The following is a 115343-nucleotide window of genomic DNA, read 5'->3' on the forward strand; positions in this document are numbered from 1 at the left end:
ATGTTCTCGGTATCGTATAATCTCATCTTTCTGACGTTCATGCGATGTCTCCCTTGCACAACTTCGTTTAGAAGTTGAAAATACTCGTCTTCTTCTCCATAAACTGATCCTGAATCAGATAGGTCCACGTTCTCGCCGGCGGCTTAAAGCCCATCCGCTCCCATTCCGCACGATCCCCGGTGCCTGAGGCATCGAGCCTCCCAAGCGCCTTAACCGTCTCCTTCTCCAGTTTATCCGGAATCTGCTCGAAGGCGTGTATGATCCGGTGATGAAATTCGTCGACCGGGTTGCGGTTCGCCAGACTTTCCAGATGGATGCCTTCGCGAATGTAGGAGACGTAAGCGAGATGATCCGCCCAAGCCTTGTCCATCAAATACAGTCGGATGTGCTTCTCCCGATCGCTCATGCCGCTGCGATCGTGCAGCACCGCTTCGCGCTGGTCATGGTGAATGCGCCGCTGCTCCTCCACCATATCCGAATACTTGTTCAGCGTCTTGCGCAGCTCGAAATTTTGCCCCATCACGACGCGCTGAATATGATCCATTTTCTTGCTGAACACCGAAGCGGACAGCTCCTCGTCCTGTTTGCCCGTCCGATAAGCGGCCGGAATCGCTTTCTCGATGCCGAACCGATTGATCAGCTCGTCCTCCAGACAGACGTAAAACCGCGAAGACCCAGGGTCTCCCTGCCTCCCGGCGCGGCCTCTCAGCTGATTGTCGATGCGCGCGCTCTCGTTCATATGCGTGCCGATGACGTACAAGCCGCCGAGCCTTGCCACTTGTTCCGCTTGGGCGGCGTCCCCCGCGCCGAGACGGATGTCAACGCCGCGTCCGGCCATGTTCGTAGACACCGTGACTGCGCCCAGTTCTCCTGCGCGCGCAATAATTTCCGCTTCCTTCTCGTCGTTCTTGGCGTTCAGGACATGGCAGCTCACGTTCGCCTTATGAAGCTCCTCCGCCAATTGATCGGATTCCTCGACGCTGCTCGTTCCGATCAGAATCGGACGTCCCGTCGCATGCACCTCCACAATCTCCTGAACGAGAGCTCTGAGCTTCGCTTCCTTATGCGTGTAGATCCGGCTCTCGTGATCGACGCGAATGCGCGGCCGATTGGGCGGAATCTGGACGACGCTTAGCGCGTACGTCTCCTCGAACTCGTCCGCAGAGTCCTGCGCCGTAGCCGTCATACCGCTAATTTTCGGGTACAGGCTGAGCAGATGCTGCAGCGTGATCGTGCCGAGAATTTTGCCCGACGACTTCGTCTCGATGCCTTCCTTCGCCTCAACGGCGGCTTGCAGGCCGTCCGGCCAATGGCGGTTTTGCGCTATGCGTCCCGTATAAGGATCGATAATTTCCAGCTTGCCGTCGCGAATGACGTAATCGACGTCGCGCTTAAGCAGCGATTCCGCATGCAATGCACAATTTAATGCCGTTAATAAATTGCTGTTATGCGCTTCGTACAGATTGCCTGTGCCAAGCCGTTTCTCCACCTTCTCCGAGCCGGATTCGGTTAGGAAAACATTGCGCTTGTTCTCGTCGAAGTCATAATCCTCGCCCAACGCCAACTCCTTGGCCAGCTTCGCCATCCGCCCCCCGTCATTGCCGCCGGAGGCCACTTCCCCGGCAATGACCAGGGGCACGCGCGCTTCGTCGATCAATAGCGAATCCGCCTCGTCTACGATCGCATAATGGAACGGACGATGCACAATGTCGTTGTTCGTCATGGCGATCGTATCCCGCAAATAATCGAACCCGGCCTGCTTGGCCGTCACATAAGTAATGTCGGCCGCATACGCCTGCCGGCGCTCCTCCGTCGTCATGTCCTCCTTGACCGAAGCGACCGTCAGCCCAAGAAACCGATAGACCGGCCCCATCCATTGCGCATCGCGTCCGGCCAAGTAATCGTTAAAGGTCAGCACATGCACGCCCTTGCCTTGCAGCGCGTTCAAATAAGCGGGCATCACCGCTGCGAGCGTCTTGCCCTCGCCGGTCTGCATCTCGACCATATTGCCGTCGTGGAGCGCCGCTGCGGCCATCATCTGCACATCGTAAGGACGCATGCCCAGCACTCGGCTCGCCGCCTCCGACGCGATGGCGAACGCTTCGACCAGAATGTCGTCCAACGCCGTTCCCGACCGCGCCTTTTCCCTTAATTTAGCCGATTCGGCCTTTAACCGATTATCGTCCCACCCCGTCAAATTCCGTTCGGAGATCGCGTTCAGCTTGTCCGTGTACGCTTTAAGTTTATGTTGAACAAACCGGCTCTTGACCTTCTGCATAAGCCTGCTGGCAAAATTCATTCAAACAATCCCTTCCGACAATTTTCGTTCTAATTTCTATTATAGGGTCATTTCGGGCGAAATCCTAGCAACCGTTCGGGTAAAACGACGAATCCGCCTTCCTTGCGCCTGTTTAATCGCATTTCTCCAACCAAATATCCTTAAAGTCGATCCAGCCTAACGAGTTCAGGCCAACGCCCTTGACCGTAGGATGGATATACATGTTGAGCTTCTTATGAAGAACGAACGTAACGTGCGCTTCCTCTCGCAATCGGTCTTCTATCGCATCCAGCAACTGGCGGCGAACGGCCGGATCGGGAGCGGCAAGCGTCTTGTCGATCTGCCGCTTCACCCACTCGCCTATGTCCGGATGAAGATGTTCCTTCAGAAAATTGCCGTTCTGCTCGTAGTTCTCGATCTCGCACACGTCCTCAACGGCGAATACGAGACAGAACAGCATCGCGTCGGCGCTTGGCAAGACGCCTTCCTTACGAATGCTGGCATGTGTCGTGAAATGGAGTTTGATATTTACTCCGAAGTCCGCGCAGCGCCGCTCGATCCAGTGGGCGTCGGACGAGTTCGAGCCGTAGGTGGAAATCACGATCTCCTCTCCGTTATACCCCGATTTGAGCAGAAGCCGCCTAGCCTCGCGCTCGTCCATCTCTTCGTTCAGATAGGGCGTTTGCAGCGTTGGCCTGAAGCCCCGTGCAGGATAGATCCGATCCTCGCCCAGATCGCGAATCATCTGCTTGCGATTGAGGAAGAGACCGAACGCCCTCCGAAAATCCATGGATTGCTGCGGTCCGTCCTTGCTTGAATTCCACATCATCAGCATGCTTCCCCTGCACAGCGCCTCAATCTTGTCCCAGCTGTCGTTCTGCCGACGATCGTACAACTTCTTGCCGTGCAGCAGTTGACGCCATTCGGCGTTCTCCGAGTGCTTGGCCGTCTCCTTGGGCATAAAGGCGATGACGACGCGATCCAAATGCGCCCGGCCGCGATAGTACTCCCGATGGGCTGCCAGCTCGCAATGATCATTCGTCAAGCTCGTCACGCGAAACGGCCCGGTCCCGGACGGCTTGCTCCAGAACGCCACGTCCTCCGCTTCTCTCGGTAAAATCGACATTCCGTTGGAGCTGGCGAACCTGGGAAAGATGACGTTGGGCTGGTTCAGCCGTACGCGAACGCCGCGGGAGCCGACGCATATCACATCCTTCACCGTCCTGACCAGCCAGCTTGAAGGCTGGTTACCGCGCAGCCTCTCGAACGTAAAGCGAACATCTTCCGCTTGCAGCTCCCTGCCATGGTGGAATCGCACGCCTTTGCGCAAGTAGAACGTCCATTCCGTCGCTTCCGGGTTGGACTCCCAATAATGGGCCAGCCCCGGCGTTAACGTCCCGGTGGAAGCGTCGTATTCGACCAGGCGGTCGTACAGCTGCCTCATCATGTGAGCATCGACCGAAAAGTAAACCTGCTTAGGGTCCAGCGTCAGAATTGGCTCGAACATCGGAAATCTCAGCGTATCCGCCATTTCATCCCCTTGAGCCGGCTCGGATTGATAGCCGAATTGATCGTTGAGCCACATAATAAAACGATCCACCGTCGTGGACTCCGCTCCGAACTCATGCAGCAGCTCGAACGCCTGCTTATATTCCCCTTTGCGGGCCATCTCCTGCGCTCTCTCGACAAGGAAGGGCTCCTTCTCCGCCAAAAAAACGATGCGCGACACGTTCCCTCTTCCTCTACCCGACCGCCACTGGATCAACCGCTCCTCGACCAGTCTGCGAATCACAATCTTCGCGTTGCGAGACGTACAGTACAGCGCGCCGGACATCTCTTCGATCGTCGCTTCGGCTTCCTCGCCGACAATCGCCCGATTTCCGAAATGATTTAATAGCATTAAATATTTTTCCGTCGATAGCGACATAACTACCTCCTAGAAAAGGGGAAGCGATTATTAAGGCAGGATCGACTAATTCCTCTTTTAACTCTAGCATAACGGGGACGGGAACAAAGGGCAATCCCGAATCTCATCTACGCTACAACAACAAGGAGCTGTCTCCTAAGTAAAAGAGTCGCACGAAAAGATGACCGATCATCTTTGACTCTCCTACTAGTGAGACAGCCCCCAGCTGTTCCTCGGTACAGGTCCGAATCGAACCCGCTATCGAATATATACGCCGCCAAATGGAAGAAGCTCCCGCAGCGTTCTCCTGACGATGCTGTCCTTATGGATCTGGTCCTCCAGAGCGCTATCGCGAAAGCCCGTCTGCATCAGAATCGGACCGGTGCCCGTCATCTCCCATTGCACGTTCATATGCTGGGTGGCCAAAGGATTGCCGTAGACGGACAGCTTAATGCTCGCATTTTCCGGGTAGGCCACAAGGGAGCCGGCTTCCACGAACAACGGAACGTATGGATCGAGCTGCAGCGGCGCGATCGACCCGGAAGACAGCAGGCCGATTCGTCCGGGCCCGGAAAATCTCATCCGTACCAGCTCCCGGGTAATCCAGGCGTTCTTGAACGTCTGCACCCTGCTTTTCATCGTCATGCCATCTGTGTAAAATAGCACATGGCGAAAATCGAACAACAAATTGCTGTCCTCCGGAATGTCGACAACCTCCATCAGGCAGCCGGGCATCATTCCGAGAATAAGGCTTGCCGGACCGCGCAGCTCCGACTTGATCAGCTTGCGCTTGCGATACATCCCCGACAGATCCATAAAGCGATCCTCGCGATGGCGCGGGTCCCCATGAAAGGCAAGCAGCGCTTTCGGGTGCAGCAGCTGCAATGTCTCCTCGCCGTCCAGATCAATGCGAACGTGTCCCAGATTCGGCGGCGCATCAACCCGCATTTCTCATCCCTCCGCGCAGCCGTTTTCTTCTCCGCCATTCGGAATAGCGCCACAGTCGGATCGACAGCACATAACCGACAACCAGCGCAACGGCCGCCCCGATCATCGTCATCCATCTGCGATACATGGCCTGCTTGTCCGCTTTGTCCTTCTCGAGCTGTTCCAGCCGATCCGTGAGCAGCGTGTTCTGCGTCCGCAGCTCCTCATTCTGCTGTCGGTACAGCTCGTTCTCTGCCCGCATCCGCTCCTGTTCGGCCGAATAGGCATCCAGCGAGGCTTCCGCCTCAGTCAGCTTTCGGCGCTGCTCCTCCAGCGAGCGGGCCGTTTCCTCATACTGCTCGCGAAGCTCGTCCACCTTGTCCGGGGCGTTATAAATGTCTCTGATCCGATCAAACATGCCTGCCTCCGCCGGCAGCGCTGGCAGCGCGACGGACAGCAGCAGCGCCAGAACGAATCCGTGTCTCAGAAGTCTGCGCCCACCCATATTTCTCCTCCTCCTAGGGCGTGTCTGCAAACCCGCTCAGGGGCACCTTTCACCGCCTTTTCGCCCCTGCTTGATCGATTCGCCAGCATTTCCCTACATTTTTCGATTATTTTCTACTATACCATATGTTGCCCGGGAAGCACGATACGAGGAAAAGACCTCGCCCGCTTTGCAGCGGAATTCGAGGCCCTTCTCTCGTTCATCGTTTATTGTAACCGCAGCTTACCGATGTTTAATGATCTCGGCAAAAGCTTTTATTTTATCTACGAAAATCCCCTTCAGTTGATCCGTTCCCTCTTTGGGCGCAGCATACGCTTTATACCCGCCAAAAGACGCTATGCAGACGGCAGCCTCTTTCAGATCCCCGGGAATGTTCCGCTCGATGATTTCTTCCGTTTCTTTCGGTTTCTCGTTGCAAATAAAGTAACCCGCTCGCTTGGTCAATAACTCGTCGTGGTTTTTTTTGATAAAGTCGCGCAGCGGTTTGTAGATTTTCCCGTCTCTTACCCCTGCGCCTAAAATAACACTCTCAAATCCTTCCAGCTTGGGCTTCTCCACTTCAACGTTACAAATCGTGCATTCCGAGAGCTCTTCCGTCAGCACCTTTACACATTGCTCGGTTGCTCCTGTTTTCGTTGCGAATAGCACCAATACCGCCACTTTAATTCCCCCCCGATATATTGGAATTGAGATCGTGAATCTGTTCCTCCAAAACCGTACATGCTTTGTCTAAAAACTGTGCAATAAGCTCAAGCTCTATATCCTCATAACTGGAAGCCAACTGGATCATCGCTGTGTGAAGAGATAAATAAATGTCGCTGACTTCTTCCTTATTTTCATATACCGGAACGAGAATCACTTTCCGACGATCGTTGGAATCAGGCTGCCTGCGGACGTAGTCGCTTTTCTCAAGTCGATCGATTAACGCCGTAACGCTGCCTGTCGTAAGCCCGGTAAATTTCGCTAGTTCGCCTGCAGTAATCGGACCCTTCTCGTGCAAAATATCAATCGCCAAAAAATCGCTGTTATTCAAGCCCAAACGGGATGCCACATTTTGCTGGTAAATCACTGTGCGAGCGCCAAGTCCGCGCATGCGCAAGGTGAGGTTCTCCTGCTGCTGCGTAGGTTGATTATGCTTGTCGTGGGGCAATCGTCTTGTCCTCCTCCGAAAATATATCTTGATTATAAAGATACTATACAATCAAGATATATGAAAAGGAGTTTTAAAGCAAGTTTCATCCCCCTGCTTCAACAGAGGAATCCTTGCGAATCAGGCATGCGGACAATAAACCGACGCCGAGAACGACGGCAAGCAGCAAAAAGGTCAGCGTATAACTCCCCAATGCCATAAATCGGATGGACAGAATCGGTCCCAGACTGGTTCCCGCAAAAAGAATAAACGTATAGACAGAAACCGCGATTCCCCGCGATTTGCCGCCCAACTGACCGATCAACGAGATCAGAGCAGGAACGGATACCGCGATTCCGGCTGCGAAAACCACGCTTGTCGCAACCATCACAACTAAATTCGAACTGAGACCAAGCGAAGCCAGTGCTGCAATCGCCGCGCCTAATCCCCAGCGAATTACGGCATGTACGCCGAATCGCTGCGTCAGCATGCCCGCAAATGGAGAAATGAGCATGCCCACAACGCCGATCGATCGGATATACAAAATATGCCGCGCATCAAGGCCAAAATCAGGCCCCGCCAAATAACTGCCCAAAACTGTGTACATACTGACAAAGGACATCAACAGCACCAAAGCGATGATGTAGCTCAACACGATGTTTTTTTGCTTGAAGAGCGATGGCATCCGTCTAATCGGATCCCAAATGTTCGCGCTGGCAGATCGGGTCTCCTCTCTCGGCAAACCGATTGCCACCAGAAGCAGAGTGGCTGCGTAAACAACGGCGAGAACAACAAACACCGTATTCCAGCCATACTGCTGATTGACTATGCCGCTGATCACCTGACCGACAATCCCTGCGACCAGAAATCCTGTACTGATAAAGCCGATTGCGGTTACCCTCCTGGCTGCAGGGAACATCTCGACGGCATAAGCAAGCGCAACGGGAGAAAAGGTAGCTGCGGCAGCGCCTTGCATGAATCTCAGAAAAACGATCCCAGTAAAACTATTTACCATTCCGAGCAATAGAGATAGAAGCACTAAAGCGACAAGTCCGATCACGATCACTCGCTTGCGTCCGTACTTCTCGGACAACGGGCCATAGATCAAGCAGCCTAAGGCAAACCCCGCCGAAAATCCGCTCCCGGCCGCAGCGGCCTGCGTTAATGAAATCCCGAAAGCATCGGCAAACACGGAGGAAAGCGGGATTGTAACATATAAACTGGACATAACGACCATTCCGGCCCAGCAAAGAATAAAAGTCATAAGAGAATAGTTTTTTGACAAATGGATACACCTCGTTATTATGCGATTTCATATAAGTTGTTCATATAAGTTGAACCAATGAAGGGAAAGCCCATTGCATTCTAAAAGGGATGGTTCAACTTGTATAGTTAGACAATCTAATTATATGTCCAAAAAAATTTTTAACGCCCCACCCCCAATCGTTTTTCAATGCCGGCATTTAGCTTCACCAGTATTTTATCCAACAGAATCGCCTCTTCTTGATCCAGATCATTCATGATTGAGGAGCAGGCAGACCAAAACGTGGGCAATACAAGGTCCAGCAGCCGCCGTCCTTCCGATGTCAGGCTGACATGAATCATTCGACGATCCTGTTCGCTTGGCTCGCGGAGAATCAAGCTTCGTTTTTCCAGCCAGTCCAGCATTGCCGTCACCGAAGCTCGTCTGATTCCCAATCTGTCCGCAAGCGAAGACGGCGAAATAAATTCTCTGCTTTCGTGAAGCTTAAGCAGCAGCAGCAAATCCAATTTGCTTTCGGTAATATCGAACGGCGCCAGCTCCACATCGACCGCATCCAGAAAATGATCGCTGAACCATAGCATTAACAGCCCTAGCCGGCCGGAGGTTCGGTTTGTCTCTCCATCGGCGGTCTTGTCCAATAATTCCAAATAAGGCGTAATCCCCAGCTTGGGCAATTGATCCAAACCGCTTTCCCTCCTGCTTTTCTTGTTCATCGTCTCACCCTGCATATAATTAGATTATCTAACTAAATCCAATATACCGGATCAGCTAGATAAATGCAACAGTCGTTTTATAGTTCCATAGACCTATAATCCTCTATTTCGAAACGTTAGGTTCTTTATGATAAAATAAAAGTCAAATCCATGTTTAGGGAGGAAAATGATATGCAGCCCATCACCCCGCATCTGTGGTTTGACAAAGGGGCGAAAGACGCCGCGGAGTTCTACTGCTCCGTTTTTCCGGACTCCCGAATCACGAGCTCGACCGTTCTGTACGACACTCCTTCGGGCGAATGCGATCTTGTGTCGTTTCTCGTCTGGGGACAACCGTTTATGGCTATCTCCGCAGGACCGTACTTCAAGATCAATCCTTCGATCTCGTTCACCGTCAATTTCGATCCTTCCCGGGAGACGAACGCAAGAGAAATGATCGACGAAGCTTGGGGCAAGCTTGCCGACGGCGGAATTGCGCTGATGCCGCTGGACAAATATCCATTCAGCGAACGATACGGCTGGATCCAGGACAAGTACGGCGTCTCCTGGCAGCTGATGCTAACCAATCCCGAAGGCGAGCCTCGCCCCCCGATTATCTCTTCCCTCCTGTTCGTGGGCGACAACTGCGGCAAGACGGAGGAAGCAAGAGAATTCTATCTGTCCTTCTTCCGCAATGCCAGACCCGGCTCGCTGTTTCGTTACGGACCCGGTATGGAGCCGGACCGCGAAGGCACCGTTATGTTCAGCGATTTTATGTTGGAGAATACCTGGTTTACGGCAATGGACAGCGCGCACTCGCACAACTTTCAATTTAACGAGGCTGTCTCCCTGTTGATCAACTGCGAGACGCAGGAGGAAATCGACTACTATTGGGACCGCCTGTCCGCGGTGCCTAATGCCGAGCAATGCGGCTGGTTGAAGGACAAATACGGAGTTTCCTGGCAAATCTCCTCCGTCCGGATGGATAAAATGTTGGCCGAAGGCACTCCGGAACAACGCAGTCGCGTTACCAAAGCGTTCATGAAAATGAAGAAGTTCGACTTGGCGGAGCTGGAGAAAGCGTATTTGTGGAATCTATAATATCGGAGGTACGTTTTGGATATCACTCAGGATTTCATTGACGACGGTTTCAAAGACTACATCATGGAAACATTTTGCGGCAATCGCGGGACGATTCTGCTCGGCGATGTAGATCGAGTAGAGTCGTTGCAGCTTGCCAATCACCAATATTCAAGCTTAAAAGGAATCGAGCATTTTGCCTCCCTGGAGGAACTGGATTGCTCTTTCAATAGCTTGACGGAACTTGATCTTAGCCGCAATCGCCTTCTGAAGACGCTCGATTGCGCTGCAAACCAATTAACCTCGCTCGATACGGCCAATCATCCGAACTTGGAAAAGCTGTCTTGCAGATACAACGCGCTGACTCGGCTGGATACAAGCCGCAATCCGCTCTTGAAAGAGCTCGACTGCAACAAGAACGAAATTGCTTCCTTAAGTTTGAAGGACAATGCCCTATTGGAAACGATCGATTGCGGGTTTAACCGGATCCGGAATCTTGATGTACGTCACAACGTTATGCTCGTCAAGCTGATCTGTTATTGGAATATCCTTTCGGAATTGAACGTAGAGCAAAACGTAAATTTGCAGGAGCTTACCTGCGGTTACAATTCCCTGTTTGATTTGAACCTGAGTCATAACCTCCGGCTTGCCCGGCTGGATTGCGGGAACAATTATTTAATCGGCCTGGATGAAACGACCTGTGCGGAATTGTCGGATATCCGCTGCAATAACAATCATCTCAAACATTTGGACATAAGCGGGAATACGGTACTGCGGGGATTAAGATGCTTCAACAATCATATCGCGAGCTTGGATCTCAGCCATAATGCGCATTTGGTCGAACTTTTTTGCTCGGAGAACAAAATAACGAAGCTGGATACCGCCCATAACCCCAAGCTGAAGCAGTTGAATTATGCCGATAATCTGATTGTCGAACCGGATCATGCGGTCAAAGGGGTTGGAGTTTTTCAATACGATGTTTCGATGTCTTCCTATGCTTCTACGCTGAGCTACGGAGGGCATGAGCTTTCGGTTAGAACGGAAGCGGCCACCAAAGCCGATATGAAACGATTGTCTTCTGTCATCAGGAACGCGTGGGAACACTTGGACGAATTAATCGGCAGCGCGCTTGGTCTGATTGCCGAAGCTCATCCCGACGAAGATGTGAATGAGCTGGTATTGTCCGAGCTTGAATTTAGTGTGGATAGCTCCTTTCGATTAGGCTACGATGCAGGCGATACTCCGGCCGGTAATCTGTATATTTACGTCGCTTTTGATAAACAGCTGAAAATAGACAGCGAGCTCGTGTATGAAACGTATTGATTGATTCGGGGGCGCTGTCTCATAAGTAAAAAGTCGTACGAAAGAAGGAATGGCGTCGTGCATGTATGGGACAGCACCCCCGTTGTTTATTTAAGGTAAACGGTTAATAGATGGTCGGCACCATTCCCCCGTCCATACGGATTGGAGATCCCTTAAATGCGGATGAAAGAGGACTGCATACGAACGTGGCCAGTCTGCCTATCTCATTGGGCTTGATAAATCGTTGGATTTCGGACTGAGGCAGGTTGGCAGCCATGAACCGTTGCTCTTTCTCGGCAAATGTCATCTCTTCGTGCGGGTAGATGCCGTCTATAATTTGCTGCACGTTCTCGGAGAGAGTCGGTCCCGGCATAATCGTATTAACGGTGACCTCGGTTCCTCTCGTCAGCTTGGACAAGCTTTTGGACAACGAAAGCAGCATCGATTTCGTCATGGCATATTGAGGCATCTGCCCGGAAGGCATTACGGCTTCTTCGCTCGCGATAAAAACAATGCGGCCATAATCGCTTTTCAACATTTTCGGCAAGTAAAATTTGGATAATCCGTTAGCGGCAAGAACGTTTGTGCGAAAGTATTTTTCCCATACCTCGTCCTCCACGTCCTCATATGACATGATCTCGTATGTCCCCATATTGTTAATCAAGATATCGACTTGCGGGAATTTCTCGAACAACGCTTCTCTTTGTTTGGCGTCCACCAGATTAGCTGCGGCATTCTGCGGGCAGGTAGACGGAAATAACGACTTGATTTCATGAACGGTGCGATCTGCCTCTTCCGCGTTACGGCCGTTAATGAGAACATTAACGCCTTCTCTGGCTAGCTCGATGGCAATCGCTTTGCCGATGCCTTTCGTAGAGCCGGTTACTAATGCCGTTCTAGCGGTTAATCCCATATCCATCTTTCATGTCTCCTTGCTGTTTGGATAGAGATTAGTTTATCCGTTCAGACCGGCCCGGTAACTAGCTCGCTGCGCCAAACTTCATGCCTAACGCGCCAATTGGCAGGGGTATCCCTCTCCCAGAGGCGAAAAGCGCGGTAGAAGGAATTCTGATCCTCATAGCCGACGAGAAAAGCGATTTCTTTAATATCGAGCGAAGGATCCGCCAAATACGAAAGAGCCTGCTCGTGCCTAGCTTGCGCCAATAAATGCTTAAAGCTTGTACCCTCGTCCCTGAGCCGACGCTGCAGCGTACGATCGCTCATTCCCAATTCGCTTGCGACGATCCGGATGTCGGGCCGCCCTCCTACCAAGTTCCTCTTCTGAAGCTGCTTGACCGCTTCACATAGCGAGCGGCTGCGGAGATGCTCGTCCAACGCCCGGTCCAGAGCGGGAGTCAGCATTTCCAACAGTTCGGCGTTGTAAGAAACAAAGGGACGATCCAGGTCTTGAAGGAAGGTTGTTGAATAAGAGATGTCGGCAGTTGCGCTTGCCGGGCTATGTCCCGTGCCTCTATCCCTAATCGGCGCAAGCTGGACCAGAACCCGGGGGCGAGTTGAATCCGCTCGACGGTTGGGGAAATCATAGCTGTAATCCTCCATCTTCGTTCTGTTGCGGTTTATTGTTGTTCAACAATCCCGCTTTCAACGATAATTTTACCGGCCGAATAATTCTCCGCATAGAAGTAATATACACCATCTTCGTCTGCCGTGACGGTATAGGCGAAGCTTTTCTCCTTGCTATGGAAGCCTTTGATCAGCTCTCCGTTATGGATAAATCCGAGCTCCATATACTCGCCGTTCGGATCCGAATAGCTATTCGTCGTCAGATCCAGATTAAACTCGATCGACAGCTTATCGCCTTTTTTCAACTCCCACCCTGCACCCTTCTCTTTCGTAAAAATGACCAGATCTCCATTGCCGGTAAGAAGCTGCGGAATAAGAAACAAACTGTCTTTCTCCTCCAGCTCAATGTTAGTGACGGAGCCGGCGTTAAGGGTCTGTAGTTGACCTTCACGAATGATATTGCTGTTAAGACTACGTTTATTAACGTCATTAATCGATGGCGCGGCAGGCGCCTCCGTCATTGAAGCATAGTCGGGCATTTCAGCAAGATGCCTGTTTTCGTCGTTTAATACGATCGCGCCGAACAATTTGCCGCCGGTAGCCGCATTTGCGCCAATGGCCGCCGCTAACATAGCCACTATAGCTACGGAGATTACGGCAAACCTCCGAGAGGTTTTCTTAGGGGAGATTTTATGTAGAACGATTTTCCGAATTTTGTCCTTATCGATAGTCGGATCTTCTTCGATCTGGAGGTCATCCGCATTCATACGCGCATGCTCAAACATTTCGGATATTCTTATTTTCATCGTAGCCGCCTCCATCTCTAAGTACTTGTCTCAAATAGTCGCGTCCCCGCGAAAGCCTGCTTCTAACGGTGGATTCATTCATTTGCAATTGTTCGGCTATATCGGCGGTCCTCTCCATCAAGAAGTAATAACGAACGAAAATATTCCGATCCAGCTCGCTCATCAACGACAACGCCCATTCGAGAAAATACTTTTGTTCCGATTCGGCGAACGCGCTCGTTGAATCCTCCACGATCAAGATATCGTCATCAAGCGGATACATACGAGGAGCGTGCTCTCGCAACTTTTTGAGGGACTGATTTCTTGCGATAGCGGCAAGGTAGGATTTTATTGTTTTACTGTCTTCGCGAATCTGTCCGGCATGCGTCCACAGCAATACGAATACGTCCGAAACGACTTCCTCGACGTCTTCGTTTTTCATCTGACTCCCGATCACGTTTCTAACGATTTTGCTTACATAACCCGCATACATGTCAATAAGACGCTCCAATGCGGATTGTTTCCCTTGTTTTAATTGTTGCAGTAGGGTCGCTTCTAACAACTTATCTCCTCCTAACGGCCGCTACCTATAAATATCCAGTTTCTCTCTCATTTGTTGCATTAGGATCTGTGGATACGAAAAAAAGTGCATATATCTCCTCCCGGAGAAGGCCTCATACGCTCCTGAAATCACCTATTACGGATTTACCCATTCGGTCTTCAGGATTGTATAGCCTCGGAAGAGATAAATGCACTTCTAACCTTGTTATCGATCACCTTTAGAGCAACTGGTTGCTTATCATGCTAATCGGCCGGATTGATCAGAGCCAACACCTGATGATCCTCCCATACCCCGTTTATTTTTACGTTGCTGCGCGAGATCCCCTCTTTATGGAAGCCGGCATTTTCCAGCACGCGGATCGATCCGGGATTTCGCGGGGAGGCTTCTCCCACGATTCGGTGAAACTTCAGCTTTTCGAAGGCATAACGAACTACCAGTTTTACGGCCTCGGTCATATAGCCTTTGCCGTTGTAGGCCTGATCCAGACTGTATCCGACCATGCAGCTCTGCAGGACTCCTCGCATCACGAAGTTCAGATCCACATTCCCGATAATCCGCTCATCCTCTTTGTGGCAAATGACGAAGGAATATCTCCGATCCTCCTTGCGATCCACCTGGCTCTTGACGATCGCTTGAAGCTGGTGCTCCTTCGTATAAAATTCATCCGGACAACCGGGCGAAAACCTCTCGAAGAACTCCCTGTTGCGTTTGTACAAGTCTGCCAATTCCGCTGCGTCCGTCTCCTCAGGAAATCGAATATAGATCTGCTGCTCCGACATCGTGTCACCTCCTATAATACCAATTATAGTTTGCCGAAGCTTCGCGCCGAGCCTTGCCATTCTTGACATCGGCTAGCGTAAAATGCCCTTTTCCTTCGCCTGGCGGTGCCAGCCCGGGAACTCGTTGAATATCCGATCGTACAGCTCCTCATCGGTGACTTTGTCCAGATCGCTAAGCGCAAAAAAATCGGCATTGTCGATGAACCGTCCCTGCAAATTGTCAAGCTCCTCCAATACGCCGAAGCTTGCGTTCCCAAGGCCGACGAACTGCCAGAAAATGCTCGTCTTCGAGCTTTCGATAAGCAGCTTGGATATTTTCTTCGTCTCGTAAATGCCGCCATCGCTGAAGAAAATGACATACGTCGGAAGAATGTCGCTCGGCTCCTCTTTCGTATACTTTTTGATCACGTCCGCCATCACGACCGGCTCGTTATTGCCGGCGCCCAGCCCGCCGAACACTCTCGGTGACGGATAGGTTTTCTTGACGTAATCCTCGTAATCGTTCTCAGTGACGCTAGGCGTCCTTTTCGACTTGCTGCCAAAAAACCATACGTCCATCACGCCGTCGTCGTCCATGCAGGCCGCTATTGCCAGCACCTTCTCGAACGCTCGCTGTACGGTCCCTTTCTGATACAGTGACATCATGGAGCCGGAAGCGTCGAATACGACTGCGACTCGCGCCTTAATCGTATCCATTCTCTTTTTCTCCAACGAGATTTGGACCTTTTTCTTCAACAGATCGATTTTGGTCAAGTTGACCTTCGTTTCCGGCGGATTCGACTGGACCGGAGCCGGATCGGCGACAGGCGTCGGACTGGAGGTCTGCGCAGACGGGCTCGCGGAGGACGATGCCGCGACTTCCGGCGCAGCTTCCGTTTCCGGCTCGTCGACGACTACGCCATGTGACTCCGCAAGCGGCTTCAGCCCGCCGTTAAAGCCGCGGCCGATCGCCCTAAGCTTGAACCAGCCTCCATGCCGATACAATTCGACCAGCACCAGCGTCTTCTCCGCTTTGCCCTCATTGCAATCGTACGCAATCTCTGAACCCGAGACATTGGCCGTAATTTTGCAGCCCTGCACCTCGGAGAACGTACCTGGTCCGTCAAGCGTTGCCGCGAACACGCATTTTTGAATCGGGGAAGACATCAGTCCGTTCAGGTCGATTGTAAATTTTACCGAAGTGGGATTTTGGGGTTCAAAACGAACGTGACGCCCCGGGTCTTCCGCTTGATTATAAAAAATAAAATAATGATCCGACGGGACCTTGCCCTGCTCGTTCACCATAAAACAGCTTACGTCCAGCTCGGCCGGCGAGCTTGTCCATTCCACCGTAAGTTCCAGCAAGGACTCGTTTGGCAAGGGCGCGTTAGAGCCTGTAATCAGCTTTGTCGAATTCGACATATGATGGCCTCCTCAACCTATGTACTCGTATTCTCGTATAAAATTGGCTGCAACCTTTCGGCGGAACGTGCCGTCCGTATAACATGTCAAGAAGATTACTTCTTAGAAATGACAGAACAAGGAGAGAAATCCCATGAAAAAAACCGCTGCATCGTTTCTTCTCGTTACCGCGTTGCTTGGCATGCTCTTGACGGCTTGCTCGGGCAAATCCAATAATAACGTTGAATCTCCAAGTCCGACTAGCACGCCGACTGCCAGCGAAAGCTCCAATCCAAGCCCCTCCTCCGAACCGGGTCAAACTGAAGAGCCGGAGCAAACCGAAAAGCCGGATGAAAAGACGGAAGAGTCGTCTACAGACAAAATTGTCAATCAAATGCTGAAAAAGATTGAGCAACCGAGCTTGTTCGATCTGACGGAGGAAACGCTCAAGGATTACTATGATATCGACCGCGAGCTGATCGAGGAGTTTACGATTAAAACTCCGGCTATCAACCTTATCTCCAACGAGATTGCAGTTGTTAAAGTCAAGGACGCCAAAAACATCGACGCGATCAAGAAGAGCATGGAGCAGCGCGCAAAGGACGTTCAGAAGATGTTTGAGCAATACTTGCCCGAACCGTACAAGAATGCGCAAAATTATAAAATCGCCGTTGAAGGCGACTACGTTCTGTTCCTCATCTCAGAGAGCGCCGACGATCTGGTGAAAGCCTTTAAGAATGCAGTTGTCTGAGTCTACTAAATGATAGCATATTTCCCGGAAGGGGGAAAACCAGTTGACAAAATCCCGCTAAAGAAAAAGGGTGTCCCATAAGTCATTGACTGGGGACACCCTCTATTTACTGCTTGTCGATTAATATTTTGAGGGGCATGTGTCTCTTTACGGTTGCTGTTGTGGTCGTGAGAATCTGAATGGGTAAACTCGCTGCAAGGAGATTTCACGCACACAAAGGCAAACGCTCCGCTCCTCCAAGAGACACATGCCCCTTTTTCCTCATCGTCAACTTGTCAAAATCCGCATCAGGAAATTTGTACCATTCAATATACCATGGATCAACTCTGCTTACCAATGGATTTGGAGGAAGACATCCCCGCTAACCACCTCGTTCGCGTGGTAAACGCCGCCGTTAATCGACTAGACGACACCGTATTCGAAGCGGCTTATCAAGGAGGCGGACGAAACAGCTCTCACCCGAAGATGCTTACCAAAATTAAAGCATAAAGCCAAGCTTCAGGGGAAAGATGCGGGGTTATGGTGGCGAAGAGAATTACAACTATCTAGAGCAGAACGAAGTCGAAGCCATCGTCAAATACAGCACGTACCATCGAGAAAAAAGCAGGGCCTGGCAAAAGGACATCGGCAAGATCGACAACTGGACCTATAACCGTGAACAAGATACGTGGACGTGTGCGGCGGGACAAACGCTTCATTTCCGACGCATGAGCAAGGAGAAAACGGAAAGTGGATATGAAATTGAATATCGCCATTCCCGAAGTGCCGGTTGTGAAAACTGTCTACTGAAACCATAGTGTACGAAAGCCAAAGGTGATCGTGAGATTAAAATGAGCATGAAGTATTTGCGGCTAAAGAACCAAGCCCGACAAAGACTTCGAAGCGAAGAAGGCTATGCGCCGGCCGTAAGACGCATGATTGAGCCGGAGCCTGTGTTTGGTGCGTTGAAGAACAACCGAGGGTTTAAGAGATTTCTGCTCCGAGGCTTGCCTAAAGTAAGCCTGGAGGTCGGGTGGCTTTTCCTTGCCCACAACTTGCTCAAGAAAGCCAATATAGACGCAAAAAAGCCAAGGAGCTAAACGCAAACAAACCGCTTAGCTTCTTGGCTTCTTCAAATACCATCCTATTTTGTTGCAGAAGGTGTACAAAAAGGTTACTTTTGGGATCCCTCTTTCTTCTCAGAGCGAAGTTCCTTTCATTCCATCCGTCGAGCCAACTTGACGCTTCGAATCGGAGGACAAAGAGCGTCGCTCCAAGGCTACCACGGTCATCGCCATGGCTAGAGCGGCGCAGATGCTGTACATAGTCGAATAGGACATCCAATCGGCGATTGGTCCCATCAATACGCTTCCCATCGATACACCTAGATCGGCGGTTGCGACAAACAGACCGATCAATATGTTGCGGCTGCCCTCAGGCAGCACAAAGCTAAGATAGGTCATCAAAGCTGGATACAGCAGCGCTTGGGCGATTCCCGTCAGCAGGGCTCCCGTATAGAAAACGGCCGCCGGTAAGGCTGTCGCCATGCTGACACACAGACAGGCGACTGCCAGCAGCGCCATCGCCCCTGCCGTAATCCGGGTCGGCCACTTGCCGTCGGACGGAATGAGCTTGCGTAAACCGAATCGAGTGCCTACGACGACAAAGGCTTGGATTGTCAAAAACACGGCGGTGCTTGCAGCCGGAATTTGCGCTGTATACAGCGGGACAAACGTAGACATTGCACCGAAGATGAGCGAAGCGCTTAGCATCAGCAGTCCTGACTTGAATAGATGCGGATTGCGCACAAACTGTCCAAGCGACCCCCTCATGCCGATGCCCGCACCTTCCGCTTCTGTGGACGTTTTCTCTCCACCGGGCTTTCGATCTATTCTCGCCGTATAGCCAACTATTCCGGTCAATATCGCCAGGACGACCATCGCGATCGTAAAATGATGCCACTCTCCCGTTTGCCAGATGCCAACTGCAACCAGCGGACCGAAGATGCCGGGCAAGTAGGCACACAAAGAATACATCGAAATGCCTTGGGAGCGGTCTTTGTCAGGCAAGGCGTCGATAATGCCAAGCTGTAGCGCCATGGAGAAAAAGGCGGTACAGGCTCCCTGCATCATCCGCGCAACCAGATATCCCTCAATTCCGGTCATCGTATAAAGAATAAGCGCACAGCCATTAACGACGAGCAGTATGCGCAAGACTTTGATCGGACCGAAGCGCTGTATCCAACCTCCTGCCCACGGACGGAGAAGCATCGTCGTGAACAGGTATGCGCCCATGATGATGCCGATTGTCGAATTATCGGCGCCGAGCGTCTTTCCTTCTAGCGGTATGATCACGTTCAGAATCGAATTGGCACTGAAGTATAGCAACGTGAGCAGATATAGACGCAAAAACGGCCAAGACAGTGCCCCCACGTTCTCGCTCCTTCCTGGACGGCGAAATTAAAGCCATGTTTTTGCAAGCAATTCTCTGGCGTAAGAGGTTTGAACCTCCCGAAGCTGTTGAGTGGCGATAGTTTCTATAATCTGGCCGTTGAGAACGATCAGCAGACGGTCGCACAAATACGCTGCGGCCTGAATGTCATGGGTGATGAAAATGTAGCCTGTGCCGCTTTCTCTTCTCAACCTGCTTAGCAGTTCCAGAATCTGCATTTGTACCGAACCGTCTAGAGAGCTGATGGCCTCATCGAGGAGAATGCAGGCGGGCTCCGTCGAGATCGCCCTCGCGAGACACACCCGTTGGGCTTGTCCCCCCGACAGCTCATGCGGATACTTGGGCAAAAAAGACTCGTCCAGTCCAACCTGCCGCAGCAAAAACCGGATTTTTGTCCCACGCGTCGCAGGCGGCTCGTTCAGCAGCTCCAATGGCTCCAGCAGCGCCTTCTCTACGGTGTAAAACGGATTGATCGAGGAAGTGTAGTCCTGAAACACTGCACTCAGACCTCCCTTCCTCCTACGACGACCCGACACAGGCAGTCCGTCGAATGTAACGGTTCCGCTATCGGGCGGCTCGATACCAAGCAGCAATCGGCCAAGCGTCGATTTTCCGCTTCCGCTTTCACCGATGACGCCAAGGCTTTCACCCTTCTCCCATTCCATCTCGATGTTGGAAAGCACTTGACGTCTCTCTCCCCCAAACCATCCGCCTGAACTATAGAACTTGTTCACGCCGCAAGCCTTCAGTATCGTCCCCACCTCCCATCAGCCGATTAAAGCTCCGTTTCAGCTCCGCTTTGGCGGCGACGAGATAACGCGTATACGGATGCTGCGGCGCGGCAAAAAGCGCATTAGCGCGACCGCGCTCTACAATTTCCCCCTGTCTCATGACCAGAACCTCGTCGGCCAAGCGTTTAATTACGGACAAATCGTGCGAGACGAACAGCATCGAGACGCCCATCCGATCTCTCAGCCGAGCAAATTGCTCTACGACCTCATACTGGGTGGACGCATCGAGCGCCGTCGTCGGCTCGTCCGCAATGAGCAAATCAGGCTTCATGACAATCGCCAGCGCGATCATGACTCTTTGCAGCATACCGCCGGACAGCTCGTGCGGATACCTCTTCCAGATTGAGACGGGCTGCGCAAGGCCGACGCTCTCAAACGCTTGCCTTAGCCTGTCTTCCGACTGCTCGCGGCTCCAGGACTGATGCAGCCTGAGCGTCTCCTGCAGATGAGCGCCGACGGGACGGCTCGGATCGAAAGCGCGCATGCCGTTCTGCATAATTAGACATATCCGCTTCCCTCTTGTTCGGCGCATTTCTTTTTCCGTCAATGAGGATAGCTCGCTTCCGTTAAGCACAATGCTGCCGGATTGCGCAATTCCCGGCTGGAGCAGCCGCATCAGTGCCCGGCAAGTGAGAGATTTCCCGCTGCCGCTCTCTCCGACGATGGCCAGGCATTCGCCGCGCCGGACCCGGAAGGAGCTGCCGGCGACCAACGCTCTGCCCGTTGTCGTCTCCCAAACCTTCAACTGCTCAACTTCCAAAATCGAATCCTTCATCGTCAAGCGGTCTCCCTCCCTTGCAGCTTAAGCCCCGGCAGGGAACCCCTTCGCGACCTCGCCCCCCGACCGGCGGTCAGCAGCTTGGGGTCCAGAGCCGTCTGAAGCGAATCCGTCAAGAAATTAACGGCGGCAACGATCAGCATGATCGCCAGTCCCGGCGCCATCATCAGCTCCGGCTTCACGAACATGACCGACCTCGCTTCGTTCAGCATCATTCCCCATTCTGCATACGGCGCCTGAATGCCCAGACCTAGAAATGACAGCCCGGATACCTGCAGCATCATCGATCCGAAAGCGCTGCTGGCAATGACCGCAATCTCCGGCAGCGATACGGGAACGACATGCTTCGCCATGACGCGAAGGTGTCCGGCACCAAGCGTCTTGGCAAACCTGACGTAATCGGCGTCCGAATATTGCAGAACCGCCGCCCGAATTACCCGAGCGAACCAAGCCCACTTCATGGCAATAAAAGCGATCAGAATATTGTCCAGTCCGGTGCCCAGTACGCCTACGATCGCAAGCGTCATCACATATCCGGGAAAAGAAAGCATGACATCGCAGATTCGCATAATCGCGCTGTCGATTTTCCCCCGAAAGTAGCCTGCAATAAAGCCCAGCACAGCTCCGAGAAAAACGCAGACTAGCAGCGCTCCCAGCACCCAAAGCACACTTGGTCGAATCCCATAGATCAGCCTGGACAACACGCAGCGACCCAAATGATCGTTGCCTAGCCAGTAGGTCCAGGAAGCGCCGGCGAACTTTAATTTCAGCTCGACCTCGTTGGGGTCATGCGGAGCCGCCCAGGGCGCGCATGCTCCGACGGCCAGTACGACCGTGATGAAGCTTAGCGATGTAAAACCGATCCGATCCGCCATCAGTTGCTTGAACAGCTTCATTTACAACGCCTTCCTTAGTTTGGGATCGACCGCCGCGCTCACTACGTCGGATAAGGTGTTACACACGACAAACGCAGCGGCTAGGACAAGGACATAAGCTTGGATCATCGGAAAGTCGCGTCCAAGAATCGATTTGACTGTCAACGTGCCAAGTCCCGGCCATGCAAAGACGTTCTCGATGACCACCGTGCTACCCAGCAAGGTGGGGACGGCAAGGCCGAAGACGGTGACGGCGACCTGCAAAGAATTGCGCAGAACCCGCCGCGTAATGCGCCACTCCGTCCAGCCGCAGGCTCTGGCGTACAACACGTAATCCTCGTGCATGTTGCCGAGCATAGAGTTGCGGATCATCCGAAAATACGTGCCGGCGTATCCGACCGTAATAACGGCGACCGGTAGAACATAGCTGGACAACCCCTCCATACCGTTTGTCGGAAACCAGTCGAGCTTGACCGAGAAGTACCAGATCATGAGCGCAGCCAGCCAGAAAGCGGGCATTGAGGTCAGCAGGAACGAGGCGCCCCGAATCGACAGATCCAGCGCCCTGCCCGCACGCAGCGCACTGGCAACGCCCAGAGCGACGGAGGTCAGGACGATGAGAACGCTGGACGCGAGCGTCAGCTTGAGTGTATTCAGGAGTGCCGGGCCGAGCAAGCTCCAGACCGGCTTAGCCGTCACATAGGAGACTCCGAAATCCAGCCGAAGACACGAGGCGAGCCATTCGGCATACCGAACAAGCAGCGGGCGATCCAGTCCCAGCTCTGTCCTAGTCTTCTCGATCAGCTCTGCGGTGACCGTCGGTACGCCCTGAGCGCGCAGCACAACTTCCGCCGGATCCAACGGAGACAGCTGATTCAGCGCGAAAGTCAAGAAGGAAACGACGACCAGTAGCGGAACGGCCAACAACAAGCGCTTGAAAATATATATGCCCATTTATTTGATTCCTCGCAGTCCGCTTAATCAAAGAACAGCTTCTCGAACGGGAGCTCATACTGGGTCTGCTTAAACGTAATTCCCTTCAGATTCTTCGAAGCCACCACCGTCACCTTGCCGTTGGTAAGCGGGATAAAGACCGCCTCGCTGTGAACGAGGGTCAGAATATCCGCATATAGCGCCTTACGGGCCTCTTCATCAATCGACACCATTACCTCGTCAATTTTGCGATATAGCTCTTCCGCTTGCGGAATGCCGCTCGTCGAATGGAGATAGGAGGCTTCGGACGCGAATGCGGAAATCGTGCTTTGCGGATCGTAAGCCAGTCCCCACGTTTGATTAAATAGTAAATCGTAATCGCCAGAAGCTCTGCGGCTGGCGATAGAATTCGATTCTTCTCCGACCAGTTCCAGCTTCATGCCCAGCTTGAGTGTCTCAGCCTGAAGCCACTCCGCCTGAGTCTTCTGCGAAGGAGAATTCGCGTCGTAGTATAGCTTGAGCTCCAGCGGCTTTCCCTCTTTTGCCCGCGGCGCCCCCTCCGCATCAGCCTTCCAGCCTGCCTGCTCCAGCAGCGCTTTGGCCTTCTCCGGATCGTAGGCGCGAATTTGCAGCGGGACGTCCGCATAATTCACATTGGCGGAGAACAACGTTTCGGCAGGCGTTTCGGTGCCGTTGAAAATGCTCTTGGAGATCGCATCGCGATCGACCGCATGCCAGATCGCCTCTCTTACCGCTTTCTCTCCCACCGGACTGTCCATGCGGCTGGTGTTGGCAACGATCATTTTCGTATTCATCGGTTCGCTGCGCACGATCTGATAATCTCCGGTCTGGACAAGCCGCTCCATCGCATCTACATCGACGCTGTCCGCGCCCCGGTCGTCGGTGAACGCGAAGTTCACCTCTCCCTTCTGCAACGCCAACAGCGTCGTTTCGCCGGAAGGCAGCACCTTGGCCGTTATTTTACCGATCTTGGGCGCCCCGCCCCAATACTGCTCATTGGCCTCGAACCGGGCGAACTGTTCCGTCACATGCTCCGCCAGCTTGTAGGGTCCTGTTCCGTGGTAGCCGGCAACGCCGTCTTTTGTCTCGCCGTTCACAAAATCGTTCGGCGATAGGAACACGTACGGACGGGTCATCGACAGCTCCAACAGCGTCGGATAATACGTCTCCGTCAAGGTCAGACGAACCGTATACTCGTCGATTACGGCGATCTCCTTCATCTTTGTCGACAGCTTAATCCAAGCGTGCTTTCCGGCATTTCTTTGCACCGCCTCCATGTTCAGCTTGACCGCTTTGGCATTAAACGGCGCGCCGTCATGGAAGACGACGCCTTGACGAAGCTTAAACGTATACACTTTTCCGTCCTCGGTAATTTCCCACGATTCGGCCAGAAGGGGCTTGATGCCCTCCGATGTGTTTTCGACCAGCGATTCATATACGATACCCTGCGCGGGCATGGAGCCTGGGTATAAATGGGGATTCATATCGTTGATGTCCTTTGCTGTGGCATAGACAAGTTCGGGAGCTTCGCCCTTACCGTCCCCGGAAGCGGCGTTATCAGCGTGGCAGCCCAGTACCAGAGTCAAGGTGAGTAATGCGATAAATCCTTTCAACTTTTTAAGTAACAACAAACTTCCCACTCCTTATTCGTAATTATTACTATTAATTGACGTCATTATAAATAGTAACTATTACGATTAAGGAAGTCAATCATTCTTTCACAATGCGGCGACGAAATGCTAGTCTTCCGCCGCACCTGCAAGCAGCAGCTGCGTATAGGGATGACGCTTGGAATCCCATAGATGCCCTTTCGCGAAATCATCGACGATGCGTCCTTCCTGCATGACGAGCAGCCTGTCGCACAACTTTGCCACCAATGCGATATCGTGAGATATGAACAAGATGGACATATCGCTTTCACGTTGGAGCCTCTGCAGCAGCTCTATAATCCGGGCTTGGGCCGTTACGTCGAGACTCGAGGTCGGCTCGTCGCATACGAGAAGCTTTGGATTCAGGCCGATCCCCCGCGCGATGCCGACGCGCTGCCTTTGTCCGCCGCTCAGTTCATGAGGATAGCGATCCATATGCTCGGACGATAATCCGACGCGCACCAGCAGTCGCTCCGCCAGTTCTCTCCTGTGCGATATTCTCCTCGTTGCATAGAACGCCACGGCCTTTGCGTAATTGTCTAACGGCTCAACGACGGAACGCCAGATCGGCAAGCGATCGTTCAAGGCCGCCGTCGCATCCTGGAAGACGACCTGGATATGCTTGCGCAGACGTCGCAGATCGCCAGGGCTGGCACGAAGCAGGGATTGCCCGTCGAACCACACTTCCCCTGCGTCCGGCCGCTCAAGCGCGAGAAGCAGACGGACTAACGTGCTTTTTCCGCTGCCGCTTTCCCCGACAAGTCCGATACTTTCCCTCATTTCCATCGAGAAGGAAACTCCATCGATTGCGGCCACCTTATCCATTCCGCTCCGGTAGCTTTTGAACAGCCCTTCCACGCGCAATATTTCAGGCATGCGTAGCTCCCCCTTTGGATTCGATCGACTCGCTGAGGGTTGGGACAGCCAAAAGAAGCTCTTTGGTGTAGGGATGCGCGGGCCGTCGCCATATTGAGGGAGCATTCCCCCTCTCCACAATTCGGCCTTGACGCATAACGGCAATGCGTTCCGCCCTCCGGCGTACAAGACGAAGATCATGAGTGATCATTAGCACTGCGCAGCCGGTCTGCTCTTGCATTCTGGCCAACAAATCCATAATCCGCGCCCCGGTAAGTACATCTAACGCGGCCGTAGGCTCGTCGGCGATCAGCAACGAGGGGCCAGTCATCAGCGCGGCCGCGATTGCCGCGCGCTGCCGTTGTCCCCCGCTAAGCTGAAACGGATAACTGGCATATGCTCTTTCAGCGGGCAGGCCGACTTTATCCAGCCAATCGTGAATATATGCCTTTGCTTCGTTGGTCGTCATCCGTCTGTGGGTCAGAAGAGCCTCTTTGAGCTGGGATCCGATTTTCAGGTAGGGTGTAAAGCTGCCCTGATAATCTTGAAAGATCCAGCCAATGTCCTTGCCGAGAAGGCATCTGCGTTCCTTTCGTTTCAGTTCGTGCAAGCTGAAGCCCTCGAAACGAATGCCGCCGCTGGCTCGAATCGTTCTCGGGAGCAAGCCGCCGATCGCGGCCGCGGTCAGACTTTTGCCGCTGCCGCTTTCTCCGATAAGCGCGAGCATTTCCCCTCTAGCAATGTCGAAAGCGACTTCGTTAACGAGCGTTCGTTTCGTCCGACGATGATCTAGCTCTAAACACAGCCCCTCTACTTCGAGAACCGTACGTTGTCGCGTATCCTTGAACGACAGGGATTCGGGTCGGAATTGCTCCGACTCGCCGCTTTTTGTCTCCTTCGGCATCCTGTGCCTCCTTTTCTCGGCTTATTCGCGCATGCGCTTCCCTCGTACGTCAAGCGCGTCGCGAACGCCATCGCTCAGCAGGTTGCAAGCCAGAACCACGAGTAGAATGCTGAGCCCGGGATACAGCATCAATAGAGGCTTTGCTTGAAAAAACGAGCGTCCATCGTTCAGCATTGCCCCCCATTCCGGCGAAGGAGGCTGGACGCCAAGTCCCAGATAGGACAACGCCGAGATGAGCAGAATCGTTCTGCCGACGTCCGCCGCCGCCATAATCGCCAGCGGAGAAGCGATCTGCCGCAGCAAGTGGCGGCGAATAACGGTCCAACCGGAGCTTCCGGCGACGATTGATGACTGCACGTATTCCTTACTCCGCTCTGCCTGAACGACGCTCCTCACAAGACGCGCGTAGCCGATCCATTTCACGCAGGCAATAGCCAGCAGCACGTTAGCCAGACCTGGTCCGACAAATCCTGCGACCGCGACCGCGATTAGCATTTCGGGCAGCGCCCCGATTCCATCCGTCACCCTCATCAGAACGGTGTCCAGTCGGCCTCCCCAATAGCCGGAGGCAAGACCGACCGGCACGCCGATCGCCGCGACCGCGACGATAACGGCCGCCGACAGCCCCAGCGTAATGGGCGTGCCGGCCATCAATCTAGACAGCAGGCAGCGACCGAGATGATCCGTCCCGAGCGGATATTGCAGGCTCGGGGGCTGCAAGCGATCGGACATCTGGATCAGCAGTGGATCATTCGGAGCCAGCCAAGATCCGAAGCATACCAGCAGCAAAAAGAGGCCAATCAATGTCATTCCCGCTGCGATCATCGGATTGATGCTTCTGCTTCTCGGAAAGAACTCTTTCCTCATTCGTCACGTCTCCTTATCAGCCGGGTTCTTGGGTCAAGAGCCGCTACGCCGATATCCGACAGCCAGTTGGCAACGAGGAAAAAGACGCCGCAGAAGAGCACATAGCCCTGAACGACAGGGTAATCGCGAAGACGGATCGCCTCGATAGCCATCCCTCCCAACCCGGGCCAGCCAAACAGCGATTCAGTCACAACGGAGCCTGCCATAAGCGCGCCTAGACTGATACCGGACACCGCTACAATCGGAATGAGCGCGGCTCGCAATGCGTGACGAGACGTAATTCTCCATTCTGCCAACCCCCGTGACCTTGCCGCTCTTACGTACTCTTGTGCAAAGGCTTCCAGAAGTCCCGCCCTCAACAGACGTATGTATTCTGGAGCCATGACGAAGCCAAGCGTAAGCGAGGGGAGAATAAGATGAAGCAAGCTGCCATGCCCCATTGCAGGCAGCCAGTTAAGCCGATAGGCAAACGCGTAGATCAGGAGCAAAGCTAGCCAGAAGCTGGGAACCGACGCGCCGAGCAGCGCGATTGTACGGCTGAATGCGTCGGGCAGCCTCCCTTCGAATTTCGCCGCCAGTACGCCGAGAGGAAACGAGATCAGGACAAGCGCCAGCATCGCGCCGACGGCAAGAGATACGGTTGCGGGAAGCCTCTCTGCGAGCAAATCCCAGACGCTCCGATTGCTTATCAGCGATTTCCCCCAATCCAGACGCACTATTTGCGACAGCCAGCTTCCGTATTGCTCGTAAACAGGGCGTTTCAATCCGAGGGACTCGCGCAGTTCCGCTTGCTCCGTCTGGGAAAGCGAGCCGTCGCTTGCCCTTGCAATCGCCAGCACAGGATCCCCCGGCGCCAGCTTCATGAGGATAAACGTCAGCAGGCTGAGCAGAAACAACACAGTCGCCAGTTGTATCGATCGATAGGCGAACTGCTTCAGCATTTTATCTCACATCCAGTTTGTTCGTCACAATATAGAATTCTTCAGCTCCGGGATTCCAGCCCGTCACCTTCTGACTCAACCCGACGAGAATGTTAGGATGTATAATGTAGGAGTGAGGCAAGGCTTCGTTGATCGTCTTCACCGCCATTCGGCTGAGCTCGTTTCGTTTAACGGTATCACCTGTTCGGTTCAGTTCCTCGAGGATCGGTTCCAGCCCTTCGATTCGAATATTGGTAGGATTGTAGGCTCCGCCCGGCACATAAGTCGAATTCAGGAACGAGCCGCCGTCGCCGCGAGGTGCCGTCAAATAGCTGGAGGTTGACAAATCCCACTCTGCATTGCTTTTAATATACTCTTCGGGATATTCGACCGATACGATCTCCACCGTAATTCCCAGCTTCGCAGCTTCGGATTGAACGAGAAGGGGAATAAGCGGCAGCTCGGGATTGATGCCCATAAAGGCAATCAGCTTGAGCGTTAGAGACTTGCCGTCCTTGGCCAGTTTCCCATCCGCTCCTTTTGTATAACCTGCGCTTTCCAGCAAGGCTAGCGCACCTTCCGGGTCGAGCTTCTGCGCCTCGTTTACGCTGCCGAATAGCAGCTTGGGACTGAAAGGACCGCTAGCAGGCAGCGCATGACCGAGCATGATGTCCGAGACGATCGCATCGCGATCGATCAGCTTGTCTAGCGCCTGTCTGACTCGAATGTCGGTCACGTTGGCGCTGACTGGATTGTACGTAAAGTAATGAGTGCGAAGACTCGTAACCGATTGAACGGACAGCTCAGGATCGCCAGCAATTGCATCTAGCGTCTCCGGAGACAGGTGGTAGACGATATCCGCCTGCTTGGACTGGAATGCAAGCGTTCTCACGCTGGCGTCGGAGTTGAATTGAAACTTGACGGTTGCAACCTTCGCTTTGCCGTCCCAGTAATCTTCATTGCGGACAAGATCGAGCTCCTTTCCGGCGACGAACCTTGCAACCTTGTACGGCCCCGTACCGACGGGAGCCAGATTAAAGGCTTCTTTACCCATCCCCTGTTCTGCGGCAATGCTGACAACGCTAGCCGTCGGATGGACCAGTTCGGTCGGAAATGCAGGATGAGGCTCGGATGTGACGAATGTCAATTGCTCCCCGTCTGCCGCAATGGACGCAATTTTCAGCGAGGCGGCCAGCGCCGGGCTGTCAGCAACTCCCCTCTCGAACGAAGCTCTGGCGGCTGCCGCATCCAGCGGGGTTCCGTCCTGGAAGCGGATACCCTTGCGCAGCGTAAACACCCAAGTCAGATCATCTTTGGCCTCCCACTTCTCAGCCAGCCACGGTACGATTTTCATATTCTCGTCCAAGCGTACGAGAGTCTCAGTTACTCCCCCTCTAAGCGCAGTCCAACCGATGTGAGGATCCAACGTGTCGACGGGAAGGCTATGGATAATCGTAACCCCTTTGACTTCCCCTGAGATATCCGCGGATTCTTGGACTTGTGCGGCTTCCGAAGCGGACGTAGATTTGGAGGCCGGCGAGTCTTTGCCTTCTCCGTTCGACGAGCACCCCGCTATTCCTGCAACTAGGGAAAGAATCAACAATAACCATGCAGTGGCGGTTTTCTTTCGAAGACTTGACACCATTCGGATACTCCCTTTCTCTTTTAATTTCCTTCAAATTTTAACCATTGCTTTCGTTGAATTCTATGACCCCTAAGAGCTAGACGAAGTTTTAATTTTGTCTAACTTGTGTCTAATTTTCCCTATCGCCTCTATCACGACGCAGTGTAACGAATTCGTCATAATTGCGCTCTTATATGACACGTTCGGGTTATTTCAAGACCCCTCAGGGATGGCATAAAGTGAAAGTACAATCATCCAAAAGGAGGCCGCGCCCAGTGAGTCACTCTCACATTCTGATAGTTGACGAAGAACAGCAGAGCCGAAGCACTTTAAGGCGGTACTTAACAAGCGAAGGCTTCGATGTCAAGGAGGAAGCCGACGGATTAGATGCCCTTCGCCAAATTTTGAACGAGCGTTTCGATCTCGTCGTGCTAGATACGCATTTGCCAGGGATTAACAGTCTGGAACTGTGCGCAATCATTCGAAGCGAGAGCAATATCCCCGTCGTATTCGTCTCCGGAACAGAAGGCGAACACCAAATGATAGGCGGCTTCGAGGCGGGAGCGGATGATTTTGTCCTTAAGCCGTTCAGCCCTCGCGAGGTCGTACACCGAATTAGCGGCATTCTGAGGCGAACTTCGGCTCAATCGCTTCATCGAGAAAAGCAATCCGCCAGCAGCTTGATCGTTCTGCCTCGACTCAGCCTGGATCCAAGAGCGCGAAAGATTACAGTGGACGGGGTAATTTTGGATCTAACCTTGAAAGAGTACGACCTGCTCCACTATTTGGCCGCGCATTCGGGTAAATCGTTTTCCAGAGAACATTTGATCGGAGCCGTTTGGAAGTACTTTTATGAGGGGGACTGCAGGACGGTAGACACCCATATCAAGCGGTTGAGGGAAAAAATGAACGCGGCAGCGCCCGGTTCAGGAAAGCTGATTCAAACGATAAGGGGATATGGTTACGGCATCACGCAGGTTTGAATATCGGAAGCGCCCCCAACACTGACATGCAGGGGGCGCTTATTTTAATCGCTCTATTTTCGTAAAGTTCTCGAAACTTCTTCTGTATATGGGGCTAAATACAACTCGCGAACCTCGTGACGAATCCAGCTCATCAATCCCATGATAAGCAACAAAACCGTCAGTGAAGAGACGAACAGCTTGCGTGAGTCGGCTTTGTACAGCTTGTACATCAGAGCGACAAGCACGAACGCTAGAGCAACTGCAGTTCCTAGCAGCGACGTGTGAAATAGCGATCCGCCCAGAAAGCTGGAGCGCACACCGGAGTTCATACTCAGCAGCAGCAACGGTCCGGCAATCAACTGCAGCAGCGTAAACAGAAGTGCCGAGCCCTTACCGAACTTCCGCGCCAGTGCATATACCGGATTGTCTTCTTGACGGCTCTTTCGTTTCCCCCACCAATACATATACATGCCGATAACTGCAAATCCTGCGGCCATAAAATGCAAATAACGCTGCCATATCGTGGGATAGCGAAACAAAGAATCGAAAAAGCCTTTGGATCCGTTCCATAGCTCAGGCTGAAGCATCGAAGCGACGTTGGTAATAAACAGCAGCGGCACGAAAAGCAAAATCGCCGTTCCCGAAATTCCGAAAACCAAATGGAGCTTTTTGCGATTTTGCCACCGATGCCAGGTGAACTTGTAGACGTAGAGCAGCAAAAACGAGACAATGAGCAGCGGAATCAGCATGAGCCACCATTTGCCGATCATGATCGTCGACGGATAAAAAAACTGAGTATAAATCGTGCTGATGACAAGCAGCGGAGCGACGCCAAGCACGACCGCGATGCTTTTGTGAATGGCAACCATCGTAGCCAGTTGCAAAGCCAGCTTATCGGCGATGTCATCGCGTTTTCGTATACCCACAATCTCGAGCAGTACGGCATAAACTGCGCCGCCGACCGTTATGTTGACATAAATCAAATGAAGAATGAAAGCGACGACGATTAGCACCTCGAACATAGGAAGATTGCCCGGAATCGCTAACCCCAGATCATTGGGAACCGGGGATTCTGCTTTGAGATAGAGTTGCATATAGGAATGCTCCTTTTAATTCTTTTGCGGCATATCGGAGGATTGCCGCTTGATTTGATGATCCGCTTGAGAATCGCCGTTTTTTCGAGCAACGACGTCGGCCAGATAAGCTGCCACCGCTTCAAGCTCCTCTTTTGTGCCTGCAAAAGGGGGCATGACCTCTCTAACCAGATGCATGGAAGGAATAAAGCCAATAAGCGCTTCCTCACTCCATCCGTCGATTCGCTCAGTCATCGCTCGACTTCTGCGTACGCCGTCAATGCTATGACAGGCCAGACACTGCATGGCGAAAATCTCCTCACCGGCCTCCATTTTGTTCTCTTCCGTCACTTCTTTGATTTTCGCGAATTTGGCATGCTTCAAAAAACCGTCCTTGGCATACTTTTCCATATCCGCCTTGAGAAGGCCGTTAGCATACATGTAATTGTAAATGACGTAAGGCTTGCGAATATTTTCGCGCACGATCTCGAATTCGGTGATCAGGAGCAGCGAGAACACTCCGGTAAACAGAGTAAGCGCAATAGGAAATTTGGGCTTCCCATCCAACAACGTTACCGCGAGAACAAAGATCAGAAGCAGGCCTCCGATATTCAACCAGATAAATGCCGATTCACTCATGCCGGATGCCCATTTGACAAGCGTCTGCGCTTTGTCCGGCAAGCTTCTTAAGTACCAAAACCCGCTAAGCAGCATGGCGGGAACCGAAACGGCCAGCCATTTGCCGAAGATTCTCTGGACAATTGCACGGTCTCGAGTACTCTTGACCAGCCACCTGTTGAGCACATGAAGCACGGCTACCCCAAGCGCGATTGCTGCGAACGTACGGAAGATCGTCGATGGAACCCAAGTCGGGTTAAAGAAGGCGTCCCAGAACGACAGCGTTTCCACCCAGTTGCCAGGGTTGATTTGCGCTGCCAGAATGCCAGTAATGATGACCAGCGTCAGCCAGGACATCACGCACAGCGCAATTCCGATACGCAGATGCTTGGTTCTATCCGCTCCCTTCCATCTGTCCCAGGTGTAGAAGTATGTGAGCAGCAGCACAACCTCTGATACAAATACGAGCCACTCCGTAAACCACGCCCAGTGGAAAATGCGAAGCAGAGATCCGATAGCGTCGGGTAAAATTACCGTAGTCGTAAACCAGATTCCAACACCTGTCATTGCCCCCGCCGTTGTTGTAATAATCATGATCCACTTGCTCAGCGTACGGGCATATCTTTCCAAAGCCGGATTGTTGTCCTTGTGGGCCCGATACTCGATTGATACCATCAGCACGCACCCTCCGATCGCCACCGCATGATTGATCATGACGTGAAGCACGGCCATCATCCCGATCAGATTGCCGTTACCCAACCAACCGAAATCGATCGTTGGAAAATTCAAGCTTATCCCCTCCTCGTTATCAAGTCCCCAGTATAACGAGCCGAGTCGCAACAAAAAATGACCAGAAGTAGCCATTTTCTTCGATTTTCACGATTGATTTATGAATACATTGTGAATAAGACAAATTTACTTCGTTTTTCTTTTCCTTAAACGTGTTTACTCTATATTTCACTAGCCAATAAGAGTTAGCCACTTCGAGCCAGGCGGCCAGAACCTCTCATAAAAATAGCACCAAGTGGTCATGGAAACCGAAATTGACACAATGCTAAAATGGAGGCAATTCGAATGGAAGTACGAAAGGAATGGATAACACAATGAATCTGTCCTCGCAATCTCCGCTAATTCTAATGGTCGGGTTCTCGGAGCACCTCTCTCGCGCAGTCGGGTATTTTTCCGGAATGTTTGGCTGGAATGCAACGACGGACTGTTCGCGCGCCAAATGCATGGGTAAAATCAAAGCCGGTCAGTATGCTCTTGTTGTCATGGACGCTTCGAAGATTAGAAACGAGGCATGGGAGTTGTGCGGAGCTATCAAGAGGGCGGCACCGAAAATGCCGATTCTCGTCGTTGCTTCGGAAAGAGGAGGCGTAAAGGAAAGATTGTCAGCGTTCGAAGCGGGGGCGGACGATTGCATCAGCAAGCCGTTCAGTTGCCGGGAGCTGCTTTATAGAATGCGGGGAATACTGGGGAGGACATTTTCGCTCGAAGGGCGACTAAACGGTGCGAGAAAGCGAGGTGACTTGCTATTCGACGGACTTGAATTGGGCCGTAACGATCCGATCATGAGAATCTATCGTTCATCGATCCGTCTTTCTTCTTGCGAATACAAGCTAATCAAGTATTTGGCGGATCGCTGCAATCGGATCGTCAGCAGAGAGGAACTGGTTCAGGGCGTCTGGCCGACCGATTCGATCGCATATTGCCGTACCGTGGATACCAACATTAAGCGTATACGCGAAAAGCTGAAACAGATTCATCCCGAGCTGGCCGGAATCATCCGAACGGAACGGGGTCGGGGTTATTGTCTAATGGATCCGGCGGCTGAAACCGGTTAGGTTCAAGCAACGCACCTCCTCATACCGATTACAGCAATGGCCAGGGAAAGCTGCAGCGCTCCCATTAAAAGAATCCCGCCCAGAACGGATGTGCTTCCGACCAAATAAGGGGTCGTAATCCAATCGACTTGCGGCGCTCCGCAAAGCTGTGTTTCCGAAGCTCCGCGAAAAGAAGAAATTGTGTAATGCGCTCCATTCATCGACACGCACAACGGCAGGAGCATGACTCCGCCTATAACGAAGATGCGCGCTGCGCAATTGCCGCGCTGCCGCCAGCTTGTCCGGGGACGAAGCACGCCTTCCCACATGAACCATCCGCTGTAAAGCAGAACCAGATGGAGCGGAAAACGCAGCAGCTCCACCCGATTGAGATCCTGATAGCTTTGAGGCCACATCAGAAGAGTCAACATGGCGACAAAGACAAGCAAAGCCGGAATATTGGGACCTCCGAAGGCCAGAAGCTTCTTGCCTCCCGGCAGCTTGCGGAGAAATCCGTTGCGAACCCATTCCGGCATGCCCGCGATAAGCAGCGGCACCATACACATGTAACGAATGCACAACTGTAGGACGTAGACGTCGATCGATTGCCTTGCGAGTGCGGACAGCACGCCGCCGTAACCCAAATACATGCACAGGATGCCGGCGTAGAATGCAGCTTGCTTTCTGGACCGAAGTATAACCTGTTCGCCATTTCCGTATTTTTCGAAATGACCAGCCTTGGCGTACAACAAGGCTGCTGCCAGGGCAACGACAAGCAATTCCGGAGTCAAGAGAGCGTGCCAACCATAGGTGTCAACGAGTCCGTTCAAGATTCTTCCTCGCTTTCTCTAGCTCTTGTCGCTGTTTTTGCCAAGCCAGCTTTGCTCATACGCATATCTGGCTAGTTGAACCCTGTTGGCCAAATGAAGCTTTTGCAGAATGTTTTTTAGATGGTTTTTAACCGTATGCTCCGAAATTTCCAATTGACTCGAAATCTCTTTATTGCTAAGGCCTTTAGCGACCAGGGCTAGAATTTCACTCTCGCGTGCGGTCAGGGGATTGCTTTGAGAATGGGCGATTCCCGAAGGTGACAGCTCCTTTAGAATCCGGAATGCCAGGTCTCTCGTCATCGGAACCTCGTCGATCGCAATCGCCTTTAAGTAATCGTGCCAAGCACCAGGATTCAAATTTTTAAGCAAGTAGCCTTGGGCTCCTTTTTTCAATGCGTCGAACAAGTGCGCAATATCGTCAGAAACGGTAACCATAACGATCTTGAGGTAAGGATATTTCTCCTTCAACCGTTTGGTGGCCTCCAGGCCGCCCATTCCGGGCATTTGGATATCCATGAGGACCAGATCCGGCATCCATTTCTCGCTTAGCTCGATCGCCTCTTCTCCGCTGCTTCCCTCTGCAACGATGATAAAATCGGGCGTATTTTTCAAGATCATTCGAATTCCTTCTCTGGCCATTTCACTATCGTCGATTACCAATACTCTAAATGGAGACATCTCAGACTTCCCCCTTTCTGACAATGACGATCGTTTTTCCGCGAATGCTTTCGATTTCCAGAGTCCATTTCATCGCCTCGGCCCGATCGCGCATCATCTTTAATCCGAAACGGCCCTTTATTGAGGCTTCCTCCGGCCTAAACCCTTTTCCGTCGTCTGAAATCCGACAAGACCAACCGTTTGAGGTCTTGGAAGCTTGAATTCGAACTAATGTCGCATCGGCATGCTTGTGAATATTCAGTAATGCCTCCCTTACGATGGCCAAGAGCTCTACTTTTTCCTTCGAAGATAGGCACGTTTCGGGGATTACCCACTCAATATCAAATTGCAGTGCGGTCTCAAGCTTCAACTCGTCGATTAAAGCCTCCACACCTTGCAGCCAGGGAATCGTATCGGTTTTAGCCGGATGCCTCAGGTTGGCAATCGCTTGACGAACATAATCGTTCGTTCGGTGAACGCTTTCTTTAAGCTTTTGCAGCAGCGATTCGTCCGTACGAGCCCCGTTTTCCATGTTCGAGATTTGGGTATTGAGGAAAAACAAAGACTGCGCGATTCCGTCGTGCAGCTCGCGGGCGATCTTCTCACGCTCCTGAAGAACTGCCTGCATGGCCTTAGCGCGATTCAGTTCCTCTTGATTGTGCTCGATCATTGTGAACAATTGGGTTAAAAACAGCAAAGATACAAGCAGAACAAAAACTGGTGCAAGCCAGTTCCCTAGCTCCATGGAGATATAAGGCAGCAAAAACTCGTGACGTACGTATTCCCAAAGCCCGATTGTCAAGGTTGGAATCGTTAATATAAGCCATTTGATTTGTTTGTAAGTCACTCGGGTTCCCTCCTGCAATTACCGTTATGTCCTTTTATTTTAGCTTGGCGCATCAGGAACAGATATGACTCCAAATGGCTATTTGCCATTCAGGGAATGAGTTCGTCTCTCGAGTACGCGTAAGACTTCCCTGTCTCGTCTACGATTGTCACCTTAATGCTCCATGCACCGGGTTCGTCTATATAACGGCCTCTCGCTTCATAAGTGTATTTGTCGAAGCCTTCAAAGCCATAAGGGTCGGGTCCACCTTGCTTATACAACAATTGAACCGCTTGCCGGCTTCCCTCTCGTCCCAGCCTCACATCGACAGAAGCCGGTTTTCCCAAACCGCTTGGAAGCCAGACATCCAAGCGAACCGATTGCTCTGTGGCTGCTGCACCGATTCGTAACGACATATGCGCTTCCGTCCCCATGACGTGCCAATAGACCGGCTCCTTCAGCAATTGATCGCTCGAGCTGTTCCTCGGGATTAACTCAGACAGGAGCATCGCGACCACCGTCAGGCTCAGCGCAAGCCGCAGGCTTTGCCTGAAATGATATCGGCGCTCCTCTTCTTTGCCCTCCCCCAATCTCCTCCAACGCTTATAGGCTTTTGCGACAATCCATCCTATCAGAATGGACAGCATCAATTCGACCAGGAGAAGCATAGCGACGACATTGCTCGATTTCGTTCTCCAAAGCATAGCTGCGGTCAGAACGTCAGCGATTGCTACGCCGCCCCATGCCGCTGCCGACCAAGTCATAAATCGGGCAAGCATCGGGGAGTTTCGGCTATCCTTCTCGGGAGGCGACCCGGACAGAGCGGCAAGAACCGCAAGACCGCCGCCAAACCAAAGCCCCGCCGCGGCGGTATGTAAAGTTGCCGCCGCGAGATCTAGCAAGGATGCGCTTTCAACTGCGGAGTTGATGTGGATAAGGGGAATTAAAGCCAGCGAACAGCCCAAGCCTGTTAGACGCTTGGCGCTCGTTTCCGGAAATACCTCCCAAGCAATCAGCAAAGCCAGAATAGAAACGGCGATTTGCGCCATAACCCATCCGTTGGATGACCCGGACAGCATCAGCGCATACAGCGTCGCGATAGCCGCCATTTTCTCCATGCGCCCAACAGACCGTCCTTCGGCTTGCTCCGAGTCCAGATTGGGCCAAATCCAGACGCGAAAAGCAGCGATCCCCAGTAGCACCATCGCGCCTCCCGTTGTCGCTACCCGTGCCAAATACGCAAAAAAAACGCTCCAATCCCCATCGGCTGCATCATGCATATGCTCGTGCCCGGCTGCGCTCGTTTCCCACCCGGGAATAATCAGAAACAACACGCTAACCGCGGCCGCGCTTGCAGCCGCGGGCCAATGTTTAAACCCAAATCCCATATCCCCGATTTCTCCTTCCTTCTTCAGAAGCGATCCAGTTCAACCCATTCCCGATATTTTTCATAATGATTCATCAGCTCTTCATGCGTCCCTCTCATCGCAATTGCGCGCCTGGGAGAGAGGATATCAACGGCGCTAGCCCGACTCTCCTGATGGCTTCGCGTATTTCCTTGTCCGTAGCGGCGCTGTTGCTGATTCGGACATTGATAGGAACGAACACAAAATGAAAAACGGGTCAGCGCAAACTGAAGCCTTGCCAATTCAACGACCTCCACCCCATCACTTCCTCTCGCGTTATTTCTGGCCCCGGAGTCCTTCTTATTATAAGGAAGGGGATTGTCCGATATAATGGCCCGAAAGAGGGGGACGCGTGAGAGTTCTGTGACAGGGTGGCGACAGAAATGTGAAATTCGTTACAAACTGATGAACTTACCGGAAATAACAGTCCTCAAGGAAGTAGAGCCAATTGTTCCGCATTGTGCCGCAAAATATCGAGAAGCGTCTTCATGCCGGAGTCCGGATAGCTTCTGAGTTCGATTCTCTTCGTATTCTTGGAGATCTCCGAGAAGCCCGCGCCTTGTGGCATATGGGCATTATCGACGATCAAATTCGGAGCGAGCTTGGAAAGCTCGGCCAGGCGGGAAGGGGTCGGTTCGTCGGGACCAAACTCTCCGACGACTTCGTAGCCCAGCCATTTCAGAAAAGGCGTCATGTAGATCTGGGATACGACTTTTGTCCGTTCCGTTCCTTGATCCTTCGCCGCTTGCGCCAGCTTACCCGCCAGTGCGTCCAGATCAGCCTCGAAGTTGGCCTGGGCCTCTTGCGTTCCCCAAATTTCCGCCAGCTTGCGCGTTGCGTTCTTGTACCCGTCCGGCGTATTGTCCACTTCGATGACGGCAGTCAAATCCGGGGAAAGTTCCCCTGCCTCGATCAGTTTGGCCATAAACGGCTCGTAGCCTAAATAAACCAAATAGCTGTCCTTGACCTTGGCGATGTCGCTAGGGCGATAATCGTATTCTGGCGGATGGCGAAGCTCGGCTGGAGCGAGATAAGCGACGTCCGGAGCGCCGGCTGCCTCGGCCACAAGCGCTGTCAAGCTCGTTGACGCGACAACCCCTGTTACCTCGGATAAGCTGACCGGCTTATTGACATGGTTTTGCGCTCCATGCTCGCCGCCATCTGAATGTCCTCCGTGCTCGTTGCCGCCACCATGTCCTCCATGTCCTCCCTGCTCCTGCCCTTCCTCACCGTGGTCTTGCTGCTCATGACCGCCTTGCGCTTCATGGCTTGCGAGAGCCTCAGCGGCATGAGAAGCCGATGGGGACTCCGCTTCCTTCTTGTCGCTTCCGCACGCCGACATAACTAGGGCAATGGCACAAATGACGGTTAACAACGTTCCATTTCTTTTCTTGTTCCTCATCTTCTTCACCTCATTTAAGTAGTTAAGCGCGACGAAGCGCTAAGGTCGTTACAAATACGGCTACTCCTGTAATCGTAATGCTGGCGCCAGTAGGAAAGTCTAACTGCATGGACAGTAGAAGGCCTCCGCAAGCCGTGATCAGACCGAAGATCGAAGTCCAAACGATCAGTTGGCCGAAGCTTCGAGCCAAACGAAGCGCTGACATCGCTGGCAGCAGGATGATCGCATCGATCATCAACGCTCCGACGATCTTCATGATGACTCCGATCGATACACCAGTCAGAAACAGTAAAAGGCTCTTTAAGGTTTCCGCCGGCATTCCGAGCCACTGCGCCTGCGCTTCATCGAAGAACAGCAGTTGCAGTTCTCGGTAAAAAAGAAAAAACGTCGCAATGATCGTCGCGGACAGGGCAATCAGAATCCCCATGTCCAGCGAAGTCAGCGTCAAAATACTCCCCGCGAACAGTCCGAACACGTCCATGGCCGGAATGCCGGCCGCATGGAAAACAAGGAAGGCGACCGCGATAGCTCCTGTCATGAAAAACGCGCCAATCAGCCCGGTATCCAATCTGAGTTTTCTGGACAAGGGACCAAGCAGCAATGAGCCGACAATAATACCTCCCATTGCTCCGGCGATCGGAGCCGTCCCTAGCAGAAGGCCGACAGCTCCTCCTAACAAGGCCATGTGCATGAGGGCAAAACGGATCGTAGTCAGGTTCAGCATGACGATCACGATTCCCAGCAAGGAAATGGCAGACCCGGAAAGCGCAGCAGCGAGCAGAGCTTTCTGGAAAATCGGGAGCTGAAAATACTCCCACATCGTCATGCGTCCCCCTCCTTCTCTTCGTTAACCAGCTTGCCGTCCCGCAACAGCACGATGCGGTCGGACATTTGCAGCGCTTCCTCTTTGAGATGGGTAATGGTGACAACCGTTACCCCTTTGGTGAGTCTTACATCGTCGAGCCAGGCTGCGAGCATCGTTTTAGAGTCTTCGTCCAAATAGGTCGTTGGCTCATCTAGAAGCAGAATACTTGGAGTCCTCGCCATCGCTCTGGCGATATTAAGACGCTGTCGCTGACCTCCCGACAGTCTTCTGCAATCCGTTAGCCGCAGTTCCGATAAGCCTACCCGCTCAAGCGCCTCCTCCGCCTGAACTCTATCCTCTTTTCCGGGACGGCGCCAGAATCCGAACGATACTCCCCATCTGCCCAAAAGCACCGCATCTTCGACGGATATCGGTAATTTGCCGATTTCCTGCATTTGCGGAACGTAACCGATCTGCGAGCGCGCCCATCTTTTGTCCCGGCTCGAGCGGATTTGCCGTCCGCAAATGGCGACGTCCCCCGATTGCCAAGGCAGCAGTTGGAGCAGTGCACGAAAAAAAGTCGTCTTGCCCGCTCCGTTCTCGCCCACAACGCAAACCGCCTCTCCCAGCTTTGCTTGGAACGATATTTCGCGCAGAACTGTCTCCTCCCCATAACCGCCGGAATAGCCTCCGAGTTCGATTGCCAAAGCGTGCTTTTCGGAAATCGCAGTCATTCCCATCCCCTCCCTCCCGAATTCTCCCGTTATTCGACTCAGCCTCGGTTTGGTGCGTCACTCGTCTCGTATGCAAGCTCGCTTAATGACCATGATGACCCTCCGAAACGTTGGACTCTTCCCCTTCTCCGGCATGCTCCAACTGCGACAATCTCTGCACGGCTTCATTACCGATGGCTACCCGCTTGGCGGGCATGGCTTCGAGATCTGCGGAATTGATGCGGCTTTGAACAATGTACATCCCTTCCGAACCGAATACATAATTAGCCGTGTAAACGCCAGGCGTTTCCTCCGTTGCTTGGATAATAACGACGCTGTTTGGATCGCTTTCCGGCCAGACGACGAATTCCGCCTTGTCCGCCTGCTCCAGCGGTTGGCCGCTCTTCTTGACTACGACGGACAATGGAACTTCAGATTGGAAGTCCTCCGGGGCCGGCGCTTTCAAATCGACGGTCAAATGCGGGGCGAAGCCGTTCTCGTCTCTTCCTTCCATGTTAGAGGTACAGCCCCCAATGGCGATTGCCAGCACTGCAAGCATCAATGCGCGAAGAATAGTTGCGGATCGAAAATTCATGGCTTATCCCTCCTAAGCTGAAAACCAGTGCCGCAACGGCTTGATTCTACGAATAACGAACAAGTCGAGCAGAACGACGACGATCAGCGACAATCCGACAAGCGGCATGACGGCGCCGCAAACGAGCAGTAGCACAAGTACAATTACCGAAACCTTGCGATTTTTGGAACGAACCGGTGCGCCGAGTCCGTTCGGCTTGCGTTTGCGCCACATGAAATATGAGCTGATCGAGACGAGTACAAGCCCGAGGCAGGCGAACAAGCCTAGCAATTGATTTGGCAACCCGAACAGGCGACCTTCATGGAATGCGATGCCGTACGAAATCAACTTGCCCATGATGCCATAGTCGACGAATCGCACGTCTGTCAAAACGGCCCCGCTGTACTGATCGATATGAAGCGTTGCGCTTGTATTGGGCTTGTCATGCGAAGTCGATACCGTATATACTCCTGCTTCTCCTCGAGGAAGAGTAATCGTATAGGGCTTCAGAACGTTCTTCTTGTCAGCGATGCCGGCAATTTCGTCTACGGATAGAGGGACGTAACCTCCGCTTGCGGACGACGCCGGAACCCGCAAGTTTTCCGCTGCCCAGGGTAAATCCTCGGCGATATCCTTCGCGACCGTCATCGATTCCGGTTTTGCTCCGAAACTGTATGCGTAAGGAGGAACGTTCGTATTAGTGGAATCGGCCAGTTGGCTGATCCGCGGACCGAGCACTCCGGACCAAGGCAACCCCGACAAAATAATGACGACGAGCACGATCGAAATCCAGAAGGCCGGAACGGCGTGCAAATCTCGCCAGAACGTCCGGCTGCCTGGCTTGCTCAGTCGCGGCAATATCGTGCCCCATACTCCGCCCTTGCTGCGGGGCCACCATAAAATCAGGCCGGTCAAGACGAGGACAAGCGCCCAGCACGCCGCCAATTCGACAAGCCGATTGGTCCAGGTTCCTTCGACGAGCAGCTGGCTGTGCAATTTCTTGAAGACAGCCGAAAACGTCTTGTCGCTGTTTAAGGAGCCCTTGATGTTGCCGGTATAAGGATCCGCATACATGGTCGTCGGCGTGCCGAAGTGGCTGACAGACAATCTGTACGTGTCAGTCGGCGCTTTCATCAGCGTAATGGAGGAAACCTTCGCCCCCGGATAACCTTTCTCCGTTTTGGCGATCACCTCCGCCGGGGATATCTGATGTTGGCCTGCTTGGCTGACGGTAAGGAGATCCTTGTAAAGGTATCCCTCGAGTTGCGGCTTGAACAAGTAAACCGAGCCGCTGATCGCTAAAATAATCAAGAAAGGAGCAAAAAGTATACCTGCGTAAAAATGCCATCTCCATACCGCCTGATAAACGGCTTGTTTCACATTCGGTACTTTGACAGCTTTGGATGGCTTGCCTTCTTGCGTTGGGACCCCTGTGGCCGATTCGCTCAATGAAATGCTCCCCCGATCTGAACTTAAATGATGCAACCAAAAGTATAGCCACATCCGCAAACGGACTGTATGGCCCATAGGAGCCATAATGCAATGCTAATTGTGTACGTTGTGTGAACGATCTGAAAGTTAAGAAAAACATAAAAGGCCGGCCAGTAAAAACTGGCCGACCTTATTTCTTATTATCGATACTCCAAGCAGAGTCAGCGTCTAGACCGTTACCGTTTTACTTCCTTCAAGTAACTGCGAACTGCCTCGAACGCTTCCTCCGCGTTCCGAACGTTAAACTGAATTACCGGATGTTCCCCGTACTGATCTGCCGTGTAAGCATATCTCGGATCGTAATAATGCTCCAGCAGCAGTTCCACGGCTTCGGCATAACGATCGGTCCGCAGCAGCGTCTCGATTTCGGCCGCTACCGGCGTATGAATGCGCGATTTGATTTGTCTGAACGCCTGGATGTACTGCTCCTTGTATTCCTCGGGCCGGTAATCGCGAATAATTTGTTCGACCCTTGCCGCCACCGGCATCTCGATGCGAATCGGGATGCCCTCTTCCTTTTTGCGGATCAGCAGATCCGGCAGTACGGCTTTGCCGATCCGTTTACTCTCCGCCTCGAACAGAACGAACGGCGCCTCCTGCAACCGAAGCATCTCCTCGAGCAGCAGCGCGTCGAACGTCTTCTGGTTATGACTGCGCAAGCCGATATGCCCGAAGATCGACCCTCTGTGTCCCGCCATCGCTTCCAGATCCAATACCGGCCATCCTTCCTCTTGCAACCGGTTCAATATCGCAGTTTTGCCTATGCCCGTGTTGCCGTGAATGACATAGGCCTGCGGAGCGTAGTCCATCGTGCTCAAAGTTTCGACGACCCAGCTGCGATATTCCCGATAACCCCCGATGAGGCGAACCGTCGATATGCCCATCAAAGACAACAGCGTTGCCGTCGTCCTGCTTCTCATGCCTCCGCGCCAGCAAAAGACGACTTTTCTAGGACCGATGCCGGCAAACTCCTTAATAAAGGCGGGAAGCTTGGCCGATACGATCTCCAGTCCCCGTTCTTTGGCCGCCTGTACGCTCGTTTGCTTATAGATCGTGCCGATCTCCGCTCTCTCGGCGTCGCTGAACAACGGAATATTTAAGCTTCCCGGAATCGTCGATAGTTCATACTCAGACGGGGAGCGGACATCGATAAACGCGAGCTGCTGCTTCTGCTGCAGCGCTCTGATTTCTTCCAAAGTCATATCCTGAAACAAGGAATTCTCTCCTAACTCTTGCTGCCTGATTTATACGACTTCGATCTGTCCGGGATGATTCGCCACCGCTTCGCCGATCCGGCTCGCCTCGACTCCGGCTTGCTGCAATGCGGAGAGCAGATCTGCCGCATCGGATGCAGCAACGGCAATGAGCAAGCCTCCCGAAGTAACGGCATCGCACAAAATCCAACGGTCGATTTGATCCATGGCTTCCGGGAAAGCAACCGAATCCTGCACATGTCCGAAGTTGTTTTTCGTCCCGCCGGGCACGAAGCCCTTCTCTGCAAGCTCTCTTACTCTCGGCAGCAGCGGAACCCGATCCTTCTCGATCCGCAGTCCGACTTGGCTGCCTTTGGCCATTTCCAGCGAGTGTCCAAGCAGCCCGAATCCGGTCACGTCTGTGCAGCCGTGTACCTCGAAGCGGCTCATCGTCTCCGCCGCAGTTTTGTTTAATTCGGCCATGACGGCCGTCACGCGCGTTGCTTCTTCTTCCGACAGCTGATCCTTCTTGATCGACGTTGTCAGAATGCCGACTCCGATCGGCTTAGTCAAGATCAGTTGATCTCCGGGCTTAGCCCCGGCATTGGTGCGCACCTTCTCCGGATGAATAAGACCAGTCACGGCAAGACCGAACTTCGGTTCCTTGTCGTCAATGGAATGGCCGCCGACGAGCGTAACTCCGGCTTCGTTCACCTTGTCCGCCGCGCCCCGCAAAATTTCCGCGAGCACCTGCTTGTCCAGCGTCGTGATCGGGAACGCCACGATGTTCAGCGCGGTGAGCGGCGTCCCCCCCATTGCGTAAATATCGCTGATCGCGTTGGCCGCCGCAATCTGTCCGAAGGAGTAAGGATCGTCGACGATCGGAGTAAAGAAGTCCACGGTTTGCACGATCGCAAGCTCGTCGGTAAGACGGTACACCCCCGCGTCGTCGCTCGTATCCAAGCCTACCAGCAGATTCGGGTTCGGAGCGGCTGGCGGAAGAGTACGAATGACTTGCGCCAAGTCCGCCGGACCGATTTTACAGCCGCAGCCTCCTTTGCTGGAGTATGAAGTCAGTTTGATTTTATCTGATGACGACATGCCGCACATCCCTTTCATTGTGTTATCTCTACCTAAATAGTACACGATTGCCGGGCTGCTTCGCAAAGGGGCTCCGTGCGATTGTCGAATTTAAGGTCGTTTACAGCTAGATGAAACTGCTGTACTCTATTTTTAGCAAACATAGGAAAAGGAATTATGTAGAGAGGAGAAACGCGATGACGGTAACATTCAAGCGCTGCGTCGAGGATGACGATTACGCCAAGGTCTCCCTATTCATGGTGGAGCGCAGAAGGGATTTGCATCCTTCATTATGTACGGTCGACATGGTTACGTTGCTGTACGGATATATGGCGGACGGTCAGCTGCATTGCGGAATGAACGATGACGGACAAGTGGTCGGGGCATCTGGCCTCTATTTCGAAGAGTCCGAAAAGGGAGATCGTACTCGCAGCTCCGCGCTGCTCGACATCTGTATTGTGGACAAGGAGCGAAGAGGATCGCGCGTGTTTGCGAGAGGCTTGCAGTATATGGTCGAGCATATTTCCGAGCATCACCCGGAGGTCGAAGTCGTCCGGTTGTGCGCCCTCTCGGATAATCCGTACTTATGCAAGCTTTATGCGAAATTCGCCCGATTCGAGGGCACTCGGGAAGGCAGTGTCGGACAGGAATCAGTATTTTCCGCAGAAATACCCCATATTAGGTATATTCTAAACCGGCTGAATCCCCTATAATTAAAAGGGATTTCCAAATAATGCGTTAAAGGAGGACAAGCCCATGTATCCAGCTAAGCCTGACATCAAAGAAATCAAAAAAGGTTCCGGATTCGGCAGAATCGTCAAAGCAAACGATTCTCTCCGTGCTGCTCCGGTCATCGTAACGAAATAATGCCCTACCTCTTTCGAGTTTGCGAGTTCGACATGGATCATGAAGCTTATATCAAGTTTATCCTATCGAACCATCAAGCATTGAATTTGCCTTACCCGTTCCACGTCAAGCTCAGCTTTGCCGGCAGCCCTCTCGTTCTCGGCAAAGCGATGCTCGTTATCGAAGAAGAATCTTACGAGCTTGTCGGAGCGGCGGGTTTCGTCTTTGGCACCGGGGCTAACGATCATCAGGATCGCCACGTGTGCCAGGCGGAGCTCGCCTTTGTGCTTCCGGAGCATCGGAAGATCGGCTTGTTCGTTCAGGGGCTCCGCGCCCTGCTTGATGCGGCAAAGGAAGGCAATCCGGAGGTCGAATGGTTTCAGTTCTGGTGCCCAGGAGATCGCGAGAAGCTGCCGAAGCTGTTCATTAAGCTCCTCTCACTGCCTGGCGCCGACTCGCAGACCGCTAACGGGATGACGCTGTTGCGGCTTCCGTTCGCCGAACTTGCGGCTTATGTTCGAACGCTGCGCTTCGGTTCGGCGAAAGTTAATCGATGAATAAGGTGCAAAGGGGATGTGTCTCCCTCCGACGCTATACGCTTTCTGAAATCTGAATGGGTAAACCCCGTGATAAGGTGATTTCAGAAGCGTATGAGGCAGTCTCCGGGAGGCACATCCCCCTTTTTTTATATCTCGATCATCTCAAGCAACTATCGCCTCTTATTTGCATTCCCGCGGTCAGGACGATAAGATCAAACGTATGAATCTCTCTTATCTGACAACCGTTTTGACAGCCGCGATCCCTTCTCTTGGCCTTAGAAGCTGTCTGGTTAACCAGGGCGGGCAAAACCTGTACGAGCATTACCGCCATTCTCGCATACCGGAGGAAATAGCCAAAATAAACTCGTGCACGAAGAGCATTTTGTCCGCTTTAATTTGTATGGCCATGGATCGGGGAAGGCTCCCGGAGCCGCATACGCCAATCGCGGAATTTTTCCCGACGCTTCTGACGGATGGGGATTCCCGGAAAAGGGAAATTACAATTGAACATCTTCTGACAATGACCGACGGGCTCAAGTGGACCGAATTCGGCGGAATTAAATCGTTTCCTCGCATGACCCGTTCCGACAACTGGGTCGATTTTGTGCTGTCTCAACCGATGGCGGAAGCGCCGGGACGGAAAATGGAATACAGCTCCGGAGCATCCCAATTGCTGTCTGCGATACTTGTTCAAACCTGCGGCATGCCGATCGCCCGTTTTGCCGAGCTGGAGCTGTTCGGTCCTCTTGGTATCGAGCAATACGAATGGGAGACGGATCCGCAAGGCATTCACACGGGAGGATACGGCCTCCGGCTTCGTCCAGCGGATTTGCTCGCATTCGGGCAGCTCTATTTGAATCGAGGCCGCGCCGCTGGACGGCAGCTCGTCTCCGAGGAGCGCGCGATCCGTTCCGTACAGCCGGCCGCTCCCGCCGGCCCGCCGAATGTCGGTTATTACGGCTGGCATTGGTGGACGGATACGTTTGGCCCTGCGCTGTCGTCGGAGCACGCGCCAACGAATGACGAGGCGGACATCGCGCCTTCCTCATTCGTCGGAGCACGCGCCAACGAATGACGAGGCGGACATCGCGCCTTCCTCATTCGATTATTTCTATGCGCGGGGGTACGGAGGTCAATTCGTCTATGTCGTTCCCGTTTTCCGGCTCGTTGTCGTTCTGACGGATGACAGAAGGAAAAAAGAACGCAATCCGACGAACGTATTCCGGGAAATCATCGCTCCGGCGCTGGTGCGTTGATTCCCCCCCGCACGGATTAAGTTTTAACCCGATACCACTTATACGTCTCGGATAAAATATCGATTACGCCGAACAAAGCAATTACGCCGACGAACCACTCGTTTATTCTGGCCCATACCGACACGAATGAATCGTAATTTTTCCCTTCGGAAGTGAACAGCCCCGTAGCTTCCAGCTCTCGAATGAAATCCGGGTTCCAGATGGCCGAGTCAGCCAGTATGATGCATGCCGCAACCGTGGAGGCGACCGTCGCGACGATGTGGAACACAAGCAGCGTACCCGATCGGTTACGCGCAATAATCCGAATGCACTCCTTGAAAATTCCGAGAGCGGCCCATGCCCAGACGACCGGTAGATAGGCGCGGAACGCGTCGGCATCCAAGAAGGAAATGACTACGCGTTCTCCTTCACGGAGTCTCCATATGCCGAGCAACTCGACCGAATAGATACAGATTACCGCAATTAGAACAGTAAAAATAATGCCGGTAATCGGTTCGCTCAATTTGATCCTCGCTTGTTGATCGGGGATTTGCGGCAAGTTCTCCGGATCCCAGCCCTTAGACGTATCGGCGCTGCTCGACGCATTCATGCGCTTCCGGTATTCAATCCAAGCGAATATGACCGTTACCCACCCGAAGCCTTGGGCAGAGGCGGTAAACAAGGAAACGATAAACTCAGTAAATCGTTCCGGCACGTCGCCAGGCTTAACGATAATTTCGATTGCGAACAGGGCGGTCAAGCCAATTAATATCGAGAACAGCACGATTTTAAGCGTAGTCAGATACGAATCGAACATGGAAGGCCCGATTAAGTAGCGTTCGTTGAAACCGCGATATTTTGCGGCCAGCGCGTTCGGGTCTCCCAGCTCCATGAGAACGCCCTTCGCATCCTCACGAGTTCCTTCCCCAGACACCCTTTCATCCATCATATCCTCGATCAAGCCTCGCAGCTCCCGTTTAATGTCCTCCCTTTGCGGCTCGGGCAGACGTTGCGTTACCGCATAGATATAACGGTCGATCAGTTCCATCTCTATTCTCCTCCTTTTGCTCCGGCCGTGAGCGCATCCATACTGACAATCAGCTTCCGCCACTCCAAGCACAATTCATCATACACTTCTTTTCCGAACGGGCTAAGCACGTAATACTTGCGGGGCCGCGCCTCGTTCGTGTCCCACTGGCTCTCTAGCAATTGCTGCTTCTCGAGCCTGCGCAGCAACGGATACAGCGTTCCCGGATCAACGGCCACGCCTTTCTCTTCCAGCACCGGAACGAGAGAATAGCCGTACTGCGGCTCAGTTAACTGACTTAGCACGCCGATGACGATCGTGCCGCGCCTAAGCTCGCCCAGGAGACCGTTAATCGTTTCGTTTATGTCTGGCATATCATCATCTCCTATTAAGATTATACTGTATGACACACACTATTGTAAATTACACATTAATATTTAACTAATCAGAACTAAAAACCCGCGATTTCCGCGGGTTTTTGTTACGCTATAAGCGGACTCGGGTCGCTTTTGGGAAAGACGATGAGAAAAAAGGCCTATGTCGATACGAGACCGAATGTCCGAAATACATATTGTCCTTCTCGAAGAGGATCCGGTTTGCAATTACAACAAGGGAGGATATGCAGATGAACAAAAACGCAAGCAGCTTGAAAAGGAGGTTTATGACGTTACTTCTTACGGGTGCTGTACTTTTCCTGACGTCTGCGCTTCAACTTTTATCGGCGGCTGCCGCGGGCTTCAAGGATGTGCCGGCATCGCATTGGGCCTACGACGCGATTGCTCGGGCCGCTGCGGAGAGCTGGGTCGACGGTTACAGCGATGGGACATTCCGTCCGTCGCAGCAGGTTACCGAAGCCGAATTTCTAAAGCTTCTGCTGGCGGCAGCCGTTCCCGGCGAGCTGACCGTTCGTCAGGCGGGAGAGACATGGAGCGCCGCGTATTACAAGTACGCCAAGGAACGAAGCTTTCCGTTGTCCGAAGCTGGCGCGAGCTTCGACAGAGGCGGCGCGGCACAGCTTATCGCCGCCTTGAAGGGACAAATACTCGGGCGCACCGAGGCCGTCCGGTATTTGCTCGACAACGGCTTATCCAAAGGCATTACGTCGGCGACAGTGGAAGGCTATCAGATGCAAAAGGCGCTAAGCCGCGCCGAAGCTATCCAGTTTATCGTGAACGCTTTGGGCGGCGAGGCCAAACCTGAGCCGGAGATCGGCGACGAATACCGGCTGAGAGGCATTGCCGTCGGAGACTCGGAAGCAGCGGTAACGGCTAAGCTCGGCAAGCCGAGCCGCGTAGATCCGAGCGAGTACGGCTTCCAATGGCATATTTACAACGACGACTACGCGCAGTATGCCCAGATTGGCATCAAGGGCGGCAAGGTCGTCGCCCTATTCTCCAATGCGAACGTGTGGCGCAGCGGCGACGGGCTCGCCATAGGCTCCACGAAAGCTTCGATCTCGGCTAAGCTAGGCAAACCGTCCAGTTTGACGGAGCTTAAGGCGAATATATCCATTCGAACGGAAAGCGACGTCTACCCTAGCTACGAAGTGGACGGCTCTTATCTGACTTTTATGCTTGATCAGCACAACGGCGGCAAAACAATGGGCATCTACATGATCGAGAAGAAAACTGCGGCCGCGCGGGACGGGAATTACGGCGCAGTTAATTCCGCCCTCCTCACCGCCTATGAGCGGGAGTTGCTGGATCTCGCAAACGTATCCCGGGTTCTTGCCGGCAAAAAAGCGCTCGCTTGGGACGACAAGGTCGCCGCAATCGCGCGCGCCCACAGCAAGGATATGGGCCAGAGCGGCTTTTTCGATCACGTTAACCTGGAAGGTCTTACCCCGTTCGATCGGCTGAAAGCCGACGGCATCTCCTACTCGGCTGCGGGAGAGAACATTGCGGCCGGACACATCAACGCCGTCTTCGCCCACGCGGAATGGATGAACTCGGAAGGTCATCGCCAAAATATTCTAAGCGACAAATACGAAAAGCTTGGCGTAGGGATCGCTTATTCAAAGGATTACGAATACCGAATTTACTACACCCAGAAATTTTATACTCCCCGCCGATAGCCGATTAGAGCTCGGGGGGCTGTCTCATAAGCCAAAGAGGGTCGTACGAAGAGAATGTTATCGGGCATGTGTCTCCAGGAGACACATGCCCTTTTTCTTAATCGATCATCTCGTACGACCCTACTTATGAGATAGCGCCCTTCCATTTCTTCAGAAAGACTCCAGCAACATCCACAGACCTATAAGTCCAAGCAAAACGCCAGAACACTTTTCCGCCCATTCGCCCATGATCGGCTTGAGCTTGGCCGCGAACGTCACACCGATAAAAGTGAAGACGAACGAGCGGGAGGCGATCAGCAGAATCGTAAGCAACATCGGCACCTGCATAAATCCGGCGGAAACCCCTACCGCCAGCTCGTCAATGCTGATGCTGACGGCCGCCGCAATCAACGGCCAACCGGCGAGTTCTGCATGGAACGTCCCCTCTTCCCCCTCATCATCGAAGAAAAGGAAGTAAATGGCCACCGCGATTAATAACAGCGAGCCGATTAGAGACGCCGCAGATCGGAACATGTGGCCAAGCGCACCGCCGATGACGATGCCGGCAATGGGCATAACGGCTTCGGCCGCCGCGAATACGAGCGCGATTTTCACCTTATTCCGGGTTTCCTTTTTTAATCCCAACGAAGCCGAGACGACCAACGTATCGAAACCGAGACTCATCGTTAGGATCCAAGCGAACATCTTTTCCATGCTCCCGCCCCCGGGATCTTTTTTTACAGGTATATTCCCGGGCGGCATACGGTAGTACAAGCCTTGCATAAGAACGGAGCCGAATAGAGAAGCTAGCCAGAAGATCAAACCATCTTCAAAGGCAGGGATTCTTATGAAAAGCCGATTTACAAGCGCATTCGGGATTGCCGTCCTGTCCCTGACGCTGGCCGCTCCCGCTTACGCGTATACGGGGACGGCAAACGGCGGAAACGGCGGTTTAGGCAACGGGATGGGAACGCCATCCGCCGGGTCGCACATTCACGCTCAAAGCACAGGCAGCGCGTCCGGTCATGAGATCAGCGTCTACGGCACGGGAACGGGCAGTCAGTTTAGAAACATTAATCCGGCGAACACCGGAACGGATAACGGTAGAGGCGATTACACCAATCGGACCCCCGCGGGAACGTACCGGACAGCCGCCGCTAATCCGACCAGAAACGCAGGCTGGGCATGGCTCGGATTGCTCGGACTCTTCGGGCTTATCGGTCTCCGGAATCGCAACCCGCAAGGCAGTCGCTGAATCTTCCGCCAATAACGATGCATTTCCCGTTCCGGCAATCGGACGAGAGTGCATCGTTATTTTTTGCTTCTTGGACATCCCGTTCCCGACATACAATGAATCGTGCTTCCCATCGCGATCCCAAGGAAGGGAGGAATGGCTATGTGGGTGAAGCCCTCCTTCAAGATTATCGAGCTTTGCGCCGAAGTAACGGCTTACGCCTATCGGAAGTAAGCATCCATGCCGGAGAAATCCGGCATCTCTCATGTAAAGGGGGATAGCCGTGATCATTAAAGTGTTGGGTTCCGCCGCGGGAGGCGGCTACCCGCAATGGAATTGCGCCTGTCCGAATTGCAAGCGCGCGCGCGCAGGCGCCCCGTCCTTATGCGCCAGAAGGAACGATTCGCTGGCCGTCAGCCCGGACGGCAAACGATGGGCGCTGCTTAATGCAGGCCCCGATGTTTGTCTCCAGACGGAAGCGTACGGCCCGCTTCATCCCGGACCCTCCTTGCGCGAGTCCCCCATTCAAGCCGTACTGCTTACCGATGGGGAATTAGATCATACGACGGGACTTCTTCAATTGAGACAAAGCGCGTCTTTGGAAATTTACGCGCCCCCTCCCGTCCTCTCTGCCCTTTCGGACGAATTTCCGCTTAGGAGGATCGTCGAGCCTTACGCGAATTTCCGCTGGCTAGAGGCGCAGCCGGAGGAATCTTTTCCACTTTTTGGGGGAGAATTAGCGGTATGCCCGTTTTATTTGGGCGACAAGCCTCCCCGCTACGCTGGCGCCAACAGTCATCAAGACCGAGCGGCATGGGTCGTCGGTTATCGGCTGACCGATCGATTGACGGGCGGCGTCGCCGTCTATGCTCCGGGAATAGAAACATGGTCGCCGACGCTGGAGCAGCATTTGGATGGAGCCGACTGCCTGTTTCTGGACGGCACCTTCTGGCACGGGGACGAGCTTCGCTCGCTTGGCGTATCCGACTTAGTCGCAGCCGACATGGGCCATCTCCCCGTTGCGGGTCCTCACGGAAGCGCCGAGCGTCTAGCTAGGCTTCCCGCTCGTCGCAAAGTCTATATTCATGTCAACAACACGAACCCGATGCTGGACGAAAGCTCTCCGGAACGCCACAGGCTGACGGAGCTGGGCATCGAAGTCGGAGTTGACGGAATGGAAATGGAGGTTTGAAGTTGGAATCGCATTTGCTGTCTAACGAACGATTCGTCTCGCGTCTGCGGCAGGTCGGCGAGGAGCGCTATCACGACAAGCATCCCTATCACATCGCCATGCACGAAGGCAAGCTCTCCCCCGTCCAACTGCGGGCGTGGATCGCCAACCGTTTTTACTATCAGAAGAACATTCCGGTCAAAGACGCGCTGATTTTGTCCAAACTTCCTTCTCGGGAAGAACGTCGGGAGTGGATTCAGCGAATCATCGACCATGACGGAAGAGATGGCGAAGAGGGCGGAATCGAGGCATGGGTGCGGCTGGGCGCAGCCGCCGGCATCCCAAGAGAGGAAATGCTGGATGAACGTCACGTACTGCCCGCCGTCCGATTTGCCGTCGATGCCTACGTGAACTTCTGTCGCCTGCAGCCCTGGCCGATCGCCGTAGCCTCCTCGTTGACGGAACTATTCGCTCCCACCCTCGTCTCCAAACGGATCGGCGTCTTCCTGCAGCTGTATTCGTGGATTCTTCCCGAGGGCTTGGCCTATTTTCAAGCCCGGCTTCACCAAGCGCCTCGAGATGCGGAGCATGGCCTGAGTCTAGTATTACGCGAATGCAGAAATCGCGAAGACCAAGAGCAAGCGCTCTCCGCCTTGCGGTTCAAGTGCGATGTTCTGTGGGCGCTGCTTGACGCATTAAGCTTGGCCTACCCTGACGGGGACAACGAACGATGAGCGCGCGGGCGCTGTCGGAACGGCCAAAGCTGCGCGCTCCGGGTCGCATGAAGTACGACAAAGCCCGCAACACCGATTTGCTCCTGCTGCCGGAGCGGGTCGTAGAGCTTAACGAAGCGGCGGCAGCGATTCTCCGGCTCTGCGACGGGCATCGTACGATCGCGCAAATGATCGGAGAGCTCGAATCGACATACGGTCAGACCGGACTCGAAAACGATATTGTCGAATTTCTCGCTGCATCGGCGGAAGGAGGGTGGTTGGAGCTATGCCCGTAAACCTGCCGTATGCCCTGACCGCGGAGTTAACGCATCGCTGTCCGCTTCATTGTCCCTACTGCTCCAATCCGATCGAGCTTCAGAAGAAGGAGAGCGAGCTGTCGACCGACACATGGCTGAGCGTCTTGGAACAGGCCGGCGAGCTTGGAGTTCTGCAGGTCCATTTCACGGGCGGAGAGCCATTGCTGCGCCCGGATCTGGAACTGCTCGTCCGCCACGCCCGGGAGCTTGGTCTGTACGTCAATCTAATTACTAGCGGAGTGGGATTGACGGACAGGCGCGCGCGGCAGCTGGCGGAGGCCGGCATCGACAGCATCCAGCTCAGCGTTCAAGCCTCCTCTTCCGAGCTCGCCGACTCGATTGCCGGTTTCTCGGCTCATGAGCTGAAACGGCAAGCGGCGCAGCGGATTCGCGACAACGGGCTTCCTCTGCATATGAACGTCGTGCTTCACCGGACCAACCTTCATCAGATCGAAGAAATTATCGAACTCTGCGTTTCATGGGGCGCCGAGCGGTTGGAACTGGCCAATGCCCAATATTACGGCTGGGCCTTGCGCAACATCGATCAGTTGCTGCCGCGACAAGATCAGCTTCATGAAGCCGAAGCCGCCTATATGCGGGCGCAGCGACGCTTCGCCCATCAAATCGAACTTTTATGGATTTTACCGGATTATTACGAGGATTTTCCCAAGCCGTGCATGGGCGGATGGGGCCAAATATCTCTGACAGTAGCGCCGGACGGGCGGGTTCTGCCCTGCACGGTATCATCAGAAATACGGACATTATCTTTCGAAAATGTGAAGGAGCGCGAGCTTGCGTGGATCTGGCGCGACTCTCCTTCCTTTAATGCTTATCGAGGCTATGAATGGATGGCGGAGCCCTGCAGAAATTGCGAACGGCGAGAATTGGACTACGGCGGATGCCGTTGTCAAGCCTTCCTATTGACCGGCGACGCGCGTTCGGCCGATCCGGTGTGCGTGCGATCTCCTCACCGCGGTATCATCGCGGATCGGATCGGCACGATCGCGAATGAAAATGCCGGTTGGCCCCTCTATTCCTACCGTGGCAGGTGATCGGCTTAATGAAAATCTTCGACGCCCACTGCGACGTGCTCAGCAAGCTTCTGGAGAACCCGGAGCTTGACTTCGTCCATGGAAGCGGTTTGGACGTTACGCTCGAGAGAATGCTTGCATCGGGCGTAGCCGTGCAAAACTTTGCCGTGTACTTGCCCGAACGATACTCTGGCGATTTCAGATATGTCCTGGAAAGCATCGATCTGTTCCATGAACGTATATTACGCGAGCCGCAAATGCGTTTTATTCGTACGAAAACCGATTTACGGCTCTCTTCCGCCGAAAATCGGATTGGAGCTCTGCTGTCGCTGGAGGGCGTCGATTCCCTCCACGGCAGCTTGGCTTTGCTTCGCATTCTTCACCGCCTTGGATTAACAAGCGTCGGCATTACCTGGAACCGCGCCAATTGGGCCGCGGACGGTGTTCTGGAGCCGAGAAAAGGCGGATTTACGGCAGCCGGGTTGGAACTGATCCGCGAATGCAATCGGCTAGGCTTAATCATGGACGTCTCCCACCTCGCGGAGAAGGGCTTCTGGGAGCTTATTGAGGCGTCCCGAAAGCCCGTTATCGCTTCCCACTCCAATGCAAGCGCGATCAGTCCCCGTATGAGAAACTTGACGGATGCCCAGATCCGGGCCCTTATTGCGTCGGACGGCGTCATTGGGATCACGTTCGTTCCTCCTTTCGTCAGCGAGGAGGAGCCGGTCGCGATGGATAAAATTTTACTGCACATCGAGCACATCTGCGCACTCGGAGGCAAGCGGCATATCGGCTTCGGCTCCGACTTCGATGGAATCCGGCAATGGCTCGTCGGGCTGGAGCACGCCGGAAAATACGACCGATTGGTCAACCTGCTGCTGAGCCATTACCGGGAGGAAGATGTCAAGTCGTTCGTATTCGGCAACTGGCATCGGTTTTACATGGAGCATCTGCCAGACGAGATCCCAGCGACGGTTCAGGATGCAGAAGACGGAATCACTCTCGGATCTTGATCGCTCGGCAGCACGAACCCAACGGGGAGCGGATCGCCGGCCTTAAGCCCCTTCTCCCGCTCGACGAACTTCGTCAGTCGAGTTTCGAAAAATACAGGCCGCCGCTTCCACGCTTCCCTCGGAACCGTTAGAACGAACTGGCCGCTCCGGTCGGGAACAGTTACGCTGTAAGGCACTTCTGGCGGGACATCCAGTCCCGCCAGCAATCCCGTATACTTGGCTCCCTTCGATGTCGTACAGACCAGGTTAGGAGACCTGTCGTCGATGGTTGTGCCTTCTCTCGGAAGCCGAATCCGGATATCGACGCTTGTATTGCGCGGAAGAATAAACACCTTCCCGTCTGGCAGCGCGTATCGGCGCGAGCCGACGATCACCGTAAGGTTCGTGTCCTCCTCTTCCGGCCAGTAAAACATCTCGTATCTCCCGTCCCGATCCGTCGGAGTCGATTTGGCGAAGCCTTCGCCCCGATCCCGGTCGATCCACACAATTGCGTTCTTCACCGGATTGCCGTCGGCATCCTCCACCCTGCCGGCGATCCTGTATTTATCTATCTGAAAAAAGGATATGGCATCCCCGTCCTCGCTCCCGATCCGCGCATGTACTTTGATCATGCCTGAATCCGTATCGGAAATCTCCGTTCGGAGGATTTGGATCGGATGATACACGCTAATGGCGACGGATGCCGACAGTAATCGAGCCGTTTCAATTTCCCCGATCTCTTGTCCGGAAATGCTCGCTTGTTGGACCGAAACGACGCGAACCCCTGTGCGGGTTAGCAGACTGCGGTCGACAAGCAGCTTGAAAGAGCCGTCCTTCGCAGTCCGAATCTGCCTTCCGTTCAAAGCAGCCTGCACGATCGCATTTGCGACCGGCTGTCCCTCATAAGTCAGTCTCCCTTTGACGGCGGTCAAGTGTGAGCCGTCCGTCTGCCACGTCTTAACGGCAAACACCGTCTCCTCAAGAGAGAACTGGCTCTCAGGGCTTTCGGCCTGCGCTTTGGCTTCATCGCAATAACCGGTCCATAGCAGCGCCAAAGCGGCGGCCGTGAAGAAGAATCGACCGGCAACGCTCTTCTTTTTCATCTCGGATTCTCTCCGTTATTTTGCCGAATGCGCGCCGCCGGTTTCGGCTTCGCCTGACGATCCTTGCGTCTTATCTCCGCCCAATCCAAATACGTGCACTTTGGGTTTTGCCCCGCCAGTGGTAAAGACGACGTAGGATTTGCCGTCGACTTTGAAAATCGAAGGCGCGGACTGAACGTTATCTCCTGACGTCTGGAACGTCCAGATCACTTTGCCCGACTTGATATCCAGCGCATTCACCTTGCCATCCAGTTCGCCGAAGAAAGCCAAGCCCGATTCCGTGCTCGTCAGGCCTCCGCGCTGCGGATCGGTCGTTTTGATCTGGTAGGCCTGCTTGCCCGTGTCCACATCAATTGCGGTAATCGTGCCGTATCCCTTAACATCCGGCACCTCCTCGATCACCGTTCCGAAAGCTGCGGCTCCGGGAAAATCCGGAGTGCCCGCTTCCTCTTCCGTCTTCGCCGCCTTGAAGAGAGAAGGCTGTTCAATGCCGGGAATCAAAACATAATTTGTCGCCGGATCGTACGCTTCGGGGGCATAATTTTCCCCGCCAAGCACTCCGGGATAGCCAACTACGCCTTCGACCGTAGGCTTCGGATGATCGATTTTGGCAAACGGTATGCCATGCCATACTTCATCCCCCGTAGCGGCATCCCAGGCGAACCACAGTCCGGATTTTCCGCCCTGAACGACAAGCTTCCTTTTCTTCCCCTTCGCCGTCGCCTGGATGATCATTGGCGAGGCTGCGGCATCGTAGTCCCACAAATCGTGGCTGACTTCCTGTTTGGCCCAGACGAGCTGGCCGGTCATCGCGTGGACGGCCACGACCGAGTCGGTGTGCGGATTGGCTCCCGGACGTTTGTCGCCATAGAAATCCGGAGCCGGATTGCCTGTCGCGAAGTACATGATATCGGTTTCTTCGTCGATCGCAACCGGCGACCACACCGCTCCGCCCCCTTGGAACTTGCTGTTCGCCAGCCAATCTTGGCCTTTAGGCGGTACGGTCCAAAACGGGGAATCCCATGCCGGCGTCAAATCGTCCGCCTTAAACGCCGCTACGAAGCCGCGGACTCCGTTGTCTCCGCCGCTGCTTCCAATATAGACGTTGCCTTTGTAATACTGGGGAGCATTCGTCTCGTAGTATCCGTTTTCCATCGTAACGCCGTCGATATAGTCGGACAGCTTGATCATTTTGACAAGCTCTCCCGTTTTCTGATCCAGGGCAATTAGGGAATTGTCGATCGCCAGCATGAACACCTTGCCGCCGCCTACCGCTACGCCGCGGTTCGCGATGATCCCTGCTTTGGAGAAGCCGGCCGCTTGCTCCGCCGTTGGCTTCCAGTGCCAGATCGTATTGCCTGTAACGGAATCGAAGGCGAACACCTGATTGCCCGCCGTCGTAATGTAGACGACGCCGTCGACGACGACAGGATACGATTGATTTCCGTTTTTGACATCCGGGTCCAGCGACTTTAAGTCTGCAGACCAAATGACGCCCAAATCTTTGACATTATCCGCGGTGATCTCCTTGTAAGGAACGTGACGGTTATTGGTCAGTGTATAGCCGAAGGAACCCCAATTGTCAAAAGAGGTGCCGGTCACTCCCGTTGCGGACGGCGGAGTGGTTGCAGTTTGAGTCGGTGAAGGCGATTGCGTAGGCGATGGCGTAGGTGAAGCCTGATTGTTATTCCCCGTACAAGCGCTCAGCACTAACAATAAGACGAGTGCTTGTCCGATTTTGATATTTGTTTTCTTCACGTCGATACCTCCAGTTGAAGTACGCTGATTCGCAATTCAATTCATGAATTGCTCGGTTTCATGTAATCTCCGCTGAGTATGGTATTTCCAAACCGATGACAATTCAGTCAGCTTAGTCCATTCCATGAAGAAACTTTTGCCGTGTGCTATGTTGCTACGCAAAAAAACAACGCCAAAGGGACCTTTGACGTTGCTCGAATTGCTGGGCCCAGGTTTATTTGGAGCCGCAGCTTGCTTTTCTATGGAAAGTTTCTAATTGGCTGCGCTTTTGGGATCGAGTGTTTCTGCAGCTTCGGCGTTCGCTTCCTTAGCCTCTTGCTGGTCGTACAGCTTCCCGAGCTTCCAGCCGATCCCGACATTAACTACCGCCATTGCCGCGAACAAGACGACATCTCCCCAAGGCTCCGGCAGCAGCAAGTCGGCCAAGAGCCAACCGCCGGTCATTATGGCTCCCGCAATCGCCCCCTTAACGGACGAATTAAAGAAAGCTTTCCTCACGCGTTCACCCTCCTGTCGATATCCTTTCTACCGATTGTATGCCGAGCATTCGTAGGATTATGCCGACAAGCTGATAACAAAAAGCCGCAAGAAACGGTAGATGAGAATGAAAGTTCCATTCCCATTACAATCGTTTCTTACGGCTTTTACGTTGATCGAGGCATTTAATTGCGAATCAAGTAATCGAATGCGCCAAGCGCCGCAGTAGCGCCCGAACCCATCGAGATGATGATTTGCTTGTACGGACTGTTCGTGCAATCGCCTGCCGCGAATACGCCCGGCAAGCTCGTCGCGCCATGACGGTCAATTACGATTTCGCCCATGCGAGTGCGTTCAAGGGCATCTCCAAGCCAATCGGTATTCGGAACGAGACCGATCTGCACGAATACGCCTTGCAGTTCGACGTGCGCTTCTTCTCCCGTTGCCCGGTCGATGAAAGAAATTCCGTTTACTTTGTCCGTACCGGTAATTTCCTTTGTCTGCACGTTTTTGTGGACCGTAACGTTAGGCAGGCTGTACAGGCGATCCTGCAGCACGGAATCCGCCTTCAGCTCCGGCATGAACTCCAATACCGTGACATGGCTGACGATGCCGGCAAGGTCAATCGCCGCTTCAATGCCGGAATTGCCTCCGCCGATGACCGCGACATGCTTGCCTGCGAATAGCGGGCCGTCGCAATGCGGACAGTAGGCAACGCCTTTATTTTTGAATTCGGCTTCCCCGGGAACGCCGACATTGCGCCAGCGCGCGCCGGTGGACAGAATGACCGTCTTGCTCTTCAGCACGGCTCCGTTCTCAAGCTCTACCTCGATGAAGTCCTTCTTCTCCAGCCGTTTGGCCCGCTGAAGCTTCATGACGTCGACGTTGTATTCCTTGACATGCTCTTCCAGGCTAGCGGCAAGCTTGGCGCCTTCGGTATACTTCACGCTGATGAAGTTTTCAATCCCGACGGTATCCATCACTTGTCCGCCAAAGCGCTCGGCGACGATTCCCGTGCGAATGCCTTTACGCGCCGCATAGATTGCAGAGCTGGCGCCTGCAGGACCGCCCCCGATGACGAGCACGTCGAACGGCTCCTTGTCGGCGAATGCCGAAGCATCCGGCGCATCGGAGATTTTGGCGATGATTTCTTCCAAGGACATCCGTCCGCTGCCGAAAAACTCCCCGTTCAGGAAGACCGACGGAACGGCCATAACGTCCTTGCTCTCGACTTCGTCCTTAAAGGCGGCTCCGTCGATCATCGTATGGGAAATGCCCGGGTTCAGCACGCTCATGACATTCAGCGCTTGCACGACGTCCGGACAATTATGACAGCTCAGGCTGACGTAAGATTCGAACGCATAATTGCCTTGTATGCTTTTGATCTGGTCGATAACGCTCTGCTCTACCTTCGGAGCTCGTCCGCTCACCTGCAGCAACGCCAGTACGAGCGAGGTGAACTCGTGCCCGAGCGGAATGCCCGCGAACACGATGCCCGTATCCTCTCCTCCGGCGCGGTTCACGCTGAAGCTCGGCGTTCTTGCCAACTGTGCCTGCTCAAGCGTAATTCGGGAGGACATGCCGGCCACCTCGTCGAGGAAAGCCTGCATGTCGTTGGATACGGCATCGTCGGACGATGCGCTCACCTTGATGAGCACATCGCCTTCCAGGAGCTGAAGGTATTGGCTGAGTTGTTGTTTGATATCCGCATCCAACACCGAAATGGCCCCCTTTAGATTTTGCCTACGAGATCAAGGCTTGGTTTCAAAGTTTGCGATCCTTCTTGCCATTTTGCAGGGCAAACCTCGCCCGGATTGTTGCGTACGTATTGCGCCGCTTTGATTTTGTTGACCAGCGTGCTTGCATCGCGACCGATGCCGCCTGCGTTGATCTCGACCGTCTGAATAACGCCGTCCGGATCGATGATGAACGTGCCGCGGTCAGCCAGGCCGTCCGCTTCGATCAGAACGTCGAAGTTGCGGGAGATCGTGTGGGACGGGTCGCCGATCATGATGTATGTGATTTTGCCGATCGTCTCGGAGCTGTCGTGCCAAGCTTTATGTGTAAAGTGCGTGTCCGTCGAGACGGAGTACACTTCTACGCCAAGAGCTTTCAGCGCTTCGTATTGATCTTGCAGGTCGCCTAGTTCAGTCGGGCAGACGAACGTGAAGTCTGCTGGATAGAAGCAAACAACGCTCCATTTTCCTTTGAAGTTTTGTTCGCTTACATCGATAAACTTGCCGTTTTGGTACGCTGCTGCTTTAAATGGTTTGACTTCTGTTCCAATCAGAGACATTGAAATTCCTCCAGTATGGTGTATTTTTTGTAAAAACTTTAATTGAGAATCGTTAGCAGTCTATAATTATTCTTATCTACTGCTTATTACAAATAGTATCACCATTCGACTAGTTTCTCATGAAGAATAGATGAAGAGAATTTGTCCATTTTGTGAACATACATCATTTAGTGTTCCACGCATAATTGCGATTATACGTTTGGGTCTCTTAAAATAACGGTCTGATCAAGGAGAAGCCGATAATGCCCAGCATCAGAATCGTAATATGGAAAAGAGAGAACACGAACATCGCATTCGCCCACTTCTTCTCCGGTTTACGACGATATCCGGACACGCTCATCGCCAACCACCAGACGCTTAAGACGGCGTTTGAAATCGCGATGACCGGACTGAACGGCCAGAACAACGCGCTGGACAGCAACAGCGCCACCAGGTAAACGTTCATTTGAACGTAGGTTCTGCGAATACCCTTGACTACCGGCAGCATGGGGATGCCCGCGGCGCGGTACTCTTCCATTCTGCGGATCGCGATCGCATAGAAATGAGGCATTTGCCAGACCAGCATCATCATGAAGATCGCCAGCGCTCCAGAGTGAGTCAGATCGGACGAGATCGCCGCCCAGCCGATAAGCGGCGGCATGGCCCCGGACAAGCTGCCGACCTCCGTATTGTAGATCGTTGTCCGCTTGGTCCATATCGTATAAGGCACGACATACAAGAACAGACCGAGAAACCCGAATACCGCTGCCAGCGGCGACGCGAAGTATAGGGCGATCAAACCTAACACGGCGGTCCAGATGGCGATGAACAAGCCGTTAGCCGTCCCCACCCTGCCAGTTACGGTAGGTCTGCCTTTCGTTCTCTCCATGATGGAATCGATGTCTCTGTCGTATAAATTATTAAACGCGCCCGCAGATCCGATCACAAGGAAAGAGCCGACCGCGGCCAGTATAATCGTGCCGATTTTATCGAAGAACGGAACTCCCTCGACGTACAGAGCCATACACAGCCCCGCAAACATCGCAATCAAATTGGATTTGATGATGCCGATTTTTATTGTATCGAATAAGACATGAATAAACGATTTCGTGGGCATTTCAAGACTCAGACGATTGTTTTGCACTCGCTGCACGGCTTATCCGCTCCTTCCAGATTATTCTCTCCCTTATGCTATCACAACTTGCACGATCATTCTCGAATTTCGAAGATACACCACTATTTTGTCATAAATTTATGTCAGCGCCGTCACAATTTACGCCTGCGCAACCGTATGAAAACAGTTCAATTTGGCTGGACGTACATTCCGGACAATTGGATGGTTACACCTCAGCCGCTTAACTCTACATTAGGGATATCAACTTTGGAGGTGCTGAGTATGTTCTACTTCTACTTTCTGTTGATTCTGCTTTTCGGCGGAGTCGGCGTTCTGTACTTGTTCGGCAAGAACATTCTTAAGTGGGAGCAATAGTTGCCTTTCGCTCAGCCCGGCCGTTCGCGGTCCGGGCTGTTTTGTCGTGCGACAGGAACGGACGCCTCCTTTGTCGAACATGTACAGTTGCAGTCGAATCATGGGGTACTAAGCAAAATAGGTACTATTCGCTCCGACGACGATCCGGCACAATGAACGTGCGGGAACGATGCGCGGAAAGGAGAATCTCTAATGAACATACGCAAAGTCAAAATATACGGAACGGGAAAATATTTGCCCGGCCGGCCCATCACCGATTTGGAAATGGACGATCGCCTCGGAGTGTCGCGGGGCTGGACCCGCAGGGTCACGGATATCGTCGCCCGGCACTACGCCGGGGAAGACGATACGGCTTCCGCAATGGGAGCGAAAGCCGCGCTGGCCGCCCTTGAGGCGGCAAATTTGAAATTTTCCGACATGGATTGTCTAGTCGGCGCCAGCGGCACGAAGGAGCAAGCCCTTCCCTGCTCCGCCGTCTTTATTCAGCAAGCGCTGGGAATGGAGCAATCCGGAGTCCCCGCCTTCGATATCGATTCGACCTGCCTCAGCTTTCTGGCCGCCCTCGACGCCATGTCCTGCATGATCGCCGCCGGGAGATATCGCTACGTACTGATCGTGACGTCCGAGATCGCTTCGGTCGGCCTCGATTGGCGGCATAAGGAAAGCGCGGCGCTATTCGGAGACGGAGCCGCTGCAGTGGTCATCGGTCCGGCGGAGGATGGCGAACCGTCCGCTATCGTCGGAGCTTCTATGCGCACTTACAGCGCCGGAGCCGCTTTCTCCGAAATTCGCGCCGGCGGCACCAAACGCCATCCGAAAGGGTATCGCCCTGCGGGTGCCGACGACTATTTGTTCCAGATGGATGGCCCGGCCATCTATAGAATGGCCTCTCGCCTTCTACCCGACTTCACTGAGGAGCTGCTACGAGCTTCTCATACGAGCATGACCGATTTTTCAGCGGTCATCCCCCATCAGGGCAGCGCGATGGCCGTTCGCCTTATGCGCAAAAAGCTGGGCATCGCCGAGCGCCAGCTTGTCTATATTACGCCGAATCACGGCAATACGATCGCCGCCTCGCTTCCGATGGGACTGCATGAAGCGATCCGCACCGGACGGATCGCACGGGGAGACCGCGTGCTGCTTATCGGCACGGCGGCGGGACTGACGCTTGGAGGGTTGATCCTTGACTACTGAGGCGGTCGCTGAGACAGCATCGGATTCGCAGAGGCCGCAGCGCATTCTTCTTACGGGAGGCCGTTCGCCCGCAGCGCTGGAGCTGGCCCGCCTTTTTCACGCAGCCGGACATCGGGTTTATACGGCCGAATCGGCTCCCTATCATTTGTGCCGAGTTTCCCGCGCCGTCGAGCGGAGCTTTCTTGTTCCGCCTCCGTCCGAAGGCTCGGGGAGGTTCGCCGCCGCGTTGTGCGAGATTGTCAGGGAACACCGCATCGATCTACTGATTCCGACCTGCGAAGAAATCTTCCATATCTCTAAGGAGCTCGGCCGCTTCGCAGGCTTGTGCCGCGTGCTGGCCGCTCCGCTTGCTGAAATGGACCGCCTTCATCATAAAGGCAAGTTCATTGCAACCGTCGCGGAAATCGGCCTGCCCGTCCCGGCTACGGTTCCGGTCGATACCCCCGACGGCTGGCTGCCGCTGCTGCAACAATCGCGGTTCCGCGAAGGTCTCGTGCTCAAGCCGGCGTACTCGCGCTTTGCTTCGCGCACGCTGCTGCTGGATCTTCGCCGAGCTCCTTTGTCTACTGCCAAGCGCAGCAAAGAAATGGTAGAGGAGCTCGAAACAACCGGCGTGTCTTCCCAACGGCCGTGGGTCGCTCAAGAGCTGCTTCGCGGCGAGGAGTGGTGCACCTACAGTGTGGCGCAGTCTGGCCGCATCGCAGCGCATACTGCATACCGCAGCCGGTTTCGCGCCGGCCGCGGAGCCAGCATTCACTACGAACCGGCCGAGCAGCCGATGCTGCTCGATTGGGTTCGGCGCTTTGTGGCCGGCATCGGCTTTACCGGACAGATCGCCTTCGATTTCATGGTATCACCGGAAGGCGCCGTTATGCCGATGGAATGCAATCCTCGCGCGACCAGCGGCGTGCATCTGTTCAGTTCGGATTGCGGGCTGACGAAAGCGCTGCTCGCCCCCTCCGCTCTTCTTGCGGCCGATCGGATCGCTTCTCCTGCGAGCAAGGCCGGTCGCGGCGCCATGCTGTCCGCCGCTATGCTGAGCTACGGTCTCGTTCAAGCCGTCCGCGAGAGGATGCCCGGCGAATGGCTGCGCGCATGGCAAAGCGGGCGAGATGTCGTGTTCCGGCGAGACGATCCGAAGCCTTTCGCGGAGCAGTTCCGCCTGCTCGCTTGGACAAGGAAGACGGCCAAACGGCGGAACCTGACGCTGCAGCAAGCGTCTACCTTCGATATTGAATGGAATGGTGATTCATGAAACGAGTGTTAGTAACGGGAGCGACCGGATTTCTAGGCCGGGCGACGGTCGTTCGTCTTCATCGCCTCGGCTGGGAAGTGACGGGGCTGGGGCGCGATGAGAGCGTCGGCCGTCAATTGACCGGGCTGGGCATCCCCTTCGTTCAGGCGGACCTGCGCAATCGCCGGGAAATCGAAGACGCTTGCGCGGGACGCGACTACGTCATTCACTGTGCAGCGCTGTCTTCTCCTTGGGGCCGCTACCCGACTTTCTACGAGACTAACGTCTCCGGAACGGAGAATATCGTCGCCGGTTGCCTTCGTCATGGCGTGCGCAGGCTCGTTCACGTCTCGACGCCAAGCGTTTACTTCAATTTTAATGATCGGCTGCTAGTCTCCGAGGAAGAGGAACTGCCTCGCAAGCCGGTCAACTCTTACGCCGCCACCAAGCTAATCGCGGAAAGAGTCGTGGCGAATGCGAGCCGTGACGGATTGTCTTCAATCGTCGTGCGTCCGAGGGCGGTGTTCGGTCCGGGAGACACGTCGCTGTTTCCGCGGCTGCTGAGGGTGCAGGAATCGCGCGGTATTCCTCTAATCGGCGGCGGAGAGGCTCTGCTCGATCTGACCTATATCGATAACGCCGTTGACGGGCTAGTGCTGGCTTGCTCCGCACCGGAGAGCGCAGCCGGCGCGATCTACAATCTGTCGAACGGCGAGCCGGTCAAGCTGATCGAGGTGCTGCGCCGCTTGTTCGACCTGTTGGAGCTGCCGCTTCGCACGCGGCGCGTCTCCCGTCCCGCCGCCCTTGCAGCAGGACAAATGCTGGAGTGGCTGTATAGAGCTTTCCCTGCGCTGGGGGCGGAACCGCCGTTTACCCGCTATACGGTCGGGCTGCTTGCCTACAGTCAGACGCTTGATCTGACCAAGGCGCGCGACGCGCTGCGATACGAGCCGCGAATTTCCGTCGACGAAGGCTTGCGCCGCTTTGCGGACTGGTGGAGGAGCAACCCGACATGAACCAACCGCAGCAAGTTTTAGTCGAGCTGATGCTGATGTCCGCCGGTTATTGCGTCCATCCCGAATTTGTGACGCTGCGAGGCGGTTCGCTGCGCCCGGCCGCTTATCCGGCCGGATTCGCCTGCATCCGTCACCCCTCGCAGGGCTGGATCCTGTTTGATACAGGCTACTCACACCGGTTCCGGGAGCTAACCGCTTCTTTTCCTTATTCCATGTATCGTCGTCTCACACCGGTAATTTTGCGCGAAGAAAACGTCGCCGTCCGGCAGCTCGCTCGTCTCGGCATTGCCGCCGAGGACGTTCGCTTCGTTATTCTTTCGCATTTCCATGCGGACCATATCGGCGGCGCGCGGGACTTTCCGTTCTCCCGCTTTCTATACCCGCAGGCGGCATACGACGCCGTCCGCAATCTCGGGCCGATCCGGGCGACCCGAGCCGGCTTCGTCTCCGGCCTTCTTCCGGATCGCTTCGCGGAAACCGCGCAGCCGATCGAATCGTTGGCCGAACGCGTCTCTCTGCCGGATAACGTTCCATTTGACTCCGGCTACGACCTGTTCGGCGACGGCAGCCTGATCGCGATTGTCATGCCGGGACATGCGGCGGGCCAGATCGGCCTGCTGCTATCTACATCCGACGCGCGCGTACTGCTCTGCGCCGACGCCGCCTGGTCGAGCCGGGCGCTCCGCGACAACCGCCCGCCCCACCCTGCCGCGGGTCTGGTTATGCATGACCGCGCGGCTTACCGCGATTCGTTCCGACGGCTGCGCAGCTGGCAGGCGGCCGATCCGGAGCTGGTTATCGCGCCAAGTCATTGCCGGGAGTTTTTCGATATCGACAGCCAGGAGGTAAGACGCTTATGATTCGGAATGCGCTGGCGTTTATCAAGTATTATCGAAGCGGCAAAAGACGCGGCGGCAAGCAGGATCGCCGAACCTTCGAACGCAAGCTGGAGCGGCTCGTCGTCCGGCATATCTCGCATGTCCGCGAACGCTCCGCTTTCTATCGCGATTGGTGGGGCTCTATCCCCTCCGATCAGTGGCGCTCCTTCCCGTCCATCGACAAAACGGTGATGATGGCGCATTTCGATACGCTCAATACGGCGGGCATCACGAAATCCCAAGCGTTTGCCGTGGCCGAGGCGGCCGAATCTTCGCGAGACTTTCAGCCCGCTATCGGCCGGGTGACGGTCGGATTGTCATCCGGCACGTCAGGCAATCGCGGGCTGTTCCTTGTCGACGCGCAGGAGCAGGCCGGCTGGGCCGGCGCCGTACTTGGCAAGCTGCTGCCCGGATCGCTGCTGTCTCGCTGCTCGATCGCCTTTTTCCTGAGGGCGAACAGCAATTTGTACGAGTCGGTGCGCAGCAGGCGGCTGTCATTTCAATTTTACGATCTGCTCGAACCGTTATCCGACCAGATTGAGCGTATAGAACGCCAACAGCCCGATGTTATCGCGGGACCTCCTTCCCTGCTTCGCCGTCTTGCCGAAGCCGTTCGTTCCGGCAAGCTTACCGTGAAGCCGCGACGAGTGATTTCCGTTGCGGAGGTGCTGGACCCGCTCGATCGCGAGTATATCGGCCAGACGTTCGGCCAGATCGTCCATCAAATCTATCAATGCACAGAAGGCTTTCTCGGCTGCACCTGTCCGCACGGGACTCTTCACCTGAACGAGGACCTCGTCTACATCGAAAAGGAATACGTGCCCGGAAAAGACCGCACGTTCGTGCCGATCGTCACCGACTTCTCGCGCAAGACGCAGCCGATTGTCCGTTACCGGCTTAACGATCTGTTGACGGAGAGCGACCGTCCCTGTCCCTGCGGTTCCCCGTTTACGGCTATCGAACGGATTGAAGGCCGCTGCGACGATATCTTTATCGCAACGAACCGCGGCGACTCTAGTTCAGGGGAAGAGTTTGTCACCATCTATCCGGACTTCGTAACGCGAGCGATCATCGGAGCTTCGCCCGCTATCGCGCAGTACCGGGCGATTCAGACCGGACTAGATCAATGGACGATCGAGCTGGAGCTGCCGGACGATCAGCGCAGCATGACGGAGGAGCGGGTTCGCACGGCCATTGCCGCGTTATGCGGCCGTCTGCGCTGTCGAACGCCAATTCTCGCCTTCTCCCCCTACACGCATGAAGCCGGCGTCGCTAAGCTTCGGCGCGTCGAAAGGAGATACAAGCGATGACCTCTCGCATCGAGCTGTACGATACAGCCAATATAGATCAATACTTGTGGCCCGACAGCGATTACGGCCGTTACGCTAAGCAATATTTGCTGCCGCTGCTCGCGGAAGGCTCCGAGCGCTTCGTACGCAACGTCCGCACCCGGCTGCTTGTGCTGGATGTGGACGGCATACCGCTGCCCATAACCGTGAACGAGAAGGAATACGACAACAGTTACGTATGCTCCCCTTACACTCACTATGTCAGCTATGCGAAGCAGGAGCTTGGATTGCTGGGCAATCGAGCGTTGATCGGTTGCTTGGACGCTCTTCTGTCTGGCGTCGGCTGCCTGCTAAAACGCGCCGACTTCAACCGGATCGTACATGTTAATAACTGGCTGCTGTCCACCAACCTGTCCCCCGAGCTTGCCGAATCGCAGTGGGCAGCCGTACTGGATAAGCTGCTTGCGCTTTTTCCCGGACATGCGATCGCCTTTCGCTCGCTCTGTCCCTCTCTCAACAAGCGTACGATCGACAGCTTGCAGTCCCGTGGCTGCATTCTTGTTCCAAGCAGACAGATTTATTTGCTGCGAACCGGCGAGACCGGTTTCGGCAGCGCCAAATCTCGCTGGCTGTTGAAGCGGGACGGCGCTTTGGCCGCCAAGGGGGGATACGCAAGAGTCGGCCCCGACGATATGGCGGACTCCGATATCCCTCGCATCGCGGAACTGTACCGTCTCTTGTATCTCGAGAAGTATTCACGACATAATCCCCAGTTCACGGAACGTTATCTGAAAGAAGCGCTGCATAACGGAATACTGGAGCTTCACGGCTTCCGTCGCGACGGCCGGCTCGACGCGGTGCTCGGCTTCTACATCAGAGGAGACGCGATGACAACGCCGTTATTCGGTTACGATACATCGCTGCCGCAGCAGCTTGGCTTATACCGGATGCTATCCGCGCGATTGATCGAAATCGCCTGCGAACGACGGGTTCTGCTGCACGAGAGCTCCGGAGCGGCCCAGTTCAAGCGCAATCGGGGAGCCGAGGCGGAGATCGAATATACGGCGGTCCAAGTCGGCCATCTGCCGCTGAGGCGGCGTGTGCCTTGGACGGCGCTTGCAGATTTACTTACTAAAATCGGCGTGCCTCTGCTGCGCAAATACAAGTTATAGCAGTTCGGCCTTCTGGCTTCAGCATTTCGTTCCGCCGCTGCGAGCCCCGAAACCAAAAAAGTGGTAAACTGATAGACATCCGCACGGCATCCGCAACCGGAAAGGAGGTTGGTCCATGTCGACCGTTGAGCGAATCGCGCTCGTAACCGGAGCCTCAAGCGGCTTCGGTCTGTTGATTTCCCTCTCTTTGGCGAATAAAGGCTGTCGCGTCGTTGCGACAATGCGCGATCCGCAGCGTCGCGATCCGCTGCTTCAGGAAGCCGAACGGCTTGGCGTCGCCGACAAATTGGAAGTTGCCCGGCTCGACGTCACAGACGCCGCTTCAATAGAAGCGGTCGTTGCGCAGACGCTCGAGCGCTACGGACGGATCGACGTGCTCGTCAATAACGCCGGTTATGCCGTTGGCGGCTTTGTCGAAGAGGTTCCGCTGGAAGCGTGGCGAGCGCAGCTGGAAACGAACTTGATCGGCGTCGTTGCGGTAACGCAGGCCGTGCTGCCCGCGATGCGCCGACAAGGCGAAGGAACCGTCATCCACATCGGCAGCGTCAGCGGGAGGGTCGGTTTGCCCGGTTACGGAGTCTACGCCGCCTCCAAATTCGCGCTTGAAGGCTTCAGCGAAAGTCTGCGACACGAGGTTGCGCCTTACGGCATCCGGGTATACCTTGTAGAACCCGGAGCCTATCGCACGCCGATCTGGGACAAAGGCTTCGCCACGATTCACGCTAAGCCGGATTCTCCTTACGAGAGGATGCTTAACGCCGTGCTCGGCTTCGCCCGCAAATCGGCGGAGTCCGCTCCTCATCCGCGGGAGGTAGCTGCGTTGGTCGCGCGGCTGGCCGTTTCCAGCCGCACGAAAACGCTGCGGCATCCGATTGGCCAAGGGGCTCGCACGCTTGTTGCAGCTTCGCGCTTTGTTCCCTGGCGCTGGATTGAAGCGGCGATTCGCAGGACGTTGAATCGCGCCGCGGCTAAAGCCGACCCGTCTGCGAAAACCTACGCAAAGGATGAGACTTCGCAGAGATAACCCAATGGCATGAAGATAGGGAATGGACTTACACTCCATTAATTCAACTTATATAGGCAGAGGAGAGATCGTCGATGACCCACCTGGATTCCCCCTTTTCGTTGAAGGGACTTACCTTGAAAAACCGTATAGTCATGCCTCCGATGTGCCAGTATTCCGTCGAGCTGAAGGACGGCACGCCGACCGATTGGCACTTCGTTCACTATGTCTCTCGCGCTGTTGGCGGCGCGGGACTGATCATTGTCGAGATGACCGACGTCGAACCGGACGGCAGAATTTCCGACCGCGACCTGGGGCTCTGGTCGGACGAGCAAATTCCCGCTTATGCCCGCATCGTGGACGAAGTTCATAAATACGGGGCGAAAATCGCCATCCAGATCGCGCACGCAGGACGCAAAGCCGAGGACGCCCCAGCACCCGTAGGAGCGTCGGATATTCCCGTTCCGGATGCTGCCGGGAACACCGTGTACCGGCGACCGAGGGCGTTGGATACGTCGGAGGTTCAAGCGATGGTCGGCAAGTTCCGGGACTCCGTCCGGCGCGCCGTCGAGGCCGGCTTCGACGCCATTGAGCTGCACGGCGCGCACGGTTATCTGCTTCATCAGTTCCATTCTCCTGGCATCAACAATCGCTCCGACGAATACGGACGCGATCTCGCCCTCTTCGGCGAAGAAGTCGTCAGAGCCGCCCGCAGCGCAATGCCGCAGAACATGCCGCTAATTATGCGGATGTCCGCGGTCGAATATATGGACGGCGGCTACGAGCTCGACCATGCGCTCCGAATCGCGCAGCGCTACAAAGACGCCGGCGTCGACATGTTTCACGTATCCAGCGGAGGAGAAGCGCCTCCGGGACGCCGCAAGCCGGCCAACCATCCGGGCTACCAGCTTCCGTTCGCGCGAGCTTTCAAGGAGACGCTGAACGTGCCGGTCATCGCCGTCGGCAATCTCGACCAACCTCACCTGGCCGAGGCGGCTCTGGCCAATGGCGACGCCGAGTTGGTCGCCGTCGGGCGCGGCATGCTGAACGATCCTTACTGGGCGCTTCATGCGATTATGACTATCAGTCGAAAGGTAGAGCCGCCCGCACCTTACGCCAGAGGCATTTACGTTCGCTGATCCAGCAAGCAATAGAGGCTGTCTCCTAAAAAAGAGTCGTACGAATGGATGATCTTGTGCGACTCTACTTATGAGTCCGCCTCTTTTTGTCGTTCGCAAAACTTCGCCTCCTCCGCCTTCCTTCTGCCGCTTCTCCTTATGACCAGTCCAAAAATTGTATATTTCCCCTGCCAATCGGACAACTTAATTACGCTATTGTCATCCTTTTCCTGTAGAGGCGGGCGCATATGAGGAAAAATCCGACTTATCGACAAGCGACTTCCGGCATACCGCCCCAACCCGAGACTCCGTCTTCTACTTCCCACGCCGAGCCGATTCCCGCTCTGCTCCCGGACAGCCTGCGGCGAATGAAAGAAACTTTTGCCGGTTGCGGCGATCTGGAAGTGACGGCATGGCAGTATGGACCGAAGCTGCAGCAATCGGCTTTTTCGGTTTATTTTCAGACGCTTGCCCGCTCCGACCGTCGCAGCTTTCTTAGAGAGACGCTGCAAAACCTCGTATTTCACGACATCGGCCCGGCCACAGAAGTCACTGTGGAGGAGGTCGCCCATTTTTACGAGCATCGCGGCGCTTCCGCTTCGTCCGCCGAGCTTCTCGCTACTGTGGGGGAAGCGGTACGCGGCGCGTTGGACGGGAAAGTCGTTATTTTTTTCGACGGGTGGAACAAAGCGCTTGCCTACGACGCCCTTCATCTTGAACAACGCCAACCGTCGGAGGCGATCACCGAGCCGAGCGTGCAAGGCCCGCATGTGAGCACGATCGAAAATCTCGATCGCAATGTCGGCGTTCTGCGTTCTCTGCTGAAGTCGCCCAATTTGAAATTCGAATTTGTCACCGCCGGAGAGCAGAGCAACAGGAAGATTGCTTACGGCTACTTGTCCGGAAGCGTCAAGGAGGAGACGCTGGCCGAGTTCAAGCGCCGAATCGCCGATGTGGGTCAGGCGGAAATCCTCGAAACCTCTTATTTGGAGGAATGGATCGAGGATTCCAGCTATTCGCCGTTTCCGCAGGTACGTTATACAGAACGGCCGGATACCGCCGTGTCCGCGCTGCTCGACGGCAAAATTATCGCGCTGGTAAACGGAAGCCCGTCCATTCTCATCTGTCCGGGCATTTTCCTGGAATTTTTCGTGACCAGCGAAGATTATTACTATCGCACGGTGTTCTCGTCGCTCATCCGCTTCCTGAGGATGTTCGCGTTCATCATAGCGTTGATGCTTCCGAGCACCTATATCGCCTTGTCCACCTTTCATTCGGAGCTTATCCCGACGGTACTGCTGCTGGCGATTCTGAATACGCGGGAAGGCATTCCGTTCCCTGCGCTTGTCGAAGCGCTCATCATGGAATTTTTCTTCGAGCTGCTCCGGGAAGCCGGCATTCGCCTGCCTCGTCCGATCGGCTCTGCCGTAAGCATCGTCGGCGCCCTTGTCATCGGCCAGGCAGCTATTCAATCGCAGATCGCTTCGCCGGTCATGGTCATAGTCGTAGCCCTTACGGGAATCGCGTCGTTCGCGCTTCCGCAATACAATATGGCGATCGCCATCCGGATTTTGCGGTTTCCGCTTATGCTTCTGGCTGCAACGTTTGGCGGACTCGGCATTATGGTCGGCTTTCTTCTCATCTATTTGCATCTGTCACAGCTGCGATCGCTCGGCCAGCCGTACTTGGCCTCGTTCGGACCGCTGGACATCAGCCGCCTCAGGGATTCGCTGATCGTATTCCCGCGTCTCGTGCTTCTGCGATCGCCGCGTAACCGACATTTGCGCCGCGGCGGCCCGAAGGGAAAACAACGAGCATGAGGCCGCTCTTCTCCATCGCCGCCGCCCTGTTGTTACTCTTGTTGACGGCAGGCTGCTGGGACAATCACGAGCTGGACGAATACGGTTACGTCCAGGCTGTAGCGATTGATCACGGTGAAGACGGCCTGCTTCAGCTTACGACGCTATTCTACAATCCGTCGAGCAAAATGGGAATGGGAGAGGAAGTCAAGGCTGCGCAGAAGGGCATCAACATCAGCACGAGCGGAAAGACGCTGTTCGAAGCTATTCGCGACGTTCCCATGAAGTTCGGCCGCAAAGCGAAATGGGATCATATGCGCGTTATTTTGATCGGAGAACAGCTCGCGCGGTCGCAAAATATCCGGGAAATTCTCGATTATTTCTCTCGGGATCATGAGCCGCGAGGAACGGTACTGCCGCTTATTGCCGAAGGACGAGCCGGAGACTATTTGAAGATCCCTCCCTATATCGAGCAAACCGTAGGCCAGCAGTACAAAAAGATGGAAACAAACGGCTCTCTTTATTCTGCCAAAACAACGAGCATTCCGTTGTACGAGTTGGCCATTCACCTGAAAAGCCCTTCGCGAGCCTCGGACATTCCGTTTATTCATAAGAGCGATTCCGGCCGCACCGCGACCATTTCCAAAATTGCCATGGTCAAAGATAGCAAACTGGTGACCGTTCTGGAGGAGAAAGATTCGGAAGCCTACTTGATGCTGACGGACCGGTACAAAAGCGGAATAGTGGAGTTTCCTTGTTTAGGCGCCGCCAAGGCCGAAATTAACGACAAGGAGTCGGTCGAGGTCATTTCGCTGGTCAGTACGATCGTTCCGCACATTGAGGACGACGAGGTAACGGTCGACATCGACGTGCGGATTAAGGCGATGATCGGCGAGCTGCGGTGCTCGCATCTGAAATCGGCGGCGGACACGAGGAAATTCGAAAGCAGAATCGCCGAACGGGTCGAGGAGCGAATGGCGCACGCCCTCTCCCAGCTTCAGAGGAACCAAGTCGACGTTATCGGAATCGGCAACCGGCTCTATCGAAAAAGCCCGAAGCTATGGAAGCGTCTGGAGCCTTCCTGGGACGAATTGTTCGCCCGGAGCCGCTTTCGGATCAAAGTGCAAGTGGAAGTCATCAGCACCGGCATGAATGTCGGAACGCCCTTCGGGCAAAAGGAGGATTAACCGTGTTCGAAAAGCTCGTTTGCCTGCTCGCGTTGGCCGCCGGAATGCTCATTGCCGATCTTCCCAAGCTCGGCGGAACGGGCAGAGGCGAACGACTCCTGTACGGTGCGCTATGTGCGGTAGTTTTGTATCTTGCCGTTATTTTCGTAACGGATGCGCCGTTGCCCAACCTGGACATGCTGTTCGACCGGTTCCAGCGACCTGCCGAACTGCTCGTCCGGCGACTCAACCCGGCGCAATCCTAATCGAACAAGGTAAGGCGGAGAGGCTATGGATAAGTTGGAACGGATCAACTCGGTTCAAATGACGATGCTGTTCCTGTTTTTTATGACGGGCTCGTCCATCGTCATCATTCCCGCGCCTTTGACGAACGTCGCCGGCAACGGAGGCTGGATCGCTCTCTTGATCGCCCTCGCCATGGGCATGCTTCTTCTGGCGTGCGTCCTGTATTTGTTCCGCCGGTTTCCGGAGCAATCGATGATCGAATACAGCCGACTGCTAATTGGACGCGCCGCGACCGCATTGCTGTTCATCCCGTTTACCTGCGTCATGTTCTGGCATGTCGCGGGCATCGTGATCGAAATCGGTCTATTTTTCAAAAGCACGATGCTCAAGGAAACGCCGACTTACGCGGTAAATTCCTTGCTGTTCGCCACCATCGCCCTGACCGTTCGCGCAGGCATCGAAGCGATCGCCAGAATGGTAGCCGTACTGCTCGTGCTGATGTTCGGCTTCATTATTCTCGTATGCGTCCTGGTCGGCAATCTGTATCATCCGGAATATCTTCTTCCCCTCATGCCGGAGGGCATCGGCCCGGTCCTTAACGCCGCATATATCGCCTACGGCTTTCCCTATTCCGAGCTGGTGGCGTTCGCGATGATCCTGCCCTGCGTATGGACCAAGGACAAGCCCTCCGTCTCCAAGCATCTGTTCCTCGGTCTTGCGATCAACGGCGCAACCTTAATCCTCTCGATCGTGTGCAGTATTATGGTGCTGGGCCCGTTGTCGGGAGACCTCAAATATTCGCTTTACCAGCTATCACGGCTTATTTTTATTCAGGAAATTATCGAACGCATTGAATCCGTCATCGGCTTCTCGCTTATCGTCGGTTTTTATTTCAAGGCCTCCATCCTGCTTCACATTTTGATGCGAACGGTAACGCAGCTGTTGGGACTGAAGGACGAACGCATTCTCGTGTTTCCCGTATCGTTCGTCTGCCTGCTTCTGTCGATTACGACCTATACCAATGAAGCGTCGATGGAAGAACTCGTTAACCTCACCTGGCCGCTGATCAACAATCTCGCCTACGTCGGTCCGCTTCTGCTGATGACCGGAGTCGCCTTATTCCGCAGACGGATGGCGAAATGACTCTGTCCACTCGTTGGCGTCGCTTATAAACGCACCACCTGAGTCGCAATATTGTCGCAAAACTCCCTGTCGTGCTCCACGAACAGCAGCGTAGGCGAGTGCTCGAGCAGCAGCTCTTCGATCTGCATGCGCGAGATGACATCCACGAAGTTAAGCGGTTCGTCCCATACGTGCAGGTGCGCCTGTTCGCTCAAGCTTCTGGCGATCAGCACCTTTTTCTTCTGCCCCCCGCTGTAAGCGGAAATGTCCTTGTCGAACTGGACTCGGGCAAAATCAAGCTTGCGCAAAATCGACTTGAACAGACTCTCGTCTATGCCGAAGCTTCGCGCATAGTCCGTCAAGTTGCCCCGCAAATGCGAAGTATCCTGCGAAACGTAAGAGATTTTCAGTTGGCTGCCCGTTCTGACCGCGCCTTCATAATCGATTTGCTCTCCGCAAACCAGCTTGAGAATGCTCGATTTGCCCGAGCCGTTCGCTCCGATCAACGCGATTCTGTCCCCCTGCTCGACCGCAAAGCTGACGTCCTCGCATACCCGCCTGTCGCCGTAGCGGATCGATACGCGGTCCAACTCGACGAGCCTACTCTTATGATAAGCAAGCTGAGCAAGCTTTAGATGCTCTGAGCTTTCGATATTTTTAAGCAGCTTTGACTTTTCGTCGATCGCTTCCTGCTGCCTGCGTTCCATCGATTTGGAGCGCTTCATCATTTTTGCGGCCTTATGGCCGATATAGCCTCTGTCTACGAAAAAATCGGCGTTCTTAATGCCGGTTTTTGATTTCTCCACCTCGTCCGACCACTTGCCGGTCCGTTTGGCCGCATCGGACAGACGCTTAATGTCCTTTTTCAGCTTATCGTTCTCGGCCAGCTCGAAATTGTCCTGGCGCTGCTTGTTATCCCACCAGTCGGAGAAGGTCCCGCGCTGTATCTCGATGTTCGTCTTATTGATCGACAAAATATGGTCCACGCAGTTGTCGAGAAAAGCTCTGTCGTGCGAAACGAGGATAAAGCCTTTCTTGGCTTTCAAGTAATCGCTGACGATTTGTCTGCCGTTCAGATCCAAATGGTTTGTCGGCTCGTCGATTAGCAGGAAGCTATTTTCCTTAAGAAACAGCGCGGCGAGCAGCACCTTCGTCTGTTCTCCGTTGGAAAGGGAATCGAACGGCCTATACAACGCGTCATCGGTCATCTTAAGCAACGAAAGCTCGCGCGACAGCTGCCAATATTCGTAATCCGGCAAAATTTCGTCTATGACGTCCAGCGTATTGCTCGACCTGTTGCGTACGGGGAACGGAAAGTATTCAAAATCGACGTTGGCATGAATCGTTCCTTCGAATTCGTATTTCCCGAGCAGCAGTTTGAGGAAGGTCGTCTTTCCTCTGCCGTTTCTTCCCGTGAATCCCAGCTTCCAATCGGTATCGATCTGAAAGCTGACGTTGTCGAAAATGTTATCGTAGCTGCCTTCGTAGGCAAACGTTAGATTTTTAACATGAATTAATGACATAAAATATATCCCTCCGTATAAATAATAAAGCCGCAAGAAAATTATCTTCTCGCGGCTCGTTTCATACGGCAAATCCAATCCCTATTTATAGGAACTGGATAAGAATATGGGCGAAACAGCTAAGAGAAGGTAATTTTCTTGCATAACAAAACAGGCGAAATGTACGCTTTGCTGTTTTATTAGCAAGAAAAATCACATTCTCTCATTCATCCCCAATACCTGAAATTAAATTAGAAGTATTTTAGCATACTGCCCAAACGTTTTCAACAATCTCGGCCAAAACGTATTGGAAAGTCGGAGATATACCCACTGGGGGCCTCTTATTCCAGGTTCATCTGGGAAATATGTTTTTTCGTCTCATCGGTTCCGACCTCTTGAAGCTTATTATAGACTTCGCGAAGATAATAATCGTAACCGTCGTTTTCTTGGTCATGATGGTATGGAATTCCGGGTATGAGATTCCTAAAACCGCTTGCATTATCGAAGCTTTCCATCTCCTCGAACAGTTCAAGAAGCTGTCGTACGTCTTCAGGCTCAGCTTCAATTTCAAGCTCGTACGCTGCATCCCCTTGATTGGGCAATATCGTTTTCGCCTGAACGGACACATAATATTTTTGCTTGCTCATGTCTATTCCTCCGTTTAGGACTCCGTGATAAAAATCCAGACCATGGCGATGACGATCGTAAGCACAGGGATTACGACGTAGAGAAGAAAGATCGGATTGGCGAGGACCGGATGCTTTACTTGGGTCAAGCTTGCATCTTTATCCATTTCGCCGGCTTTTCGCTGTTGATTTCGAAGTATGACGATCGACCCCACTAGGCCGTAAATGCAAGCTGCTGCTCCCAAGATCCCCAATAAGGCATACACTTTGCTTGCCCCCTTTATACGGACTGTCTTATCTAGTCTGTCCGCACCTTTCCTTAACCATTCAAATGAGTGGCTGCGTCATTTCATCTTGGCCTTCGCCTCGACCAACAGCGCGCCCCCGTCTTCGCGCATCGCTGCGATCGCTTCGTCCAGCGTCTTCTGTCCTGCTCCTGCGGCAGCTAGCTCGCTTGCGATCAACTGTACCAAATCGATCCTCACTCTCGGCTCGAAGGCCACGAACTCATCGGTTGCGTTCGCGATTGGATCGAGTTTATACAACGCCGAGATGTCCCGTTTCGACGGCGATCGGATGTATTCGGTTCTGCTGAATAAGAAATCGCTGCTCGCGTTGCTTCTAATTTGAGCGAACTCCGAGGAATTGGCATACTTGACGAACTCCCATGCCGCACGAGGATTGGCGGACTGGCTGCTGATCACGAATGCCGGACCAAGCTCGTAGACGCTGCTCTGCGTGCGATTGCGCGCATCGACCGGAGCGGAGACGACCGCCCAATCTAAGGAGGAGTTGTCTACCTGTCGCAGGTAAAAGTGATCCCGATAGGTCATGGCCGATTTCCCCATCAGGAAACGGTCGTCCTCCTCAAATCGGGTGCGCTTCGCCGTCTCTTCAGGTGTAGGCACATAGTAGGCCCCCGACCGCACGACGCTTACGATCGATTCGAATGTCCGCCTCCAGGAATCCCCGTCCAGCCCGACCGCCGTGCCCGACGAATCGAGAATTTTCTTGTTTTGGGACATCAGACTGTACAAGACGTCCGCTAACGGCGGAGCAAACCCGTCCAGCGAAAACCCGTATATCCGCTCGTCCCCGGCTCCGTCAGCCGGAAACCGCCGGGCCAAATCGAATATTTCCTCCCAGGTCATCGAATCGGTTGGCGGCTCTACCCCGTATTTCCGGAACATCTCGGCATTATAGTAGATCCCGAAGCTTCTGAAATTCGGGGACAAACCGTACAGCTTGCCGTCCCCTTCCTCCCGAAGCTTCGACAGAACCGCAGGCATGTACCTGTCCAAATCGAATTGCTGCTGCTTGATGATCGGGTCCAGCTCCAGCAACCTTCCTTCCTCGACAAGCCACCGATGCTTATCGACGAATAGAATATCCGGCTTGTTCGCATCGATATACCGGTTGTACAGCTCCGTAACCGAAAGCGACGGGTCCGAACCGACGGGAAGTCCGATGACTTCGAATTCAACGTTCGGATATTGGCTCCGGAACAGGGTCCCGTATTCTTCATGGAACGATTGCTCGTCCCAATACATTACCTTTAATACCGCCTGCTCGTCCTTCTCGAACTTCTTCCATTCCCCTCCCCCGTCGGGCTTTGAAGCGCAGCCTGCAGACAGAAGCGCCAAGGCCGTCGCGGCGATCAACGTCATGCTTCTCTTTTTCAACGGCATCCACCCCCGAATTAGCCTTGCAATGCCTCCATTTTATTACTTGCGCGTCGAAAATACAGCGTATGGGGGAGCAGTCCGTTGATTATTGTAAAAAATCGTGCAAATGTATCGGGTTCTGCAAAATCCGCTTCTCATGTCCTTTATCCGAAGCTATACTAGATGAATCAAAACGAGAAAAAGGATGCGGAATTCGGCATGCTCAGGGTTGTCAAAACCGCGATGGTCGTTCCCGTCGCCCTCGCGTTCATACTTGCCGTCTCCCTGCTTCCTTTGCTGCTGCAAATGGACGGCGACGGAGGCCCGCTCAGGCTGCAATGGTCGCAAAGCTTTGCGGCCCTAAGCGATTACTTCTCCGGGCTGGGTTCGGGCGACTCCTTCCGCTTCGTATCGGGCAAGTACGAATACTCCTTCTGGGATCGGATCGGAGTCTCCTTCCAAGTATCGTTATTTTATATTTTCTTCGGCAGCTTGATCGGCATGACGCTCGGCCTGCTCATCGGCGTCTACTTTGCTCTCTCCAGAGTCGAATGGCTTAAGAGAATCGTCGAGCTATTCGGCGCTTTGCCGGATTTTGTCCTGATTTTGCTGCTGCAGTTCTCCGTTGTTTTTATCGCCTCGAAAACCGGACTTGTCGTGTTCCAGGTTGCCAGCTTGTCCACCGACGATCCCGCGATCGCGCTTCCGCTTTTCTCCGCCGCTCTCATCCCGGCCAACTACATGATCCGCAACGTGGCGGTGCAAATGAGGCTTACGCTAAGCGAAGATTATATCGGCTTTGCAAAAGCGCGCGGACTGGGCAAAATGCGCATCGTTTTTTATCACGCCCTGCCTAACGTCCTGCCTTTCTTCAAGGCGGATCTGCACAAGCTGCTCGGCATTTTGATGGGCAACATGTTCATCCTGGAGTACTTGTATAATCTGAACGGGGTTGGCATGTTTCTGTTCTCGGACGCCATCGGCTTCGGCGGCTATCAATATGCGCTGGTCGTTAATGGATTAATGACATCAATTGTTCTGTACGCCATTGTATACGGATTGATAAGGCTCTATCTATGGGGATGGGAGAAGGTGATCTCCCGATGAACAAAAGCTTAACAATCGGACTTGCGATTATTGTCCTGATGACGCTGGGAGCTCTGCTTGGCGGATACCTTTCTCCCCATGACCTGCAAGACCAACTGAAAATCGAATATATCGTGGACGATCAAGGCAAAGGAACGGTTATCGCTCCACCGGCCCCGCCCGGCCAACGATACCCATTCGGGACGGACAAGTACGGCTACGACCTGCTGACCAAGCTGCTCGACGGAGCAAAGTACACGCTGTTCCTCTCCTTCGGGATCGGGTTCGCGCGCGTATTCATCGGCGGTCTGATCGGCATGCTGCTCGGCTACTTCCGCGAACGCCAACCCGAGAAACAACCGACAGACTCCTGGAAAGCGCTCAACGGCATCCCGATCTTTCTGATCACATGGCTGCTGCTAATCGGCATTTCGATCAATTCCGCCCTTTCCCCGCCGCAGCTTTCTCTGCTGTTGGCGTTCGTACTGACGGCGGTCGGCATCCCTTCCGTCCTGTCGACAATTAAGGATAAAACGATCGTTCTTCGCGAGCGGCCTTACGTGCTTGCCAGCGAATCTCTCGGCGCCGGCCATTGGACCATCGTTCGTTCCCACTTGTTCCCGTTTCTGAAGGAGAGCTTTCTGATTTTGATCGTGCAGGAAATCGTACTCGTACTGACGCTGTTCGGCCAGCTGGCGATTTTTAATCTGTTCGTAGGCGGCACGACGATGTACATGGATCCTCCCGAATACCACAGCCGCACCAACGAATGGGCTGGCCTGATCGGACAGGCGCGAGGCTTCCTTTACACGAAGCAATGGATCCTGTTCATTCCTCTGGCGGCTTACGTTCTGCTTATTATGGGCTTTCAACTGATCTCCAACGGCCTTCAGCAGCGGTACAACCGGATTTACGCCAAGCCTCCTCATCTATAACTCGCATTAAGGGACGGACGTCCAACAAACGCAAAAAAGGATGCCCCCGGTCATGGTGACCGTGAGACATCCTGCTTGCTTTATTGCTTTTTCTGTTAGAGGCTGCGCAACGCCGGAGCAACTGGGCAGAAACTAACCGGCACGCCCGGAAAGAGCGCTTGGAGTCGCTCTGTCAGCAGTTTCATGCCCGGTTGCTCGCTCTCCAGATGGCCCAATGCAATAATGGCGCCTCTCCCGCCCATTTCGGCCAGGTCCCGCACATACTCGGGTGTCTCCCATTCCGGTCCTTCGCCGTACAGGACGAGGTCCGCGCCATAGCGGTCAAACAATGGAATGGCCAGCTTTCCACCCCCTCGATAGCCGACAAGCAAACCGATCCTCAAGCAGTCGACCTTCAGGTTCCCGGCCACGCGAACCCGGTCCAGACCAAGCCGCTGCTTGACATGCCTGACGACCTGCACTCCGGTCATCGGCTCCGAAAGCTCGATCAGCGAAGCGGCCGGCAGGTGCTGGGCAACACAGCGTTGCCACCCGAGCTCGCGAATCAGCCCCTCCGTAATGAGGTCCAGGTGGCAGCGGTGCAGTGTGTCGTGGCAGCGATAGATCGCCAAGCCGCTTCGCGCTATTCGGCGCCTCTTCTCCTCGTAGAACGCGGCGCAAGCAAGCCAAGCTGCCGGATCGTTCTCATGGGAATAGAAAGCCCCTTCATGAACAATGAGCAGGCTCGCGCCCGAGTCTGCTGCCTCCTGCATCGCGCCAATCGTTGCTGTGAACGCCACGGCGATTCCTCGCACCGCCGTCGCAGGCTCTCCGGCCAACAACCGGTCCGCTTCTCCGATCGACGCGCCGCCCCATTCCGCCAGCGCGTCGACGACGTCCCGGACGGTCAACTCCGTCATCCTCAGCCCCCCTTTACTTGATCCGCCTTCTTGCCTCGTTCCTTGCTCAAGTCCGTGCACATCCCTTCCACAATTCCTGACCGCATCCTCCCTACGGTTAATAGATCGTGCGACCATGTCGGTCCGGGATGACGGATTGCGGTAGAAATAAGCGTTCACCACGTTTCGCCACTCGCAGGCATGCTCCTCCTGATGGACGAGCGTTCTCTCACGCTGCGAAATACGGGCTTGACGATCCGGTCCCGCGGGGAATCCCAAAGCTGCAGCAGCTCGTCCGGACAACTCTCGGGAGATTCGTAAATGTCGCAATTGGGTGAATGATACTGTCCGGTATACCCCGTGCCGGAACCTAACGTCCGCTCCGCATCACTGGCGAATCGCCGATCACGGACAGACGCGAGCAGCGCCGCTCGTAAGCTTTCCTCAATCGGTCATCGGCAATAAACTTATAGTTCAACCAACAATCGTAGCCGTTCCCTATCGTGTTTCTCATGATCTCGGATGCCAAATTCGGAATGACCCGCTTAATGCGAGCATGGCGAACAGATACAGGCAATTGTCATAATATCGTCTGTCTCCCGTTCGCACGGGGGTATTCCAGAACAGTTCGACGCAGGCTCTGGCAAACTCGCCTTCAGGATTGGCGAGCGAAGCCATCGCATTGGTCGCGATCAGGCCGACGGGGTGCAGCGATTTCTCTTCGAACGGCTCTCCCGAAATCGTATATCTGCGGTAATCCTTAGGATGCTTGTCGGAGAAAAATTGCTGAATCCTCCGGGCTTCCTCGCGCATCCACTCCGTCGCCCCGAACCATTCCGCATCCAGTCCGACGTTGGCGGCGACCCGGTACGAGTCGCTGAAGTAATGACCGTAGCCGCGCTCGTCGTTCGGCATACCGTCATAATAAGCATACTCGGGAGCCAATCCCGTCTCCGGATGACAGGCAAGCTTTAAGTATTTCCGGCTCGCCGCGGCCGCTTCCGTCCAGAAAACTCGATCCTCCTCGTTCGCCCACAGCGCAAACAATTCATAGAAATGAGGTAGATGATAGGACGGGTCCGTGTACTCGCAGTTCGGCACGAACTTGATCAGCTTATTGTGCCGATTCCACATCGAATGGCCAATTCCGTCCTCGCCTTTGTGAACGCATACGCTCAGCAGCTCGCGCGCCTTGGCCCCGTAATCAAGCGGAGGCGCGCCGTCTCCCCATCTGTGCGAGGCGAAAAAAAGCCCCAGCGCGAAATATTCCTCGCCGTCGGGAGCCGGGCCGTGCGAACGCTTCGTTCCGTCGGGCTCGCACGACCAGGCGAAATAGCCCGCATTTTCTCCCTCGTCCATGTACATATGCTTGTACGTCCATTTCCACAGCCGGTCGAACACGTCGCGCCGGTCAAGCTGCACAGCCATCATCATTCCGTAAGACATGCCTTCCGTTCTGACGTCGAGGTTCCCGGTATCCAGCATATAGCCCATATCTTCGCCAGCAGGATAATAGATCCGGGTCTCCTCGCGGTCGCCGAATAACTGCTCCCAACCTAACGCCAGCCTGTCCGCTATTTCCTTCTCATCATAACCGTACTCCGCCAGCAAATTGCGGTATTTTCCCGAATGATAAGCGCCTGAGCTCGCTATGTTATCCATCAATCTTTTACGCCTCCCAATGTCCTTATCGAAGTATCATTGCGGGAACGGTATGCCGTAATAACCCGATGACTTGCATGATCGTCGTCATTGCAGAACCGAAGTCGGCGACAGCATTTTGTTCAGCCCCCGCGCGTTGTTCATGGCGATGCCTGTTTTTCTATCACGAAATAATCCGAGTTGCCGAAGCCGACGTTAGCCGCTGTCTCATAAACTTTGCGGTCCGTCTGCCTGAGCTGTCTTTTCGCTTCGGGTATGCGGATCTGCAGCAAATGCTCATTGAAGTAGACGCCGTACGTTTTTTTGAACAGCTGGCCAGCGGATGGAGGAGCGAGGCGCTTTCTTGGCCTTGACGTGTCTGAAATTGACCTCGCTCCTTCCGCTCCTCCCCTCGCCAGCCTCTATTCTTCCAGCCAAAGGACGCTGGTTACGCCTCTCGGATAAAACTTGCTGCCGATGATATTCCCGGCGAGAATCTGATCGCTCCAGCTCCAATAAGACAGCTCGGGATGCGTCAGCCAGCTTACGTGCGCTTTGTCGGCTGCGATGCCGCCGTCGCCGAAATCGACGCCCATAATGCGGCGGGCGATAAACTGGCATAAATAAATTTTGCTGAGCCAAGAGTTATCGCTGGTCGACGACAGTTTCCAGCCCCCGTCCGGGAACAGGCAGGCGCCGCTCGAGAACACGTGATCCAGATGCGTCCGCAGCGCCTGCAAGTAGGGCGCGTAACGCCCATTCCGGTCCAGCGCCTCCTCGTTCCCCGTCATGTAAGGGAAAATCAACCCTTCAATCGCCGGAATGATCTTAGAGTCGTTGCCTTCGCCGATGACCGCCGGAATATAGCCCTGTTCGTTGAGCTGCGCGGCGATCGTGGATGCGCACCTCTCCGCTTGACTTCCGGCCATCACGGCCAGATCCGGCTTCCCGAAGCGAGCGAACAGCTTCTCCATCGCGACATAGGCCGCCCAGCACTTGCCGGCCATGTACAGATTATTTCGAGACTGCCCGAGCGACACGTCGAGGCTGTCGTACGTCGTAATCTCGGCCCCGCCCATCGTGCGGGAGCTGTCCAGCCCCATCAGTCCGTTGCGCTTGTCCGAATCGGGATGATCCCGGTTGAGCATGCTTTGGAAGCAGGCCTCTAGCAGACCTGATTTTCCCTGCAGCCATTCCCGGTCTCCGGAACGCTCGTCGTACACTGCGGCGCATAGAATCCAGTTGACGAGCTGCTCATGCGTCATATGCGAGAAGCAACCGTCGATGCCGTACATTTCGTAGGAAGAATACGACGGGCGCGAAAAGACATTGCCGACGCCCATGTCGTGCGTAAAGCTGATCCCTCCGGGATGAAGCTTGCTTTCTCCGGGGAAACGGGTTTGGTCTTCGTAACTGTAGCGATCGACGAACTGATCGAGCACGTTGCGAACCGTCCACGGGTTCAGCTTCATCTCGAAAAACAGCTGATCCACAGTCAGATCGAACGTATTCATCATCCGGTATTCGCCCTCGTTGACGACCCAAAGCGGCTTGCCGTCCTTATCCGCGAGCAGCTGCGTGTTGCCATAGTAGCTGTGGACGGAATGGCGCAGCATAAATTTCTGGCTATCGTTCAGTCCGGAGGCCTCAACCTCCTCATCCGCGGCCGCGCAAGCTTCCGTCAACCGATCGAAATGCGCCAGCGCATAATCGGCGACCTCTTCGATGTTGCGAAACAGCCTCGTATAATAATAGCTCGTCTCCATCCCCGATGTCGCAACGCCACCGCGGTAGAAACAGATCGCGAAGCGGACCGTGCGGATTTCCCCTGCAGGCACGTCCGTAACAATCGCTCCCGTCATCCCGAGTCCGAAAGTCCAGTTTTCCTCCAGCTCGGCGCCAAGAATCCGTTCCATGCCGAAGCCCATCGCCGAGCGCGCCGAGGAGTCGTCGGTTGCAATCGCGGTAATCAGTCCCTGCCCGACTCCCTTCATTTTCCCGTTCGTCGTATCGTCCAGCCGCCGCATGTTCGCGTAAGGGTCGCTGCCCCGGTATCCGAAGAAAGCTCTGCGGTTCTTCGAGCTCTTGCGATTGTCGACGGTCAGCTCGGCGAACACCGCCGGAAGCAGCGCGTCTTTCAGCTCCTCCGGAGAGGCGCGCTCCGGATCCGGAACGGCATGCGCGGGAGAATAGATGCGAAACACGAGGTCCTCCGCTTCCCATGTGTCGGTGCCCAGACGAAGCTCTCGACGAATATCATCGCCGGAATAGGGATAAATACGCGGGCCGGCGGCATCGTCGTCCGCTTCCTTCTCCACGTCATACCTTCTGCTCTCGTCGACAGCGCTTTCGAAAAATGGCAATGAGCGATAAAGCCGCTTGCCGTTCTCCGACTCCACTCCGATGTACACATTATGGTCCGCCGGCTTGCCCAGCTCCAGGCCCAGTCCTCCCGCCGCTCCTTTAAAACCCAAAGTAAAGCTGGCGAAGGCTCCTATAGGCGAATGGTGCGCGTTGTAAAAAAGGTTCATATAATAAGCTCTCTCCTTTGCGGTCGTTATGGCCTATTCCCAAAGTAACACCGCGCCGCGAGACGATCCATGCTCTTTTCTCTCCTTTTATTTACCCAAATCAAGCCGATATTTTGTTAAAATAGAGTTGCTCTATCCTGGCCAAGGGGGGAAAGCGTCATGGAAGACAATTTACGTACGGGAACTAAAAACAGCGTGTCGGAGAGATTCGTTCCCGATCTGCGATCGGCCCACCATATTTCCTTTATGCACGCGCGAGAAGTGAATGCGGACTGGGTTTACCCCTCTCATGAGCATAAACAGTACGAGATCAATTACGTCCTCCGAGGCTGCCAGACGATGATCGTTAACGGTGCGTCCTGCCGGCTAGAGGAAGGCGATTTTGTCCTTATTCGCCCTGGTGACATTCATTCCAGCCGCTCCGGCTCGACCGGCGGGTTTATCTATTTCTGCTTGCATTTCGAGATCGACGATCCGCCGCTCCTCCATCTGCTGGACGCCTTCAGACATTCCGCCAAAGCGGGGGATTCCCCCGAAGGTATCGCCATACGGCCCGCGTTGGACCGGCTGGCCGCCTACGCCGTATCGGACAAATCGTTCGATCTGGCGGTTAGAACCGGCATCCAGGCGGCATTCTACGAGCTGCTGTCCCAGCTTTGTTCGCTGCTGTCCACCGGCGCGGATACGAAGGATGACAGAAGGCCGCCTCACCCGGAGACGGCCCACCGCATCGAATCTCTTATCCATGCCGCAGCCAAGCAGCCGATCTATCACGGTCACTCGGACGGGGAGCGTCCGCTCGTCGGCGCGATCGCCCGCAAGCTCGGCATCAGCGAATCCCACTGCAACCGACTGTTTAAGAGGGTGTACGGCATTTCTCCGCGCCAATACCTGTCGACGATGATCCGTGACGAAGCGCAGCGCCTGCTGCGCGATTCTTCGCTGTCCGTCGATCATATTTCCAGCCTTCTCGGCTACCGCGACATCGCTCATTTCAGTCGCCAGTTCAAGCGCTGGACTGGCGCGTCGCCGCGGGATTACCGATCGGGCTTGCCCCCCATCCAGCCTCGCTCATAAGCATATCTTGCGAGCTGGACGCGATTTTCCAGGTGAAGCTTGTGCAAAATATTTTTCAAATGATTTTTGACCGTATTCTCCGAGATTGTCAGCTCCGATGAAATGTCGCGGTTGGACATTCCTCTGGCGACGAGTCCGAGAATTTCCGTCTCGCGGGCGGTAAGCGGATTCGCAGAAGACTTCGGCCGTTCCGCCGCGGAAAACTCCTTCAAAATTCGAAACGCGAGCTCACGGGTCATCGGCACCTCGTCCACGGCGATCGCGCGCAAATATTCCAACCAGGCTCTGGGGTTCAAGTTTTTGAGCAGATAGCCTTGCGCCCCCTTCTTCAAAGCGTCGAACAGATGGGCGATATCGTCGGACACGGTGACAATGACGATTTTCACGTACGGGTACTTTTCCTTCAGCCGTCTTGTCGCTTCAAGGCCGTCCATGTCCGCCATATGGATGTCCATCAAAATCATGTCGGGCATCCATTGCTCGGTCAACGCAAGCGCCTCTTCTCCGCTCCTCCCTTCGGCCACGATCTGGAACTGCGCATCGCCCCCGAGAATCGTTCGAATCCCTTCCCTAGCCTGTCTGCTGTCATCGACGATCAACACGCGGAACTCTGCTGCGTTCATCGCTGATCCTCCTCGTAATTCTCTCTTAGGCTATTCTACGAAAATCGCCTTCGTTCCAAATGACTCTTGCGAGCTATAAGCGCGGCGAAAATGTGAACTTATTATGTCGGTTGTGGCCAAGCGACGTCCGATGTGACTCTTTAGAGCTATAGCGGGCGGAAAAGACGGTTGTTAAGATGGAGGTGAAAACGAATCGAGGGGGACATCGTATGAGTAAATGGCTCATGGCCAGTCTAGTTGCAATTGCCTGCTTGTTTGGCGTCTACTTGCTCGCGACGGCGCTGCCGAAAAAAGAAGAAGCGGCCGACAAAGGCCCCGCTTTCGTCGTGCCAGAACTTGCCGTAGACGCTGAGACTTCGGAGCAGCTTTATCAAAGTTTGTGTATCTCCTGTCATGGCGATCAGCTTCAAGGAGGCGTCGGGCCAGAGCTCGCGCATATCGGATCGGCAATGACGAAGGAGCAGCTCTACAAGACGATTAAGGAAGGCAGACGAGGCATGCCGGCCTTTGAGAAGCGCCTGACGGAGGACGAGCTGCTTACGATTACAACTTGGCTCGCCTCGCACGAGTGACGGGCCGGGGAGGTGCCGCCCATGCGCATACGGCTTAGCTCCGCCTCCTGGCTGTTCAACGCATGGGCGGTATCGATCTTCGCGACGGCCGGGAGCCTGTACCTGAGCGAGTATTTGCATTTTGCACCGTGCAGTCTGTGCTGGTATCAGCGCATATTCATGTATCCGTTGACAATTCTGCTCGGTATCGCGTCACGGCGCAACCAGAAGCAAATCGTTTCCTACACACTGCCGCTTGTCGCGCTAGGAGCCTGTTTTTCCGTCTACCACATCGCGGTGCAGGAGCTTCCGCACGGACCGGACGGGCCGTTCTGCGGGCCCGTGTCGTGTGCGACCGACGTGCTGAACGCCTTCGGCTTCCTCACCGTGCCGATGCTGGCGCTGGCCGCGTTCGCGATGATTATCGCGTGTCTGCTGCTCGCCCGCCGGGCGGAAAACTAAGGCAAGGGAGTAGAAGTATGAATCCGAAACTAAGAAGCTATCTGTTTCCGAGCTTGCTGGCCGTACTTTTCCTGGGGATCGCCGTCTATATACTAGTCGGATCTCTCGGTTCCGGCTCTTCCCTTCCCGTCGTGCAGGCTGCGCCGAATTTCGAGCTGACGAATGTGGACGGGCAGCAGATCAAGGGGAGCGACAACGCGGGAAAAGTCGTGCTGATGGAATTTATGTTCACCAGCTGCCCCGACATCTGTCCGGTCACCACCTATAAAATGGTGCAGTTGCAGGAGAAGTTGAAGCAGCAGGGCCTATTCGGCGATAAGGTGCGGTTTGTCGCCGTCACATTCGATCCCGAGCGGGACACGCCGGAAGCTTTGCAAAAATACGCTGAGCGCATGGGGATGGATATGAGCGGCTGGCACGTGCTGCGCGGAGAGGAAGCGGCGACGAAGGAGCTTGCCGCACAGTACGGCATCAACGTCGTCAACATGGGCGACGGACAATTCGTGCATAATGTCACTTCGCTTCAATTGATCGACCCCAACCAGCAAATTCGAAGAGTGTACGAGATGGGCGACGGTATGAATAACGAGGAAGTGCTGCAGGATATCGCCGTCCTTTTGGACGAATAAAGAAAAGACTCCGATCCGCCATTCCTGGTCTTCGGAGTCTTTTCACTTGCATCGGCCTATCGTCAATTAGATTAAGCAAACTGGTTGCCGAGCATGCGAATACGCTCGGCAAGCAGCCGTTCGTCGGCCGGAACTTGCTCCGTTGAGAGCGCCTGCAGCTCTTCGTGATCGCCGACGCAGACGGAGCGGAGAGCGTGCCTGAACATGGGCGCGTCGTTCGCGTCGTTGCCGAACGCTACGAACTGCCGAGATTTGACGTTAAGCGCCTGCAGGCCCGTCCACTTGTCCGCTCCTCCCGGACTGACGTCGACGATGCCCTCCGAGCCGTGCCTGTATAGAACGACCGGCAGCCTGCGCAGCTCCTCCGTCAGACCCGCTAAGTCCGAACTGCTTAGGAAAACCGCCTTGACCATCTCCGTTAGTTGTTCCAACGGAAGGCTGCTGGCCAGCCCGTCGGGGTCGAGATGGCGCCGGATTGGATGATCCACTCTGCTCGAGTAGGAGTAGTCCCATGTTCCGTCGACCAAGTAATCTGCGTCGTACCGTCGAATGAGCCGTACGATCGCCTCCGCTGTCGGCGCATCGAAGCGAACTGCGGCAACGATACGCCCTTCCGCCGCCGCGAACGCCCCGTTGCCGCCCACCATCGGATAATGGCGCATATGGCGCGGCAGCACAGGCAGCAAGTCCCGGATCGGTCTTGCCGAGGCAAATACGATGTTATGGCCTTGTTCCGCCAATCCGTCCAAAACTTGAACGATCGGCTCGCTTAACGGCCTCCCCCGAAAACAAATCGTCCCGTCCAAATCGAAAACGAACTGCAACGTTTTCCTCCCCTTTCGCTTTTCCCATCATAGCAGTTTCCTGTATGATAAAAAGGACCGATGTCCGAAAGTCGAAAAAAGGAGTCCGCATGAACATCATTTCGCAGCCTGACCGTATACGTCGCCACATAGCCGCGCATCGCCTCGATCGGATGTTTTCCGCGCCCGGCGAGCTTAACTTTCAGCTTCGCGTTTACGAGAGCGGGGAATCCGTGCTCAGGGAAGGCGACGAGCCGGACGGATTATATTTTCAAGTAGCAGGCCGAACGAAGGTTTCCTCCAGCGTAGAAACGGGCAAAGCTTTGCTGCTGCGTTTCTGCCATCCTCTGTCCATCTTCGGAGATATCGAATTTCTGCAGCAGGTAGTCGTACAATCCGAAGTAGAAGTCGTGCGGACCGCTGAATTCCTATTCGTTGACAACCGCACTGCCGAAGCCGCGTTGATGAAAGATCCCGTTTTTATGAAAGAGCTCTTGCGGCATCTGGCCTATAAGCTGCAGACCTGCACGACCGCATCGCGAATCAATCTGCTGGCCTCCGTTGAGGAGAGATTGGCCGGCTACTTGCTGACGACGCGCAGCGGCAACGATTTCGGCAAGGAGCTGAATACGCAGAGCGCGCACGAGATCGCCTCGCTAATCGGCACGACGCCCCGCCATTTGAACCGCGTCGTAACGAAACTCGCCGGCTTAGACATCCTGCGCAAAGCCAGAAACCGGATCGTCGTTACGGATTGGGACCGGCTCGACGCCTTCTCCAACGGGCTTCGTTACGAATAATAAGCGATGTGGTACGGGTTCAAAACCTCATGGAGCCTCGCCAGTATGGCCGCCGCCTGTTCCCGCACGAGCGTTTGCTGCGGATGGAACTTGCCGTCGCTTCCGGTCATGACGCTACGCTCGAACACAGCCTGGATCGCTTGCCGGCTTGCGACGGACAGGTCGCCGATGTCGGAGAACGCCATCCGCTCGTCGCTTCCGTACGTGGCGAGGCGTCCGGCATTGGCGGCCATAATCGCCGCTTCCACGCGCGTAATCGCGCGATCCGGTTCGAAGCTCCCGGATGAACGGTCGGTAACGCCCAGCTTTGCCGCCTTGGCAAGCGCTCCGCTGTACCATGCGCTTGCCGGTACGTCCGAGAACGTTTTTCCCGTCTTCGGCAGCGCTCCCTCCTCCAGCAGACGGAGCAGCAGAACGACATACTGGGCGCGGGTCAGCGCTTGCTTCGGAGCCAGCATCCTGCCCTTTGCGTCCACGCCTTCCATATATCCTTCTCGCAGTATAAACGACAGCTCGTCGCGTGCCCATGAAGACACCTGTTTTTCATCCTTAAAAGTCGACAGCTCCGGCGCGGAGACGCGCAGCGGAAAATCGTCTTTGGCTACCGTAGGCACGGCGTTTTTACGGTACCCGCTCACCTCGATTTGGTATACTCCCGGCGTCAGGCCGCCAAACGACACTTTCCCTTCGGCGTCGCTTACCGCCGTTTTGTCGCCAATCCGGACGGTTACGCCTTTCGCGACCATGTATCCGAGCTGTCGGTTCGCCTTTTTGACATACATATGGAACGGTTTGTCCGCGGGAATCGGAGAACCGCTGCCTGTTTGCCCTTCATAGCTCCATTCGACAACGATCGTATCGAGCAGAGAAGTGTTGTCCGAGCCGTAATAGACGAGTAGCTCCGCTCCTTTCGCAAGGGACAATCCGCCAGGTGAATTCTCCGGGAACATCCAGCTGCCGAACGGATCGCTGCGCACGGCCAGCTTCCATCCGTCTTTGGCTCCGTAGCGTCCGCCGGCAATGCCGGCAATCGATTCGATTGACTTCTTGCCTTGCGAGTCGGTATTCAGTTTATAGGCAATGCCTTCCTTATCGAGAAAAGCCAGTGCGGACGCAATCGCATCCCCGCTCTGTCCCCTTCCCTGCGCAATCGAGCCTTCCGGTCCTTCGATTGACACCTTCACGCTATTCGCGAAGACCGGCAGCTTCCTGACGGCTTTCAGCGTCGCCTCGCCGTTCGCGAACCGCTTGTAGGCAGCCAGCGCCATATAAGCCTCAGTCGTCTCTGTTGAGCTGATCCCGCCATCTCCGTCTTGGGCAAAACGTCCGCTATCCGTCTGCCGGGACAGCAAATAGCTTAGCGGATGGCTTCCATCCGTTTGGCTCCAGGATGCGGCATCGATTCCCAGCGCGGTCAACGCGATGACGGCCAGCGCCGTATCGGACGTGCCTCCGAAACCGCCATCAGCCGACTGCTGCGCCTTCAACCAATCCAACCCGCGCCGGGTTTCCTCCGAGTCCGGCGTCGCCTCCGCCAGCGCCGTCAACGCGAGCGAAGTCGCCGCCACGCTGCCCTTCGTCTCCGCCTTATCCTCGGACATCGACCAGCTTCCGTCCTTGGCCTGCCGTTCGACGAGCTTGTAATAAATCAGGTCCGGATACCACTCGGTACGCGCCAACGTTCCCGACAACGAGCGATTGGCAACCAGATAAGCAACCGCCAGTTCCGGCGCGCCTTCCGCCTCCATGCCCGGATGGTTCATCAGCACCGGATACAGGTCGATTCCGGCGATATCGGTAACGTTGCCTCCGGCCGCGGCATAGCCGGCCATCGAACGCGTCAGTTGGCTGACTTTGTCGTACTTGCCGCGGTTATCGAGCCATTCGTCGGCTTTGTGCCGCAAATAGCTGTCGGGAACCTCTTTATGGTTCAGCGCCAACCCGACCGCGGCCCAATCCGACTGCGGCAGCTGCGCGTACAACAGCGGCTCCGCTTTGGTCAGCGCCTGATCCAGCTCCGGCCCGACCGCCTTTGAGCCTAAAGTTTGCCCATCCTTTTCCGCCGCATCTCCCGCTGCCCGCGCAAAGCCTGACGGCTGTGCAGCTATCGACAAGCTTACGATGAGCGCTAACATCCATTTCACTTGACTATGTACTACCATTCGTTTCATTTCCCCCTCTCCTTCCTCCTATGTTGGACGAAGGAAACGAGGCGATAGTTTCGCCGGCTCTCGACTTTTTCCGAATTTTTCCTCACCTGAGATTCGCCAGCGATTTCCCGAAATCGGACGCTTTCCTGTAAACTATAAGCATCGACGACTATGATCGGGAGGAATTATGAACAAAATCGATTACCTGTCGCAATTCGACTTGCTGCGCTCGCTTAACCGAGAGGATCTGATCGAGATGGACGAGCTGACCTCGATCACCCCTTTTCCGAGAAAAAAGCTTATTCAAAGTCCGGATACGTTTACGGAGAAGCTCTATTTTATAAAAAAGGGGAAGGTGCGCCTTTATCGGCTGAATGCCGAAGGCAGGCAGTTCACTTTGGACATCCTGAGCGAGGGCAATATATTCGGAGAAATGAACGGAATTTCGCTGGGGACGCGGGACGTGTTCATCGAAACGGTCGAAGCCTGCGATATCTGCATGATGGATAAGGAACGGTTCGAGCGCTATTTGCTGCAGCGACCCCGTTTTATGCTTAATATGATCGAGGCGATAAGCCAACGATTGGCGCATATGAGCACATTGGCTCAGAAGCTCGCGATAGGCAGGCTGCACGATAAAATCATCCATATTCTGCTTAAGCTATCCGAACGGTTTGGCAACGGCAACGAGGATGGGTCCGACTTTTGCGCGATCGGCATCTCGCTCTCCCATCAAGAACTCGCCAATCTAGTCGGCGCATCCCGCGAAGCGGTTACGCTTGGGCTGCAGGAGCTTGCCGAGGCCGGCGCGATTCGGACGGGCTTCCGGACGATCCATGTCAATCGGGAAAAGCTCTCCGCTCTGCTGGATGCGTAGGCGGCCGGATAAAGCTGTAAACTGCATTACAGCTTTTCCGAAGGAAACCGCATATCGTGGAAATACCGGTACAATATCGTTAGGGAGAGGAGCTTGCGAGAAAAATGGAACAACAGCTAGAGGCCGCATCTCTTACGAACAGAAAAGGAGCGCGCAAGGTCAACGACATCCCTGCTGAAGTGATGAAGCTTTTACAGAGCGGTGAGCTGGAAACGGTGAACTTGACGGAATGGCTCGCCATCGATCATCGTCTCCTGCTTGAGCATGTGGCGTGCGAGCTGGAGCTTGATCCGTATATAGAGGAACTGCTGGCGGAGCTGCCTATAAGCGGAGAAAAGAAAATCATGACTGTGATCCCGAAAATTGCGCAAGCCTGGCTCATCCTGCTGGATCGCCTGCCGGACGAACGAGGCAGAGCAATATTCGGCAAGCTGTCGTCGCATCGCTCGGACAGCGTTCGCTGTTGGGCGGCCTATATTATCGGACTGCAGCAGCATTCTCTGGAGCGACGTTTGGCGCTAATTCGGCCGTTTGCCGCGGATCGTCATTTCGGCGTTCGCGAGCTCGCATGGATGGCCGTACGCGAGTCGGCTGCCAGGGAATTGGACAAAGCGATCCTCCTCTTGCAGCAATGGACGCAAGACGAAGACGCCAACCTTCGCCGCTTCTCCGTCGAGGTCATCCGTCCGCGCGGGGTATGGGCCAAGCATATTCCCGAACTGAAGAACGACCCTTCGCTCGCGCTTCCGCTGCTTGAACCGCTCAAATCCGATCCCTCCAAATACGTTCAGGACTCCGTCGCCAATTGGTTGAACGACGCCGGCAAAACGCAGCCCGAATGGGTGGTCGAGCTTTGCCGCGCATGGCTCGCAGCGTCAGATACGAAAATGACAAAAAGAATCGTGACTCGCGCCCAGCGCAGTATGAACTCATCTACTTCCTCAAATTAGTATGGGCACGCTCAACTTCCATTGACACGAGGGGCTATCCTATTAGCACGTTGCTTGAAATGATCGATAGACAAAAAAAGAGTATATCTCTCCCGTAGACTGCCTCATACGCTCCTGAAATCCCATTGTAACGGGTTCACCCATTCCCATTTCAGGAGCGTATAGCATCGGAGGAAGAGATATACTCTTTCACCTTGTTCATCGATTATTTTTTAGCAACTTGAAGGGCTAATGGATCAGCCTGTTACATCCACTGGAAGTGGAAGCTGCCCTCGCGGTCCACGCGCTGGAACGTATGCGCCCCGAAATAGTCGCGCTGCGCTTGCAGCAGGTTAGCCGGCAGACGCTCCGTGCGGTAGCTGTCGTAATACGCCAGCGCGGAGGCGAACGCCGGAACCGGGATGCCTCTTTCGACGGCAACGGCAACCACTTTGCGCCATGCGGCTTGATAGTTTTTGACGACGCCGCCGAAGTAATCGTCCAGCAGCAGATTGGTCAGCTCCGGATTGCGGTCGTAGGCGTCCTTGATGTTTTGCAGGAATCTGGCGCGGATGATGCAGCCTCCGCGGAAGATCATCGCGATGCCGCCGTAATTCAGGTTCCAATCGTACGCCTCGGAAGCGGCCTTCATCTGCGCGAAGCCTTGCGCATACGACGCGATTTTGCTTGCGTACAGCGCCTGGCGAACCGCCTCGATAAATTCGCGGCGATCTCCGTCGTATGCGGAGACGGCCGGCCCGTCCAGCTTCTTGCTGGCGGCGACGCGCTCCTCCTTCATCGCGGAGATAAAACGCGCGAATACCGATTCCGTAATGATCGACAGCGGCACGCCGAGATCAAGCGAGCTTTGGCTCGTCCACTTACCCGTGCCCTTCTGGCCGGCTGAATCGAGAATGACATCGACCATCGGCTTGCCCGTCTCCGGATCGTTCTTGGAGAAAATGTCCGCCGTAATTTCGATCAAGTAGCTGTCCAGCTCTCCGTTGTTCCACTCTGTGAAAATTTCATGCAGCTCGTTTGTGCTGACGCCAAGTACATCCTTAAGCAGGTGATACGCTTCGCCAATCAGTTGCATGTCGCCGTATTCGATGCCGTTGTGCACCATTTTCACGTAGTGCCCCGCACCCTCCTCGCCGATGTACGTACAGCAAGGATCTCCGCCGACCTTCGCCGAAATGGCGGTCAGGATCGGCTCGACCAGCTCGTACGCGCTCTTCTGCCCGCCCGGCATAATCGCCGGACCGTTAAGCGCGCCCTCTTCGCCGCCGGACACGCCTGCGCCGATGAAGCGGAAGCCTTGCTCCTGCAGCTCCTTGTTTCTTCTCTGCGTATCCGGAAAATAAGCGTTGCCGCCATCGATCAGGATATCCCCGGGGCTCAGGTGCGGCACGAGCTGGTTGATCGTGTCGTCCGTCGCCTGTCCGGCCTTGACCATAATCAAAATTTTGCGCGGCGCCTCCAGCGAAGCGACGAACTCCTCGACGCTGTATGTGCCGACGAAGTTTTTGCCCTTCGCCTCTTCAAGCAGTTCCTTCGTCTTCTCCGGAGAACGGTTGAACAACGCCACGGAAAAGCCTTTACTTTCGATGTTAAGCGCCAGGTTTTTGCCCATAACGGCCAAGCCGACGACGCCGATTTGCTGTTTGCTCACTGCAGGTTCCTCCCCATTCCTATATGTTTCTTTTCTTTATTGGACGGCTTTTTTCCAGTCGGCGGCAAACTTCTCCAGCCCTTGATCGGTCAGCGGGTGCTTCGAGATTTGCTCGATAACGCTGAACGGAATCGTCGCGATATGCGCGCCGGCCATCGCTACGCGAGTAACGTGATCCGGGTGGCGCACGGATGCTGCGATAATTTGGGTATCGAGGTTATGCGTGCGGAACAGCTCGGCAACTTTTGCTACCAGCAGCACGCCGTCTTCGGAAATATCGTCCAGACGTCCAAGGAACGGAGATACGTACGTTGCGCCGGCGCGTGCCGCAAGCAGCGCTTGGTTAACCGTGAAGATGAGCGTGACGTTCGTTTTGACGCCTTTTTGGCTCAAGTAGCGGCAAGCTTCCAGGCCCGCCAGAGTCATCGGCAGCTTGATCGTAACGTTTTTGTCGTTGTTGTTGATTTTGATCAGTTCGTTCGCTTGAGCGATCATTTCCTCGGCGGTAACCGCGTCCGGCGTCACTTCGGCGGACACCGACTCCACTTCCGGCACTTCGCGCAAAATTTCCGCGATCCGGTCCTCGAACTTAACGCCTTCTTTGGCAACGAGAGACGGATTCGTCGTTACTCCGGACAGCACGCCGATTTTGTACGCCTTTTTGATGTCCTGCAAATTAGCCGTGTCGATGAAAAATTTCATGTTTCATAACCCCCATTTAATTTGGTTACTTCAACAAATCCTTCGCTAAACGAGCAACATGACCTACGGAGAAGCCGAAGTAGTCCATCACTTCGCCGCCCGGTCCGGAAGCGCCGAACGTGTCGATCGACAGCACCTTGCCGTCAGGGCCGGCATAGCGATCCCAACCGAGCGAAATACCGGCTTCGATCGCGATCCGCTTGGCGACCGTACGGGGCAGTACGCTTTCCTTATAGTCTTCGGATTGTCGCTCGAACAGCTCTCTGCTTGGCATCGCGACGACGCGCACAGATACGTTGTCCTTCTCCAGCTCGGCTTTCGCATTGACCGCCAGCGACACCTCGGAGCCTGTCGCGACCAGAATAAGCTCCGGCGAGCCGTTCGTCTCCGTCAGCACGTACGCGCCTTTGGCGACCTGCTCTTTGTTTGCCTTCGTCTGCTCGTAGATCGGCAGGTTTTGTCGGCTCAGCACGAGAGCGACCGGTCCTTCCTTCTGCTCCAGCGCGTACGCCCATGCGCTTGCCGTCTCGTTCGCATCGCTTGGACGAATGACGGTAAGTCCAGGAATCGTACGCAGCGCGGCCAAATGCTCGACCGGCTCGTGCGTCGGTCCGTCTTCCCCGACCGCGATGGAGTCGTGAGTGAATACGTACACGACCGGCAGCTTCTGCAGCGCAGCGAGACGGATCGATGGACGCAAGTAGTCGCAGAAGACGAAGAAGGTGCTGACGAAAGGCTTTACGCCGCCATGCAGCGCCATACCGTTTCCGGCAGCCCCCATCGCATGCTCGCGAACGCCGAAGTAGACATTGCGGCCGGCGTAGGAATCGACGGCGAACTTGCCTTCGCCTTTAATGTCGGTCATCGTCGAGCCCGACAAATCCGCGCTGCCCCCGAAGATGGCGGGAACGGACTTCACGAAGTGGTTGATCGCTTCGCCGCTGGCGACGCGGGTCGATACCGATTTCGAGCAATCGAATGTCAAAATGTCGGCGGCATCGATCGCGACGGAACCGTCAATCGCCTGCGTCAGCTCCTGTCCGAGCGCAGGGTGCTGCGCCTTGTAGGCGGCCAGCAGCTTGTTCCATTCGTCTTCCTTCGCCGCTCCGTTTTGCTTGAGCTGCTCGAAATGCGTTCTGACGTCAGCGGGAACGAAAAACTCTTCCTCGGAAGGCCAACCGTAAACCTTCTTCGTCGCTATAGCCTCTTCCTTGCCAAGCGGGCTGCCGTGAACTTTGTGCGTTCCGGCCGCTTTGCTGCCGTAGCCGATAATCGTGCGAACCTCGATCAGCGTCGGTTGCGCGTCGTTTTCCTTAGCGGACGCAATAGCCTCGCTAATTTTAACAATATCGTTACCGTCCTCTACGCGCAAGTACTGCCAGTTCGTGGACTCCGCTCTTTTGCGAATATCTTCTCCGAACGACAGGTTCAGGTCACCGTCCAAGGAGATATCGTTGGAGTCGTACAGCACGATCAGCTTGCCCAGCTTCATGTGGCCGGCCATCGACATCGCTTCGTAAGAAATGCCCTCCATCAGACAGCCGTCGCCGACAAGCGCATACGTATAGTGATCGACGACCGGAAAGCCTTCCTGATTGAATTTGGCGGCAAGATGCGCTTCGGCCATCGCCATGCCGACCGCCATCGCCACCCCTTGGCCGAGCGGCCCCGTCGTCGCGTCGACGCCGTCCGTATGGCCGAATTCCGGGTGACCCGGCGTCTTGCTGTTCAGCTTGCGGAACTGCTTCAGATCGTCGAGCGACACGCGGTAGCCGGACAGATGAAGCAGACTGTACAGCAGAGCCGAACCGTGGCCAGCGGATAACACGAAACGATCGCGGTTGAACCATTTGGCATTGCCGGGGTTATGATTCAAATGCCCGGACCAGAGGGCGTAAGTCATCGGCGCGGCGCCCATCGGCAGCCCCGGGTGACCGGAGTTGGCGGCGTTGATGGCGTCGATGGACAGCGTGCGGATCGTGTCGATTGCGAGTTGTTCAATAATTTGCGTTGTAGGCATATTGTTCTCCTTTGTTTATAGAGGTAGTTCAAAAAGTCCGATTTTGATCACGAAGCATTCTCAGGAAGCATATTCAACATCGAATCTTGAATTCAGCCGGTTCTTCCGGTGCTCACGTAGCTTCCACTACGCTCCGCTCCTCATCTCCGGTCTTCATCCAACCTTCTCGGTGCTGAAAACCGGACTTTTTGAACTCATACTTGAGGTTTCAAGCTCTTCGTCAAACCACCAACGATAGCCGTCCTGCGCAAGCAGCGCATCGGACTCTGAAGGGCCGTAAGAGCCGGCGGCGTAAGTCTGCAGGGGCACGAGATTTTCGGCGAAGGCGTCGAGAATCGGCTGCACCCACTGCCAGCTCAGCTCGACTTCGTCCCAGTGGGCGAAAAATGTGCCATCGCCGCGCAGCGCGTCGTGAATCAGGTTCTCGTACGCTTCCGGAACGTCGTCCTGGCTGCCGTGCAGCTCGACGTGCAGCGGCTTGAATTCGTCGCCTTCCTTCGAATTGAGCTGCAGCGTGATGCCTTCCTTCGGTCCGATCTCAAAGACAAGCAAATTAGGCGCGCCAAGGCCTTGCGAAGGCTGCTGCAGCGGCTCTTTGAACTCGACGACGATTCGCGTGCTCTTCTCCTTCATTCGTTTGCCTGTGCGAATGTAGAAAGGAACTCCGCGCCAGTAATGATCGTCGATTTCCAGCCTTGCGGCGATAAACGTATCGTTGCTGGAATCTGCGGCGATACCCGGCTCGGACAAATAGCCAACGACCTGCTTGCCGCTAACCTCTCCTGCCGCGTACTGGCCGCGAACGACGCTGGCCGCGACGTCCTGCTTCTGCAGCGGCGCAACGGCTTGCATAATCCGCTGCTTCTTGAAGCGCACCTGCTCGGAGCTGCTCTCGTGCGGCAGATGAATCGCGGCCATCATGAGCAGTTGCAGCATGTGGTTCTGGAACATATCCCGCACCGCGCCTACGTGATCGTAATAGCCGGCCCGCTCCTCGACCCCGACCGTCTCGCTAGCCGTAATCTGTACGTTGGCGATGTAGCGGTTCGTCCAGAGCGCCTGGATGACCGGATTGGCTTGCTGAAGCGCCCCCATCTTCTGTACCATCGGCTTGCCGAGATAATGGTCGATACGGAAAATTTCCTCTTCCGCGAACGTCTGGCTCAGCTTCCGGTTCAGCTCGCGGGCCGACGGCAGATCGTGGCCGAACGGCTTCTCGATAACGAGCCGCTTCCAGCCTTCCTCGGAGCCGAGTCCGCTCGCAAGAATATTAGCCGCAATCGGCTCGAAAAACTCCGGTCCGACGGACAAGTAAAACAGCCGGTTCGGTCGAGCATCCAGCTCGCGCTCCCGCTGCTCAATCCGCCCCAGCAATCTCTCGTAATCCTCCTCGCGTCCAATGTCCAGCACCTGATAACGGAACGCGCGGGCGAATCGTTCAAGCGAGCCGTCGTTTTTCGCTTCGCGCCGGGAAAATTCCCGAACGGATCGCTCGACGTTCGCTTGAAACGACTCGTCGGTCCATTCTCTTCTTCCAAGGCCGAACAGCGAGAACGAATCGGGCAGCTTGCCGTCGACGAATAAATTATACAAAGCAGGGTATATTTTTCTCTTGGCTAAATCCCCTGTCGCTCCGAACAGTACGAATGTCGTAGGCTCCATCTTCCTCCTGCTCCTTCCAAATACGCTTTGTCGCGCATGTCTGGTATCTCTTTCGTAGTTTCACTATAATACGAATAGGAGCCATACAAGTAATTAATATATTTTACAGGAGCTATAGACCGTGTCTATGACCAACAATTACGAGCTGTACAAGGTGTTCTATTGGGCCGCTAAAACAGGCAGTCTGACCCAGGCGGCCAAAGCGCTGTATCTCACCCAGCCGAGCGTAAGCCACGCCATCAAGCAGTTGGAGGACAGCTTCGGCATCACGTTGTTTTATCGGACCGCCAAAGGAGTCGAACTGACGCAGGAGGGCGCGATTCTCTATTCCTACATCGAACAATCGCACATCTTTATTTCGCTTGCCGAAGAAAAAATGGCCGCCCTCAAAAATCTGGAGAGCGGCGAGCTCAGAATCGGGGGAAGCGATTCGCTGTTTAAGCACTATTTGCTGCCATATATAGAGGAATTTCATGAACGGTTTCCGAACATTCGGCTGCATCTGAATCACGGCACGACGCCGGAGGTCATCTCGTTTCTGAAGGAAGGCAGAATTGATCTTGGCGTCGTACGCATGCCGATCGTCGATCCGCAGCTTGAGGTGCGGGAAAGCTTCCATCTTCAGGATTGCTTTGTCGCGGGCGCTCGCTATGAGGATCTGCGGGGCAAGAAGCTGTCGGTGGACATGCTGCTCGAGCAGCCGATTATCCTGTTCTCTCGGAACAGTCGCGCAAGAATGACGATAACCGAGATTTTTCAAAGCTATGGCTACACGATCAAACCGGAAATTGAAGTCGGCAGCGTCGACCTGTTGATCGAATTCGCGAGGAGAGGGCTCGGCATCTCATTCGTGACGCGGGAGTTCGTCTCCAAGGAGCTGGAGGAGGGCTCGCTCTTCGAGATCGAACTGGACATTCCAATCCCTCCGTCCCAGGTCGGGATTATGACTAAGCGGAATATGCCGTTGTCAAGCGCGGCTATGAAGTTTATGGATATGATCGGATAACGGAGCGAGGAGATTGAAACGCGGGAGTTGTATATGCGGCTCATGCCGAATAGGGGTTGCCCGGTAAACAAGGTTGCTTAGATGATCGATAAATAAAGTAAGGTGTATATACCTCCCGGAGACCTAATCATGACCCACAATGTTTCCAATTTATTGGTTATTAAACTTTTACGACGGATCTATTTGCGCACATGAGCTTACGCAGGGAAGTTAGTCGAAAATTCGTACAACGCAGCTCGAACCAGGCTTAAACGGCGGACGTTTGTAGGAAAAACCGCACAAAACAACTCGGCCCAGACTCCAACGACGAACGTTTGTAGGGAAAATCGTATAAATCAACCAAGATCGGGGATTGTATGCCACTAAAGCGTCTTCGATAAATATACGAATAGCTTCTCGGAATTATCTGGAAGTGTTGTGGGTCAAGCGTAGCCCGTAGACTGCCTCATACGCTCCTGAAATTACCTTGTAACGGGTTTACCCATTCAGATTTCAGGAGCGTATAGCATCAGAGGAAGGTATATACATCTTGCATCTTTAATATCGATAACTTTCAGAGCAACTTGACCTGTTTGTGGGACAACCCCTTGCGTTCGTTCATGCTTATTTTGCCTGAATGTAGCCTTCCGCTTTAAGCAGTTCGGCGATCAGCACCGCTCCGCCGGCGGCGCCGCGAAGCGTGTTGTGCGACAGTCCGACGAATTTGAAGTCGTACAGGGAATCCTCGCGCAGACGTCCGGCGGATACGCCCATACCGCGCTCGATGTCGCGATCCAGGTTCGTCTGCGGCCTGTTCTCCTCTTCGAAATACGTAATGAACTGCTTCGGAGCGCTCGGCAAGCCAAGCTGCTGCGGACGGCCTGCGAACTCGCTCCAGCGCCGCAAAATCTCTTCCTTGGAAGGCTTGTTCTCGAACGAGACAAATACGGTTGCCAAGTGGCCGTCCGTGACCGGAACGCGGATACACTGCGTCGTAATGAGCGGAGCGTTCGCCTTCACGATCTCGCCGTCTTCGACGCTGCCCCAGATGCGCAGCGGCTCCTGCTCGCTCTTCTCTTCTTCGCCGCCAATGTACGGAATGACATTGTCGAGCATTTCCGGCCAGTCGGTGAAGTTTTTGCCTGCGCCGGAAATTGCCTGATACGTCGAAGCGACAACCTTCGTCGGTTTAAACTCCTGCAGCGCGTGCAGCATCGGCACATAGCTCTGAATGGAACAGTTCGGCTTAACGGCGATAAAGCCGGTCTCTGTGCCGAGCCGTTTACGCTGCGCCGCGATCACGTCCAGATGACCCGGATTGATCTCCGGAATGACCATCGGAACGTCGGGCGTCCAGCGGTGCGCGGAGTTGTTGGAGACGACCGGCGTACCCGTCTTGGCGTACGCTTCCTCCAGCGCCTGAATTTCATTTTTCTTCATATCGACCGCGCAGAAAATAAAATCGACCTGCGAAGCGACCTCTTCCACCTTGGAAGCGTCCAACACGACGATATTTTTGACCGAATCGGGAATCTCTCCGGCCAGCTTCCATCTGCCTTGGACCGATTGCTCGTAAGTTTTGCCCGCCGAGTTCGCGCTTGCCGCGATCGTCGTCACTTCAAACCAAGGGTGACCGTCCAGGAGTTGAACGAACCGCTGCCCGACCATCCCCGTTCCTCCGACTATACCGACTTTCAATTTGTTTGACATCGTTTATTCCAGTCCCTTCCATGCCGCTTATTTTTACGGAGCCTCATACCTAATTACTATTCAAGCCGAATCCAATGGTGCGCAGCTTGCGCCGGCTTTGCGCTTCAACAAAAAAATCCCACCCCCAAGACTTCAGCCTTAGGGACGAGATTGTGTGCTCGCGGTACCACCCCGGATTCGCCGATATGTCGCCATATCCGCCTCTTCAAGTACGGCATTGCCCAGCAATGCTTATACTCTAGCTCTGTAACAGGAGCGCCTGTCGCGCCACCCCCTCGTAAGCGAGGTTCCGACGCGCTGCTCGGAGTCTTTTTTCAGTAAAGCATCCTCTGCCCCTTCCCAGCTGCCGGAGCTCTCTGCGAAAGAATGGCTTTACCTACTCTTCTCTTCATCGCATTTGTTATTGCGATTATATTATCAAATAACGCAACGGAGGTAAAGCTATTTTTCTTCCGAGCCTGCTCGAACAGCCTGCTATACCGTTGCCTTGAGCTCGTCGATTCGCTTCGCAGGCAGTCCGGTCATCTCCTCCACCATCGCTGGGTCAAGTCCCTTCGCCAGCATTTTGGCGGCGATTTCTTCTTTCCCCTTCAGTACCCCCGCTTCGATTCCCTTCTCTAAGCCTTTCTCCATGCCTTTCCTCTCCCAGGAAGTCAACCACTCCATGATCGCAGCCTCCTTTTTCAGATCCGTTTGCTCTATTTTCTTCGCCAATTGTTTGTTCTCCGCTTCCGTCAACGGCAAGTACGTTTCGAAAAATACGGTTAGCAGCTTCATCCTCGCCGGGTCCAGCTCCAGCCGTGTAACCATCCGCAGAAACTCTAGCTTTACCGTTACGCGTTCCTTCTTATTATACCCCATACTGCTTAGCAGCGCAGCAGCCACCGGGTTCTTCGTGCGTATAAAACGACGCCAGTTCTTGTGACGCAATTGAACCACATAATACCGAAAGGTCAGCACTCTTAGAAACGGGAAAGCCCACTCGAACGAAGACGGCTCCTTGGCCCGGCGTCTATGACTGAAAATTGCAATCGGAAGAATGCGATGACGATATTTCTAGTAAAGCTTACCCGAATAGAGAAACATCCGCTGCGGAAAATCAGCAGCCGATCATGATCCACGTTCACCGCCTTGCCCCTCCCTGCAGCCCGCCCGGTCGCCAATAAAATAGAAAAGCCGCCCGTTCCCCTGAATCCATCAGGAGAAAGAGCGGCGTGTGCTTCACGACCGAATTTTCTTTTTTACTATTCGCGATATGCACCTATATGCCCGTTCATGACGTTTTAACAATAATTTTACGAATGCTGTCTCCAGACAGATGATATTTGCCCACAAGCTCGGAAACGGTCATTCCGTCCAAGTGCAGACGGCGGATTTCCTTGTTGCGTTCCGCGAGCAGCTTTCTCGTCCCGCTGACTTCCCCCCAACGCGCGCGACACTCGTTCGGCTTGGGAATATAGATCAGCTCGCCTCCCACGTAGTTCTGTAACTCCTGCAACAAACTAGGGGGAAGCACATCTCTCCCGTTTTTGTAAATCAAGTTGGCCCTCCTTCAATTCTAACGCCCCGATAATGGATAACATTTCTTTCGCAGATCCTTTAGCCATGCTCGATTTCTCCTCCTTTATCCGAATGTAGTGTGCCATATGGCGATCACGAACGCGAAGTTCGTATTTCCAGTATATTGAAAACCGCTTTGCCTTACAAGTGAAAAAGGAGGCCTTGCGGCCTCCTCCCTAATTGACGATCTCCGTCTAAGCGGAGATCACCTCAGGATGGTAGATCAATTCGATCATCTCCTTTCCGGCAAATTCGTCGGCCCGACAACTACATTGTACGACCGTTTACCGCCCTACATAAAGTGAATAAACGGCTATAATCAAACTTTACCGCCGTCCTTCGCTTTCCGGTAAGCGCGCTCGTGGTAGCGCGTGATAGCTTTGAACAGTTCCCTTCCGTCATCGGGGAGCGATATAGCGGCATCAAAGCCAAGCGACATCGCCCGATACGTCTCGGGAACCCATATATAGACATGAACGTATTCGGTCAGCCGAAAACCCGCGCTTTGCCAGAAACGGATGCGCTTCGCGTTCTCGTCCGTCTCCTCCGCTTCGACTTCAATAACGATGCCGCGGCATTCCGGCTTCGCGCCGACGGCCCAGTCCCGAAGTTGCAAGACGCAGCTTCGACCAATTCCTCGACCCTGACGCGATCGCCGTACGGCTATGTAATCGACGATCAGCACTTCGGAGCGATCGTCGAATGCCGTCAGCGCCATCGCTGCGGCTTCATTCTGCATGCGCCACACATGCAGCGTGCAGAGACCGCGCTCGAACATGCGTCTGACAATCGCTTCGCTTTTCCTTCCATGCTCGGGGAACGCTTCCCGATAAATGACGTCCGCCTCCGTCCACAGCGCCTCGTCCCAGCTATCCGTCGTTACGTGCTCCATGCGCTAGTCGTCTCCACCCGTCTTGATGTCGTCTTCCTTTAACTTCTCGGCGCCCACAACATGATCGAAACGCCGACGATACAAACCGCCGCTCCAAGCCAATCGTACAGATCGGGCGTCTTCTTGTCGACGAGCCAGCCCCACAAAACGGCCAATACGACGAACACGCCTCCGTAAGCCGCGTACACGCGTCCGAAGGAAGGAAAGCTCTGCAGAGTCGGGATAATTCCGTACAGTACGAGAATCAATCCTCCAGCTACCCCGTACCAATAAGGCTTCGATTCCCGCAACCATAGCCACACCAAATACCCTCCGCCGATTTCAGCGAGACCGGCCAACACGAAGATCACAATCGCCCCAACCACGATGTCGCCCCTTCCTTATCCAGGCGGCAGCCCATTGGCAGCGCCGACATGCGAAGGCTGCTCCCCTTTCGGGAAACAGCCTTTGTTCTTCTTATTGTACCACTTCCGCAAGCTTGTTGTCCTGCGTATAAGCGTATATTCGGACACCGTCGCCTTGCTCCGTTGACGGAGTATACATTTCGAACAGCCCTGCAGCTTCATCGTAGACAAGCCGATCCTCGTTGCCGGCCCCCAGCGCTTCCCGCACGCTTGCCCACTGAAGCCGTCCCTGCTCCTCTTTAAAAATATAGATTTGATTTTGCTTGTGCGTCGCAACTATCGCTTCCTCACGGCCTTCCCCGTCAAGATCCCGCTCGTAGGTCGCCGCATCGAATTCCGCGAAGGTGCTGACGCCTCCCTCGTCCTTCTTCACGTAGAAGGCGCACGCCTCCCCGTCGATTCTGCACAGCTGCCTGTCAATCTTGAGCACCTCTTGACCGAACAGCCGCGTCGCGCTAAAGTCGTCGCTGTCCAAATAACCGAAGCCGTAGTGGAAAAGCTGGCCGGGCTCGGAGAGGCCTTCGATGACAAAACCGAAATAGACGATTTTTCCGTTTTTGTCGCTCTTCGGCAGTTCTTCGTTATTTTTAAGCCTATATCGCAGCGTTGTACCAAATCCCGGGATTTCCTGCTCATCGACCAACTCGATATCGGTCAGCGGAATCTGCTCGACGTACCCCGTGTTTATTAGCGGACTATACTTGTTGGACAGTCCGGGCAAAATGTCCGGATCGCTTCCGTAGATCATTTGCCCTTTCGTCAATATCCGCGCTTCCAGCGGCTGAAACGTCATAGCCTTCTCTGCTCCGGCCGCCGCTCCCTGCGGGCGAGCTGTATCGACGCTCCCGCTCGGCCAGTAGACGACAAGAAGGAGCGCCGCCAGACAAGCCGCTACCGTTCCGGCCAGCCTCGGCCACAGCCCTGCAATCCGGCGCGGTCTTCGCTCAATCGCCCCCAGCACCTTCAGCTTCATCTCGTCCGTAAACCTTTCCTCTTGGAACAAGCCTTCCTTAACTCGTTTTTCCCAGGCGGACGAACCGTCGCTCATCGTTCCATCTCCTTCCGTTTTCTGTCCATCGCCTGGCGCGCCCGATGCAGTCTCGACTTGACCGTGCCCTCCGACACGCTCAGCAGTCCCGCGATCTCGGGCATCGTCAGCCCGTGTTCCAGCGTGAGCAGCAGCACTTCGCGCAGCTTAACCGACAGACTCATCATTGCCGCTCTGATCTCGCGAACGGACTGCTCTTCCAAATAAGCCGTTTCGGCAGACTCCCCGACTCCCGCCGGCTTCACCCATTCGAACAGCACAATTCGCCGCACGTAGCTCGACTTCATCTCGTTGATGGCCAGATTTCTCGTTATCGAGAACAGCCAGGTTTTGACCGAGGAGCTGCCCCGGAACGAGCCGAAGCCGCGATATGCTCTAATAAACACTTCCTGCGCAATATCTTTGGCCTGCTCCCGGTTTTTCGTAATGGCATACGCGTAACGCCTGACGTCGTCGCCGTATTCGGTCATCAGATCGTCCAGCTCGGATTTGTCCAGCTTGTCCTTGTATGCCAAGTATTGAAGCTCCATCTGGGAGTCCATCGTTTCACCTCCAACCTATTAGACAAGAGCGTCTTGCGAATCGTTCCCTTACTAATAAAATAGAACAATCGGCCCTCTCCCGATACGGAGACGAGCCGACTGACTTACGCGCGCGCGTTATTGTTTATTATTCAGCAGCAAGCCCACGATCGTATCCAGCTGCTGCTCCAGCGAATACGGGTCCTCCATCACAAATTCATCATAATACTCGTTGCCGAATACGTAAACCCGATTGTTCTGAACGGCGGGCAGCCCTTTCCACAGCTTGCTGTCCATCATTTTGTCGGTCGCTTCCTTCGCGCCGTAATAGACGAAAATATGATCTCCCATATATTCCGGCAGCATTTCCGCAGAGATCGACTCGAACCCTGCCTTCATGTTTTTGGCGATATCGGTCGGCGGCAACTGCAGCGTACCATAGATGGTAGAGGAGCCGTAATTGCCTCCCTCGGCAGCCAAGACGAAGGCGGCTTTGTCGGCGAATTGCACGACGGACACGGTCTCCCCTTCCTTGACGATGCCTTTGATTTGCTCCCGCGCCTCCGCGGCCTTCTTCTCGTAATCGGCGATCCATTGCTCCGCTTCTTCCCGCTTGCCGAATATATCGCTGACGCTCCTGAACTTCTCCAGCGGTCCCGCAGTGGACATTTCCGGCGTCCAATACGGCAGAAATACGGTCGTGCCGATTTTCTCGTATTGCTCGATGCTGTCCTCTACCGAACCGATAATCAAATCCGGCTCCAGAGAAGTCAGCTTCTCCAGGTTCATCGGAAATCCGCCCAAATCCTCGATTTTCGCCAGCGTCTCTTTCTCGATTCCCGCCCCCGCCATCCATCCTTCGTCGAGCATAAACGTTCGGACGCCGATCGGAACGATGCCTAGCTTGAGCAGATGTCCCATATATTGATCGGCGGCGACCCGCTGCGGATTGGCCGGCACGACAACATCCCCCTTGGGCGTCGATATCGTTCTCGTAGTCGGCTGCTCCTCCTGCTCCTGGCCACCCGTCGCAGATGCGCTTGGCGAAGTCGCCGGTTCGCCGGACTTGGCGCTTGCGGACGGCTGCGCCGCGGAGTCGGCAGGACTGTTAATTGAATTCGAGCAAGCCCCCATAAGCAGCGTTAATCCGAGTACAGTAGTCATTGCCGCGATTTTACTTCTCTTTTGCATGTCAAGCTCTCTCCCTGTCATCATCTGATAATGATTTTCAATATCAGTATAAGGGAGCTCGGAAATTCGAGAAACGGCAATTCCTTGCATCGCGGTGGGCAAATCCTGATTTTCCGAAAGTCTGCCGCCGCACTGCCTGTAATAGGTAGGAGCGACTCCCGTATACTTCTTGAAGCTTCTACTTAAAGAGTGCGCGTCCGGGAAACCGACAGCTTCGGCAATTTCCTGCAATGTCGCCTCCGTCTCCACGAGAAGCTGCATCGTTCGCAGCGCTCTGACTTGGCCCAGAAAATGAATAGGACTCGTGTGAAGCTTCAGCTTGAACAGGCGCGATAAGTGTCCCGAGCTGTAATCGAGCGCCTTCGCGATCGCGTCCAGCGTCAACGGACGGTTATAGTGCTCCTGAATGTAACGGACCGCCTCCGCCACCATATCGGGCTTCACAGGTTCGACCTGCTGCTGATGCAGCTGCCAGAGCAATTCGTAAATGAACTGGTAGAAGAGCGATTTGACTTGAACCTTGCTCAGCTCGGTAGCTTCCCGCCACTCTCGACACATCCTCTCGACTTTGTCGCTCAGCAGCATCGGATAACGCGGGGCGAAAACATATCTGAACTGAAACGGATTTCCTTCCTCCATCAGCCTGGCGATTTCCGAGCGGTCGGGAGCTGACGGAGAAGCCCGGTATAAGATCAGGCAGTACGCCAGCTCTTCCTCCGCCGTAATGGTCAGGCTTGTTCCCTTGCCGCAGTGTACCAGATGATGCGATCTGACTCTATGGCATACTCTATCCAGACAGATTTGTCCTATTCCCCGTTTGATATAGAGAAAAGAGCTGGCAGGCAGCCGGTAGTCCCGAAGCTCTTCCAACCGCTCCATTTCTTTGTCGCGAATATCGATCAACTCGATGTACACTTGATTCCACAACCGGATATGGTTGTCCAACTTCATGAAACCGCTCGCCCCCGAATCTGAGCTTCCGTTCGGAATACATTCGTTATTCTGCATATTCTCCATCTTAGATGATAAGTTTTCTCAATGGCAAGCGCAAAGCCCGATTCCTCGCCGAAAAAATTGAAAAGACTGTCCCAAAGACAGCGCAGCTTGAGACGATCGATAAAAAAAGAAGGTGCATGCACCTCCCGGAGACTGTCTCATACGTTCCTGAAATCGCCTTGCAACGGGTTTCCCCATACAGATTTCGGGAGCGTATAGCATCAGAGGGAGATACATACACCTTCCGTCTTGTTCATCGATTAACTTTCACAGGAAGTTACTGAGCCAAATGCTTCTCACGGGCAATTTGAGTCGCTGCAACCATGTTGCGCAAGGAAGCAACCGTCTCTTCCTGTCCGCGCGTCTTCAAACCGCAGTCCGGGTTGATCCAGAACAGCTGCGGATCAAGTACGCGCAACGCGCGGTCGATCATGCCGGACATCTCCTCGACGTTCGGTACACGCGGGCTGTGGATGTCGTAGACACCCAGACCAATACCCAGCTTGTAGGTGTTTTCCTCGAAGCTATGAATCAGCTCTCCATGGCTGCGCGAAGTCTCGATAGAGATAACGTCCGCATCCATCTCTTCGATCGAGTCGATCATGTCGTTGAATTCGCAATAGCACATATGCGTGTGAATTTGCGTCTCGTTCTGCACCGTGCAAGTCGTCATCCGGAACGCCTTAACCGCCCAATTCAGATATTCCGCCTGATCCTGCTCCTTGAGCGGCAGTCCTTCGCGCACCGCCGGCTCGTCGACCTGGATCATTCCGATACCGGCCTGCTCCAGCGCTTCTACTTCCTGTCTGAGCGCATAAGCGAGCTGGTACGCGATTTGCTCGCGCGGAATGTCGTCGCGAACGAACGACCAGTTCATAATCGTAATCGGTCCGGTCAGCATGCCTTTGACAGGACGGTCCGTTTGCGACTGAGCGTACTTCGTCTCTTCGACGGTCATCGCCTGTTCGAATGCCACGTCGCCGTAGATAACCGGAGGCTTAACGCAGCGGGAGCCATAGGACTGTACCCAGCCGTTCTGCGTAAACGCAAAGCCGGCCAGCTTCTCGCCGAAAAATTCAACCATGTCCGTACGCTCGAACTCGCCGTGCACAAGCACGTCGATACCGATTTCTTCCTGCAGCTTGATCCACAGATCGATCTGTTCGCGAATAAAGGCGGCGTAGCGCTCCTCGTTCCATTCGCCTTTGCGCCAGAGCTGGCGAGCTTTGCGCACCTCGGCGGACTGCGGGAAGCTGCCGATCGTCGTCGTCGGGAACAGCGGCAGCTGCCACTTGTTCTGCTGCGCGATCCGGCGCTGCTCGAACGCGCTGGCGCGCGCCGGCTCTGCTCCGCTAATTCCCGCTACCGCTTGCTGCACGTCGGCGCGATTGCGCTCCGCCGACTGTCTCAGCGCTTCAACGGCACGTTGGCTGTCGGCCAGTTCAGCAGCAATCGCCGCTTTGCCTTCGTTCACCGCTTTGGTCAGCAGCGCGATTTCTACCAGCTTCTCGTCGGCGAAAGCAAGCGCGCCTTTTAATTCGGCTGCCAGCTTCGTCTCTTTTTCCGTCGTAACCGGTACGTGAAGCAGGCTGCACGACGACTGCACGATCAGCCGATCGCCGCTGACGTATTTGCCAAGCTGCTCAAGCACTTCCAGCTTCTCGCCAAGCGCCGCTTTCCAGATGCCGCGTCCGTCGATAACGCCTGCGCCCAACACCTTGTCCTGCGGGAAGCCGAACTCACGGATCGCCGCCAGGTTGCCGGCCGCTCCGTGAACAAAATCGAGACCGATGCCTTTAACCGGCAGCGAGACAATGTCCGCATAGCTTTCAACCGATTCAAAATACGTTTGCAGCAGGATGTTCAGCTCGGGAACCGCAGCCGCGAACGCTCCGTATATCGTCTGCAAGCGGCGAACGTCCTCCGCGTCGATCTTCGTCACCGCGATCGGCTCGTCGATCTGTACCCAACGGACGCCTTCCAGAGCCAGCTCTCGCAAAACTTGAACGTAAAGCGGCAGCAAGCGTTCCAGCCACGAATCCGTCTCCGCTTTGGCGTAGCCTTTGGACAGCTTCAGAAACGTCAGCGGCCCGAGCAGCACCGGTTTGCCTTCGATGCCCAGCTTCTCCTTCGCTTCACGATAAGCCTGCAGCGGCTTGTTTTCGGTCAGCGCCGGCTGCGCACCGTCCAGTTCAGGAACAATATAATGGTAGTTCGTGTTGAACCATTTCGTCATTTCGCTAGCTGCCGCTTCCTTCGTGCCGCGTGCGATTCCGTAGTAGACCGACAGCGAAACCGCGCCGCCTTCGTATTTGAATCGTTGCGGAACGATGCCGAACATCGTTGCCGTATCGAGCACATGATCATAGTAGCTGAAGTCGTTGACCGGAATCAGGTCAATGCCTTTGTCTTTTTGCTTGCGAAGATGAGCCAGACGGATGTCGCGCAGCTTTTCCACGAATTCCGCTTCTTCCAGCTTGCCTGCCCAGAACGCTTCCAGCGCTTTCTTCCATTCCCGATCCGCGCCGATTCGCGGGTATCCCAAAATACTGCTTTGCGCCATCTCGTAACACTCCTATATAAGTTGTTACGTAGAAGATAGCACGGATTTTTAGATATAGTGTAACTCTCAAATCCTATATCTGGATATAGCTATTCCCTATACCGCAAACCGCGCTAGGGCGTGTATGCATACTCCGAGGATAGTAGATTTGGCCGAATTTTCGTTCCATGCAAGGAACTTTTGTGAAGGCGTACCGGGGGTACGTCAAGCAAATGTGACGCAGCAGGGGCGGTGAAAGATACCTCTGAGCGGGTTTGCATACACGCCCTAGCCCCGACCCGCTGCCCGGGGGCTTAATTCGGGTCAGGAGCCGTCGCCCGCTCCAGCGCTTCAACATACGCCGCTCCAAGCTTCGTAAGCGCCGCATTGCGATGCGAAATCCAACCGACATTGATCGTCTCGCTGCAGTCCAGCGGTACGGGAATAATCTCGTTGCCGTTCAAATCCTTACTCAGCACTCCCGTCGAAATCGTGTAGCCGTTTAAGCCGATCAACAGATTAAACAGCGTCGCCCGGTCGCTTACGCGAATGCTCTTTTTACGGGACAACGTGCTCAGGATCTCTTCGGCAAAATGAAAGGAGTTGTATTCCCCCTGATCAAACGACAAATACGGATACTCCTGCAATTGATCAATCGTGACGATGGCGTGTTTGGCTAGCGGATTGTGGATGCTGATGAAAATGTGCGGCTTAGCCGTAAACAGGCTCGTAAACTGCAGATTGGCGCTTCTCAGCAGCTTGTGGATGACTTTGCCGTTAAACTCGTTCACGTACAAAATGCCGATCTCACTGCGCATCGTACTGACATCTTCGATGATAACGTGCGTTTTCGTCTCGCGCAGCGTCAGCTCGTATTCATCGTGACCGTACTCCTTGACAAGACTGACGAAGGCGTTGACCGCGAACGCATAGTGCTGGGTCGAGACCGAGAAATGCTGCGGGGACGGCTTGGCGTTCAAGTACCGGCTTTCCAGCAGCTCGGCCTGCTCGACGACCTGCCGGGCGTAGCTCAGAAATTCGACTCCTTCTTTGGACAACGAGATTCCTTTGTTCGATCGATCGAAGATGGCGATCTGCAGCTCCTCTTCCAAATCCTTGATTGCGTTGGACAGGCTGGGCTGGGAAATAAACAGTCGTTTGGCCGCTTCGTTGATGGAGCCGCGGTTCGCCACTTCGATCACGTATTTGA

At 54.5% G+C, this 115343-nt stretch carries 113 protein-coding genes, 2 pseudogenes and 1 other annotated feature (2 of these 116 cut by a window edge); of the genes and pseudogenes, 41 read left to right on the forward strand and 74 right to left on the reverse strand.

Going from position 1 to position 115343, the window contains the following annotated elements; translation table 11 throughout:
- The 9 genes from J4772_RS14145 to J4772_RS14185 all read right to left on the reverse strand — a co-directional run.
- Positions 1-41, reverse strand: the 5' portion of a protein-coding gene (locus J4772_RS14145) for a deoxyguanosinetriphosphate triphosphohydrolase family protein (RefSeq protein WP_116064083.1). It extends 1276 nt beyond the left edge of the window; 41 of the gene's 1317 nt are visible here — the first part of the coding sequence; the start codon lies at positions 39-41; the stop codon falls past the left edge of the window.
- 26 nt (positions 42-67) lie between these two features.
- Positions 68-2299, reverse strand: a complete 2232-nt coding sequence (gene secA2, locus J4772_RS14150; RefSeq protein WP_209075707.1) for an accessory Sec system translocase SecA2 — start codon at positions 2297-2299, stop codon at positions 68-70.
- Positions 2300-2411: 112 nt separating this feature from the next.
- Positions 2412-4205 (reverse strand): ABC transporter substrate-binding protein, encoded by a 1794-nt coding sequence (locus J4772_RS14155; protein ID WP_209075708.1) that lies wholly within the window; start codon positions 4203-4205, stop codon positions 2412-2414.
- A 237-nt stretch (positions 4206-4442) separates the two neighbouring features.
- Complete coding sequence (locus J4772_RS14160) at positions 4443-5132, reverse strand: AIM24 family protein (protein ID WP_209075709.1); 690 nt, start codon at positions 5130-5132, stop codon at positions 4443-4445.
- Positions 5122-5616 (reverse strand): SH3 domain-containing protein, encoded by a 495-nt coding sequence (locus J4772_RS14165; protein WP_116064087.1) that lies wholly within the window; start codon positions 5614-5616, stop codon positions 5122-5124. Before J4772_RS14165 ends, J4772_RS14160 begins: the two co-directional genes overlap by 11 nt.
- Positions 5617-5838: 222 nt before the next feature.
- A complete protein-coding gene (locus tag J4772_RS14170; protein WP_209075710.1) occupies positions 5839-6276 on the reverse strand; it encodes a flavodoxin domain-containing protein in 438 nt (145 codons plus the stop codon).
- Position 6277: 1 nt separating this feature from the next.
- Complete coding sequence (locus J4772_RS14175; protein WP_209075711.1) at positions 6278-6766, reverse strand: MarR family winged helix-turn-helix transcriptional regulator; 489 nt, start codon at positions 6764-6766, stop codon at positions 6278-6280.
- Between the two features lie 85 nt (positions 6767-6851).
- Positions 6852-8009, reverse strand: coding sequence for an MFS transporter (locus J4772_RS14180; protein WP_209077150.1), 1158 nt, complete (start codon positions 8007-8009; stop codon positions 6852-6854).
- 161 nt (positions 8010-8170) lie between these two features.
- The gene (locus J4772_RS14185; RefSeq protein ID WP_209075712.1) at positions 8171-8722 is read right to left on the reverse strand and encodes a MarR family winged helix-turn-helix transcriptional regulator; all 552 of its coding nucleotides are present in this window, start codon (positions 8720-8722) and stop codon (positions 8171-8173) included.
- A gap of 171 nt (positions 8723-8893) precedes the next feature.
- Between J4772_RS14185 and J4772_RS14190 the strand changes: the two genes are divergently transcribed.
- Positions 8894-9802, forward strand: coding sequence for a VOC family protein (locus tag J4772_RS14190; RefSeq protein ID WP_247741095.1), 909 nt, complete (start codon positions 8894-8896; stop codon positions 9800-9802).
- Between the two features lie 15 nt (positions 9803-9817).
- A complete protein-coding gene (locus tag J4772_RS14195) occupies positions 9818-11104 on the forward strand; it encodes a leucine-rich repeat domain-containing protein (RefSeq protein ID WP_209075714.1) in 1287 nt (428 codons plus the stop codon).
- Between the two features lie 103 nt (positions 11105-11207).
- Here J4772_RS14195 and J4772_RS14200 read toward each other — a convergent pair whose 3' ends face one another.
- From J4772_RS14200 to J4772_RS14225, 6 genes and pseudogenes are all read right to left on the reverse strand, one after another.
- Positions 11208-12002 (reverse strand): SDR family NAD(P)-dependent oxidoreductase, encoded by a 795-nt coding sequence (locus J4772_RS14200; RefSeq protein ID WP_209075715.1) that lies wholly within the window; start codon positions 12000-12002, stop codon positions 11208-11210.
- Between the two features lie 44 nt (positions 12003-12046).
- Positions 12047-12493 (reverse strand): annotated as a pseudogene (locus J4772_RS14205) (helix-turn-helix transcriptional regulator); the annotation flags it as partial.
- A gap of 167 nt (positions 12494-12660) precedes the next feature.
- The gene (locus J4772_RS14210) at positions 12661-13413 is read right to left on the reverse strand and encodes a hypothetical protein (protein ID WP_209075717.1); all 753 of its coding nucleotides are present in this window, start codon (positions 13411-13413) and stop codon (positions 12661-12663) included.
- Positions 13385-13954, reverse strand: a complete 570-nt coding sequence (locus J4772_RS14215; protein WP_209075718.1) for a sigma-70 family RNA polymerase sigma factor — start codon at positions 13952-13954, stop codon at positions 13385-13387. The genes J4772_RS14210 and J4772_RS14215 overlap by 29 nt, the downstream gene beginning before the upstream one ends.
- 242 nt (positions 13955-14196) lie before the next feature.
- Positions 14197-14733: a GNAT family N-acetyltransferase gene (locus J4772_RS14220; RefSeq protein ID WP_209075719.1), complete on the reverse strand. Its 537-nt coding sequence runs from the start codon at positions 14731-14733 to the stop codon at positions 14197-14199.
- A gap of 72 nt (positions 14734-14805) precedes the next feature.
- On the reverse strand, positions 14806-16134 hold the full coding sequence (locus J4772_RS14225; RefSeq protein WP_209075720.1) for a vWA domain-containing protein: 1329 nt from the start codon (positions 16132-16134) through the stop codon (positions 14806-14808).
- A gap of 133 nt (positions 16135-16267) precedes the next feature.
- Between J4772_RS14225 and J4772_RS14230 the strand changes: the two genes are divergently transcribed.
- The 3 genes from J4772_RS14230 to J4772_RS37015 all read left to right on the forward strand — a co-directional run bounded on the left by J4772_RS14230 (position 16268) and on the right by J4772_RS37015 (position 17943).
- Positions 16268-16864, forward strand: coding sequence for a DUF4358 domain-containing protein (locus tag J4772_RS14230; RefSeq protein ID WP_209075721.1), 597 nt, complete (start codon positions 16268-16270; stop codon positions 16862-16864).
- Positions 16865-17373: 509 nt separating this feature from the next.
- Complete coding sequence (locus tag J4772_RS37010; protein WP_247741096.1) at positions 17374-17661, forward strand: hypothetical protein; 288 nt, start codon at positions 17374-17376, stop codon at positions 17659-17661.
- 39 nt (positions 17662-17700) lie between these two features.
- Positions 17701-17943, forward strand: a complete 243-nt coding sequence (locus J4772_RS37015) for a transposase (RefSeq protein WP_247741097.1) — start codon at positions 17701-17703, stop codon at positions 17941-17943.
- A gap of 99 nt (positions 17944-18042) precedes the next feature.
- Here the strand turns inward: J4772_RS37015 and J4772_RS14240 are convergent, their stop codons facing one another.
- From J4772_RS14240 to nikA (J4772_RS14290), 11 genes are all read right to left on the reverse strand, one after another.
- On the reverse strand, positions 18043-19275 hold the full coding sequence (locus J4772_RS14240) for a staphylopine family metallophore export MFS transporter CntE (protein ID WP_209075722.1): 1233 nt from the start codon (positions 19273-19275) through the stop codon (positions 18043-18045).
- 27 nt (positions 19276-19302) lie between these two features.
- Positions 19303-20046, reverse strand: a complete 744-nt coding sequence (locus J4772_RS14245; protein WP_209077152.1) for an ABC transporter ATP-binding protein — start codon at positions 20044-20046, stop codon at positions 19303-19305.
- Positions 20012-20860, reverse strand: a complete 849-nt coding sequence (locus tag J4772_RS14250; RefSeq protein WP_209075723.1) for a staphylopine uptake ABC transporter ATP-binding protein CntD — start codon at positions 20858-20860, stop codon at positions 20012-20014. The genes J4772_RS14245 and J4772_RS14250 overlap by 35 nt, the downstream gene beginning before the upstream one ends.
- 2 nt (positions 20861-20862) lie before the next feature.
- Positions 20863-21759: a staphylopine uptake ABC transporter permease subunit CntC gene (opp1C, locus tag J4772_RS14255; protein WP_209075724.1), complete on the reverse strand. Its 897-nt coding sequence runs from the start codon at positions 21757-21759 to the stop codon at positions 20863-20865.
- Positions 21760-22692, reverse strand: a complete 933-nt coding sequence (gene opp1B / locus J4772_RS14260) for a nickel/cobalt ABC transporter permease (protein WP_209075725.1) — start codon at positions 22690-22692, stop codon at positions 21760-21762. It abuts the gene before it with no gap.
- A gap of 23 nt (positions 22693-22715) precedes the next feature.
- Positions 22716-24266 (reverse strand): staphylopine-dependent metal ABC transporter substrate-binding lipoprotein, encoded by a 1551-nt coding sequence (gene nikA, locus J4772_RS14265; RefSeq protein WP_371822900.1) that lies wholly within the window; start codon positions 24264-24266, stop codon positions 22716-22718.
- 165 nt (positions 24267-24431) lie between these two features.
- Entirely contained in the window at positions 24432-25217 is a 786-nt protein-coding gene (locus J4772_RS14270) for an ABC transporter ATP-binding protein (protein WP_209075727.1), read from the reverse strand.
- Positions 25210-26100: an ABC transporter ATP-binding protein gene (locus J4772_RS14275; protein WP_209075728.1), complete on the reverse strand. Its 891-nt coding sequence runs from the start codon at positions 26098-26100 to the stop codon at positions 25210-25212. The genes J4772_RS14270 and J4772_RS14275 overlap by 8 nt, the downstream gene beginning before the upstream one ends.
- Before the next feature lie 21 nt (positions 26101-26121).
- Positions 26122-26967 (reverse strand): nickel transporter permease, encoded by an 846-nt coding sequence (gene nikC, locus J4772_RS14280; RefSeq protein ID WP_209075729.1) that lies wholly within the window; start codon positions 26965-26967, stop codon positions 26122-26124.
- Entirely contained in the window at positions 26964-27908 is a 945-nt protein-coding gene (gene nikB / locus J4772_RS14285) for a nickel ABC transporter permease (RefSeq protein WP_209075730.1), read from the reverse strand. Before nikB ends, nikC begins: the two co-directional genes overlap by 4 nt.
- Before the next feature lies 1 nt (position 27909).
- Positions 27910-29532, reverse strand: a complete 1623-nt coding sequence (gene nikA / locus J4772_RS14290) for a nickel ABC transporter substrate-binding protein (RefSeq protein ID WP_209075731.1) — start codon at positions 29530-29532, stop codon at positions 27910-27912.
- A gap of 254 nt (positions 29533-29786) precedes the next feature.
- On the opposite strand from nikA (J4772_RS14290), the gene J4772_RS14295 reads away from it, so the two are divergent.
- Complete coding sequence (locus J4772_RS14295) at positions 29787-30494, forward strand: response regulator transcription factor (RefSeq protein ID WP_209075732.1); 708 nt, start codon at positions 29787-29789, stop codon at positions 30492-30494.
- 53 nt (positions 30495-30547) lie between these two features.
- Here the strand turns inward: J4772_RS14295 and J4772_RS14300 are convergent, their stop codons facing one another.
- Both J4772_RS14300 and J4772_RS14305 read right to left on the reverse strand, forming a co-directional pair.
- Complete coding sequence (locus J4772_RS14300; protein ID WP_209075733.1) at positions 30548-31570, reverse strand: cytochrome ubiquinol oxidase subunit I; 1023 nt, start codon at positions 31568-31570, stop codon at positions 30548-30550.
- A 15-nt stretch (positions 31571-31585) separates the two neighbouring features.
- Positions 31586-32956, reverse strand: coding sequence for a c-type cytochrome (locus J4772_RS14305; RefSeq protein ID WP_209075734.1), 1371 nt, complete (start codon positions 32954-32956; stop codon positions 31586-31588).
- Between the two features lie 302 nt (positions 32957-33258).
- Between J4772_RS14305 and J4772_RS14310 the strand changes: the two genes are divergently transcribed.
- Entirely contained in the window at positions 33259-34011 is a 753-nt protein-coding gene (locus tag J4772_RS14310; RefSeq protein WP_209075735.1) for a response regulator transcription factor, read from the forward strand.
- A 2-nt stretch (positions 34012-34013) separates the two neighbouring features.
- On the opposite strand, the gene J4772_RS14315 is transcribed toward J4772_RS14310, so the two are convergent.
- The 12 genes from J4772_RS14315 to selD all read right to left on the reverse strand — a co-directional run bounded on the left by J4772_RS14315 (position 34014) and on the right by selD (position 44988).
- Positions 34014-34820, reverse strand: coding sequence for a cytochrome c oxidase assembly protein (locus tag J4772_RS14315; protein ID WP_209075736.1), 807 nt, complete (start codon positions 34818-34820; stop codon positions 34014-34016).
- Positions 34821-34838: 18 nt separating this feature from the next.
- Positions 34839-35498, reverse strand: coding sequence for a response regulator (locus tag J4772_RS14320; protein ID WP_209075737.1), 660 nt, complete (start codon positions 35496-35498; stop codon positions 34839-34841).
- A 1-nt stretch (position 35499) separates the two neighbouring features.
- A complete protein-coding gene (locus J4772_RS14325) occupies positions 35500-36324 on the reverse strand; it encodes a sensor histidine kinase (protein WP_209075738.1) in 825 nt (274 codons plus the stop codon).
- A gap of 89 nt (positions 36325-36413) precedes the next feature.
- On the reverse strand, positions 36414-37691 hold the full coding sequence (locus J4772_RS14330) for a hypothetical protein (protein ID WP_209075739.1): 1278 nt from the start codon (positions 37689-37691) through the stop codon (positions 36414-36416).
- 23 nt (positions 37692-37714) lie between these two features.
- Positions 37715-37966, reverse strand: coding sequence for a hypothetical protein (locus J4772_RS14335; RefSeq protein ID WP_209075740.1), 252 nt, complete (start codon positions 37964-37966; stop codon positions 37715-37717).
- Between the two features lie 173 nt (positions 37967-38139).
- Positions 38140-39111 (reverse strand): metal ABC transporter substrate-binding protein, encoded by a 972-nt coding sequence (locus tag J4772_RS14340; RefSeq protein WP_209075741.1) that lies wholly within the window; start codon positions 39109-39111, stop codon positions 38140-38142.
- Between the two features lie 22 nt (positions 39112-39133).
- Positions 39134-39937, reverse strand: a complete 804-nt coding sequence (locus J4772_RS14345; protein WP_209075742.1) for a metal ABC transporter permease — start codon at positions 39935-39937, stop codon at positions 39134-39136.
- Positions 39934-40650 carry a metal ABC transporter ATP-binding protein gene (locus J4772_RS14350; RefSeq protein WP_209075743.1) on the reverse strand — a complete coding sequence of 239 codons (717 nt, stop codon included), beginning with the start codon at positions 40648-40650 and terminating at the stop codon, positions 39934-39936. Before J4772_RS14350 ends, J4772_RS14345 begins: the two co-directional genes overlap by 4 nt.
- Positions 40651-40732: 82 nt before the next feature.
- On the reverse strand, positions 40733-41224 hold the full coding sequence (locus J4772_RS14355) for a FixH family protein (protein WP_209075744.1): 492 nt from the start codon (positions 41222-41224) through the stop codon (positions 40733-40735).
- A gap of 12 nt (positions 41225-41236) precedes the next feature.
- Positions 41237-42652, reverse strand: a complete 1416-nt coding sequence (locus J4772_RS14360) for a PepSY-associated TM helix domain-containing protein (protein ID WP_247741098.1) — start codon at positions 42650-42652, stop codon at positions 41237-41239.
- Between the two features lie 218 nt (positions 42653-42870).
- Entirely contained in the window at positions 42871-43908 is a 1038-nt protein-coding gene (gene mnmH / locus J4772_RS14365) for a tRNA 2-selenouridine(34) synthase MnmH (protein WP_209075746.1), read from the reverse strand.
- A gap of 30 nt (positions 43909-43938) precedes the next feature.
- On the reverse strand, positions 43939-44988 hold the full coding sequence (gene selD / locus J4772_RS14370) for a selenide, water dikinase SelD (protein ID WP_209075747.1): 1050 nt from the start codon (positions 44986-44988) through the stop codon (positions 43939-43941).
- Positions 44989-45164: 176 nt separating this feature from the next.
- Between selD and J4772_RS14375 the strand changes: the two genes are divergently transcribed.
- The 4 genes from J4772_RS14375 (at position 45165) to J4772_RS37020 (ending at position 47608) form a co-directional block, all read left to right on the forward strand.
- On the forward strand, positions 45165-45680 hold the full coding sequence (locus J4772_RS14375; RefSeq protein ID WP_209075748.1) for a hypothetical protein: 516 nt from the start codon (positions 45165-45167) through the stop codon (positions 45678-45680).
- A gap of 186 nt (positions 45681-45866) precedes the next feature.
- Entirely contained in the window at positions 45867-46370 is a 504-nt protein-coding gene (locus tag J4772_RS14380) for a hypothetical protein (protein ID WP_116064103.1), read from the forward strand.
- A gap of 202 nt (positions 46371-46572) precedes the next feature.
- Complete coding sequence (locus J4772_RS14385) at positions 46573-47427, forward strand: serine hydrolase domain-containing protein (RefSeq protein ID WP_247741099.1); 855 nt, start codon at positions 46573-46575, stop codon at positions 47425-47427.
- A complete protein-coding gene (locus J4772_RS37020; protein ID WP_247741100.1) occupies positions 47372-47608 on the forward strand; it encodes a hypothetical protein in 237 nt (78 codons plus the stop codon). The genes J4772_RS14385 and J4772_RS37020 overlap by 56 nt, the downstream gene beginning before the upstream one ends.
- A 16-nt stretch (positions 47609-47624) precedes the next feature.
- Here J4772_RS37020 and J4772_RS14390 read toward each other — a convergent pair whose 3' ends face one another.
- On the reverse strand, positions 47625-48635 hold the full coding sequence (locus J4772_RS14390) for a permease prefix domain 1-containing protein (protein WP_209075749.1): 1011 nt from the start codon (positions 48633-48635) through the stop codon (positions 47625-47627).
- 2 nt (positions 48636-48637) lie between these two features.
- A complete protein-coding gene (locus tag J4772_RS14395; protein WP_209075750.1) occupies positions 48638-48988 on the reverse strand; it encodes a PadR family transcriptional regulator in 351 nt (116 codons plus the stop codon).
- A gap of 251 nt (positions 48989-49239) precedes the next feature.
- Between J4772_RS14395 and J4772_RS14400 the strand changes: the two genes are divergently transcribed.
- Complete coding sequence (locus tag J4772_RS14400) at positions 49240-50688, forward strand: CAP-associated domain-containing protein (protein WP_209075751.1); 1449 nt, start codon at positions 49240-49242, stop codon at positions 50686-50688.
- A 150-nt stretch (positions 50689-50838) separates the two neighbouring features.
- Here J4772_RS14400 and J4772_RS14405 read toward each other — a convergent pair whose 3' ends face one another.
- A complete protein-coding gene (locus tag J4772_RS14405; protein ID WP_246016822.1) occupies positions 50839-51372 on the reverse strand; it encodes a manganese efflux pump MntP in 534 nt (177 codons plus the stop codon).
- Positions 51373-51514: 142 nt separating this feature from the next.
- On the opposite strand from J4772_RS14405, the gene J4772_RS14410 reads away from it, so the two are divergent.
- From J4772_RS14410 to J4772_RS14440, 7 genes are all read left to right on the forward strand, one after another.
- A complete protein-coding gene (locus tag J4772_RS14410; protein ID WP_209075752.1) occupies positions 51515-51922 on the forward strand; it encodes a WGxxGxxG family protein in 408 nt (135 codons plus the stop codon).
- A gap of 141 nt (positions 51923-52063) precedes the next feature.
- On the forward strand, positions 52064-52135 hold the full coding sequence (gene pqqA, locus J4772_RS37555) for a pyrroloquinoline quinone precursor peptide PqqA (protein ID WP_371822901.1): 72 nt from the start codon (positions 52064-52066) through the stop codon (positions 52133-52135).
- A gap of 49 nt (positions 52136-52184) precedes the next feature.
- The gene (gene pqqB, locus J4772_RS14420) at positions 52185-53093 is read left to right on the forward strand and encodes a pyrroloquinoline quinone biosynthesis protein PqqB (protein WP_209075753.1); all 909 of its coding nucleotides are present in this window, start codon (positions 52185-52187) and stop codon (positions 53091-53093) included.
- Positions 53094-53095: 2 nt separating this feature from the next.
- Positions 53096-53806, forward strand: a complete 711-nt coding sequence (pqqC, locus tag J4772_RS14425) for a pyrroloquinoline-quinone synthase PqqC (RefSeq protein ID WP_247741101.1) — start codon at positions 53096-53098, stop codon at positions 53804-53806.
- Positions 53803-54081: a pyrroloquinoline quinone biosynthesis peptide chaperone PqqD gene (pqqD, locus tag J4772_RS14430; protein WP_209075754.1), complete on the forward strand. Its 279-nt coding sequence runs from the start codon at positions 53803-53805 to the stop codon at positions 54079-54081. Before pqqC ends, pqqD begins: the two co-directional genes overlap by 4 nt.
- Positions 54072-55154 carry a pyrroloquinoline quinone biosynthesis protein PqqE gene (gene pqqE / locus J4772_RS14435; RefSeq protein ID WP_209075755.1) on the forward strand — a complete coding sequence of 361 codons (1083 nt, stop codon included), beginning with the start codon at positions 54072-54074 and terminating at the stop codon, positions 55152-55154. Before pqqD ends, pqqE begins: the two co-directional genes overlap by 10 nt.
- Before the next feature lie 8 nt (positions 55155-55162).
- Complete coding sequence (locus J4772_RS14440; RefSeq protein ID WP_209075756.1) at positions 55163-56146, forward strand: dipeptidase; 984 nt, start codon at positions 55163-55165, stop codon at positions 56144-56146.
- On the opposite strand, the gene J4772_RS14445 is transcribed toward J4772_RS14440, so the two are convergent.
- The 6 genes from J4772_RS14445 to cyoE form a co-directional block, all read right to left on the reverse strand.
- On the reverse strand, positions 56110-57228 hold the full coding sequence (locus J4772_RS14445; protein WP_209075757.1) for a carboxypeptidase-like regulatory domain-containing protein: 1119 nt from the start codon (positions 57226-57228) through the stop codon (positions 56110-56112). The two genes, J4772_RS14440 and J4772_RS14445, sit on opposite strands and share 37 nt — an antisense overlap.
- A 15-nt stretch (positions 57229-57243) precedes the next feature.
- A complete protein-coding gene (locus J4772_RS14450) occupies positions 57244-58986 on the reverse strand; it encodes a pyrroloquinoline quinone-dependent dehydrogenase (protein ID WP_209075758.1) in 1743 nt (580 codons plus the stop codon).
- Between the two features lie 252 nt (positions 58987-59238).
- Entirely contained in the window at positions 59239-59484 is a 246-nt protein-coding gene (locus J4772_RS14455; protein ID WP_209075759.1) for a hypothetical protein, read from the reverse strand.
- A 164-nt stretch (positions 59485-59648) separates the two neighbouring features.
- Complete coding sequence (gene ahpF, locus J4772_RS14460) at positions 59649-61181, reverse strand: alkyl hydroperoxide reductase subunit F (protein WP_209075760.1); 1533 nt, start codon at positions 61179-61181, stop codon at positions 59649-59651.
- 14 nt (positions 61182-61195) lie between these two features.
- On the reverse strand, positions 61196-61759 hold the full coding sequence (gene ahpC, locus J4772_RS14465) for an alkyl hydroperoxide reductase subunit C (RefSeq protein ID WP_116064119.1): 564 nt from the start codon (positions 61757-61759) through the stop codon (positions 61196-61198).
- A gap of 208 nt (positions 61760-61967) precedes the next feature.
- The gene (gene cyoE / locus J4772_RS14470) at positions 61968-62891 is read right to left on the reverse strand and encodes a heme o synthase (RefSeq protein WP_116064120.1); all 924 of its coding nucleotides are present in this window, start codon (positions 62889-62891) and stop codon (positions 61968-61970) included.
- 528 nt (positions 62892-63419) lie between these two features.
- On the opposite strand from cyoE, the gene J4772_RS14475 reads away from it, so the two are divergent.
- From J4772_RS14475 to J4772_RS14530, 12 genes are all read left to right on the forward strand, one after another.
- Entirely contained in the window at positions 63420-64421 is a 1002-nt protein-coding gene (locus J4772_RS14475; RefSeq protein WP_209075761.1) for a beta-ketoacyl-ACP synthase III, read from the forward strand.
- Positions 64411-65676: an ATP-grasp domain-containing protein gene (locus J4772_RS14480; protein WP_209075762.1), complete on the forward strand. Its 1266-nt coding sequence runs from the start codon at positions 64411-64413 to the stop codon at positions 65674-65676. Before J4772_RS14475 ends, J4772_RS14480 begins: the two co-directional genes overlap by 11 nt.
- The gene (locus tag J4772_RS14485) at positions 65673-66671 is read left to right on the forward strand and encodes an NAD-dependent epimerase/dehydratase family protein (protein WP_209075763.1); all 999 of its coding nucleotides are present in this window, start codon (positions 65673-65675) and stop codon (positions 66669-66671) included. The genes J4772_RS14480 and J4772_RS14485 overlap by 4 nt, the downstream gene beginning before the upstream one ends.
- Positions 66668-67531 (forward strand): MBL fold metallo-hydrolase, encoded by an 864-nt coding sequence (locus J4772_RS14490; protein ID WP_209075764.1) that lies wholly within the window; start codon positions 66668-66670, stop codon positions 67529-67531. The genes J4772_RS14485 and J4772_RS14490 overlap by 4 nt, the downstream gene beginning before the upstream one ends.
- Complete coding sequence (locus tag J4772_RS14495; protein ID WP_209075765.1) at positions 67528-68859, forward strand: F390 synthetase-related protein; 1332 nt, start codon at positions 67528-67530, stop codon at positions 68857-68859. The genes J4772_RS14490 and J4772_RS14495 overlap by 4 nt, the downstream gene beginning before the upstream one ends.
- Positions 68856-70010, forward strand: a complete 1155-nt coding sequence (locus J4772_RS14500) for a GNAT family N-acetyltransferase (protein ID WP_209075766.1) — start codon at positions 68856-68858, stop codon at positions 70008-70010. Before J4772_RS14495 ends, J4772_RS14500 begins: the two co-directional genes overlap by 4 nt.
- 115 nt (positions 70011-70125) lie before the next feature.
- On the forward strand, positions 70126-71034 hold the full coding sequence (locus J4772_RS14505) for an SDR family oxidoreductase (protein ID WP_209075767.1): 909 nt from the start codon (positions 70126-70128) through the stop codon (positions 71032-71034).
- A gap of 74 nt (positions 71035-71108) precedes the next feature.
- Positions 71109-72152: an NADH:flavin oxidoreductase/NADH oxidase gene (locus tag J4772_RS14510; RefSeq protein WP_209075768.1), complete on the forward strand. Its 1044-nt coding sequence runs from the start codon at positions 71109-71111 to the stop codon at positions 72150-72152.
- Positions 72153-72379: 227 nt separating this feature from the next.
- A complete protein-coding gene (locus J4772_RS14515; RefSeq protein ID WP_209075769.1) occupies positions 72380-73951 on the forward strand; it encodes a spore germination protein in 1572 nt (523 codons plus the stop codon).
- Complete coding sequence (locus J4772_RS14520; RefSeq protein ID WP_116064130.1) at positions 73948-75117, forward strand: Ger(x)C family spore germination protein; 1170 nt, start codon at positions 73948-73950, stop codon at positions 75115-75117. Before J4772_RS14515 ends, J4772_RS14520 begins: the two co-directional genes overlap by 4 nt.
- Positions 75118-75119: 2 nt before the next feature.
- Positions 75120-75362 (forward strand): hypothetical protein, encoded by a 243-nt coding sequence (locus J4772_RS14525; protein WP_209075770.1) that lies wholly within the window; start codon positions 75120-75122, stop codon positions 75360-75362.
- A 25-nt stretch (positions 75363-75387) separates the two neighbouring features.
- Positions 75388-76485, forward strand: coding sequence for a GerAB/ArcD/ProY family transporter (locus J4772_RS14530; protein ID WP_209075771.1), 1098 nt, complete (start codon positions 75388-75390; stop codon positions 76483-76485).
- 23 nt (positions 76486-76508) lie between these two features.
- Here the strand turns inward: J4772_RS14530 and abc-f are convergent, their stop codons facing one another.
- From abc-f to J4772_RS14545, 4 genes are all read right to left on the reverse strand, one after another.
- Positions 76509-77987 (reverse strand): ribosomal protection-like ABC-F family protein, encoded by a 1479-nt coding sequence (gene abc-f, locus J4772_RS14535; RefSeq protein WP_209075772.1) that lies wholly within the window; start codon positions 77985-77987, stop codon positions 76509-76511.
- A 320-nt stretch (positions 77988-78307) separates the two neighbouring features.
- Positions 78308-78613 carry a hypothetical protein gene (locus tag J4772_RS14540; protein ID WP_116064134.1) on the reverse strand — a complete coding sequence of 102 codons (306 nt, stop codon included), beginning with the start codon at positions 78611-78613 and terminating at the stop codon, positions 78308-78310.
- 14 nt (positions 78614-78627) lie between these two features.
- On the reverse strand, positions 78628-78759 hold the full coding sequence (locus J4772_RS37345; protein WP_256442719.1) for a hypothetical protein: 132 nt from the start codon (positions 78757-78759) through the stop codon (positions 78628-78630).
- 177 nt (positions 78760-78936) lie between these two features.
- Positions 78937-80274 carry an ABC transporter substrate-binding protein gene (locus J4772_RS14545; protein WP_209075773.1) on the reverse strand — a complete coding sequence of 446 codons (1338 nt, stop codon included), beginning with the start codon at positions 80272-80274 and terminating at the stop codon, positions 78937-78939.
- A gap of 165 nt (positions 80275-80439) precedes the next feature.
- On the opposite strand from J4772_RS14545, the gene J4772_RS14550 reads away from it, so the two are divergent.
- Complete coding sequence (locus tag J4772_RS14550) at positions 80440-81363, forward strand: ABC transporter permease subunit (RefSeq protein WP_209075774.1); 924 nt, start codon at positions 80440-80442, stop codon at positions 81361-81363.
- Entirely contained in the window at positions 81360-82277 is a 918-nt protein-coding gene (locus tag J4772_RS14555) for an ABC transporter permease (RefSeq protein WP_209075775.1), read from the forward strand. Before J4772_RS14550 ends, J4772_RS14555 begins: the two co-directional genes overlap by 4 nt.
- 95 nt (positions 82278-82372) lie before the next feature.
- On the opposite strand, the gene J4772_RS14560 is transcribed toward J4772_RS14555, so the two are convergent.
- The 4 genes and pseudogenes from J4772_RS14560 to J4772_RS14580 all read right to left on the reverse strand — a co-directional run bounded on the left by J4772_RS14560 (position 82373) and on the right by J4772_RS14580 (position 87327).
- Positions 82373-83176 carry a Nif3-like dinuclear metal center hexameric protein gene (locus J4772_RS14560; protein ID WP_209075776.1) on the reverse strand — a complete coding sequence of 268 codons (804 nt, stop codon included), beginning with the start codon at positions 83174-83176 and terminating at the stop codon, positions 82373-82375.
- A gap of 489 nt (positions 83177-83665) precedes the next feature.
- Complete coding sequence (locus J4772_RS14570) at positions 83666-84817, reverse strand: family 8 glycosyl hydrolase (RefSeq protein ID WP_209075777.1); 1152 nt, start codon at positions 84815-84817, stop codon at positions 83666-83668.
- A 140-nt stretch (positions 84818-84957) separates the two neighbouring features.
- Positions 84958-85146 (reverse strand): annotated as a pseudogene (locus tag J4772_RS14575) (helix-turn-helix domain-containing protein); the annotation flags it as partial.
- Positions 85147-85218: 72 nt separating this feature from the next.
- The gene (locus tag J4772_RS14580; RefSeq protein WP_209075778.1) at positions 85219-87327 is read right to left on the reverse strand and encodes a glycoside hydrolase family 52 protein; all 2109 of its coding nucleotides are present in this window, start codon (positions 87325-87327) and stop codon (positions 85219-85221) included.
- Positions 87328-87486: 159 nt separating this feature from the next.
- Between J4772_RS14580 and J4772_RS14585 the strand changes: the two genes are divergently transcribed.
- Positions 87487-88404, forward strand: coding sequence for an AraC family transcriptional regulator (locus J4772_RS14585; protein WP_209075779.1), 918 nt, complete (start codon positions 87487-87489; stop codon positions 88402-88404).
- Here J4772_RS14585 and J4772_RS14590 read toward each other — a convergent pair.
- Positions 88365-89027 (reverse strand): response regulator, encoded by a 663-nt coding sequence (locus J4772_RS14590; RefSeq protein ID WP_209075780.1) that lies wholly within the window; start codon positions 89025-89027, stop codon positions 88365-88367. The two genes, J4772_RS14585 and J4772_RS14590, sit on opposite strands and share 40 nt — an antisense overlap.
- 209 nt (positions 89028-89236) lie before the next feature.
- Here J4772_RS14590 and J4772_RS14595 point away from each other — a divergent pair, with 209 nt between their 5' ends.
- Genes J4772_RS14595 through J4772_RS14605 form a run of 3 tightly spaced genes read left to right on the forward strand, consistent with a single transcriptional unit; the run spans position 89237 to position 90669 of the window.
- Positions 89237-89599, forward strand: a complete 363-nt coding sequence (locus J4772_RS14595; RefSeq protein WP_209075781.1) for a c-type cytochrome — start codon at positions 89237-89239, stop codon at positions 89597-89599.
- A gap of 21 nt (positions 89600-89620) precedes the next feature.
- Positions 89621-90040: a disulfide oxidoreductase gene (locus tag J4772_RS14600; protein WP_209075782.1), complete on the forward strand. Its 420-nt coding sequence runs from the start codon at positions 89621-89623 to the stop codon at positions 90038-90040.
- A gap of 17 nt (positions 90041-90057) precedes the next feature.
- Positions 90058-90669: an SCO family protein gene (locus tag J4772_RS14605; protein WP_209075783.1), complete on the forward strand. Its 612-nt coding sequence runs from the start codon at positions 90058-90060 to the stop codon at positions 90667-90669.
- Positions 90670-90740: 71 nt separating this feature from the next.
- On the opposite strand, the gene J4772_RS14610 is transcribed toward J4772_RS14605, so the two are convergent.
- Positions 90741-91493, reverse strand: a complete 753-nt coding sequence (locus J4772_RS14610; protein WP_209075784.1) for an HAD-IIB family hydrolase — start codon at positions 91491-91493, stop codon at positions 90741-90743.
- Between the two features lie 89 nt (positions 91494-91582).
- On the opposite strand from J4772_RS14610, the gene J4772_RS14615 reads away from it, so the two are divergent.
- A complete protein-coding gene (locus tag J4772_RS14615; protein ID WP_209075785.1) occupies positions 91583-92272 on the forward strand; it encodes a Crp/Fnr family transcriptional regulator in 690 nt (229 codons plus the stop codon).
- Here J4772_RS14615 and J4772_RS14620 read toward each other — a convergent pair.
- Positions 92263-94443 carry an S-layer homology domain-containing protein gene (locus J4772_RS14620; RefSeq protein WP_209075786.1) on the reverse strand — a complete coding sequence of 727 codons (2181 nt, stop codon included), beginning with the start codon at positions 94441-94443 and terminating at the stop codon, positions 92263-92265. The genes J4772_RS14615 and J4772_RS14620 overlap by 10 nt on opposite strands.
- Before the next feature lie 166 nt (positions 94444-94609).
- Here J4772_RS14620 and J4772_RS14625 point away from each other — a divergent pair, with 166 nt between their 5' ends.
- Positions 94610-95299, forward strand: coding sequence for a Crp/Fnr family transcriptional regulator (locus tag J4772_RS14625; protein WP_209075787.1), 690 nt, complete (start codon positions 94610-94612; stop codon positions 95297-95299).
- A gap of 104 nt (positions 95300-95403) precedes the next feature.
- The gene (locus J4772_RS14630; RefSeq protein WP_209075788.1) at positions 95404-96249 is read left to right on the forward strand and encodes a DNA alkylation repair protein; all 846 of its coding nucleotides are present in this window, start codon (positions 95404-95406) and stop codon (positions 96247-96249) included.
- A 244-nt stretch (positions 96250-96493) separates the two neighbouring features.
- Here J4772_RS14630 and gndA read toward each other — a convergent pair whose 3' ends face one another.
- The 4 genes from gndA to zwf form a co-directional block, all read right to left on the reverse strand.
- Positions 96494-97900: an NADP-dependent phosphogluconate dehydrogenase gene (gene gndA / locus J4772_RS14635; protein WP_116065670.1), complete on the reverse strand. Its 1407-nt coding sequence runs from the start codon at positions 97898-97900 to the stop codon at positions 96494-96496.
- Between the two features lie 36 nt (positions 97901-97936).
- Positions 97937-98602 (reverse strand): fructose-6-phosphate aldolase, encoded by a 666-nt coding sequence (gene fsa, locus J4772_RS14640; RefSeq protein ID WP_116065669.1) that lies wholly within the window; start codon positions 98600-98602, stop codon positions 97937-97939.
- Positions 98603-98627: 25 nt separating this feature from the next.
- A complete protein-coding gene (gene tkt, locus J4772_RS14645) occupies positions 98628-100622 on the reverse strand; it encodes a transketolase (RefSeq protein WP_209075789.1) in 1995 nt (664 codons plus the stop codon).
- A gap of 153 nt (positions 100623-100775) precedes the next feature.
- Positions 100776-102284 carry a glucose-6-phosphate dehydrogenase gene (zwf, locus tag J4772_RS14650; protein WP_209075790.1) on the reverse strand — a complete coding sequence of 503 codons (1509 nt, stop codon included), beginning with the start codon at positions 102282-102284 and terminating at the stop codon, positions 100776-100778.
- Positions 102285-102411: 127 nt separating this feature from the next.
- On the opposite strand from zwf, the gene J4772_RS14655 reads away from it, so the two are divergent.
- The gene (locus J4772_RS14655; protein WP_209077159.1) at positions 102412-103290 is read left to right on the forward strand and encodes a LysR family transcriptional regulator; all 879 of its coding nucleotides are present in this window, start codon (positions 102412-102414) and stop codon (positions 103288-103290) included.
- A 603-nt stretch (positions 103291-103893) separates the two neighbouring features.
- Here J4772_RS14655 and asd read toward each other — a convergent pair.
- The 10 genes from asd to J4772_RS14705 all read right to left on the reverse strand — a co-directional run.
- Complete coding sequence (gene asd, locus J4772_RS14660) at positions 103894-104979, reverse strand: aspartate-semialdehyde dehydrogenase (RefSeq protein ID WP_116064242.1); 1086 nt, start codon at positions 104977-104979, stop codon at positions 103894-103896.
- Between the two features lie 137 nt (positions 104980-105116).
- Positions 105117-105380 (reverse strand) — a binding site (T-box leader).
- A 73-nt stretch (positions 105381-105453) separates the two neighbouring features.
- The gene (locus J4772_RS14665; RefSeq protein ID WP_209075791.1) at positions 105454-105909 is read right to left on the reverse strand and encodes an RpnC/YadD family protein; all 456 of its coding nucleotides are present in this window, start codon (positions 105907-105909) and stop codon (positions 105454-105456) included.
- 343 nt (positions 105910-106252) lie between these two features.
- Positions 106253-106519: a CD3324 family protein gene (locus J4772_RS14670; protein WP_209075792.1), complete on the reverse strand. Its 267-nt coding sequence runs from the start codon at positions 106517-106519 to the stop codon at positions 106253-106255.
- 339 nt (positions 106520-106858) lie between these two features.
- On the reverse strand, positions 106859-107431 hold the full coding sequence (locus tag J4772_RS14675; protein ID WP_209075793.1) for a GNAT family N-acetyltransferase: 573 nt from the start codon (positions 107429-107431) through the stop codon (positions 106859-106861).
- 38 nt (positions 107432-107469) lie between these two features.
- Positions 107470-107796 (reverse strand): YnfA family protein, encoded by a 327-nt coding sequence (locus J4772_RS14680; RefSeq protein ID WP_209075794.1) that lies wholly within the window; start codon positions 107794-107796, stop codon positions 107470-107472.
- A 91-nt stretch (positions 107797-107887) separates the two neighbouring features.
- On the reverse strand, positions 107888-108883 hold the full coding sequence (locus J4772_RS14685; protein WP_209075795.1) for a hypothetical protein: 996 nt from the start codon (positions 108881-108883) through the stop codon (positions 107888-107890).
- Positions 108880-109425 (reverse strand): RNA polymerase sigma factor, encoded by a 546-nt coding sequence (locus J4772_RS14690; RefSeq protein WP_246016867.1) that lies wholly within the window; start codon positions 109423-109425, stop codon positions 108880-108882. The genes J4772_RS14685 and J4772_RS14690 overlap by 4 nt, the downstream gene beginning before the upstream one ends.
- Positions 109426-109542: 117 nt before the next feature.
- Complete coding sequence (locus J4772_RS14695; RefSeq protein ID WP_209075796.1) at positions 109543-111546, reverse strand: AraC family transcriptional regulator; 2004 nt, start codon at positions 111544-111546, stop codon at positions 109543-109545.
- Positions 111547-111868: 322 nt separating this feature from the next.
- Positions 111869-114154 (reverse strand): 5-methyltetrahydropteroyltriglutamate--homocysteine S-methyltransferase, encoded by a 2286-nt coding sequence (gene metE / locus J4772_RS14700; RefSeq protein ID WP_209075797.1) that lies wholly within the window; start codon positions 114152-114154, stop codon positions 111869-111871.
- A 293-nt stretch (positions 114155-114447) separates the two neighbouring features.
- Positions 114448-115343, reverse strand: partial view of a LysR family transcriptional regulator gene (locus J4772_RS14705; RefSeq protein WP_209075798.1) — the 3' portion only. 16 nt of this gene lie beyond the right edge of the window; the window shows 896 of its 912 coding nt (coding positions 17-912); its start codon lies off the right edge, out of view — the gene reads right to left on this strand; it ends in the stop codon at positions 114448-114450.

It is taken from the genome of Cohnella sp. LGH (assembly GCF_017671885.1).
Taxonomy (GTDB): domain Bacteria; phylum Bacillota; class Bacilli; order Paenibacillales; family Paenibacillaceae; genus Cohnella; species Cohnella phaseoli.

Excerpts from the sequence above, each read along its gene's own strand:
- secA2 (WP_209075707.1), bottom strand. The coding sequence starts at position 2,299 with ATGAATTTTGCCAGCAGGCTTATGCAGAAGGTCAAGAGCCGGTTTGTT.
- J4772_RS14155 (WP_209075708.1), bottom strand. The coding sequence starts at position 4,205 with ATGTCGCTATCGACGGAAAAATATTTAATGCTATTAAATCATTTCGGA.
- J4772_RS14160 (WP_209075709.1), bottom strand. The coding sequence starts at position 5,132 with ATGCGGGTTGATGCGCCGCCGAATCTGGGACACGTTCGCATTGATCTG.
- J4772_RS14165 (WP_116064087.1), bottom strand. The coding sequence starts at position 5,616 with ATGGGTGGGCGCAGACTTCTGAGACACGGATTCGTTCTGGCGCTGCTG.
- J4772_RS14180 (WP_209077150.1), bottom strand. The coding sequence starts at position 8,009 with ATGACTTTTATTCTTTGCTGGGCCGGAATGGTCGTTATGTCCAGTTTA.
- J4772_RS14185 (WP_209075712.1), bottom strand. The coding sequence starts at position 8,722 with ATGAACAAGAAAAGCAGGAGGGAAAGCGGTTTGGATCAATTGCCCAAG.
- J4772_RS14190 (WP_247741095.1), top strand. The coding sequence starts at position 8,894 with ATGCAGCCCATCACCCCGCATCTGTGGTTTGACAAAGGGGCGAAAGAC.
- J4772_RS14200 (WP_209075715.1), bottom strand. The coding sequence starts at position 12,002 with ATGGATATGGGATTAACCGCTAGAACGGCATTAGTAACCGGCTCTACG.
- J4772_RS14210 (WP_209075717.1), bottom strand. The coding sequence starts at position 13,413 with ATGAAAATAAGAATATCCGAAATGTTTGAGCATGCGCGTATGAATGCG.
- J4772_RS14220 (WP_209075719.1), bottom strand. The coding sequence starts at position 14,733 with ATGTCGGAGCAGCAGATCTATATTCGATTTCCTGAGGAGACGGACGCA.
- J4772_RS14225 (WP_209075720.1), bottom strand. The coding sequence starts at position 16,134 with ATGTCGAATTCGACAAAGCTGATTACAGGCTCTAACGCGCCCTTGCCA.
- J4772_RS14230 (WP_209075721.1), top strand. The coding sequence starts at position 16,268 with ATGAAAAAAACCGCTGCATCGTTTCTTCTCGTTACCGCGTTGCTTGGC.
- J4772_RS37010 (WP_247741096.1), top strand. The coding sequence starts at position 17,374 with ATGCGGGGTTATGGTGGCGAAGAGAATTACAACTATCTAGAGCAGAAC.
- J4772_RS37015 (WP_247741097.1), top strand. The coding sequence starts at position 17,701 with ATGAAGTATTTGCGGCTAAAGAACCAAGCCCGACAAAGACTTCGAAGC.
- J4772_RS14250 (WP_209075723.1), bottom strand. The coding sequence starts at position 20,860 with ATGAAGGATTCGATTTTGGAAGTTGAGCAGTTGAAGGTTTGGGAGACG.
- opp1C (WP_209075724.1), bottom strand. The coding sequence starts at position 21,759 with ATGAAGCTGTTCAAGCAACTGATGGCGGATCGGATCGGTTTTACATCG.
- opp1B (WP_209075725.1), bottom strand. The coding sequence starts at position 22,692 with ATGGGCATATATATTTTCAAGCGCTTGTTGTTGGCCGTTCCGCTACTG.
- J4772_RS14270 (WP_209075727.1), bottom strand. The coding sequence starts at position 25,217 with ATGCCTGAAATATTGCGCGTGGAAGGGCTGTTCAAAAGCTACCGGAGC.
- J4772_RS14275 (WP_209075728.1), bottom strand. The coding sequence starts at position 26,100 with ATGCCGAAGGAGACAAAAAGCGGCGAGTCGGAGCAATTCCGACCCGAA.
- nikC (WP_209075729.1), bottom strand. The coding sequence starts at position 26,967 with ATGAGGAAAGAGTTCTTTCCGAGAAGCAGAAGCATCAATCCGATGATC.
- nikB (WP_209075730.1), bottom strand. The coding sequence starts at position 27,908 with ATGCTGAAGCAGTTCGCCTATCGATCGATACAACTGGCGACTGTGTTG.
- nikA (WP_209075731.1), bottom strand. The coding sequence starts at position 29,532 with ATGGTGTCAAGTCTTCGAAAGAAAACCGCCACTGCATGGTTATTGTTG.
- J4772_RS14300 (WP_209075733.1), bottom strand. The coding sequence starts at position 31,570 with ATGCAACTCTATCTCAAAGCAGAATCCCCGGTTCCCAATGATCTGGGG.
- J4772_RS14310 (WP_209075735.1), top strand. The coding sequence starts at position 33,259 with ATGGATAACACAATGAATCTGTCCTCGCAATCTCCGCTAATTCTAATG.
- J4772_RS14320 (WP_209075737.1), bottom strand. The coding sequence starts at position 35,498 with ATGTCTCCATTTAGAGTATTGGTAATCGACGATAGTGAAATGGCCAGA.
- J4772_RS14330 (WP_209075739.1), bottom strand. The coding sequence starts at position 37,691 with ATGGGATTTGGGTTTAAACATTGGCCCGCGGCTGCAAGCGCGGCCGCG.
- J4772_RS14340 (WP_209075741.1), bottom strand. The coding sequence starts at position 39,111 with ATGAGGAACAAGAAAAGAAATGGAACGTTGTTAACCGTCATTTGTGCC.
- J4772_RS14345 (WP_209075742.1), bottom strand. The coding sequence starts at position 39,937 with ATGACGATGTGGGAGTATTTTCAGCTCCCGATTTTCCAGAAAGCTCTG.
- J4772_RS14350 (WP_209075743.1), bottom strand. The coding sequence starts at position 40,650 with ATGACTGCGATTTCCGAAAAGCACGCTTTGGCAATCGAACTCGGAGGC.
- J4772_RS14355 (WP_209075744.1), bottom strand. The coding sequence starts at position 41,224 with ATGAATTTTCGATCCGCAACTATTCTTCGCGCATTGATGCTTGCAGTG.
- selD (WP_209075747.1), bottom strand. The coding sequence starts at position 44,988 with ATGTCGTCATCAGATAAAATCAAACTGACTTCATACTCCAGCAAAGGA.
- J4772_RS14375 (WP_209075748.1), top strand. The coding sequence starts at position 45,165 with ATGACGGTAACATTCAAGCGCTGCGTCGAGGATGACGATTACGCCAAG.
- J4772_RS14380 (WP_116064103.1), top strand. The coding sequence starts at position 45,867 with ATGGATCATGAAGCTTATATCAAGTTTATCCTATCGAACCATCAAGCA.
- J4772_RS14385 (WP_247741099.1), top strand. The coding sequence starts at position 46,573 with ATGAATCTCTCTTATCTGACAACCGTTTTGACAGCCGCGATCCCTTCT.
- J4772_RS37020 (WP_247741100.1), top strand. The coding sequence starts at position 47,372 with ATGACGAGGCGGACATCGCGCCTTCCTCATTCGTCGGAGCACGCGCCA.
- J4772_RS14390 (WP_209075749.1), bottom strand. The coding sequence starts at position 48,635 with ATGGAACTGATCGACCGTTATATCTATGCGGTAACGCAACGTCTGCCC.
- J4772_RS14395 (WP_209075750.1), bottom strand. The coding sequence starts at position 48,988 with ATGCCAGACATAAACGAAACGATTAACGGTCTCCTGGGCGAGCTTAGG.
- J4772_RS14400 (WP_209075751.1), top strand. The coding sequence starts at position 49,240 with ATGAACAAAAACGCAAGCAGCTTGAAAAGGAGGTTTATGACGTTACTT.
- J4772_RS14405 (WP_246016822.1), bottom strand. The coding sequence starts at position 51,372 with ATGTTCGCTTGGATCCTAACGATGAGTCTCGGTTTCGATACGTTGGTC.
- J4772_RS14410 (WP_209075752.1), top strand. The coding sequence starts at position 51,515 with ATGAAAAGCCGATTTACAAGCGCATTCGGGATTGCCGTCCTGTCCCTG.
- pqqD (WP_209075754.1), top strand. The coding sequence starts at position 53,803 with ATGAGCGCGCGGGCGCTGTCGGAACGGCCAAAGCTGCGCGCTCCGGGT.
- pqqE (WP_209075755.1), top strand. The coding sequence starts at position 54,072 with ATGCCCGTAAACCTGCCGTATGCCCTGACCGCGGAGTTAACGCATCGC.
- J4772_RS14440 (WP_209075756.1), top strand. The coding sequence starts at position 55,163 with ATGAAAATCTTCGACGCCCACTGCGACGTGCTCAGCAAGCTTCTGGAG.
- J4772_RS14445 (WP_209075757.1), bottom strand. The coding sequence starts at position 57,228 with ATGAAAAAGAAGAGCGTTGCCGGTCGATTCTTCTTCACGGCCGCCGCT.
- ahpC (WP_116064119.1), bottom strand. The coding sequence starts at position 61,759 with ATGTCTCTGATTGGAACAGAAGTCAAACCATTTAAAGCAGCAGCGTAC.
- J4772_RS14475 (WP_209075761.1), top strand. The coding sequence starts at position 63,420 with ATGAACATACGCAAAGTCAAAATATACGGAACGGGAAAATATTTGCCC.
- J4772_RS14485 (WP_209075763.1), top strand. The coding sequence starts at position 65,673 with ATGAAACGAGTGTTAGTAACGGGAGCGACCGGATTTCTAGGCCGGGCG.
- J4772_RS14490 (WP_209075764.1), top strand. The coding sequence starts at position 66,668 with ATGAACCAACCGCAGCAAGTTTTAGTCGAGCTGATGCTGATGTCCGCC.
- J4772_RS14495 (WP_209075765.1), top strand. The coding sequence starts at position 67,528 with ATGATTCGGAATGCGCTGGCGTTTATCAAGTATTATCGAAGCGGCAAA.
- J4772_RS14500 (WP_209075766.1), top strand. The coding sequence starts at position 68,856 with ATGACCTCTCGCATCGAGCTGTACGATACAGCCAATATAGATCAATAC.
- J4772_RS14505 (WP_209075767.1), top strand. The coding sequence starts at position 70,126 with ATGTCGACCGTTGAGCGAATCGCGCTCGTAACCGGAGCCTCAAGCGGC.
- J4772_RS14510 (WP_209075768.1), top strand. The coding sequence starts at position 71,109 with ATGACCCACCTGGATTCCCCCTTTTCGTTGAAGGGACTTACCTTGAAA.
- J4772_RS14515 (WP_209075769.1), top strand. The coding sequence starts at position 72,380 with ATGAGGAAAAATCCGACTTATCGACAAGCGACTTCCGGCATACCGCCC.
- J4772_RS14520 (WP_116064130.1), top strand. The coding sequence starts at position 73,948 with ATGAGGCCGCTCTTCTCCATCGCCGCCGCCCTGTTGTTACTCTTGTTG.
- J4772_RS14530 (WP_209075771.1), top strand. The coding sequence starts at position 75,388 with ATGGATAAGTTGGAACGGATCAACTCGGTTCAAATGACGATGCTGTTC.
- abc-f (WP_209075772.1), bottom strand. The coding sequence starts at position 77,987 with ATGTCATTAATTCATGTTAAAAATCTAACGTTTGCCTACGAAGGCAGC.
- J4772_RS14540 (WP_116064134.1), bottom strand. The coding sequence starts at position 78,613 with ATGAGCAAGCAAAAATATTATGTGTCCGTTCAGGCGAAAACGATATTG.
- J4772_RS37345 (WP_256442719.1), bottom strand. The coding sequence starts at position 78,759 with ATGGATAAAGATGCAAGCTTGACCCAAGTAAAGCATCCGGTCCTCGCC.
- J4772_RS14550 (WP_209075774.1), top strand. The coding sequence starts at position 80,440 with ATGAATCAAAACGAGAAAAAGGATGCGGAATTCGGCATGCTCAGGGTT.
- J4772_RS14555 (WP_209075775.1), top strand. The coding sequence starts at position 81,360 with ATGAACAAAAGCTTAACAATCGGACTTGCGATTATTGTCCTGATGACG.
- J4772_RS14560 (WP_209075776.1), bottom strand. The coding sequence starts at position 83,176 with ATGACGGAGTTGACCGTCCGGGACGTCGTCGACGCGCTGGCGGAATGG.
- J4772_RS14570 (WP_209075777.1), bottom strand. The coding sequence starts at position 84,817 with ATGGATAACATAGCGAGCTCAGGCGCTTATCATTCGGGAAAATACCGC.
- J4772_RS14580 (WP_209075778.1), bottom strand. The coding sequence starts at position 87,327 with ATGAACCTTTTTTACAACGCGCACCATTCGCCTATAGGAGCCTTCGCC.
- J4772_RS14585 (WP_209075779.1), top strand. The coding sequence starts at position 87,487 with ATGGAAGACAATTTACGTACGGGAACTAAAAACAGCGTGTCGGAGAGA.
- J4772_RS14590 (WP_209075780.1), bottom strand. The coding sequence starts at position 89,027 with ATGAACGCAGCAGAGTTCCGCGTGTTGATCGTCGATGACAGCAGACAG.
- J4772_RS14595 (WP_209075781.1), top strand. The coding sequence starts at position 89,237 with ATGAGTAAATGGCTCATGGCCAGTCTAGTTGCAATTGCCTGCTTGTTT.
- J4772_RS14600 (WP_209075782.1), top strand. The coding sequence starts at position 89,621 with ATGCGCATACGGCTTAGCTCCGCCTCCTGGCTGTTCAACGCATGGGCG.
- J4772_RS14605 (WP_209075783.1), top strand. The coding sequence starts at position 90,058 with ATGAATCCGAAACTAAGAAGCTATCTGTTTCCGAGCTTGCTGGCCGTA.
- J4772_RS14615 (WP_209075785.1), top strand. The coding sequence starts at position 91,583 with ATGAACATCATTTCGCAGCCTGACCGTATACGTCGCCACATAGCCGCG.
- J4772_RS14620 (WP_209075786.1), bottom strand. The coding sequence starts at position 94,443 with ATGAAACGAATGGTAGTACATAGTCAAGTGAAATGGATGTTAGCGCTC.
- J4772_RS14625 (WP_209075787.1), top strand. The coding sequence starts at position 94,610 with ATGAACAAAATCGATTACCTGTCGCAATTCGACTTGCTGCGCTCGCTT.
- J4772_RS14630 (WP_209075788.1), top strand. The coding sequence starts at position 95,404 with ATGGAACAACAGCTAGAGGCCGCATCTCTTACGAACAGAAAAGGAGCG.
- fsa (WP_116065669.1), bottom strand. The coding sequence starts at position 98,602 with ATGAAATTTTTCATCGACACGGCTAATTTGCAGGACATCAAAAAGGCG.
- tkt (WP_209075789.1), bottom strand. The coding sequence starts at position 100,622 with ATGCCTACAACGCAAATTATTGAACAACTCGCAATCGACACGATCCGC.
- zwf (WP_209075790.1), bottom strand. The coding sequence starts at position 102,284 with ATGGAGCCTACGACATTCGTACTGTTCGGAGCGACAGGGGATTTAGCC.
- J4772_RS14655 (WP_209077159.1), top strand. The coding sequence starts at position 102,412 with ATGACCAACAATTACGAGCTGTACAAGGTGTTCTATTGGGCCGCTAAA.
- asd (WP_116064242.1), bottom strand. The coding sequence starts at position 104,979 with ATGTCAAACAAATTGAAAGTCGGTATAGTCGGAGGAACGGGGATGGTC.
- J4772_RS14675 (WP_209075793.1), bottom strand. The coding sequence starts at position 107,431 with ATGGAGCACGTAACGACGGATAGCTGGGACGAGGCGCTGTGGACGGAG.
- J4772_RS14685 (WP_209075795.1), bottom strand. The coding sequence starts at position 108,883 with ATGAGCGACGGTTCGTCCGCCTGGGAAAAACGAGTTAAGGAAGGCTTG.
- J4772_RS14690 (WP_246016867.1), bottom strand. The coding sequence starts at position 109,425 with ATGGACTCCCAGATGGAGCTTCAATACTTGGCATACAAGGACAAGCTG.
- J4772_RS14695 (WP_209075796.1), bottom strand. The coding sequence starts at position 111,546 with ATGAAGTTGGACAACCATATCCGGTTGTGGAATCAAGTGTACATCGAG.
- metE (WP_209075797.1), bottom strand. The coding sequence starts at position 114,154 with ATGGCGCAAAGCAGTATTTTGGGATACCCGCGAATCGGCGCGGATCGG.